Here is a 113,619-nt window from a genome sequence, read left to right on the forward strand (position 1 = left end):
GTCGCACACGTTTGTGGTATTTGCCTGGTATCGCATTGTGTTTGGCCTGGTGATCCTGCTCACCTGGAAGATGGGCTGGGTGGAGTGGGCAGCGTGATCGGTGTGCAACCTTCATTGCAATGCAACAAAGTGCTTGACGGCAGGAATCGACCCACGTATAGTTCACCTCTCTGACGCGGGGTGGAGCAGTTGGCAGCTCGTCGGGCTCATAACCCGAAGGTCACAGGTTCGAGTCCTGTCCCCGCAACCAAATACAGAAAACCCCTGCCAGCGCAAGCTTGCAGGGGTTTTTTCATGGCATGGCCGGTGTTTGGGGCCGGTGCCGATTCGCACCGCCGGTAGGCCAGCCAAAGGCTGGCCCCCAGTCCACCGGTTTTTCCCGCTGATTTTTCTGGCTCAGGCCGGATGGCGCTGCGCCAGCTTCTGGTTGCGCAGCAGGCACAGCATGTCACAGGCAATATGCGCCGCAGCAATCGCGGTGATTTCGCTCTGGTCGTAGCTGGGTGCCACTTCCACTACGTCCATGCCGACAATATTCAGTCCACCCAGATTGCGCACAATCTTCAGCGCCTGCGCGCTGGACAGCCCGCCAGGAACCGGCGTGCCGGTGCCCGGCGCAGCGGAGGGGTCCAGGCAGTCGATGTCGAAGGTCACATACACCGGATGGTCGCCAATCACCCGCTTGATTTCCGCCAGCGCGGCGTCTGGGCCATGGTCGTGTACCCACGGCGCATCCAGCACCTTCACCCCCATAAAGTCGTCATTCCAGGTGCGAATACCCACCTGCACTGACTTGGCCGGGTCAATCAGCCCGTCCTTGATCGCCTTGTAGAACATGGTGCCGTGGTTGAGCGAATCTGGCGAATCATCCGGCCAGGTGTCGCAGTGGGCGTCAAAGTGCAGCAGTGCCAGCGGCTGGCCGTATTTTTCTGCATGGGCAATCAGCAGCGGGTAGGTGATGAAATGGTCGCCGCCCAGGGTGAGCATTTTGGCTCCGCTGGCCAAAATGGTGCGCGCGTGTTCAACAATGCTCGGTTTGATGCTCAGTGGGTTATGCGCGTCAAACCAGCAATCGCCATAATCAATCACTGCCAGGTCGTCAAAGGGGTCGAAGCCCCACGGGTAGGGCTTGAGTTCGGCCAGCTGCACGCTGGCGGCGCGGATGGCCTGCGGGCCCAGCCGCGCGCCGGAGCGGAAGGTGGTGGACAGATCCAGCGGTACGCCGGAGATCACCACGTCGGCACCGTGCAGGTCCCGGCTGTAGTGGCGACGCATGAACGACAGCACGCCAGCGTAGGTGTTTTCAATCGACGAGCCATACAGGCCCGGACGGCGAATTGCGCCGTCACCATAAATCATCTCGGTCATGGTTTTGCTCCACAGCAGAGCACGCCGGCGTGACTGCGCCGACGATTCCCGTCCATCTTGCCCAGCCGACGGGTTAAGGCTGGCGCGCCCACGTGGGTGCCAGCGCAGTGTGCCGTGTGCCCGGCCCGGATGCAAGGCGTGCCGCAACTGCACCGTTTGAGTGCGCACGCTGGTGCGTCCGCCCATTTTAGGACACGCTGGCTGAGGTCAAGACCAATCACGCCATCTTGAGCCCGTTGGCTGAAGGGGCTATGCGGTGCTTTTGCGCTGGCGGCACCGCCTTGTCACGCACGCTCATGCCAATTTTATAACAGGTGTTTTTCTGCCATTTTCCATAGGGTTGCCTGAGAAAACCATGCGTGATGGCTGTTTTTCAGCAGGATTGATGCTTGACGGTTCAAACGCTTGGCACAGCTTATGCTTTGGGGTCGATGAAACTTTTATTCACGCAGGGCAAAAAATGGGGAACACCATGGGGAAATACCAGGAAACAGCCATTTGCCGGGCTTGCCGGCAGGCTGGGCAAGGAGTGATCGCATGAAATGGGTCAGCACCATTATCAAACCGTTCAAGCTCGATGAGGTGCGGGTGGCACTGGAGAACATCGGTGTCAAGGGCCTGACCGTGACTGAAGTGAAGGGGTTTGGCCGGCAGAAGGGCCATACCGAGATCTACCGGGGGGCCGAGTACACGGTCAACTTTCTGCCAAAAACCCGGATTGACATCGCCGTGCGTGATGACCAGCTCGACCAGACGCTGGCTGCAATTGAAAAGGCCGCCGCCACCGGCAAAATGGGCGACGGGAAGATTTTTGTCCTCGATCTGCAACAGGTGATCCGGATTCGCACCGGCGAATCTGGCGAGGATGCCCTTTAATGGGGCATGCATGCCGCCAGCGCCCTCTGCTGGCTGGATGCGCCAACGCTTTCAAAACCAAAGGAGATATGGCATGAAACGTGTTCTTGCCTTGGTGAGCGTCTTGTTCACCTTGTTGTTTGCACTGCCCGGCTGGGCAGACGATGCACCGGCTGCTGCGGCTGCCGTGACTCAGGCGGTTGCTCCGGTGGCCGCTGCGGTAGCGGATGCCGCCGCTGCACCGGCCGCCGCGCCGGCTGCGCCAGTGGCCAATAAGGGCGACACCGCCTGGATGCTGGTATCCACCCTGCTGGTGGTGATGATGGCCGCCCCTGGCCTGGGTCTGTTTTACGGTGGCCTGGTGCGCACCAAAAACATGCTGTCGGTGCTGATGCAGACCATGGTGGTGTTCTGCCTGCTGGGTGTGCTGTGGGCAGTGTATGGCTACAGCCTGGCATTTACCGAGGGCGGCGCATTCCTGGGCAGCTTTGACAAGGCCTTCCTGAATGGGGTGACGGTGGAATCGATGGCCGCAACCTTCAGCAAGGGCGTGGTGGTGCCGGAATACGTCTACATTGCCTTCCAGCTGACCTTTGCCGGCATTACCTCGGCACTGATCATCGGCGGCTTTGCCGAACGGGTGAAGTTCTCTGCCGTGCTGGCCTTTGTGGTGCTGTGGTTCTCCTTCTCCTACCTGCCGCTGGCACATATGGTGTGGTACTGGGCAGGTCCTGACGCCTACACCAGCGCCGAAGCGGGTGCCAAGGCTGGTGAAACCGCAGGCTTCCTGTTCCAGAAAGGTGCGCTGGACTTTGCCGGCGGTACCGTGGTGCACATCAACGCCGGTGTGGCCGCTCTGGTGGGCGCGCTGATTATCGGCAAGCGTGTGGGCTACGGTCGTGAATCCATGGCTCCGCACAGCCTGACCATGACCATGGTGGGTGGCGCGATGCTGTGGGTGGGCTGGTTTGGTTTCAACGCCGGTTCCAACCTGGAAGCCACCGGCACCGCCGCGCTGGCCATGATCAACACCCTGCTGGCCACTTGCGCTGCCACTGTGTCGTGGACTTTGGTGGAATGGCTGCTCAAGGGCAAGCCGTCGATGCTGGGCGCGATTTCCGGCACCATCGCCGGCCTGGTGGTCATCACCCCGGCCTGCGGTTTTGTCGGCCCGATGGGCAGCATCATCATGGGTCTGCTGGCTGGTGTGGTGTGCTACTGGGGCGTTAACGGTCTCAAGCGCATGCTGGGTGTGGACGACTCGCTGGACGTGTTTGGCGTACACGGCGTGGGCGGCATCCTGGGTGCCATGCTGACCGGTGTGTTTGCTGCACCGAGCCTGGGCGGTACCGGGGTCTACGACTACGTGGCCGACAAGGTGGGCGACTACGACATGGCGGCTCAGCTGGTGTCCCAAGCCTGGGGCGTGGGCGTGGCTGTGCTGTGGTCGGCGGTGGTGTCGTTCATCGCCTTCAAGCTGATTGACCTGACCATTGGCCTGCGCGTCAGCGAAGAAGCCGAACGTGAAGGTCTGGACATCACCACTCACGGTGAAACCGCCTACCATCATTAATCAGTAAGCGCGTCTTAGCGTAAACCTGACTCCCCTGAAGGCGCCGTCCGGCGCCTTCTTTTTCGCCCAGAATCTGGAGATTGCCCATGTTGACGCGTTGGGTGACGGGCTTCTTGCGCCCACATAAAACGGATTTGCTTGCCCAGCCGGTACAGGCTGAGTTGCCGTCAGTGGTTTTGCCCGATCCGATGCCGGCGGCACCGCTGGCTGGCATCGGGCGCTGGGGGCGGCGACTGTTGACATCCTCCCCCGCCTAAAGTCGGGGGATTCCTACGGCGCTCATCCCGGCATCGAGCCGGCATAAGTCGCTTCGGCGGGTTCCTGCTGCTGGCGGCATGACTGCACCGCTCACTTCACAGGCGATCCGGGCTGCGGTTTCCCGCCCGGCGGAAGCATCCGCCGTGTCCTGCCCTTCGTCTCGCAATAGTTGCATTCCGCGAGACAGGATGTTGATCGCGCCGACCAGATCGGCGTTTTCCTTAAAACCGCATTCCACACACAGGAACCGGGCTTGCGTCTGGCGGTTATCCGCCGACACATGGCCGCAGCACGGACACGTCCGGCTGGTGTTCTGCGCCGGCACGGTGATGAGATGCCCACCGTTCCACGCCAGCTTGTAGTCCAGTTGGCGGCGGAATTCGGCCCAGCCTTGATCAAGGATGGCTTTGTTCAGGCCGGACTTGGCCCGAACATTTCTTCCCGGTGCATCTGCCGTGCCTGCTGCCGACCTGGACATGTTCCTCACCTGCAAGTCCTCAAGACACACCATCGCGTGGTTTTGGCTGATCGTGGTCGTGGCCTTGTGCAGGAAGTCGCGGCGGGCATTGCCGATGCGGGCGTGAATGCGCTGGACGCGGGTTTTCGCCTTCTTCCAGTTGTGGCTGAATTTGGTCTTGCGGCTCATGGCCTGCTGCGCTTTGCGCAAGCGGGCTTCGTGCCGCCTGAAGCTGTTGAGCGGCGCGTAGAACGCGCCATCCGAGAGCGTGGCGAACCGTGCAATACCCATGTCGATGCCGACTGCACCGCCCTTTGGCATCGGCTGCTCGACCTCGCGTTCGGTCTGGATCGACACGAACCATTTGCCGCAGGACTGGCTCACGGTGATGTTCTTCACCACCCCCAGCACTTCCCGGCTGTTGCGGTAGCGCAGCCAGCCGAGCTTGGGCAGGAAGATTCGGCTGTTGGCCTGGTCGAGCCTGATCTGTTTCGGGTCTGGATAGCGAAAGCTGTCGGACTGGCCCTTCTTCTTGAAACGCGGAAAATCAGCGCGTCTGGCGAAGAAGTTGGTGTAGGCCCGTTCCAGGTCCTTGAGCGTCTGTTGCAGCGGATGAACGGGCGCATCCGCCAGCCATGCTGTCTCCGCGCTGTGGCGCCACTCGGTGAGCAGCTTGCACAGGCCCGCATAGCCCAGTTTCTTCTCTGCACGCTCGTAGCGCGCCTTCTGCAACGCCAATGCCTTGTTGAACACGAAACGGCACGAGCCAGCAAAGCGGCGCATGTCGCGCTGCTGTTCGCCGGTCGGCATCAGTTCGTATTTGTAGGCTTGAAGGCGTTGCATACTGGTTTTATACAACCCACCCCCATCGACGGCAAGGACGGCTACGCCGTCCGCGCCATCCTTCCCCGTCCTGAATGGCGGGGCTTGCCGCGCACCGGGTCAATCTGATTCGCCATGGCCTGAATGCCGAAGCCGCCTACGCCGCCCAGCAGGGTGAGGTTCAGGCACGGATTGGTGCGATGACCGCTGAAATCCAGCGCGGCGCACAGGGCATGCGTGCCGGCAGCCAGCAGGCTGGTCGCCTGCGCCATCAGGCGGAAACCCTGCTGTCGGCCACCGACCAGAGCCTGCACGCCGGGCTGGCCGAGCTGGATGCCCGGCTGGCCGGCAAAGTGGGGCGGATTGGCCAGGGGCTGATGGCGCTGGATGCGCTGCCGGCGGCGGCGCTGCCCGACAGCATTCAGCGCGCCCTGCGCCAGGAAGGTCTGCCCACTGAGCGCTGCGCTGACCGGCTGGCGGCCATTCGCGCCCGTGGCCGCCTGCGGGTGGCCATCGAGCCGGCGTTCAAGGGCCTGTCATTTCGTTTGCGCCCCGGTGAGCCCTTGATCGGGCTGGATGTGGACTACGCCAAGGCCTTTGCCCGTTACCTGGGCGTGGCGCTGGAGTGTGTCGAACACCCGTGGGACCAGTGCACCGAATTGTTGCACGCTGGCCGCCGCCCCGGAGAAGCTGACGCCGACCTGGTGTGGAGCGCGCTACCGCCCAATGCGGCGTATCAGGGCGTGGCGTTTTCCGACAGTTATACCTATCTGGATTTTGTGCTGGTGCGCCGCCATGGCGATCAGCGGATTCAGGATGTGCGCAGTCTGGAGGGCAAGGTGCTGGGGTGCATCAACGATCCGGCAGCCTTTGCCGCGCTGGAAGCCGCCGGCCTGCGCTGGAGCCGCCATGCCGACACGCCACCCGGCACGGTGCGGCTGGCCAATCTGATTGGCTATTCCGACCAGGGGGTGATCCACGATGCCCTGGCCCAGGGCACGGTCGATGCCTTTGCCGCCGACCATCCGATTTTTGCCTGGGCCTGCTACGGCCAGCACAGCCCCTGGCGCGGCCAGCTGGACATCCTGTCTACGCCGCTGTCGCCCCAGCCGTGGTATTACGCCGTTGGCGTGGCGGATGACCCGGCGTCCTATCCGCTGCTGCAGGCGGTGAACCAGTTTTTGCGGGGTTTTCTGCCCAGCCGCGAACGTGAGCAGATCGAAAAAACCTGGCAGTTTGCCGTGCGCCAGGGTCAGGGCAGCTATCGCGACGAAGCCGGGGGCTTGCGCGGCGAGGCGGAGCTGGCGGCGGATTGGGCGCGGCTGGCACAGCAGGGCTGAGCGGGCATCGGGACAGGGCGTTTACTCCATCGCCCCCGGATACATCAGCACGCTCAGGAAGCGGATGGGGCAGCGCAGCAGTTTTTCCGGGCCATGCGGAATATCGCCGCGAAATGTCAGCGCGTCGCCCGGGCTGAGCTGGTAGGTGTTCTGCCCGTGGCGGTATTCGATTTCACCTTCCAGCATATAAATGAATTCGGTGCCGGGGTGTTCGAAGATCGGGAAGGTTTCGGATTCATGGTCAATGGTGATCAGAAACGGTTCAAACACCTTGGTCGGGCCTTGATCGTAGGCGAGCAGATGATAGGTGTGGCCCCGTTTGGTACCCCGGCGCACCACCTCCATGCCTTCGCCTTCCTTGACCAGCTGGGCGCTGCCGTCGCGCACGTCGTAGCCACGAAACAGCGTGGCAATCGACACCCCCAGCGCGCTGGCCAGCCGCGACAGCGTATCCAGGCTGGTGGCGGTCTGGGCGTTTTCGATTTTGGACAGCATGCCCCGGCTGATGCCGGCCAGGGTGGCTACATCGGCGATGGTCAGATCGTGTTTTTGCCGCAAATCGCGGATGGTGTTGCCCAGGTAGCGTTCCAGGCTGTCGGACGGTGACGGGTGCTCGCTCATCGGGGTGCGTTCCTGCGGAAAAGACCGGTCAAGTGTAGCATAGCCCGATTTGTTTCCTTTTGAGAAACAAAGTTGACCATTATGCTGGTGCTGTGCATAATAAGAAAAAATGTTTCTCTGTGTGAATTTTTACGGAGTGCCGCATGTCCCGTTCGCATCGCTATACCTTGTCGCTGTCCTGCCCGGATCGGGTGGGCGTGGTGGCTGCCGTCAGCGGGTTTCTGGCCAGCCACCAGGGCTGGATCACCGAAGCCAACCACCATGCCGACGCCGAGGCGCAACGCTTTTTCATGCGCCAGGAAATCCTGGCCGACTCGCTGCCGTTTGACCTGAGCACCCTGCGTGCCCACTTTGCTCCGATTGCCGCCGAATTCCGCATGGACTGGCGCATCAGCGACAGTGCGCGCAAAAAGCGCGTGGTGCTGCTGGTGTCCAAGCAGGAGCACTGTCTGTATGACCTGCTGGCACGCTGGCAGTCCGGCGATCTGGACATCGACATCCCCTGTGTGATCAGCAACCACGACACCTTCCGCCGCCTGGTGGAATGGCATGGCATCCCGTTTCATCATGTGCCGGTCAGCGCGGACAACAAAACCGCAGCGTATGCCGAGGTGGCGCGGCTGTTTGACGCCGCTGACGGCGATGTGATGGTGCTGGCGCGCTATATGCAAATCCTGTCCCCCGAGCTGTGCGCACGCTATCCGGGGCAAATCCTGAATATCCATCACAGCTTTCTGCCCAGTTTTGTCGGTGCCAAGCCCTATCACCAGGCCTACACCCGTGGCGTGAAACTGATTGGTGCCACCTGCCACTATGTCACCCACGAGCTTGACCAGGGGCCGATCATCGAGCAGGACGTGATCCGGGTGGACCATTCCGACGCGCCGGAGGATCTGGTGCGCTACGGCAAGGACATCGAAAAGGCCGTGCTGGCGCGTGGCCTGCGCTACCACCTGGAAGACCGGGTGCTGGTGCATGGCAATAAAACCGTTGTTTTCCGCTGAGGAACTCCCATGCCCTGGCGTCTGCTGCGCTTTGCGCTGAACACACAGCATCCGGAGCCCCGGATGTTTCGCCACCACCCGACGCTGAAACCCAGCTACGACGTGGTGATTATTGGCGCTGGCGGGCATGGCCTGGCAGCGGCGTACTACCTGGCCCGCGACCACGGCATCCACAATGTCTGCGTGCTGGAAAAAGGCTATATCGGCGGCGGCAACACTGGCCGCAACACCACCATCATCCGCTCCAACTACTTGACCCCCGAGGGGGTGAAGTTCTACGACGAGTCGGTGCGGCTGTGGCAGGACCTGGCGCAAGACTTCGACCTGAACCTGTTTTATGCCAATCGCGGCCACTTCACCCTGGCGCACACCGACGCCGCGCTGCGCACCATGCGCTGGCGCGCCGAGGTGAACAAGCACTATGGAGTGGATTCCGAACTGGTCGGCCCGGAGGCGGTCAAGCGCGCCGCGCCGATGATTGATCTGTCCTGTGGTGGCCACGCCCCGATTCTGGGCGCGCTGTACCACGCGCCCGGCTCGGTGGCGCGACACGATGCGGTGGCCTGGGGTTACGGGCGCGGCGCTGACCAGCGCGGGGTGGAAATCCACCAGCAAACCGAAGTGCTGGGCATTGACGTGCAGGGCGGCCAGGTGAAAGGCGTGCGCACCTCGCGCGGGTATATCAGCACGCCCAAGGTGCTGTGCGCGGTGGCCGGATCGACGCCGCGCATCCTGAAAATGGTGGAAGTGCCCAGCCCGATTTACATCCACCCGCTGCAAGCCATGGTCAGCGAGCCAGTCAAGCCATGGCTGGACCCGATTCTGGTGTCGGGCAGTCTGCATGTGTACATCAGCCAGTCTGCCCGTGGCGAGCTGGTGATGGGCGCGTCGCTGGACCCGTATGAAGTGCAGTCCACCCGCTCGACGCTGGACTTTGTGGAAGGGCTGTCGGCGCACATGCTGGATATGTTCCCCTTCCTGTCCGAAGTGAAAGTGATGCGGCAATGGGCCGGCATGGCCGACATGACGCCAGACTTTGCCCCGATCATGGGCCTGACCCCGGTGGAAGGCTTTTATCTGGACGCTGGCTGGGGCACCTGGGGCTTCAAGGCCACCCCGGTCAGCGGCAAGACCATGGCCCACACCGTGGCCACCGGCCAGCCGCACCCGCTGATTACCGGCTTTTCTCTGGACCGCTTCCGCCAGTACGCGCTGACCGGCGAAAAAGGCGCGGCCAGCGTTGGCCACTGAGGAACGCACGATGAAGATCATGACCTGCCCGCTCAATGGCCCGCGCCCAGTGGCCGAATTTGCCTGCTGGGGCGAGCTGCGCCCGATGCCAGACCCGGACAGCTGTAGCGACGACCAGTGGGCCGACTATGTGTTCAACCGCAACGGCGCACCCGGCATCAAGCAGGAATGGTGGTGCCACACCCCCAGCAACACCTGGTTTATTGCCGAGCGAGACACCGAAAAAGACCGCGTGCTGCGCACCTATTTTTACCCCGGAGAAGCCTGATGCGACTGCCCGCCATTCGCGGTGAGTGGATCAACCGCGACCAGCCGATTGAATTCCAGTTTGAAGGCCAGCGCTACTCGGGCTACGTGGGCGACACCCCCAGCACCGCGCTGTGGGCCGCCGGGGTGCGTGTGCTCGGGCGCAGCTTCAAGTACCACCGCCCGCGTGGCGTGCTGTCGCTGGCCAACCACGACGCCAATGTGCTGATGCAGGCCGGCGCGCTGCCCAATGTGCGTGCGGATGTCACGCCCCTGCAGGCCGGCATGACGCTGACCGCGGTCAACACCTTTGGCGGCCTGGCCGCCGACAAGGGGCGCTGGCTGGGCAAGCTGTCGCGGCTGCTGCCGGTGGGGTTTTACTACAAGGCGTTTCACAGCAAAAAACTGTTTCCGCTGTGGGAGCGCATGTTCCGGGCGATGACCGGGCTGGGCGTGGTCGAGGTGAGCGCCACGCAACGGCGCACGCCCAAAGCCTATGATTTTTGTGATGTGCTGGTGATTGGCGGCGGCGCGTCCGGCCTGTCGGCGGCGCTGGCCGCGGCCAGCCAGGGCGCGGATGTCACCCTGGTGGACGAAAACGCCCAACTGGGCGGCGCTGCCGGCTACCAGCTGGGCAATGACCCCGCCCGGCGTGCCGAGCTCGACCGCCTGCTGGACGCAGTGGCGGCCCAGCCGCGCATCCGCGTGCTGACCGCCACCTACGCGGCGGGCTACTACGCCGATCACTGGGTGGCGCTGGTCAGTGCCGAGCGCATGCTGAAAATGCGTGCTGCCAGCGTGGTGGTGGCCAGCGGTGGGTTTGAGCAGCCGGCGGTGTTTCACCAGAACGACTTGCCGGGGGTGATGCTGGCATCGGCAGCGCAACGTTTGCTGTACCGCTATCGGGTCAAGCCGATGCAGCGGGCGGTGGTGCTCACCGCCAACGCCGACGGCTACCGCGCCGCGCTGGACCTGCTGGCCCACGGTGTGGTGGTCAGCGCGGTGGTGGACTGGCGTGCTGACCCCGGTCAGGCTGCCCCGCTGCGGCAGCAACTGGAAGCCGCCGGGGTGACGGTGCGCTGCGGCCAGGCCATTGTCGAGGCGCTGGCCACGGCAGATGGACACGGCGTGCGCGCAGTGCGGGTGGCGGCGGTCAGCGCCGATGGCGATCCCACTGGCGCAGTGGACACGCTGGAATGTGACGGCGTAGCGGTCAGCGTGGGCTGGGCGCCGGCGGCCAACCTGCTGTATCAGGCCGGTGTGCGCATGCGCTACCTGCACGAGCTGGAGCAGTTTGTGCCCGACCAGCTGCCGGATGGCGTGTTTGCCTGTGGCCGGGTGAATGGCGTGCATGAGCTGGCCCGGCGCATGGCCGACGGCCAGCGCGCCGGCAGCCATGCCGCAGCAGCGGCAGGCTGGGGGCTGCCAGTGGGGGAGGCGCTGGCGCTGGAGACGGCGTGCCCAACCCATGCCTGGCCCATGGTCAACCATCCGGACGGGCGCAATTTTGTCGATTTCGACGAAGACCTGCAGCTGAAGGACTTTCACCACGCGGTACAGGAAGGCTTTGACAATATCGAATTGCTCAAGCGTTTTTCCACCGTGGGGATGGGCCCCAGCCAGGGCAAGCACTCCAATATGAATGCGCTGCGCATTCTGGCCCGGTTGACCGGCAAAACCCCACAGCAAGTGGGCACCACCACCGCCCGTCCGTTTTACCACCCGGTGCCGATGGCGATTCTGGCTGGACGCGGCTTTACCCCGGAGCGGCGCACCCCGCTGCACAGCCGCCATCAGGCGCTGGCGGCGCAGTGGATGCCTGCCGGGGTATGGCAGCGCCCGGCTTACTACGCCCGGCCAGGATTGAGCCGCGAGGCGTGCATTGCCGAGGAGGTGCTGGCGGTGCGCCAGCAGCTGGGGCTGATTGACGTGGGCACGCTGGGCAAGCTGGAAGTGATTGGCCCGCAGGCGGCGGAATTTCTCGAGCGGGTGTACACCGCGCAGTACGCCAACCTGAAAGTGGGCATGACCCGCTACGCGCTGATGTGCGACGAAACCGGCGTGCTGATCGACGATGGCGTGGTGGCCCGGCTGGCCGACGACCATTTTTACTTCACCACCACCACCTCGGGCGCTGCGGCGATTTACCGTGAGCTGTCGCGGCTGAACACCCAGTGGCGGCTGGACTGCGGCATTGTCAACCACACGGGGGCCTATGCGGCAATCAATCTGGCCGGGCCGCGTTCGCGCGCCGTGCTGGCCAGCCTCACGGCGCTGGACTTGTCGGCAGCGGCGTTTCCGTATCTGGCGGTGCGTGAAGGCGAGGTGGCCGGCGCGCCGGCCCGGCTGCTGCGCGTGGGGTTTGTCGGCGAATGGGGCTATGAAATCCATGTACCGGCCCACTTTGCTGGTTCGGTGTGGGACGCGCTGCTTAAGGCCGGCGCGGCGCACGGCATTCGCCCGTTTGGGGTGGAGGCCCAGCGTGTGCTGCGGCTGGAAAAAGGCCATCTGATCATCGGGCAGGACAGCGATGGGCTGACCACGCCGTTTGAGGTGGGTATGGCCTGGGCGATGAAAATGCACAAGCCGTTTTTTGTCGGGCAGCGCAGCCTGCGCGCCAGCGAAAAGCAGCCGCGCAAACAGCTGCTGGTGGGCTTTCGCTTTGCCGCCGACTACCAGGGGCCGCTGCCGCAGGAATGCCATCTGGTGATTGCTGATGGCGAGATTGCCGGGCGGGTAACCAGCATCGCCCTCAGCCCCAGCCTGGGTTACGCGCTGGGTCTGGCGCTGGTGCGTCCCGACCTGGCCAGCCCCGGCGTGCGCTTGAGCATTCGCCTGAGTGATGGCCAGATGGTCCACGCCGAAGTGGCCCCCACCCCGTTTTACGATCCCGACAGCCTGCAACAAAAGGAGGCGGCATGATGTCCGCGCTTGCTTTGAGCCCTCTGGCCGACGCGGTGGCCGCCAGCCTGCTGCCACCCGCTGCCCAGCCTGCCGCCGCCGCCCGTCTGGGCCTGGCCGACCTGTCGCTGACTCCGCGCCATGGCTGCAAGGGGCCTGGCGCTGCGGACTGGCTGGCCGCGCACGGCCTGCCGGTGCCGGCTGCACCCAATAGCTGGCTGGCGCTGGACGGTGGCGGCCTGATTGCCCGGCTGGGGCTGACGGAATTTCTGGTGGAAGGCCCGGCAGCGTTGATTGCCGGGCTGATGGCCGCCCCGCGCGGGCCGGGGGTGTATCCGGTGCTGCGCCAGGATGCCGCCCTGCTTCTGGCCGGTAGCCAGCTGGATGCCCTGCTGCGCCAGACCTGCAATGTCAATTTTCGCCCGCTGGACCTGGCGGCCCGCCCGCTGCTGCTGACCAATATGGTAGGGGTGGCGGTGGTGGCGCTGCCCGGCCCGGACCGCTGCCGGCTGTGGTGCGACGGCAGCTACGGCCCGTATCTGTGGGACACCCTGCTGGGCATTGCCGTTGAGCTGGGCGGCGGTGCCGTTGCGGCCAGCGCCCTGCCCAGCCCCTGAAAAAAACCTCACCCCTTAAAAATAGTCCGGAGACGTGGCCATGACGCCCATTGAAGCCAAGCAGTTTCTCGCCGAACAGCAAGTCAAGTATGTGTTGGCCCTGTTTGTGGACATCCACGGCTCGGCCAAAACCAAAGCGGTGCCGGTCAGTCATTTTGACGACATCCTGACCGCCGGGGCCGGCTTTGCCGGGTTTGCCGTGTGGGGGCTGGGCATTGAGCCGCATGGCCCGGATTTCATGGCAGTGGGCGATCTGAGCACGCTGTCGCTGGTGCCGTGGCAGCCGGGCTATGCGCGGATTGCCTGTGACGGCCATGTCAAGGGTCAGCCGTGGGCGCTGGACACCCGGGTGGTGCTCAAGCAACAGGTGGCGCGGCTGGCCGAGCGTGGCTGGACGCTGTTTACCGGGCTGGAGCCGGAATTCTCCCTGCTGAAAAAAGACGCCAGCGGCAAGATTGTCCCGGCAGACGACAGCGACACCCTGGCCAAGCCCTGCTACGACTACAAGGGCCTGTCGCGCAACCGCCAGTTTCTGGAAACCCTGGTTGAGGCGCTGCGTCAGGTGGACATTGACGTCTACCAGATTGACCACGAAGACGCCAACGGCCAGTTTGAAATCAACTACACCTACGCCGACTGTCTGACCTCGGCTGACCATTACCTGCTGTTCAAGATGGCCGCGTCGGAAATCGCCCACGATCTGGGCATGGTGTGCTCGTTCATGCCCAAGCCGTTTGCCAACCGGCCCGGCAATGGCATGCACATGCATATGTCGATTGGCGACGGCGAGCGCAACCTGTTTGCCGACGCCAGCGATGCGCACGGCCTGGGCCTGTCGGCGCTGGCCTACCATTTTCTGGCCGGTATTCTGGCCCACGCCCCGGCGCTGGCGGCGCTGTGCGCGCCGACAGTGAACAGCTACAAGCGTCTGGTGGTGGGGCGTTCGCTGACCGGTGCCACCTGGGCACCGGCGTATATCAGCTATGGCGACAACAACCGCTCGTCGATGGTGCGCATTCCCGGTGGCCGGCTGGAGCTGCGCCTGCCCGACGGCGCGTGCAACCCCTACCTGGCCACGGCAGCGGTGATTGCCGCCGGGCTGGACGGCATCGACCGGCAGCTCAACCCCGGCGCACCGCATAACCAGAACCTCTACCAGCTCAGCCCGGAACAGCTGCACGCCGCCGGCATTGGCATCCTGCCGCAAAACCTGCACGAGGCGCTGACCGCGCTGGAGCAGGACAGCGTGCTGCGCCAGGCGCTGGGGCCGGTAATCGACGAGTTTCTCTCGCTCAAGCACATGGAATGGGTGGAGTACATGCGCCATGTGTCGGACTGGGAAATCAACAGCTATCTGGAATTTTTCTGAGCCAGGCGGGCGAGCCCCGCTGGCGCAAGCAGCGCAACAAGGAGAACAAGCATGTGTGGAATTGTCGGATTGCTGGTGAAAACACCGGCGCTACGCGCCCGGCTCGGCGAGCTGATGGTGCCCATGCTGATAGGCATGACCGAACGCGGCCCTGATTCAGCCGGGCTGGCGGTATTTGGCCCCTTGCTGGAGGGCAGCCAGCGCAAGATCAGCGTGTATTCCGGCCTGACCGAAGACGGTGCCGATTTTAACTGGCAGGGGCTGGCGCATGAACTCAACGCACATCTGGGCGTGCCGGTCAGCCTGGATGCCAAGGGCAACCACGCCATTTTGCAGTTTGACGTCGCCCCGGCCATCGTCAAACGCTGGATTGCCGACCATCATCCGCGCCTGCATCTGCTGTCCACCGGGCGCAGCATTGACCTGTACAAGGACATCGGCACCCCGGCCCAGGTGGCGGCGCGCTACAACTTTACCCAACTGACCGGTTCGCATCTGGTTGGCCACACCCGGATGGCCACCGAATCGGCGGTCACCCCGGATCGCGCCCACCCGTTTACCGCCGGCGAAGACTTCTGCCTGGTGCATAACGGCTCGCTGTCCAACCCCTACGGCATCCGCCGCATGCTGGAGCCGCGCGGCATTACCTTTGAAACCGACAACGATACCGAAGCGGCCTGTCGCTTTCTGGAATGGCGGCTGCGCGAAGGCGACGACCTGGAAACCGCCCTGCAAAAGGGCTTTGAAGAACTGGATGGGTTTTACACCTTTCTGATGGGCACCGCCGACAAGCTGGCGCTGATCCGCGACCCGTTTGCCTGCAAGCCTGCGGTGGTGGCGGAAACCGACGACTACGTGGCAATTGCCTCGGAGTTCCGCTCGCTGGCCCACCTGCCGGGGATCAAGCACGCCCATGTCTTTGAACCTGCGCCCGAGGAGATGTATGTATGGAATGCCTGACCTTTGACCTGGCCGAACGGCCACTGCGCGAACTCAATGCCTTTTTGCACCACGACGCCCCGGCGGGCACGGTGGACAAGGTCACCGTGCTCAACCCGGACGGCGCACACAATATTGCCGTGGGCCTGAATTGCCCGATTAGCGTGGAAGTGGTGGGCCACGCCGGCTACTACGCCGGCGGGATGAACCAGGCCGCGCAAATCACCATCACCGGCAGCGCCGGCACCGGGGTGGCCGAAAACATGATGAGCGGCAAAGTTCACGTCAAGGGCTTTGCCTCCAACGGCGCGGGCGCGTCGGCCCATGGCGGCCTGCTGGTGATCGACGGCGACGCCGGCCTGCGCTGCGGCATTTCGCTCAAGGGGGGCGACATTGTGGTGGGCGGCTCGGTGGGCAGTTTTTCCGCGTTCATGGCCCAGGCCGGACGCATGGTGATTTGCGGCGACGCCGGCGATGCGCTGGGCGATTCGCTGTATGAAGCGGTGCTGTATGTGAAGGGACGGATCAAATCGCTGGGGGCGGACGCCCAGATCGAGCCGATGACCGATACCGATCTGGCTGCCGTGGCTGAGCTGCTGGCCCAGGCGGGGCTGAACCACGATCCGGCAGCGTTTCAGCGGGTGGCTTCCCGCCGGGCGCTGTACCACTGGAACGCTGACGCCAATCAGGAATATTGATTCCGCCCGCCCCTGCTGTTTACCCCGAATTGACAAGGAACGCGCCATGGACCACACGCCCAAGCACATTTCCCGCGAGGCCTCCTACGGCTACGACCGCAAAACCCTGGACTACATCCGCAACGCCGCCGCCCATGGCCTGTACGAAATTCGTGGCATGGGGGCCAAGCGCCAGCTGCCCAATTTTGACGACCTGGTGTTTCTCGGTGCGTCGATGTCGCGCTACCCGCTGGAAGGCTACCGGGAAAAATGCACCACCAAAACCCTGCTGGGCACCCGCTTTGCCAAAAAGCCGATTGAGCTGGAGATTCCGATCACCATTGCCGGCATGAGCTTTGGCTCGCTGTCTGCCAACGTCAAGGAAGCGCTGGGCCGCGCCGCCAGCGAAGTGGGCACTTCCACCACCACCGGTGATGGCGGCATGACCCACGAAGAGCGCCAGTCCTCCAAAACCCTGGTCTACCAGTGCCTGCCCAGCCGCTATGGCTTCAACCCGGACGACGTGCGCCGCGCCGACGCCATTGAAGTGGTGATTGGCCAGGGTGCCAAACCCGGCGGCGGCGGTATGTTGCTGGGGCAGAAGGTCTCGGCCCGGGTGGCCGGCATGCGCACCCTGCCGGAAGGCATCGACCAGCGCTCGGCCTGCCGCCATCCGGACTGGACCGGCCCGGATGACCTGGCGATCAAGATTCAGGAACTGCGCGAGATCACCGATTGGGAAAAACCGATCTACGTGAAGGTGGGGGCCACCCGCACCTTTAACGACGTCAAGCTGGCAGTGCATTCCGGTGCCGATGTGGTGGTGGTGGACGGCATGCAGGGCGGCACCGCCGCCACGCAAACCTGCTTTATCGAACATGTGGGCATTCCTACCCTGGCTGCGGTGCGCCAGGCCGTCAATGCGCTGGAAGATCTGGACATGAAAGGCAAGGTGCAACTGATTGTGTCTGGCGGCGTGCGCACTGGTGCGGATGTGGCCAAGGCGCTGGCGATGGGGGCCGACGCGGTGGCCATTGGCCAGGGCGTGCTGATTGCGCTGGGCTGCAATGGCGAAACTTATTATCAGAATGGCAGCCACCATCCTGCCGAAGCCGACTACCACGCGCTGGGCACGGCAGCGGGCTTTTGCCACCATTGCCACACGGGCAAATGTCCGATGGGCATTACCACGCAAGACATGCTGCTGGAACAGCGGCTGTCACCGGAGGTGGGCGCGCGCCATCTGAAAAATTATCTGAAAACCCTGAATATGGAGCTCACCACCATTGCCCGCGCCTGTGGCAAGCAGAATGTTCACCACCTGGAGCGGGAAGACCTGGTGGCGCTGACCATCGAAGCCGCCGCCATGGCCGGCGTGCCGCTGGCCGGCACCAACTGGATTCCGGGCCAGGGGTTTTAAGCCCTCGGCGGCGCAAGCCGTCAGTGGGTGTCGTGTCCCTCTCGCTGCTCACTCGCATCGTCCTGCAAGACATGGGGGGAGGGTGCGCGGTGGCGAGTTTTCGGGCGATCTGTGCAGACAGGTCGCCTGTTTTTTTGCCCTGGCAGCAACGCCCGGCATGCCGGGCGTTGCTGGTGGAGGAGGCGGAGAACAGGGGGCGTTGGGCTTGCCGGGGCAGCGTCTGTGCGTGGCGCGTTACCGTGGCACACTCAGCTGATGCAAGGGCAGGGCGGTTGAGCGCTTGACATCATTCAGCACAAAACTGGAGCGCAAATCTTCCACGCCGGGGTGGGCCAGCAGCTCGGTCATCACAAAGCGGGAAAAATGGGCAAGGTCTTCAAAATAGACGTGCAGCATATAGTCCATCTCGCCGGTCATTGCGTAGCACGCCACCACCTCGGGCCAGCGCTGCACCGCCTGCAGAAAGCTCTGCATATGCGGGCTGCCGCGCTTTTCCAGGGTGACATTCACAAACGCCTGCAGGCCCAGGCCAATCCGGGCCGGGTCGAGCAGCGCCACATAACGTTGGACAATGCCGGATTCTTCCAGGTGTTTCAGCCGCCGCAAGCACGGCGACGGCGACAGCGCGACCGCATCGGCCAGCTCGACATTGGTCAGCCGGCCATTCTGTTGCAAGGCGGCCAGAATCTTGATGTCGGTTTTGTCCAGATCCAGGTGAGGCATAGTATGGGATAACTCCGTGTTTTATCTGGCACTGTGTCTTGGCCATGTTTTTGTGTGTGCAAACGCCGCAGCATGCGCTATCGGTGAATCGCCCATCCTGCAAGAACCATTCCTGTCGCGGCAATTTTAAGTGAATCTACCTGTTTGTGCGCAATCTGCGCCAGAGGGGCAGGGAAAAATCATGTGTGCCTGCAGGGTGAACATCTGGCGCAATGCCTTGCCCGCACGGCATGTGTGGCGTGCGGCAGTTTTTTTCTGGCTGGCGGGTGCTGTACACTATTCGGGCTAAACAGCGAAACCGTTGTATTTTTTGTAAAAAATCCCACCACTACCCTACTGGGCAAACTTTTTTCACCAAACTGCTTGACGCGTTCGGACAAATCCTGTTTAATACGCATCTCTCGAGGCCCGGTAGCTCAGTCGGTAGAGCAGAGGATTGAAAATCCTTGTGTCGACAGTTCGATTCTGTCCCAGGCCACCAGATTCAAAAGCCCGCATCACACGATGCGGGCTTTTTCATTTTCTGCGCCTTGCGCGCCTTGTCCAGCAGCTGAGCTGCGGCCATCTCTGGCTTGCTGCTTAGCCGCCCTGTTTTCCTCCCGCCAGATACACACAGCACGCCACCCGCAGCAGCGAGGTGAAATTGCGCACGTCGCCATGACGCTTCAACACCTCGTCGTACAGCGTGCTGATGAATTGCGGCGTGCTCAGCCCCTCGTCTGCCGAAAGCTGGTCAAGCACCTCCCAGAAATAGCGCTCCAGCACCAGGCTGGTGACAAAGCCGCGCAGGCGCAAGGAGCGGCGCACGCTGGCGTAGCGCTGAGGGTCTTGTCCGGCAAACAATTCACACATGGTTTTCTGCCTCAAATCGGTTGGCCCTGGCCGCGCGGCGCGGTAGTAAGCGGCTACTACCTGATGCGGTGCCGGGGCTTCTATAGTGTCCACCATGGGCCCTGTTGGCCCAGGGGCTGTTTCTGTCGGGTGTTTTTTCAGGGAGTGTACACATGAGCAAGCAACGTATTGTGGTGCTGGCAGGGGACTACGTCGAGGATTACGAAATCATGGTGCCGTTTCAGGCGCTGCAGATGCTGGGGCACACCGTCCACGCCATCTGCCCCGGCAAGCGTGCTGGCGAGCAGGTGCGTACTGCCGTGCATGATTTTGAGGGCGATCAGACCTATAGCGAAAAACCCGGCCACGCCTTCACCCTGAACGCCAGCTTTGCCGACTGCACGCCAGAGCAGTACGACGCACTGGTGATTCCGGGAGGCCGCGCGCCGGAATATCTGCGTCTGAACCCCGACGTGCTGGCCTGGGTGCGGCATTTCATGCAGGCCAACAAACCTGTCGCGGCGGTGTGTCATGGTGCCCAGCTGCTGACGGCTGCCGGCGGCTTGGCCGGGCGTCGGCTGACTGCCTATCCGGCCTGCGCGCCGGAAGTGACCGCCGTGGGGGCAGAGTATGTCGAAGTGGCGGTGACTGAGGCGGTGGTGGATGGCAATCTGGTCACCGCCCCGGCCTGGCCGGCTCACCCGGCCTGGCTGGCGGCGTTTGTGGCCTTGCTGGCCTGACCGGTACCGTGCGCCCTGTTGTGCTGCGCAATCAGCACAACAGGGCGGCAGGTGGGCTGAATCCCGACGATTTTGCCTGCCGGGCGTTGACGATGGCGGGGCGTTTGACCCAGCGCAACATCCCGGCGCGCAGACAGGAGTAGTTTATTTGAATAAGACAGCACCATTTTGGTGCAAAAATGGTGCAAAACGTCAGCGCTTCAGGGCCGAAACCGTCCTGATGGTGGATGTGTTCACACGCTGAACGTCGTTGATTGAAATCAATATACCTGGCGCAAGTCCTTGTGCAACCGGTATATAATTACCGCCCTGTGACAGCCGCCAGGTTTTGTCCCCCCATTCCAGACAAAACGGTGGTGGGCTTGTTGCAGCGTTCAATCATTACAGGATTATAGACTGTGCCGCAGTTGCACCCTGCCGGAGCACAGCGTCCAGGAGGCATGCGTGAAAGTCAATCTGCCGGTTACCCAACATGAGGTCTTTCTCGACCCGGCGCGTCCGATTGTCACCAAGACCGATCTCAAAGGGCAAATCACCTACGCCAATCGGGCTTTTATCGACATCAGCGGCTTTCACGAAGACGAACTTCTGGGCTTTAGCCACAATATTGTCCGCCATCCGGACATGCCGCCAGAAGCCTTTGCCGACCTGTGGGACACCCTGAAAGCGGGCCGCCCCTGGCGCGGGCTGGTGAAAAACCGCAACAAGACCGGCGATTTCTACTGGGTGGAAGCCTATGTGTCGCCGATTACCGAAAACGGCCAGACCATTGGCTATATGTCGGTGCGCAATGCGCCGGATCGCAACGAGGTGGCCGCCGCCGAGGCGCTGTATCGCGAGGTGCGCGACAAGCGTCGCAGCCTGCCAGCCACCCCCAAGGGGCCGGGGCGTTTCAGCCTGTCGCTGGGGCAAAAGCTGCGCAGCGCCTATTGGGGGGCTGCCTGTCTGATGCTGCTGATTGCCGTGCTGCCGGACAGCCAGTCCACCCTGCGCTGGGTGCTGGCCGGTGCCGGGGCGACGTTTGGCCTGGTGGTGGGCTGGACGCTGCCGCAATCGTTTCGCACCTCGATTCGCGCATTGCGCCGTGGCTTGATGCGCATCAGCGAAGGCAATTTCACCCGCCCGGTGCGCCGGCGCACCTCCGGCGGCCTGGGAGAGGCGCTGTTGAGCGTGGAGTCCACCCGGATTGGCCTGCGCGCGCTGATGGCCGACGTGCTGGCTGCTGCGGGCGATACGCAAACCCACGCCGAACAACTGCGCGAACGCATGACCATTCAGGCGACCCGCTCGCACGAACAGGCGGCTGGCGTGCAGGACGTGGCCACCACCATGGAAAAGATTTCCCAGGCGGCATCCAGCATTTCCAGCAGCGCCGAACACGCCCGCGACGGGGCCAACCGCATCCGCGAGGCGGTGCTCGATGGCTGTCAGCGCATTGATTGCGGCCGTGCCGCCAGCGCCAAGGCCATGGAAGTGGTGGAGCGCAGCCGGGATACCATCCAGGCGCTCAGTCGGGAAATGGACAATATCGGCTGCATGACGGCGATGATCCGTGAAATTGCCGACCAGACCAATCTGCTGGCGCTGAATGCCGCCATTGAAGCCGCCCGCGCAGGCGAGCAGGGCCGGGGGTTTGCTGTGGTGGCCGACGAAGTGCGCAAGCTGGCCGAGCGTTCCAGCCAGTCCACCGAGCAGATCAATCAGGCCGTGGGCAAAATCGGTCAGGTGGTGGAGCAGGCCACGCGCAATATGGATGAAACCGTGCAGGAAGTGCAGCGCGGCACCCATGAAATTGAATCGGCCAGCGATAACCTGGCCCAGCTGATCATGGCCGCTGACGAAGCCAGCACCCAGGCCGAACATCTGGCTGGCGTCAGCCAGCAGCAATCTGCCGCCACCCATGATATTGCCGCCACGCTGGAGCAGGTGTCGGTGGCCACCGAAGAAAACATGCAGTCCACCGAGGCGCTGTCGCTGGCATCGGCCAAGCTGGCGCAAACCGCCAGTGATCTGGAAAAACTGGTAGGCCACTTTGCCCGCTGGCATGCGCCGGCCAGCGGACCGGAGGGAGAGGATTAGCCACTTGCCTGGCAAGGTGGCCATCCTGGCGGGCAGAGCCAGCGGGGGGATTTTTTCCGGCTTTGAGTGTTGCCGAAACCGCTTGGCTGAAGTAATCGACGCGGCCTGAGGCGTTCAGCTTCCCCGCGCCGCTGCAATCACGGCAGCCAGCGCCTTCACGCTGTACACATCAAACCGGGTGCTTTTGCCAATCTGTCGGCTGCTGGGCATGGGGCCGGCCAGATCGACGCCCAGGCGTGGACGCTTGACCACCACGCGCTCGCGGGCGCAGCACAGTGCCGCCATCAACAGCCGGTCGCTGTCTTCGTCGTCGCCAATCACCTGCTGAAACGCCTGCATTTCCTTCTTGGCGGCGGCTTTGTTGCCGGTGTCGGGAAACATCGGATCCACAAACACCACCTGTGGCCGTTCGGCATCGTTCAGGCTGGCCAGCCACGGGCTGGCGTCGGCGTGGACCACCGTCATCCGTGCGGCAATATCCGCCGTGTCGGCATCGGCGCTGGCGCGCGCCAGGGCGTCGGCCAGCAGCGCTGCCGCCACGGGCGAGCGTTCGACCATGCGCACCCGGCAGCCCAGGCTGGCCAGCACAAAGGCGTCACGCCCCAATCCGGCGGTGGCGTCCACCACATCACGCGCTTCCTGCCCTTTCATGCCAATCGCTTTGGCCACCGGTTGGCCACGTCCGCCCCCAAACTGACGCCGATGCGCCGCCGCGCCTTCGACAAACTCGGCATACACCGGTCCGTGCTTGTCCGGGTTCAGCAGGCTTAACCGAGTATCGTCCAGCTCCAGCCAGTACCCCGCTGGCGGGCGTTGGTCCAGTAGCGGCAGGGCAAAGCGTTGCGCCAGGGCGTGCGCGTGCTCGGCGCGGTCGGGGTGGGTACACAACAGCCCGGTGGCAGGCAGCATGGCGATTTCCTGTGGCAAGCAAAGCGCGGACGATACGGCAAAACCCCGGCAGGGAACAAGCCGGGCAGTGGAAAGTGACGCCAGCAGGTTAATTGGAGCGGCTCACAAAACCCCGCGCAGCGGTTCTGGCGAGGCGCGTGCTCGCAGGCAGCAGGTCGTACGACAAGGCCGTGTAACAACGCCAGAGGGTTTGGTGAGTCGCGCTTAGGTATTTCATCGCATTGTCATGGGGTGTGGGTCGGCCTACACTGGGCTATGCCCTATTTACTTCTGTTCGCGCTGGGAATCGTCCTGGTGCAATTCTGGCCGGTGGCACCAGCGTGGCCTGCCGCGCTGGCGGGGGCGGTGCTGGCAGGGTGCGGGCCGTGGCGGCGGGGCTTGCTGTGGTGGGTGTGCCTGAGCCTGGGGTTTGCCTGGTCGGCGTGGCGGATTGAACAGCGTCTGGACAGTGCGCTGCCGGCTGCGCTGGAGGGCCGTCCCCTGTCGGTGACGTTTCGGGTCAGCGGCCTGCCGCGCCTGGATGGGTTGGCGGTGCGTTTTGATGCCGAGATCGAAGCCATCAGCCCGGCCAGTGCACACCGGCTGGGTCGGGTGGGTCTGTCGGATTATCAGCGCGGCCACTGGCCGGCAGGCAGCCGCTGGCAGGCGCAGCTGGTGTTGAAGCGCTGGCACGCCGCCAGCAATCCACATACCTTTGCTGCCGAAGCCTGGCTGGTCGAGCAGGACCGGCTGGCGTCGGGCAGTGTGCGCCCTGGCGCACGCCGTCTGGCTGATAGCCAGCATCCGTTGGCCTGGCTGGACCGCTGGCGCGAAGCCGCCGTGGCGCGGGTGGCGCGCGCCAGTGAAGGGCAGGCTTACGCCGGGGTGTTGCTGGCGCTGGTGACGGGCGAGCAGCACAGCATTCCGGCAGAACACTGGCAACTGTTTGCCCGCACCGGGCTGACCCATCTGGTCAGCGTGTCTGGCGTGCATCTGACCTTGCTGGCAGCGCTGGTGGCCGGGGTGACAGTGTGGCTGATGCGCCGGCAGTCGCGCTGGCGCGCGCCGCCACGTGTGGTGGCCGGGGTGGCGGGCTTGCTGGCCGCCACAGCGTATGCGCTGCTGGCCGGCTGGTCGCTGCCTACCCAGCGTAGCGTGTTCATGCTCTGGGTGCTGGCGTTGGCGCTGTGTGGCCGCTACCCACTGGGGGTGGGGCGAGCGTGGGCGCTGGCCTTGTGCTTGGTGTTGTTGCTTGACCCGTTTGCCGCGTTGTCGCTGGGGTTCTGGCTGTCGTTTCTGGCGGTGGGGCTGATGGTGTGGATTGGCAGTGGCCGGCTGGGCGCGCTGTCGTGGGGGCGGCGCTGGCTGCGCAGCCAGTGGGCGGCCAGCCTGGCCATGGCGGTGCCCTTGCTGGCCAGTTTTGGCCAATTACCCTGGCTGTCGCCGCTGACCAATCTGTACGCCATTCCGCTGATTGGCAGCGTGCTCACCCCGGCGGCCTTGCTGGCCAGCGTGTTGCCGGGAGATGACGGTATTTACTGGGTGGCCTGGGCGCTGGGGTGGGCCATGTGGCCGCTGGAGGCGCTGGCCGACGTGTCGCCCTGGCAGCAGGCTGCGCCCTCGACGCTGGGGGTGGTACTGGCGGTAGTTGGGGTGGCATTGCTGAGCTTGCCGGCTGGGGTGGCCGGGCGCAGCCTGGGGCTGTGGCTGTGCTTGCCCTTGCTGTGGCCACCCGACCGCGCGCCGCCTGATGGCCAGGCGCAGATCAGCGTGCTGGATGTCGGTCAGGGGCTGGCGGTGGTGGTGCGCACTCATCGGCATGTGCTGGTCTATGATACTGGCGCACCTACTGGCAGCAGCGATATGGGGGCGCGGGTGATCGTGCCGTTTCTGGCCGGTGAAGGGGTCCATCGACTGGGTGGGCTGGTGGTGTCGCACAGTGACAATGACCATGCCGGCGGCGCGCGCTCGCTGTGGCAGGCCTATCCGCCAGACTGGCTACTGGCTGGCGAACCCGAGCGGCTGGAGGCACCCCCGCGCCCGGCGCAACAATGCCTGGCCGGGCAGTTCTGGCTGTGGGATGGCGTGCGTTTTGATGTATTGCATCCGGCAGATGCCAGCGGCCAGGACAACCACGCCAGCTGCGTGTTGCGCATCTGGGCTGGCGGCCAGGTGGTGCTGCTGACCGGCGACGCCGAGGTGGCCGACGAGCAGGCCATGCGCGAGCGCTGGGGCGATGACACCCTGGCCGCTGATGTGCTGCTGGCCGGCCATCATGGCAGCCTGACTTCATCGGGCCAGGATTTTCTGGCGGCGGTGCGTCCTGCGCAGGTGGTGGTCAGCGCCGGGTATCGCAACCGCTTTCGCCATCCGCACCCAACGGTATGGGCGCGCTATGCCTATTGGGGAGCGCAACGCTGGCGCACCGACCGCGATGGCGCGGTGCAGATTGCGCTGGGCCACCCCGCTGGCCCGCAGCTGAGCGGCTACCGGGCCGGGCATCCGCACTGGTGGCGCAGCCGCTGGCCATAGTGGATGACTTTACTGGTCGCGCTGGCTCAGTTCCTGGTACAGCGCGGTGTATTCCCGGCTGAGCTTGTGCTTGGGGTCGAGGTGGACCATCGGCAGGCTGGTCTGGTGCGATTCGCGGATCTTCACCGACGACGACAGTCTGGCGTTCAGCATCGGCATGCCTTCGGCGGCCAGTTCGGCCACCAGTTTGGCCGGCAGCGCGGCGCGCGGCTGAAACTGGTTGACCACAATCCCTTCCAGCTGCAGGCCGGCGTTATGGTCGGCGCGGATTTCCTGCAGGTTGTCCAGCAGGGTGTACAGCGCCCGGCGCGAGAAGTCGTCACAGTCAAACGGAATCAGCACCCGGTCACAGGCAATCAGCGCCGAGCGGGAGAAAAAGTTCAGCGCGGGTGGGGTGTCCACCCAGATTTCATCAAACTGGCCGGCCAGTTCATTCAGTGTGTCGCGCAGCTTGTACATCTTGTAGCGCGCTTCCAGCTTGGGGCCCAGTTCGCCCAGTTGCGGGTGCGAGGTCATCAGCGACAGGCCGGCAAACGGGCTGGGGTGAATATGTGCCGGCACCGGCTGGCTGTTCAGGCTGAAATTGAGGATCTGGTCAAAAAAGTCGAACAGCGACGGACGCAGGCTGTCGGCTTGTGGGCCAAACACGTAGTGCGACAGATTGCCTTGCGGGTCCAGGTCAACCACCAGCACGCGCTGGCCCTGTTGTGCGGCCACGGCGGCCAGGTTGGCGGTGATGGTGGATTTGCCCACGCCGCCTTTTTGGTTGAACACTACGCGTTTGATTGCCGTCATGCGGGGTCTTTCCTTGCTGGGTCAGGGGCGGGCGCAGACAAACTGCATTTGCTGGTAGCTGGCCGAGTTGGGCGGGATGGCTGCCGGCTTGATTTCTCCGTCATTATACGTATGGCTGGCCACCGTCCGGCCATTTTCATCGTACAGCGTGCTGGCCAGCAACTGATAGCTCTGCGCCTGGCAGTCGATGCGCCAGCTATTGACCGACACCTTGTGCCGGGGCATCTGGCCAAAGGTTTCCCGCTTCAGGTTGAAAATGGTTTTGCGGTCGCGAAAGGTCACCAGGTGGCCATGGCGCACCAGCGACTGTTTGTCCAGTTCGTGCAGGATATTGCCATTGGGGTTGACCCCCAGGTTCTGCCACTGTGCATTGGCCCCTGGATCGCGCAATACGGTGGGGCGCGCCGGTTCTTCCGGCGTGACGGTGGCGCAGGCGGCCAGCCAGATGGCCAGCAGGGCTGGCAGGCAAGAACGGTGCAGCATGAGGCTGACTCCTGAAATCCATGGCAATGAAAGGGCTAAAGTGTCGCACAGAGCGGCAGGCAAACCAAATTCTCAGGGCAATCGCCTGCGGGCGTGGCGCGGCGAGCAAGCGCCTGGTGTGTGAAAGGGAAGGGCCGAGGGGGGCATGGTCAGGCTTCGCGTGGTGCCAGCGGGTAGGTGTGTGGCATTTTTGCCATGGCTTTGAGCCAATTTTTCTGCCTGCGCGGAACTTTTTTCTGCGTGGACGGGCCTCACGTAGCGTGTTTTCTCCTCTACGTTCCTCTGTTTCCGGAACGCTGCAGCCACCTGCTTGCGCGGGTGGCTTTTTTTTTGTGCGACAATTCGGTTTTTACCCAGATTGCCCGGCATGCACGATGCGCTGACCCTTCTCCAGCAGGTTTTTGGCTACCCCGAGTTTCGCGGGCTGCAGGCCGAAATCGTCACGCATGTGGCCGAAGGCCAGAACGCGCTGGTGCTGATGCCCACCGGCGGCGGCAAATCGCTGTGTTTTCAGTTGCCGGCCTTGTTGCGCCCTGGCGTGACCGTGGTGGTGTCACCGCTGATTGCCCTGATGGAAGACCAAGTGGCCGCTTTGTCCGAGCTGGGCGTGGCGGCGGCGTATCTGAATTCCACCGTGGAGGCCGATGAAGCCCGGCGAATTGCCCAGGCGGCGCGCAGTGGTGAGCTCAAGCTGTTGTATGTGGCACCCGAGCGCCTGATGTCGGCGCGTTTTCTCAGCTTTCTGGATACGCTCGACCTGGCGCTGTTTGCCATCGACGAAGCGCATTGCGTGTCGCAATGGGGACACGACTTCCGTCCGGAATACCAGCAATTGGGGGTGCTGGCCGAACGTTTTCCCGCTATTCCCAGGGTGGCGCTGACCGCCACTGCCGACCCGCAGACCCGCGAAGAAATCCTGCACTACCTGCATCTGGGCAATGCCCGGGTGTTTCTGTCCAGCTTTGACCGGCCCAACATCACCTATACCGTGGTGGAAAAACACCAGGCCAAGAAGCAGCTGTCCAGCTATATCCAGCAACATCACGCCGGGCAGTCCGGCATTGTTTACTGCCTGTCGCGCAAGCGGGTGGAAGACACCGCAGCCTGGCTGGTGGAACAGGGCATCAGCGCGCTGCCCTATCACGCCGGCCTGCCCAGCGCCTTGCGCAGCACCCATCAGCGGCGTTTCTTGCGTGAAGAAGGCATTGTGATGGTGGCCACGGTGGCGTTTGGCATGGGCATCGACAAGCCGGATGTGCGCTTTGTTGCCCACCTGGATTTGCCGCGCAGCCCGGAAGGCTTCTATCAGGAGTCGGGCCGTGCCGGGCGCGATGGCCTGCCGGCGGCCAGCTGGCTGTGCTTTGGCCTGAGCGATATGGTCCAGCTGCAGCAAATGCTGTTCGAGTCCGAGCAGGATCAGGCGCGCAAGCAGGTGGAGCTGGGCAAGCTCGACGCCATGCTGGCCTACTGTGAAACCGCCGCCTGCCGCCGTCAGCTGCTGCTGGCCCACTTTGGCGAAGCCATCGAGCCTTGCGGCAAGTGCGACAATTGCCTGAACCCGCCAAAAACCTTCGACGCCACCACGCTGGCGCAAAAAGTGCTGTCGTGTATCTATAGAGTGAATCAGCGCTGTGCCGCCAACCATGTGATCGATATCCTGCTCGGGCGCGACAGCGAAGGCGTGCGCCAGCGCGGCCATCAGCAATTGTCCACCTTTGGCATTGGCAAGGAGCTTAACCAGCGCGGCTGGCGTTCGGTCATCCGCCAACTGGTGGCGCAAGGCTATCTGACGGTGGACGTCAGCGCCTATCAATCGCTCAAGCTGACCGAAACCTGCCGCGCCGTGCTGCGTGGCGAAACGTCCGTATTTTTGCGCCCAATCCGCAACGACGCACCGAGCAAGTCGGTCAGCGACAGCGACCGCTGGCTGCGCACCGAACGCGAAGAACGCATCTGGCAGGCGCTGCGCACCTGGCGCAAAAAGCTGGCCGACGAACACAATGTGCCGGCCTATGCGGTATTGTCCGACAAGAGCCTGCGCGACCTGACCGAACGCCGGCCACAGAACGAAGACGCACTGCGCCAGATCTACGGCATTGGCGAAATGAAACTGGCACGCTATGGCACCGGCCTGCTGGAAATTCTGCGCGAATCGGCCAACTGATTCGCTACAATCTGCCCTGGCTGTGCGCCGCCTTCTTTCCCTACTTATTTGCACCAGGAATTGCCATGCCCGTGAATCTTGCTCCGATTGACCCCGCCGCCCTGCTCCCTGTCGCCGGCGTGACCTTGTCTTACGCTGAAGCTGCCGTCAAAAAGCCGGGCCGAAAAGACGTGCTGCTGATTGAACTGGCGGAAGGTTGCCAGGTGGTCGGGGTGTTTACCCGCAACCGCTTCTGCGCCGCGCCAGTGCATCTGTGCCGCAGCCATCTGGCCAGCGGCCTGCCGATGCGCGCGCTGGTGGTGAATACCGGCAATGCCAACGCCGGAACTGGCGAGGATGGCCGGCAGCGGGCGCTGGCAGTGTGTCAGGCCGTGGCCGAGCAACTGGGCTGCCAGGCCGAACAGGTGCTGCCGTTCTCCACCGGGGTGATTCTGGAGCCGCTGCCGTTTGAAAAAATCAACCAGGCGCTGCCGCAACGCCAGCCGGCCAATTGGGCGGATGCCGCTGAAGCCATCATGACCACCGACATCCAGCCCAAGGCCGCGTCGCGCCAGCTGGTTCTGGGCGGCAAAACCGTCACCCTGACCGGCATTGCCAAGGGCTCCGGCATGATCCATCCGAATATGGCCACCATGCTGGGCTTTGTGGCCACCGATGCGGTGATTGCGCCAGAACTGCTGCAAGGCCTGCTCAGCCAGGTGGCGGATCTGTCCTTTAATAGCATTACCGTTGATGGCGACACCTCGACCAATGATTCTTTCATGCTGATTAGCAGCGGTCAGGCGGGCAATGCGCCGATCAATCAGCTCGACAGCGCCGACTACCAGGCATTTGCAGCTGCGCTGCAGTCGCTGTCGATTGAGCTGGCCCAGGCGATTGTGCGCGACGGCGAAGGCGCTACCAAGTTCATGACCATTACCGTGGAAGGTGGCCGCTCGCGTGAAGAATGCAAAACCATCGGTTACGCCATTGCCCGTTCACCGCTGGTGAAAACCGCCTTCTTTGCTTCCGACCCCAATCTGGGCCGGATTCTGGCGGCCATCGGCTATGCCGGGATTGACGATCTGGATGTCGATCAGTTGTCGCTGTATCTGGATGATGTGCTGGTGGCGGTCAACGGCGGGCGTAACCCGGCCTATCAGGAAGAAGATGGCCAGCGGGTGATGAACAAGCCGGAAATCCTGGTGCGTGTGGTGCTGGGCCGGGGAGAAGCCGCTGCCACGGTGTGGACATGCGACTTTTCCTATGACTACGTGCGGATCAACGCCGACTACCGCAGCTGATTTGATGCGCTGTCTGGTCATTGCCCATGAAAAAACGCCCGGTAGGGCGTTTTTTCATGGGCTGAGCCACAAAGAATCAGGGTTTGAGCGCTGGTGTTGAACGGGTGTGACAGCGATTTTGCGAAGGGGTGAAACTTTTTTGCGATTTTTTGTAAAAAGTTTTCCGTTTGATTTCAGCGATTTATCGTGTTTTTCACGGTTTTGCACAAAAAAGTGTGTTTTGGGGTGTTGACGGTTTTTCAGGTGGTGCGTATAGTTCGCCTCTCTGCTGCTGACGCAGAAAACGAAACGAAGCGAAACAAACCGCTGACGTTACCGGTTTCTGGGTTGGAAAGCAACTGCTCTTTAACAGAATGACAACCGATAAGTGTAGGCGCTTGTTCCGAGGAACAAGAGCTTGCACAAGAATGATCAAAGAATCGTTAGATTCTCTGAGAGTTTGCGTCAAGCGAAGTAATATTTGCAGAGATTGAACTGAAGAGTTTGATCCTGGCTCAGATTGAACGCTGGCGGCATGCTTTACACATGCAAGTCGAACGGCAGCACGGGTGCTTGCACCTGGTGGCGAGTGGCGAACGGGTGAGTAATGCATCGGAACGTACCTATCAGTGGGGGATAACACATCGAAAGATGTGCTAATACCGCATATTATCCGAGGATGAAAGCGGGGGACCTTAGGGCCTCGCGCTGATAGAGCGGCCGATGTCGGATTAGCTAGTTGGTGAGGTAAAGGCTCACCAAGGCGACGATCCGTAGCGGGTCTGAGAGGATGATCCGCCACACTGGGACTGAGACACGGCCCAGACTCCTACGGGAGGCAGCAGTGGGGAATTTTGGACAATGGGCGAAAGCCTGATCCAGCCATGCCGCGTGAGTGAAGAAGGCCTTCGGGTTGTAAAGCTCTTTTGTCCGGGAGGAAATCCTGACCCCTAATACGGGTCGGGGATGACAGTACTGGAAGAATAAGCACCGGCTAACTACGTGCCAGCAGCCGCGGTAATACGTAGGGTGCAAGCGTTAATCGGAATTACTGGGCGTAAAGCGTGCGCAGGCGGTTTTGTAAGCCAGATGTGAAATCCCCGAGCTTAACTTGGGAACTGCGTTTGGAACTGCAAGACTAGAGTGTGTCAGAGGGGGGTAGAATTCCACGTGTAGCAGTGAAATGCGTAGAGATGTGGAGGAATACCGATGGCGAAGGCAGCCCCCTGGGATAACACTGACGCTCATGCACGAAAGCGTGGGGAGCAAACAGGATTAGATACCCTGGTAGTCCACGCCCTAAACGATGTCTACTAGTTGTCGGGAGAGGAATCTCTTGGTAACGCAGCTAACGCGTGAAGTAGACCGCCTGGGGAGTACGGTCGCAAGATTAAAACTCAAAGGAATTGACGGGGGCCCGCACAAGCGGTGGATGATGTGGATTAATTCGATGCAACGCGAAAAACCTTACCTGGTCTTGACATGTAGCGAATCCTGCAGAGACGCAGGAGTGCCCGAAAGGGAACGCTAACACAGGTGCTGCATGGCTGTCGTCAGCTCGTGTCGTGAGATGTTGGGTTAAGTCCCGCAACGAGCGCAACCCTTGCCATTAGTTGCCATCATTAAGTTGGGCACTTTAATGGGACTGCCGGTGACAAACCGGAGGAAGGTGGGGATGACGTCAAGTCCTCATGGCCCTTATGACCAGGGCTTCACACGTCATACAATGGTCGGTACAGAGGGTTGCCAAGCCGCGAGGTGGAGCTAATCTCATAAAACCGATCGTAGTCCGGATCGCAGTCTGCAACTCGACTGCGTGAAGTCGGAATCGCTAGTAATCGCGGATCAGCATGTCGCGGTGAATACGTTCCCGGGCCTTGTACACACCGCCCGTCACACCATGGGAGTGGGGGATACCAGAAGTGGGTAGGCTAACCGCAAGGAGGCCGCTTACCACGGTATGCTTCATGACTGGGGTGAAGTCGTAACAAGGTAGCCGTAGGGGAACCTGCGGCTGGATCACCTCCTTTCTAGAGAAACCTCTGGAATAAGCGTCTACAACTTATCGGTTGTCGAAAAAAGTGCAGTGAGAGGAATCGGGGAGTGTCCCTGAACAAACTCCGGTTCCGAACGGAACATGGGTTTGTAGCTCAGCTGGTTAGAGCACCGTCTTGATAAGGCGGGGGTCGTTGGTTCGAGTCCAACCAGACCCACCAGATTGTCCATGACTGCGTTGCGAAACGACTCGTGTACTTGTTGTACACGTCGCCGTTCCGACGCCTTGTCCTGAACAATCTGGTGCTGATAGAAATCGCGTTTATTTGCGCGATCAATATCAGTGTGATAAAGTTCTCTGTTCCACCGATTCAAAGCTTAATTGGGTCGTCGGAACAAAAACGATAAAGCTTTCAGGCAAGGCGAGAGGAAGCGACGTGTACTCATGTACACGAGCGACCGAACAACGCAGCATGAAAGGTTTAGCGGGGGATTAGCTCAGCTGGGAGAGCATCTGCTTTGCAAGCAGAGGGTCGTCGGTTCGATCCCGTCATCCTCCACCACCCTCACACAAGCGCTCAAAAGAGAAGGCGAAACCTTGTCTTTTGCGTGTTTAACGCACTGATCTTTAACAAAACGGAAGAGTAACGACACAAATCAATGCCAGATTGATGGGTCAAACCATCAGTCAGGAAAAGAAATGGGTCAGATTGTATCGCGATCACGCTGGGAAGCGTGGTCGTAAAAGCAAACACCTGTAAGTCTCTCGACTTATAGGATCAAGCGAATAAGTGCATCTGGTGGATGCCTTGGCGATGATAGGCGACGAAGGACGTGCAAGCCTGCGAAAAGCTACGGGGAGCTGGCAATGAAGCTTTGATCCGTAGATGTCCGAATGGGGAAACCCACTCAGCAATGAGTACTCCCACCTGAACACATAGGGTGGGTAGAGCGAACCGGGAGAACTGAAACATCTAAGTACCCCGAGGAAAAGAAATCAACCGAGATTCCGTAAGTAGTGGCGAGCGAACACGGATCAGCCTGCATGTGATAGCGGTAGTGTTAGGAGAAGAACCTGGAAAGGTTGGCCATAGTGGGTGATAGCCCCGTATCCGAAAACACAACCGTGGTACTAAGCATGCGACAAGTAAGGCGGGACACGTGAAATCCTGTCCGAAGATGGGGGGACCATCCTCCAAGGCTAAATACTCATCATCGACCGATAGTGAACCAGTACCGTGAGGGAAAGGCGAAAAGAACCCCGGAAGGGGAGTGAAATAGATCCTGAAACCGGATGCATACAAACAGTGGGAGCGGACTTGTTCCGTGACTGCGTACCTTTTGTATAATGGGTCAGCGACTTACGTTCAGTAGCAAGCTTAACCGAATAGGGGAGGCGTAGGGAAACCGAGTCCGAATAGGGCGTTCAGTTGCTGGGCGTAGACCCGAAACCAAGTGATCTATCCATGGCCAGGTTGAAGGTGCGGTAACACGCACTGGAGGACCGAACCCACTAATGTTGCAAAATTAGGGGATGAGCTGTGGATAGGGGTGAAAGGCTAAACAAACTTGGAAATAGCTGGTTCTCTCCGAAAACTATTTAGGTAGTGCCTCAGGTATTACTGACGGGGGTAGAGCACTGTTATGGCTAGGGGGTCATCGCGACTTACCAACCCATGGCAAACTCCGAATACCGTCAAGTACGAGCCTGGGAGACAGACATCGGGTGCTAACGTCCGGTGTCAAGAGGGAAACAACCCAGACCGCCAGCTAAGGTCCCAAATGACATGCTAAGTGGTAAACGAAGTGGGAAGGCCTAGACAGCCAGGATGTTGGCTTAGAAGCAGCCATCATTTAAAGAAAGCGTAATAGCTCACTGGTCGAGTCGTCCTGCGCGGAAGATGTAACGGGGCTCAAGCATGTAACCGAAGCTGCGGATATGTACTCTGTACATATGGTAGGAGAGCGTTCTGTAGGCCTGCGAAGGTGGCTTGTAAAGGCTGCTGGAGGTATCAGAAGTGCGAATGCTGACATGAGTAGCGATAATGCGGGTGAAAGTCCCGCACGCCGAAAACCCAAGGTTTCCTACGCAACGTTCATCGGCGTAGGGTGAGTCGGCCCCTAAGGCGAGGCAGAAATGCGTAGTCGATGGGAAACAGGTTAAAATTCCTGTACCGATTGTGAGTGCGATGGGGGGACGGAGAAGGGTAGCTCAGCCAACTGTTGGAATAGTTGGTTCAAGCGTGTAGGCAGGTCCATCAGGCAAATCCGGTGGGCCAATGCTGAGGCGTGATAACGAGGTGCTACGGCACTGAAGTGAGTAATCCCATGCTTCCAGGAAAAGCCTCTAAGCTTCAGCTCACAATTGACCGTACCGCAAACCGACACAGGTGGGTAGGATGAGAATTCTAAGGCGCTTGAGAGAACTCGGGTTAAGGAACTCGGCAAATTGACACCGTAACTTCGGGAGAAGGTGTGCCCCGGTAGGGTGAAGGACCTCGCGTCCGGAGCTCGATGGGGTTGCAGTGAAAAGGTGGCTGCGACTGTTTAATAAAAACACAGCACTGTGCCAACACGAAAGTGGACGTATACGGTGTGACGCCTGCCCGGTGCTGGAAGATTAAATGATGGGGTGCAAGCTCTTGACTGAAGTCCCAGTAAACGGCGGCCGTAACTATAACGGTCCTAAGGTAGCGAAATTCCTTGTCGGGTAAGTTCCGACCCGCACGAATGGCGTAACGATGGCCACACTGTCTCAACCCGAGACTCAGCGAAGTTGAAATGTTTGTGAAGATGCAATCTCCCCGCTGCTAGACGGAAAGACCCCGTGAACCTTTACTGTAGCTTTGCATTGGACTTTGAACAGACTTGTGTAGGATAGGTGGGAGGCTTTGAAGCAGAGACGCCAGTTTCTGTGGAGCCGCCCTTGAAATACCACCCTGGTGTGTTTGAGGTTCTAACCTTGGTCCGTCATCCGGATCGGGGACCGTGCATGGTAGGCAGTTTGACTGGGGCGGTCTCCTCCCAAAGTGTAACGGAGGAGTTCGAAGGTTACCTAGGTACGGTCGGACATCGTACTGATAGTGCAATGGCAAAAGGTAGCTTAACTGCGAGACCCACAAGTCGAGCAGGTGCGAAAGCAGGACATAGTGATCCGGTGGTTCTGAATGGAAGGGCCATCGCTCAACGGATAAAAGGTACTCCGGGGATAACAGGCTGATTCCGCCCAAGAGTTCATATCGACGGCGGAGTTTGGCACCTCGATGTCGGCTCATCACATCCTGGGGCTGTAGCCGGTCCCAAGGGTATGGCTGTTCGCCATTTAAAGTGGTACGTGAGCTGGGTTTAAAACGTCGTGAGACAGTTTGGTCCCTATCTGCAGTGGGCGTTGGAAGTTTGAAGGGGGCTGCTCCTAGTACGAGAGGACCGGAGTGGACGAACCTCTGGTGTACCGGTTATGACGCCAGTCGTATCGCCGGGTAGCTAAGTTCGGAAGAGATAAGCGCTGAAAGCATCTAAGCGCGAAACTTGCCTTAAGATGAGACTTCCCTGGCACCTAGAGTGCCCTGAAGGGTCGTTCGAGACCAGGACGTTGATAGGTTGGGTGTGGAAGTGCAGTAATGCATTAAGCTAACCAATACTAATTGCCCGTGCGGCTTGATCCTATAAGCCGCGATGCTTCAGGTGTTTTAGATGTGATCTGATCCAGTTGATGACTGAAGTTACTCTTCCCGTTTTGGTGTGTTGCAGCAATGCAGCGCACGACAGCTTATGCCTGGTGTCCATAGCAAGTGGGTCCCACTCCTTCCCATCCCGAACAGGACAGTGAAACCGCTTCGCGCCAATGATAGTGCGGATTACCCGTGTGAAAGTAGGTCAACGCCAGGCTCCCATTCAAACCCCCTGTACCAAACGGTACAGGGGGTTTTGTCTTTTTATCACCCTATTGCACTATCGCTTGCACCCCCTAGCAAAAACCCCGGCTGACATGCGCCGGGGTTTGGGTTTTTCAGGGGGAATTTTTTGTTACGGCTATGCCCTGCTGCGTTGCCTGCGATGCTGCTGAAACACAAAGCGTGACCAGCAGGAGGCTGATTGTTCATCCAGCGCTGGGGTGCACGTTGCCAGGGTGTAGCCATCTAGCTGACGCTCGATGCTGACCGCCAGCGTCAACGGCAATGGACAATCCACGCTGGGATACACTTCCAGCAGGGCCGGGCCATCCTGATCCTCTGGCTGACTGGCCCAGGCAAACTGCTCCAGGCCGATCCGGCATGGTCGGCTGGGCCGGTTGGCGTGGCTATCGCGGCCTAGCCAGGCCAGGCACACATCCAGTTTGGCTTCAATCCGCAGCAGTACTGGGTCTTCACTTTGCAGTGCATCGGCCCCGAGCAGGCGTAACGCCAGCTGGGTATCGCTGTGCTGTTGCGGGCTGATCGGGCCGGCAGGCCGTAGCTGGCAGGCCAGTTGAGCATCGTAAAACAGGCTGTTCAGGGTGGGCAGGGGCATGAGCTGTATCCGTGCGGGCTGATTGGGTCAGTCGGCAAACAGATTGATCACGCCGTCCAGCCCGCTATACGTCAGTGCAACGTGGGCCTGATAGCGCACCACCGGCTTGGCGTGGAAGGCAATGCCAACGCCTGCGGCGGCCAGCATTTGCAGGTCGTTGGCCCCATCGCCGGTGGCAATCACCTGATCCTGGCGCAGCCCCAGCTCATTGCGCAGCTTGACCAGCCAGTCTGCTTTGGCCTGGGCATCGATCACCGGGCCCTTAACCTGGCCGGTCAGCCGGCCATGGACCACTTCCAGCGTATTGGCAATGGCGTAATCCAGGCCCAGCTCTTCCTTCAGCCGATTGGTAAAGTGGGTAAACCCACCTGAAATCAGCCCGATTTTCACCCCCTTGGCCTGGCAGGCGGCAATCAGTTCGCGGGCACCAGGGGTGAGTTTGACTTTCTTGTCGTAGACGGTTTTCAGCGTGCTTTCTTTCAGCCCGGCCAGCAACGCCACCCGCTCGCGCAGTGACTGGGTAAAGTCGAGCTCACCAGCCATCGAGCGTTCGGTGATTGCCGAAACCTTGTCCTTGATGCCCAGCAGCCCGGCAATTTCGTCAATGCATTCGATCTGAATCAGCGTGGAGTCCATATCGGTCATCCACAGCCCAAAGTGCTCCAGCGTGATGCCGGCAGGCACAAACGCCCAGTCGCACTCCAGTTCGCGGCAATATTGGGCAAGGGTTTCGCGGGTGTCGGCCTTGGCATCCAGAAAGCGCCACGCCGTTTTGCCCAGCGGCTCAATGGCGGGGGAACCCGCTTCCACCGCCAGCTCGGCCAGTACGTCCATGGCCAGTGCCTTGCCTTGCACAATCAGATTAAACGACGACATTGCCCGGGGCTCCTGCATGCAAAAACGCCATTATAGCGTTAGCGCCTCCCCTGGCGAATGTTGCCATCACACCGGGCGGCGGTACTCGGCTTTTGGCCACAGTGGAATGCCACCGCGCGGGGTGAAGCGGCCTTCCACTCGCAACCAATGGGGTTGCAGCAGCGCCACCAGGTCGTTGGCAATCCGGCAGATGCACGATTCGTGAAATTCGCCATGCATGCGAAACGAACCCAGGTACAGTTTGAGCGACTTGGATTCCACGCACCACTGATCCGGCTCCATATCGATCACCAGGGTGGCAAAGTCCGGCTGGCCGGTCACCGGGCACAGGCTGGTGAATTCCGGGCAGGTGATGTTCAGCGTGCCGGTCACGCCGGCTGGATTCAGTGCGCCCTGGGCGAACGGGTTGGGAAAGCGCTCCAGCAAGCTGGCGTCGGGTTGATCGTAGCGGTAGACCGTGCCGCTACCCAGATGGTGCAATTGTTCGTGCAGATTCATGATGATTTCCTGATTGGGGCGGCCTAGCGGATGTTCAGCCATTTATGGGTTTGTACTGACAGCTTCCAGCGTGGATGCTGCAGGCAGTAATCCAGCGCCGCCTGCTGGTGTTCCGGATGGGCCGGATCGTCGAGCGCTTGCAGGTAAAAGTGACGAAAATCCAGATGGGCCAGTTGTTCCGGCTGACAGTCGGCTTGGGGATACACCAGCTTGAGCTCATGACCCCAGGTTTGCGCCAGCCGGGCAGTGCCCTTGGGGCTGACGCAAATCCAGTCAAGCGCCCGTGGGGCAGGCAGGGTGCCATTGGTTTCCACCGCCACTTCAAAGCCCTGTGCGTGCAGCGCATCGACCAGCGGGCTATCCAGTTGCAGCAGCGGCTCGCCGCCAGTGCACACCACATAGCGCTGGCCGCCACAGTTGGCGGGCCACAGTGCGGCAATCCGTTCGGCCAGCGCCTCTGCCTGGGCAAATTTGCCGCCATCCGGACCCGTGCCAACAAAATCGGTATCGCAAAAGCGGCATTGCGCCTTGGCGCGGTCTGCTTCGCGGCCACTCCATAAATTACAGCCACTGAACCGGCAGAACACCGCCGGGCGGCCAGTGTGATGCCCTTCGCCCTGCAAGGAGTAAAACAGTTCTTTGACCGTATACATCACCCCTCCCCATCGCATTCGTACAGCGCGCCTTCACCGGGGCGCTGGTAGACATCCACCCGGGTGAGCTCAGGGGTGTCTGCCTGCAACTGTTCCGCTGCCCAGCGGGCAATGCCGGCACAGCTGAAATCCGCCAGGCCGGCCACTTGATCAAGCGGATGATGGTCGAGCTGTTGATAAAACGGCTTGAAGCGGGTTTTGACGTCGCCAAAGTCGAGCACCCAGCCCATCACCTGATCCAGTGTGCCGGCCAGATGCAGGCGCAGGCTGTAACTGTGCCCGGTATAACAGCCCTGGGCGTCAAACGGGGTAGCGGCTTCAAAGCGCTGGGTTTTCCAGATACGGTAATCTTGGCCATTGAACTGACTGCCGGCGGTGGCGGTTTCCCGCACAATGACATGATCCAGCGCCAGCTGATTGGCCAATTGCTGCCACAGCCAGTGGCTGAGTACTTCGCTGGTGGGGTTGGCCAGACCGGGGATGTCGTTGAGCAGGCGCTGATGCAACTGCGGATGCAGCCCCTGCCAGGCCTGTTCCAGTTCGGCATGCGTGTTGCGGGCACATAGCGTGACGCCAAAACCATGGCCGTGCAGGCGTCCGCACTGGTGGCCGGCAGGCACATTAGGCAACCGGTGAGCCGCTTCAAAACTGACCTGCAGCCAGTGCAGCAGCGGGCCGCCGTGGGGGGAGCACAGCACGCCACGGTCCGGTGCGCTGCGCAGCCACAGGCCGGCATGGCCAGGCAATGCATCCGCCAGCTGGGTCAGCAGGGTAGCATCGTCGGGCACGGCCAGCGCCTGGTTCAGGTCGGCGTAATCCAGCGGGGCGACCGCCTGACGGACGTGCTCCGGGCTGAGCGTGCCAAGGTTTTCTGCCCAGCGGGCATTGAGTAAAAAACTGTGGCCGTGCAGGCATCGGCGCATATCGCTGGCGGTGCGGATGCGGCGTGCCGCTTCAAAACCCGCACTGGCCGTGTACATCAGGCCAGGCATGGTTCGGCCTTTCCGGCATGACGCAGTACCAGTGGGTCAGCCACCCCGGCCTCGGCAAAGCCTTTGGCGCGCAACTGGCAGGCGGCGCATTCCCCGCACGGCGGCACGCTGCCGTGGTAGCAGGTGTGGCTGTGCGCCAGCGCGGGTAGCGCGCCAAGCTGCATGGCCAGGCGCACGGTGTCGGCTTTTGACAGGTGCATCAATGGGGTGTGCAGCTGAATCGGCCGGTCCATGCCCAGGCACAATGCCCGCTCCAGCGCCTGCAGGGTGTTGTCGCGGCAGTCCGGGTAGCCGGAATAGTCGGTTTGCGCCACGCCGACCACCAGATGGTCGAGGCGCTGTTGCCAGGCCAGCGCAGCGGCAAAGGTGAGGAAAATCAGGTTGCGCCCTGGTACAAAGGTGTTGGGCAGCTGGCTGTCGCCCTCGGTGCGCATGCCGGCTTCCGGGGTGATGCTGGCATCGGTCAGCGCATTGCCGCCCAAGGCGGCAAAAGTATTGATGGGCAACAGGTGATGGCGCACGCCAGCCTGGCTGGCAATATGGCGGGCGGCGCTTAGCTCGACGCGGTGGCGCTGGCCATAATCGAATGTGACCGCTTCAACGTGGTCAAACTGGCGCAAGGCCCAGTGCAGGCAGGTGGTCGAGTCTTGTCCGCCAGACAGCACGACAAGCGCCCGCCCACCAGACATGGTGGCAGGTAACATAACAAGCATCCCGAAAAACAGTCGGAGTCCACTTTCTGCATGGGCAGAAAGCACAATAGCGCACACAGGCTCGGTCTCGCCTGGCGCGCATCAATCAAACGTGCCGTAGTATACGTGAATCTACGGTATCAGGTAGGGGCTACTGGCGCAGCCGGCTGACCAGCAGACGATCGATCGACCAGCCTCCCGCGCCATACACAATCAGCATGGCCAGCAGCATGCCCCAGTACAGGTGAAATGCCTGGGCGATTTCCGGCATGCCGGGGTAGGCAATCACCGCCACGCCATTCAGCACAAACAGCCCGGTGGCGGCCAGCCGGGAAGCCAGACCCAGTGTGAGCAGCATCGGCAGCAGCAGTTCGCTGCTGGTGGCCAGCAAGGCGGCAACGCTGGGAGAAAGCAGCGGCACCTGGTATTCGTCAGTAAACAGCGCCAGGGTCACGTCCCAGTCAGCCAGCTTGGTCAGGCCCGCCTTGAAAAACACATCGGCCAGAAACAGGCGGACGCCCAGGGTGATGGGGGCCCGCAGGGCATTGGCGGCCTGGGCAAACGGGTGCAGGCGGTGCAGCAGGGCACGCAGCCATAATGTCATCATGATGCGGTCCATTCGGTAAAAGCGCCGGTTTGCGCCAGCGTGGCCAGTGCGTCGGCCAGCGCCAGCGCCGGCGCTTGGTTCAGGGCGGTTTCTGCCGCCTGGCCCAGCGTCTGGCCTTGCCACAAGGCGTGCAATAGCGTGGCTTCGCCAGTAGACAGCGGATGTGACACAGGCAGCCACTGTGGCCGCCCCACCAGCAGCGCGCCGCCACCGGCAGTGAGATCGACCGACTGTTCTGGATCGGCGTCGGGCTGGTGCAGCGCTTCAATCGCGGCCAGCGGCCAGCGGGAATGCAGACAACTGGCTGCCGGGTGGCGGGCCAGGCGCACATCGGCCCAGGCGTCGGCGGGCAGCGCTGCCAGTTGCGCGGGTTGCCAGACCGGGGCTGCATCGGCCCAGGCCGCCTGGTGGCGAGCCCAGTCCAGCCGGGCCACGTCGGCCAGATAAGGCAGCTCGGCTGCCGGGACAAAGCTGGCAATAAAATCGCCCATCTGTGCGCCATCATCGCTCAAATTACCGCTGGCAGCGGGAACTGCGCTGACATACTGGCGGCACAGCCCACGCATAAATGGCTCCCCCACAATCTGCCCGCACAAGTGAAACGCCGCCAGCAGCGCTTCCACCCGCACCAGCCGGGCATTGCCACGATAAGCGTCCAACCCCACTGCATTCCAGCCATCCGGCAGCGGATCGGGCGGCAGCGGCGCGGTAATGGCGGTGATTAATTGCTGTTGCCAGCGGGCCAGCACGCTCATACCGCCTCCGCTTCAACCTGCGCGGGTCGCTGCACAGCGGCCCGGCATGCATCCAGCGCTGCCTGCGCCCGCGCCGCTTCGCCTAGCAGCACCGGCAATGGCGGAATATCCAGATCCCACTCAATCAACGTCGGGCATGGGCCAAATCGGGTCAGCGCAGCCTGATACAGCGCCCAGACATCTTCGCATACCGGGCGGCTGTGCGAATCAATCACCATGCCGTCACGCCAGATAAAGCCGGCCAGATGAATCTCCCCGACCACCTCCACCGGCAAGGCCTGCATGGCGGCCAGTGCATCGCGGCCCAGATTGCACTGGTTGACGTACAGATTGTTCACGTCCAGCAACACCCCGCAGCCGGTGCGTGCCGCCAGTTCGGCCAGAAATTCGCCTTCGCCCAGGCAATCGTCCGGGCTGGCCAGGCAGGCGGACACGTTTTCCACCAGCAACTGGCAGCCCAGGGTGTGCTGCACCTGATCCACCCGCTGCGCCACATGCGCCAGGGTTTCCGGGGTATACGGCAGTGGCAGCAAGTCATTGACCACCTTGCCCTGCGCGCGGTTGAACGACAGATGCTCGGACACTGCCGCCGGCTTGACTGCGCGCACCAGCCGGGTCAGCTCGGCCAGATGGCGCGCATCCAGCGGGTCGAGTGCGCCCAGCCCCATGCCTACGCCATGCAGGCTGAGCGGATAGCGTTCGGCCAGCTGTTGCACCAGCAAGCTGGCCGGGCCGCCACCAAAGACATTTTCGCTATGCAGTTCGATCCAGCGGATATCGGGATGGCCATCCAGTGCGGCGCGGACATGTGGCGCGCGCAAACCAATGCCCGCACTTGGCGGCAGGGAGGCGTGGTTCATGGAGAAGTCTCGTCTTGGCAAAGGGGAAATGCGCCTGGGCTTGAGCGCTGCACCCGGATCAATACTGGATGCACCGCTCAAGCGCCGGCGCTGCTGGCCAGTGGGGGGCCTGGCCAGCAGCTTGGGGGCGCGGGCACGAAGCTGCCCGCGCGGCAGAATTACTTGCCGGCTGTCAGCGCGCCACCCATTTTTTCACACGTGCCCTTGGCCACGTATTTCCAGTCGCCGGGGTCTTTATCCTTGGTGGACTGACCGGCACAGCTGTGGGTGCCCATGGCGTTGGCGCAGTCGTTTTTGCCTGCGGTGGCAACGCCGTAGCATTTTTCCTTGTCGGCGGCCATGGCCGGGGCGGCAGCCAGAGTGCCAGCGGCCACCAGGCCAGCCAGGGCGGAAGCGATCAGAGCGCGGGATGCTTGCATGGGAAAACTCCTTACAGGATAAAAAAATGGGTCAGTGGACGGCGTCCACTGCGTTGGGCGGGCAGCGATTGCCGTTTCCTGCCCCTTGGTCGTCGGGGGCTGGCGCTTCCTTACGGCGTGAGGCCAATTTTTTTTGCACGCCTGACCACCCCGTCAGGCAACACATGGCGCAGGGGATTATTTCATGCGTTGCGCCAATCGGGAAATGTTATTTGCATGATGGGCATCAGGCTGAATGCTGCCACTTCAGCCACGGTTAATCTGCAGCGTAGACAATCCTGGCGCTCAGTCAATCTTCATTGAGGTTCACAAGATGCTGCCCTCTCACCGCCAAGTGGCATTCCGGATTGCTTTGGTCAGCCTGCTGCTGGCTATGCTGGCCAGCCCGCTGGCCTGGCTGGTGGCGCAGGAACAGGCCGAAGAAGGCATTGTGGCACTGGCCATGGAGGATTCCCGGCGTCTGGTGCAGCACTTTGCCACTCAGGCCCAACCTGCGCTATCCGCCGGCCAGCAGGCCGAACAGGCAGCGCGCACTCTGGCTGGTGGCCTGTTCGATATCGCCGAACTGTATGACCGCCAGGGCATTCGGCTGGCCGAGGCGATGACCGCTGACGGTGCCCGAATCGAAGCCCAACTGCCCAAGCACTCGCAACCTGACTATCTTGAGCCGTTTTATCAGCGTTTGCCGCTGGCCAATGGTGACTGGGTGCTGCGGGTGATGACGCCGCTGCGCGAGGCGGGCCCGGCAGCCACGCTGACCGGCTATTTTGAAGGGGTGCGCATTGTGCCGGCGTGGCAGCGCCAGCATATTCTGCTCAGCGCGCTAAGCGCGGCGGCAATGGTCGGGCTGGCTTCCTTGCTGTGCGGCGCGGTGTTGTATCCGGTGGTGGTTCGTTTGTCTACGGACAATGCCGACAAGGCCCGTCAGGTGCTGGATGCCCATTTGTCGATGATGAAGGCGCTGGGTCGGGCGATTGCCCAGCGCGATTCCGACACGGGCGCACACAATTACCGGGTAGCCTGGCTGGCCACCCGGATTGCCGAGCGCATGGGTTTGTCCGGCGGCGAGATGCAGGCGCTGATTGCTGGCAGCTTCTTGCACGATATTGGCAAGATAGGCGTGCCGGACGCGATTCTGCTCAAACCCGGCAAGCTGGACGACGCCGAATTTGCCATCATGCGCAGCCATGTCCAGCAGGGAGAAGACATTGTCAGCGGTATGGGCTGGCTGCACGGCGCGCATGCCGTGGTGGCCGCGCATCATGAAAAATGGAATGGCAGCGGTTATCCGCGCCAGTTGCGTGGTGAGGCCATTCCGCTGTCGGCGCGGATTTTTGCCGTGGCCGATGTGTTTGACGCGCTGTGTTCGCAACGGCCATACAAGGCGGCGTTGGGGTTTGATGACGCGATGGCGATTTTGCTGCGCGACACCGGCAGTCATTTCGACCCGGCGGTGATGGCGGCATTCCAGCCGCAGGCCAGGGGGCTGTTTGACACCCTGGCCTGCGACGGTGGCGGCGAGGCGCATGCCGAAGCCTTGCTGGAAAGCTGTTTGCGCCGTTATTTTTTTGCCGGGTGAGCGGCGGCATCGGCGGACCATGCCCGCATCGCGGCCAGCAGGGCGTCCACCTGCTCGGGGCGGGTGGCAAACGAGGTGACCAGTCGTGCCACCCCGGTGGCCCAGCGGCCATGGTAAAACTGAAAACCTTGCGCCAGCAGCGCAGTAATCATGGCTTCTGGCAACTGGCAGAACAGCATATTGGCTTCAACTGGGGCGCTCAACTGCACGCCAGGAATGGCGGCCAGGCCGCTGGCCAGCCGGGTGGCCATGGCATTGGCGTGACGGGCGTGGCGCAGCCAGGCGTCGTCGTGCAGATAGCCATGCAGCTGGGCGGCGCAAAAGCGCATTTTGGACAGCAAGTGCCCACTGCGCTTGCGCCGGAACGCCAGCGGTTCGGCCAGTGCCGGGTCGAACAGCAAAACCGCCTCGGCAGCCAGCGCGCCGTTTTTGGTGGCCCCAAACGATAGGGCGCTGACGCCGCGTTTCCAGGTCATGTCTGCCGGGCTGCAGTCGAGCTGTACCAGCGCATTGGCAAACCGGGCCCCGTCCATATGCAGCCCCACCCCGGCCTGACGGCAGACCGCGCCAATGGCGTCGAGGTGATCCAGCGTATACACGCTGCCGATTTCGGTGCATTGGGTGACGCTGACCGCTGACGGCTGCACCGCGTGGACATCGCCTTTTTTCACTTGCAGCGCCACGGCCAGGCTGTCCGGGTCGAGCTTGCCTGCTGCGCCCGCCAGCGGCTGCAGCTTGGCCCCGCCGCTGAAAAACTCGGGTGCGCCGCACTCATCGTGCTGGATATGGCTGTCGGCGTGACACAGCACACTGCCCCACGGCGGGGTCATGCTGGCCAGGCTGAGTGCGTTGGCGGCGGTGCCGGTACTGACCAGCAGCATGCGCACCGGGCATTCAAACAGCGCGGCAAAGCGCTGCTCCAGCGCCTGGGTCAGCGGGTCGTTGCCGTAAGGTGCGGCCAGACCGTGGTTGGCGGCGATCAGCGCATCCAGCACTTCCGGCGCGGCCCCTGCGGTGTTGTCGCTGGCAAAATTGATCGGGATGGTGGTCATGGCAGGCCCGAAAAAATGCGCAATCAGCCGCGCGTGGCGCGCGCCACGGCGGGTTGCGACTGAATATTGGCCAGCACATCGGCCAGGTGAATGATGTTTTCCACCTGCAGGCGGAAGCGAATCTGAATGGCACCTTCGCCGGTGTGGGCGTCCTGCATGTCCACACTTTCGATATTGGCGTGCGCTTCGGTAATCGCCGCCGCCACTGCCGCCAGCGCGCCACGTTCGCTGTGCGCCAGCACGGTGATCGGCACGCCGAACAGGCGCTGTTCGTCCAGCTCCCATTCCACATCCAGCTGGCGGTCGTGGTCGATGCGCGCCAGTGTCGGACAGTCGTGGGCATGGATCATCAGCCCCTGCCCCTTGCTGATTACCCCGACAATCCGGTCGCCTGGAATCGGGTTGCAGCAGGGGGCAAACTGCACCGCTGCGCCTTCGTTGCCGCGAATCATCACCGGGCCGGCGCGCACGTCCTCGCCCAGGGTTTCGCCGGCCAGTTCCAGCAGGCGGCTGGCCACCACCATCGGCAATTGTTTGCCGATGCCGATTTCCATCAGCACATCGCTGGATTTTTGGCCCTTGTCGGCAAACTCGCGCAGATACGCCTGCCAGATATCGGCGCTGACCGCCAGGTTGCGTGTGGCCAGTGCCTGCACCGATTGCTTGAGCAGCCGCTCGCCCAGCTGCGAGGCTTCATCGCGCTCCAGGCTTTTCAGGTAGTTGCGGATATGGCTGCGCGCGCGACCGCTGGCCACAAACGCCAGCCAGGCCGGGTTGGGCTTGGACTGGGTGGTGGTGATCACTTCCACCTGGTCGCCATTTTTCAGCGGTGTACGCAATGGCACCAGCTCGTGATTGACCTTGGCGGCAATGCAGCGGTGACCAATATCGGTGTGCACCGCATAGGCAAAGTCCACCGGGGTGGAGCCATGCGGCAGCACCAGAATGCGGCCTTTGGGGGTGAACACGTAAACTTCGTCGGGGAACAGGTCAACTTTGACATGTTCGAGAAATTCAATCGCATCGCCAGATTCGGCCTGAATATCCAGGATATTCTGCAGCCACTGGTGGGTGCGTTGCTGGGCCTTGTCGATGGATTCGTCGCCGCTCTTGTACATCCAGTGGCTGGCCACCCCGGCCTCGGCAATCTGGTGCATTTCGCGGGTGCGGATCTGCACTTCGATCGGCGTGCCATACGGGCCAAACAGCGTGGTGTGCAGGCTTTGGTAGCCATTGCTCTTGGGAATGGCGATATAGTCTTTGAACTTGCCCGGAATGGGCTTGTACAGCGCATGCAGCGCGCCCAGCGACAGGTAGCAGCTGGGAATATCATTGACCACCACACGAAAGCCGTAGATATCCAGCACTTCGGAAAACGACAGCTGTTTTTCCTGCATCTTGTGGTAAATGCTGTACAGGTTTTTTTCCCGGCCCTTGATCGTGGCCTCGATATTGGCCTGCACCAGCTGGGTGCCCAGTTGCTGCAGGATCTTGCTGACCAGCTCGCGGCGGTTGCCACGCGCGGCGCGAATGGCCTTGGACAGCACTTGATAGCGGTTGGGATGCAGGTGCTTGAAGCACAGGTCCTGCAGTTCGCGGTACACCTTGTTCAGGCCAATGCGGTTGGCCACTGGCGCGTAGATGTCGATGGTTTCCTGGGCGATGCGCCGGCGCTTGTCCTCGCGCATGGCGTCCAGGGTGCGCATATTGTGCAGGCGGTCGGCCAGCTTGACGATGATGACGCGAATGTCTTTCGCCATCGCCAGCACCATCTTGCGGAAATTTTCTGCCTGGGCGGATTCTTTGGTCTGGTATTCCAGGCGTTCCAGCTTGGACAGACCGTCCACCAGTTCGGCCACCACCGGGCCAAAGCGCTCGGCCAGCGTGGATTTGGCCACGCCGGTGTCTTCCATGGTGTCGTGCAACAGCGCTGCCGCCAGGCCCTGGGCGTCCATTTTCCAGTCGGTCAGGATATGTGCCACAGCCAGCGGATGGGTGATGTACGGCTCGCCGCTCTTGCGGATCTGCCCTTCGTGGGCGTCGCGGCTGAAGTCAAACGCCTGCCGGATCAAGGGCAGGTCTTCCGGCTTCAGATAGGCTTTGGCCGCGCCCAGCAGCTGGGCTGCTTCGGCGGCGACCAAGGCGTCGTAATCAATCCGTTCGTTCACGTCACTGCTGCTCATTGCGTATCCCTGCCCGCTCGGGCGCTACTGCTGTTTTCAGAACCAGATGGCACCCCGCCGGCCAATGCTCGCCTGGCGGCGGGGCGGTCGCCGGTTCTTAGCCGCGGTGTCGTTCCAGCATTTCGCGGCCAATATGGCCGTTGGAAATTTCGCGCAGCGCCAGCACGGTGGGCTTGTCCTTGCCCGGCTCCACCAGCGAGGTGGCACCCGATGCCAGCTGGCGGGCGCGGTAGGTGGCGGCCAGGGTCAGGTCAAAACGGTTGGGGATACGCTTGAGGCAATCGTCAATGGTGATACGGGCCATGGTTCACACTCTTTAGAAATGAATGGGCTGCCAGGCAGCCCGATGGAAAGAAACGCCGGTGGCGGCGCACCGCGCACCGGCAGGCAGATCGTGCCGGTTGTGGGCAGGCGTGTTGTGCCTGCTCGCGTCAGGCGGACGGGCTTTGCATGCTGCGCAGTTGTTCGCTGCGCACATGCAGCTGCTTGGCAGTGCGCAGGCGCTGGCTGCGCACCACGGCAATCAGGTCGCGCACTGCTTCGTCCAGCTGTTCGTTGAAAATCAGATAGTCCGCTTCAGCCGCGTGGTCGATTTCCGAACGGACCACGGCCAGGCGGGCCTCAATGGTGGCATCGCTGTCCTTGGCGCGCCCGCGCAGGCGTTCGCCCAGCGCTTCCACCGATGGCGGCAGGATAAAAATGCTCACCGCCTCGGGCAGCAGCTTGCGCACCTGCTGCGCGCCCTGCCAGTCGATTTCCAGCAGGATATCGCGGCCCAGCGACAGCTGCTCGCGCAGCCAGCGCACCGAGGTGCCGTAATAATTGCCGTATACCTCGGCGTATTCGAGGAAATCCTTGTGGGCAATCATCGCCTCGAAGGTGGCGCGATCGACAAAATGGTAGTCCTCGCCGTGTATCTCGCCGGCGCGCGGCTGGCGCGTGGTGTGCGAGACCGACAACTGTACGCTTTTGTCCGCCGCCAGCAGGGCGGCGACCAGGGTGGTCTTGCCCGCGCCTGACGGCGCGGTGACGATAAAGATGTTTCCGGTTTGCATAGCGAGGAAATCCAGGTTCGGGACGATACCGTGCCAATCTTTCAGAGTATCACATTTTTGCCCATTTTTTGCCGTTGCTGCACCACGGCAGGGCAAGCGCATGCTTCACTCGGCAGCACGGCGGACGGGGGCGATCACCCGGTCAGGCGGGGGAGTTGCCCGCCCTTGGCAAGGGCGGTGCTTGCCCGTGGACAGCACACGCCCATTTCCTCTGCTGTTATTTTCCGGCGTACAGCAGAAAAATTGCTGGCCGCTTGTGCAGATCCGGCCCCGGAGTGGGCCAGTCCTTGACCCGGCGGCTGATGATGGTTTGCGTCGGCAAGGTCAGGTCGCAGGCCGCCGTCAGCAGGGTGGCTGGCTTTAGCGTCTGCCGCAGCACGGTCAGCATCTGCTGGTTGCGGTATGGGGTTTCGATGAACAGCTGGGCGCAGTCGCGCTCGCGTGATTCCTGTTCCAGCTTGCGCAGCGCGGTGATGCGCTCGTTTTCCGCCACCGGCAGGTAGCCATGAAAGGCAAAGCGCTGGCCGTTGGCACCAGAGGCCATCAGCGCCAGCAACAGCGAGGAGGGGCCAATCAGCGGTTCAACCACATGGCCGCGTGCGTGGGCCAGGCGCACCAGCGCCGCGCCGGGGTCGGCCACCGCCGGGCAGCCGGCTTCCGACATCAGCCCCATGTCGTGGCCGGCCTCCAGCGGGGCCAGCAGCGCGTCGAGTTCACGCTCGGGGGTGTGTTCGTTCAGTTCGGCCAGTTGCAGTTGCTGCAGCGGGGTGTCCAGCGCCAGCTGCTTGAGATGCTTGCGTGCTGTTTTAGCCGCTTCCACTACAAAATGGGTGAGTGGGCGCAGGCGTTCGGCCTGGGCCGGCAGCATCCAGTGTGCAACTTCCTGTTCGCCCAGCGGGGTGGGAATCAAAAACAGCGTGCTCATGCCAGTACCTCGACGCCTTCCTGTTGCAACATGCCCACCAGGGCAAACAGCGGCAGGCCAATCAGGGCATTGGGGTCGCTGCTGTCGATGCGGGCAATCAGCGCCCCGCCCAGCCCCTCGCTTTTGGCCGCGCCAGCGCACAGCAGCGCGTCGGGCTCGCGGCTCAGGTAGGCGTGGATTTGCCCATCGCTCAGCGTCCGCATCTGTACCTGGGTGATGTCGGTGTGTTGTTGTTCACGGCCACTGGCGGCGTGCAGCACGCTGAGCGCCGTATGAAATTCCAGCGTGCGTCCCGACATGGCCTGCAACATCTCGACGGCACGGGCATGGCTGCCTGGCTTGCCCAATTGCTGGCCATCGAGCAGCGCCACCTGGTCTGAGCCGATGATCAGCGCGTCAGGGTGGGCGTGGGCGAGCGAGCGGGCCTTGACCGAGGCCAGCCGGCTGGCGGTGGCGGCGGCGTGTTCGCCGGGCAGCGGGGTTTCATCACAGACCGGGGCCACGGCGGCAAACGGCAGGCCAAGGCGGGCAAGGAGTTCGCGGCGAAAGCGCGAGGTGGAGGCGAGCACAAGGGAGGTCATGTCGGGAGTGCTTGATTTCTTTGACACAAGGCGGACGCGGATTATATCATGCACGGTTTATGTCTGACCCTATTTTGATCGACAGCCTCGACTTCGCGAAGCAGCGCCGGCAATTGTCCGGGGTAATCGCGATGGCCGACCTTCCCCGCACCCACGATCTGCTGGCCAATACCGATGGCTCGCTGACGTGGTCGCTGGCAGGCGGAGCGGACGCTTTATCGCGTCCAACCCTGCGTTTGCGTCTGTGTGCAGACGTGCAGCTGGTGTGTCAGCGCTGCCTGACGGCGATACCGTTCCGGCTGGAGGCCGACACGGTGCTCACGGTGTTTCTGTACGAAGACCGTCTGGAAGCGGCCTGTGAAGACGACGATGCGCTGGATGCCGTGCTGGCCGAGCCGGAATTCAACGTGCTGGCGCTGATTGAAGATGAGGTGTTGCTGGGCTTGCCGATTGTGGCGCGGCATGAGCACTGCGAGCCGGAAGTTCGGCTTGGTGGCAGTGGCAAACCCAACCCGTTTGCTGTGCTGGCCAGTCTCAAACGCAAGCCCGAGTAAATTTTTTAGATTTCAAGGAGTGAAACATGGCCGTTCAACAGAACAAAAAGTCCCCGTCCAAGCGCGGCATGCATCGTGCGCACGACTTCCTGACCAACCCGGCGCTGGCAATTGAAGCCTCCACCGGTGAAGTGCATCTGCGCCACCACATCAGCCCGAACGGTTTCTATCGTGGCCGTAAAGTGGTGAAGACCAAGGGCGAATAATTCCCCCGGTCGGCATTGCCTTGCTGAACAAGCCGTGTGGTTTCCACACGGCTTGATTGCTTTCATCTTGCCGTCTTGTCAGCCGGATTAAAGTCGCGGTGCGGTATCATGCGAACATTAACCCGGTATCGAAATATCCGGGCACTGTTTGTACACTGCCCGCTTTTGTTGTGCGCAGTTATGGCGCTGACATTATTCTGTTCAACCGCTTGTTAACCGGCTTTTCTGATCTGATCCGATGACCATTTCCATTGCTGTGGACGCCATGGGAGGCGATGTAGGCGTTGGGGTAACCATCCCGGCTGCCCTGGCCTTTCTCGACCTGCACCCCGATACCCGCCTGATTCTGGTGGGCCAGCCCGGTCCGATTGAAGCCGAGCTGAAACGCCATGGCCGGGCCGACAGCACGCGGCTGTCCATCCATCCGGCAACCGAAGTGGTTGGCATGGATGAGTCGCCGCAACTGGCGCTGAAAAACAAGAAAAACTCCTCCATGCGGGTGGCGATCAATCTGGTCAAGGAAGGCCTGGCCCAGGCCTGCGTGTCTGCCGGCAATACCGGCGCACTGATGGCTACCGCCCGCTTTGTGCTGAAAACCATCCCTGGCATTGATCGCCCGGCCATTGCCAAGCTGATGCCGTCGGTGGGCGCGGAAACCTGCGTGCTTGATCTGGGGGCCAATGTCGATTGCACGCCCGAGCAGATGTTACAGTTTGGTATCATGGGGGCCACCCTGATGGCCGGCATCAAGGGCCGTGACAACCCCAGAGTGGGCTTGCTCAATATCGGCTCGGAAGACATCAAGGGTAACGGCGCGGTCAAACAGGCGGGTGAAATGCTGCGCCAGTCCAACCTGAACTTTGTGGGTAATGTCGAAGGCACTGATATCTACAGCGGCACGGTGGATGTGGTGGTGTGCGATGGTTTTACCGGCAATGTGGCGCTGAAAACCTCGGAAGGCCTGGCGCATATGGTGGCCACCTTCCTGCGTGAAGAATTTACCCGCAACTGGTTTACCCGGCTGTGTGCGCTGTTTGCCCTGCCGGTGCTGGTGCGTTTTCGCCGTCGGGTGGATTCCCGCCGTTATAACGGTGCCAGCCTCCTGGGTCTGCGTGGCATCGTGGTGAAAAGCCATGGTGGCACCGACAGCCTGGGCTTTCGCTGTGCGCTGGAACAGGCCAGGGAAGAAGTCCACGCCGACGTTATCCAACATATCACCGAACGGGTGGCCGGGCAGCTACGCTCGCCCGAGCCTGTGACGGAGCCCTGACCATGACCTATGCCCGCATTGTTGGCACGGGCAGTTATCTGCCCGAAAAGGTATTGAGCAATGCGGAAATCGCCGAGCGCATTGACACCAGCGACGAATGGATTGTCGCCCGCACCGGCATCCGCGCCCGGCATATTGCCGCCGAGCAGGAAAAAACCAGCGACCTGGCCCTGGCTGCCTCGCAACGCGCCATTGCCGCCGCCGGCATCGACAAGGCCGACATCGACCTGATCATCGTCGCCACCTCCACCCCGGACATGATTTTCCCCAGCGCCGCCTGCATCCTGCAGGACAAGCTGGGCGTGCCTGGCTGCCCGGCATTTGATGTACAGGCGGTGTGCGCTGGCTTCATTTATGCACTGTCTACCGCCAACGCTTATATCCGCTCCGGCATGGCGCGCACCGCGCTGGTGGTGGGCGCGGAAATCTTCTCGCGCATCCTCGACTGGAACGACCGCAGCACCTGCGTGCTGTTTGGTGATGGCGCTGGTGCCGTGATACTGCAGGCGTCGGAACAGCCGGGCATTCTGGGCGTCACCCTGCAGGCCGATGGCCGTTATCAGTCGATCTTGAATGTGCCGGCCCAGGTGGCCAGTGGCGAGATTGTCGGCACACCCTTCCTGCATATGGACGGTGGCGCGGTATTCAAGTTTGCCGTCAAGGCGCTGGCCGACTGCGCCAGCAAAACCCTGGCGGCCCAGGGCATGAGCCATGCCGATCTGGACTGGCTGGTGCCGCATCAGGCCAATGTGCGGATTATCGAATCCACTGCCAAGCATCTGCACCTGTCGATGGACAAGGTGGTGCTCACCCTGCCGCAACAGGGCAATACCTCGGCGGCGTCGATTCCGCTGGCGCTGGACGCTGCCGTGCGCGATGGCCGGATTCAGCCAGGGCATACCGTGATGCTGGAAGGCATTGGCGGCGGCTTTGCCTGGGGTGCGGTGTTGCTGACGATGTAATCGACCCTGTTGCACCCTGCTGGCACACTGTGGGTATGCCAGGCCGGGAGGTGACAGACACGACTGCTGCAAGGCGGTCAGCATGCTGCGCGTCGGGTGACCTGGCCAGGTCACGCCGGCGCCTTATTCTATTGAATGACTGGTTTTCAAACGTATGTATGCACAGTCGGCTGTGCACACCGACGCCAAGGAGCGCTGCAGATGACTTTTGCTTTTCTGTTTCCCGGTCAGGGCTCGCAAAGCCTGAACATGATGGACGGCTTCAGTGCCGCCGTGGTCAAGGACACCTTCGACGAAGCCAGCGAGGCGCTGGGCGATGACCTGTGGGCCATGCTCAAGGCGGACAGCAGCGACACCATCAACCAGACGGTGAACACCCAGCCGCTGATGCTGGCTGCCGGGGTAGCCACCTTCCGCGCCTGGCTGGCGCTGGGCGGAGCCATGCCCAGCGTGGTGGCCGGGCACAGCCTGGGCGAATACAGCGCGCTGGTGGCGGCGGATGCACTGGACTTTGACGACGCCGTGCGCCTGGTGCGCCTGCGTGCCGAAGCCATGCAATCGGCGGTGCCGGTGGGTACCGGTGCCATGGCTGCGGTGCTGGGGCTGGAAGATGCCGATATTGTTGCCGCCTGCACCGAAGCAGCGCAGGGCGATGTGGTGGAGGCGGTGAATTTCAACGCGCCTGGCCAGGTGGTGATTGCCGGCAGCCTGGCTGCCGTGGAGCGCGCGATTGCCGCCTGCAAGGCGCGCGGTGCCAAGCGCGCCTTGCCGTTGCCGGTGTCGGCACCGTCGCACTGCGCGCTGATGAAGCCTGCCGCGCTGAAGCTGGCCGACGCCCTGGAAGGCATTTCCATCAGCGTGCCAACCGTGCCGGTGCTGCATAACGCCGACGTGGCCAGCTACACCGATCCGGTGCAGATTCGCGATGCGCTGGTGCGCCAGCTGTATTCGCCGGTGCGCTGGACCGAAACCGTGCGCAAGCTGGCCGCCGATGGCGTCATCCGGCAGGCCGAGTGCGGGCCGGGCAAGGTGCTGGCCGGGCTGAACAAGCGCATTGACAGCAGCCTGAGCACGCTGGCGCTGACCGATGACGCCGCGCTGGCTGCCGCACTGGGCAGCCTGAACGGCTGATCTGACTAAAAACAGGAGACACTATGCAATTTAACGGACAGGTGGCCCTGGTCACCGGCGCTTCCCGTGGCATTGGTGCGGCGATTGCCGACACCCTGGCTGCCGCCGGAGCCAAGGTGGTGGGCACCGCCACCCGCGCCGACGGCGCTGCTGCCATTCAGGCGCGGCTGGCGCAGTGGGGCGGCATGGGCGTGGCGTTTGATGTCACTGGCGGTGCCGAGGCGGTGGATGCGCTGATGGGCCAGGTGGAAAGCCAGTTTGGGCCGGTAGCCATTCTGGTCAATAATGCCGGGATCACCCGCGACCAGCTGCTGATGCGGATGAAAGACGAGGAATGGGATGCCATCATGGATACCAACCTCAAGTCGGTGTATCGCCTGTCCAAGGCGGTGCTGCGCGGCATGATGAAGGCGCGCAGCGGTCGCATCATCAGCATTGCCTCGGTGGTGGGCGTGTCTGGCAACCCTGGCCAGTGCAACTATGCAGCCGCCAAGGCGGCCATCATCGGCTTTTCCAAGTCGCTGGCGCGTGAAGTGGGCAGCCGTGGCATTACCGTCAACAGTGTGGCACCGGGCTTTATCGACACCGACATGACCCGTGCCCTGCCAGAGGCCCAGCGCGCCGCCCTGGTGCAGCAGATTGCCCTGGGCCGGCTGGGCGAGGCGCAGGACATTGCCGACGCTGTGGCGTTTTTGGCCTCTGAGCAGGCTAGGTATATCACCGGACAGACAATCCATGTCAATGGTGGCATGCTAATGCCCTGACGCAGGTTTTGCCGTGTAACCGGCGTCTGAAACGTCTGTTCGCTGCAAATCGCAACACATTACCGCTGACGCGCCGGGCTGCGTCTCACACGAGGCGCTAGGTGGCTGTCAGGTTTTTTTGTTAGAATGCCGGGGTTTTTTGTTACCCCAACACGAAAGGCAAGGGTTTACACAAATGGAAAACATCGAAGCACGTGTCAAGAAGATCGTGGCCGAGCAACTGGGCGTGAACGAAGCTGAAGTGAAGAACGAATCCTCCTTCGTCGACGATCTGGGCGCGGACTCGCTCGACACCGTCGAACTGGTGATGGCGCTGGAAGAAGAATTCGGCTGCGAGATTCCGGACGAAGACGCAGAAAAGATCACCACCGTTCAGCAAGCCATCGACTACGTGACTGGCCATCAGGAATAATCACGCAGACGGTGTGCGAAAGGCGCGGGCAATCCTCCGGGGTTTCCCGTCCTTTCTGCCGCCAACCGGTGTTTTTGTTTGAGCGTGCCGCCACATGTTCCCGCAAACACACCGTTTCGTCCCCATTAAGGAGTGCATCTTGGCAAGACGTAGAGTCGTCATCACTGGCCTTGGCCTGGTGAGTCCGGTCGGCAACGACGTCGCTACCGGTTGGGCCAACATTGTTGCTGGCCAATCCGGTATCACCCGCATCAGCAAGTTCGATCCGCAAGCCATGGCCTGCCAGGTGGCGGGCGAAGTGCGCGGCTTTGACGTGACCGCCTACATCCCCGCCAAGGACGCCCGCCGCATGGATACCTTCATCCATTACGGCATGGCGGCCGGCATTCAGGCCGTGCGTGACGCCGGGCTGGAGCAGGCCAACATCGACCCTGAGCGGATTGGCGTGATCATCGGCTCCGGCATTGGCGGCCTGCCGATGATTGAAGACACCCACAATGCCTTTCTGGCCGGTGGCCCGCGCAAGATTTCGCCGTTTTTCATTCCCGGCTCGATCAGCAATATGGTGTCGGGCAACCTGTCCATCCTGTTTGGCTACAAGGGCCCGAGCTACGCCATTGTGTCGGCCTGCACCACTGCCACCCACTCGATTGGCGACGCGGCCCGGCTGATTGAATACGGCGATGCCGACGTGATGGTAGCCGGCGGCACCGAAGCCACCATCTGCCCGCTGGCGATTGGCGGTTTTTCCTCGGCCAAGGCGCTGTCCACCCGCAACGACGACCCGGCAACGTCCAGCCGGCCATGGGATGCAGGCCGTGACGGTTTTGTCATGGGCGAAGGTGCCGGGGTGATGGTGCTGGAAGAATACGAACACGCCAAACAGCGCGGTGCCACCATCTACGCTGAAGTGGTGGGTTACGGCATGAGCTCCGACGCCCATCACATGACCGCACCGTGTGAAGACGGTGATGGCGCGATGCGCTGCATGAAAAACGCGCTGAAAAACGCCGGCATGAACCCGGACGAAGTGGACTACGTCAATGCCCACGGCACCTCCACCCCGCTGGGCGATGTGGCAGAAACCGTGGCAGTGAAACGCTGCTTTGGCGACCATGCCTACAAGCTGGCAGTCAGCTCGACCAAATCGATGACCGGCCACCTGCTGGGTGCTGCTGGCGGGATTGAAGCCCTGTTCTCGGCGCTGGCGGTGTACCATCAGATCCTGCCGCCGACCATCAACCTGCATGAGCCGGGCGAAGGCTGCGATCTGGACTACGTGCCGAACACCGCGCGTGACGCCAAGATCAACGTTGCCCTGTCCAACTCGTTTGGCTTTGGCGGCACCAACGGCACGCTGATTTTCAAACGCGTCTGAGCGCGTGTTGCTTGACAGCCAAAACCGCCGTGCTACGCTCACGGCGGTTTTTGTTTTTTCTGCCCGCCCTGTCCTGGACTCTGATGTATACCCTTCCGCTTTCGCATACACCTGATCTGGTTGCGCTGGCCGCCGCCAATCCGCACCAGTTTCCCTGCCTGCTGCAATCCGCCGGAGCCCAGGGCTGGGACATCCTTGCCGCGTTTCCTGACAGCGTGCGCCATTACGGCCAGGCCGAGGCCGGGCAGCTGCACGCCGACCTGGCCGCACTGCCCGTGGGCGACGGGCTGGCGGATGGGGCGCTGCCGTTTCGCGGTGGCTGGTTTTTTTATCTGGGCTACGAACTGCTCAACCAGTTTGAACCCAGCGTACCCGCGCCGCTGGACGACGACTTTCCGCTGGGCGCGCTGCTGCGCATCCCGGCGGCGATTCTGGTCAATCGGGCCGACGCCAGCGCCTGGCTGATGGCCGAGCGCCCGGAGCTGCTCGACCGGCTGATTGCCTGCCTGGCCGACGCCCCGATATTCGATCCGCGCCAGCCCAAGGTAGAACTGATTGAAGAAGACCCACCGCTGGTGTTTACCGACGCGGTGCGCCGCATCCAGCGCTATATCCGCGAAGGCGATGTGTTTCAGGTGAATGTGTCGCGGCAGTGGGAAGTCAGCCTGAGCAAGCCTTATGCCCCGGCAGAAGTGTTTGCCGCCCTGCGCCGCGCCAACCCGGCACCGTTTTCTGCCCTGCTGCACTTGGGTGAGCACGCCGTGGTCAGCTCCTCGCCCGAGCGCCTGGTGCGGGTGGCGGCTGGCTGGGCAGATACCCGCCCGATTGCCGGCACGCACCCGCGCTCACCCGATCCGGCAGAAGACGCCGCCCTGCGTCGCCGGCTGATTGACAGCAGCAAGGAGCGCGCCGAACACATTATGCTGATTGACCTGGAGCGCAATGACCTGGGGCGGATTTGCCAGCCGGGCAGCGTGGAGGTGAACGAGCTGATGGCGGTGGCCAGCTACAGCTATGTCCACCATATTGAATCCAATGTGCGTGGCCGTAAACGTCCGGAAGTCAGCCCGGCACAGGTGATGCGCGCGCTGTTTCCCGGCGGCACCATCACCGGTTGCCCCAAGGTGCGCACCATGCAGATCATCCGCGAGCTGGAAACCGCGCCGCGCCGCGCCTACACCGGCAGCCTGGGTTATCTGAACCACGATGGCACGCTGGACAGCAATATCCTGATCCGCACCTTCATGCAGACCGGCAGCCAGCTGCGTTTTCGCGCCGGTGCCGGCGTGGTAGCGGATTCCGACCCGGAACGCGAACTGCAGGAAACCCGGCACAAGGCGCGTGGGCTGCTGCGGGCATTGGGCCAGTAGGGCCCCGCCTGAGGGGCACGCGCTGGGGGACTCGACTGGCATGGCCGTGGCGGCCAGGACGGCGTGCGCCAGACTTGAACTTCGGTCATTATCTGTCCATCATGGCAGACTGATTGCGCCAAGGAGGGAAAATGTCGACCTGGATCAACGGCCTGCCGGCCACACAGCTGAATGCCGACGACCGTGGCCTGGCCTATGGCGATGGCCTGTTTCGCACACTGCGCCTGCGCGATGGCGCACCCTTGCTGTGGCGCTGGCACTGGGCACGGCTGCAGGCCGATTGCGCCGCCTTGCGCCTGCCCTGCCCGGATGCCGGGTTGTGGCTGGGCGAGCTGGCCGCTGCCAGCGCTGGCGTGGCCGACGCTGTGGCCAAGCTGACCCTCACCCGGGGCGCTGGCCCGCGTGGTTACGCGCCGCCGACCCAGCCACAGCCCACCCGGATTATCCAGATCAGCCCGCGCATACCGCCTGCCGCCGAGTTCTACCAGCACGGCGTGGCGGTATACGCCTGCGCCCTGCGTCTGGGCCATCAGCCAGCGCTGGCCGGGGTCAAGCATCTGAACCGGCTGGAAAATGTGCTGGCGCGCAGTGAATGGTCGCCACCGGACTATGCCGAGGGCCTGCTGTGCGACAGCGAAGGCTGGGTGATTGAAGGCGTGATGAGCAATTTGTGGATCCGTCGGGGTCGCGAGCTGCTGACCCCGCAACTCGACCGCTGCGGCGTCAGCGGCGCAGCACGGGCCTGGGTGATGGAAGTGGCCGGCAGCCTGGGCTATCAGGTGCGCGAATGGCGGTTGCGCCCGGCGGATGTGCTGGCCGCGGATGAAGCCATGCTGTGCAACAGCCTGATTGGCTTCTGGCCGATTGCCCGCTACCAGCAACGGCGCTGGAGCCAGTTTCCCGCTGCCGATGCACTGAACCGCGCCTGGGCCGAGGCGGGTTAGGCACATGCGAAGGACGCGCTGATGTATTCAGCAAAATCGTTGTTGCCAAAAGCAAAACCCAGCAAAATCAAACCTCTGGATTCCTGCTTTCGCTGGAGTGACGATTTTTTCAGCGTTTTCCGAATAGTTCAGTCACGTTGAAACACAAGGGCACATGCGAGCGAGCTGACGTCGGGCGTCTCGGTTTGATTTCTGTTAAAACAAACCCTTGCCTTGCCAAAGTGAACCGCCCGCCGCACCCCCACCCCGTCATTCCCGCGCCGGCGGGAATCCCGGGGCATCTACAGCGTGCAGCAGATGCGAGTTCTCACGACCACCACGCCACGCTCAATGCCCACGGCACACGATGTGGCACGGCCTGGGTTCCCGCCTGCGCGGGAACGACAAGTGAGGTGGGGCTCATACCGAAAGAGGTCTGGTCACCCATCACCTTGAAACGCAAGGGTACATGTGAGCGAGCTGACGTCGAGTATCTCTATTTGTTATTTTAAAACAAAGCTTTGCCTTGCCTTTCCACAGCAAACCGCCCGTCGCACCCCCACCCCGTCATTCCCGCGAAGGCGGGAATCCAGAGGCATCCACAGCGTGCAGCAGGTGCGAGTTCTCACCACCACCACCACCACGCCACGCTCAATGCCCACGGCGCACGCTGTGGCACGGCCTGGGTTCCCGCCTGCGCGGGAACGACACGTCAGGTGAGGCTCATGCCGAAAAAGGTTTAATCACCCATCACCTTGAAACGCAAGGGCATATGTGAGCGAGCTTATGTCAGGCATCTCTATTTGTTCTGTTAAAACAAATCTTTGCCTTGCCTTTCCACGGCAAACCGCCCGTCGCACCCCCACCCCGTCATTCCCGCGCAGGCGGGAATCCAGAGGCATCCACAGCGTGCAGCAGGTGCGAGTTCCACCACCACCACGCCACGCTTAACCCCCACGGCGCACGATGTGGCGCGGCCTGGGTTCCCGCCTGCGCGGGAATGACAAGCTAGGTGAGGCTCATGCCGAAAAAGGTCTGGTCACCCATCACCTTGAAACACAAGGGCACATGCGAGCGAGCTGACGTCGGGCATCCGCGCCGACTATCAGTTTATATCGTGATGAATGACTACTGGAGCGCCCTTATGTGTCCGCTACTGGGCTTCCACATAGCCAGCCTCCAGCACCAGCGCGCGAATTGGCTCGGGCACCGGAATCGATTTGCCAGTGGAATAATCCACCCACACCAGCGCCACTTCGCCTACCGCATACGCCTTGTCATGCTGGCCATTGACATAAAAATGGTGGCGCAAACGCAGGCTGCTGCGGCCCAGTTTTTCCACTTCCAGGGTAATTTCCACCTCAGCCGGGTAGGTGATCTGCTGCTTGAACACACAGCCGGTGCTGCCAATCACCGGCCCGGTGCCAGACGGGGTGATCGGCATGCCCAGGCGATCCAGCCACTGGATGCGTGCCTGTTCCATCAGTCGGAAATACAGGGTGTTGTTCAGATGCCCGACGGCATCCATGTCGCCCCAGCGCAGGGTGAGCGTTTCGCTGCCAATCTGCGGGTAGTGTTTGTCCATTGATCCATCTCCTTGCCAATAATTTGATTGTTTTGTGCGCTTCGACGTCACTGTGCCGGGCTGATGCGGCTTTGTCCAGCCAGTTGGCGTGGTGAAAATACGACAGTTTTATATCTCTGGATGGGTGATGGACAAATGGGCTTTACTGGGCAAGCACAGGAAAAAACCGGTCAATATGTAGTTAAATTTGCGTAATTAACGAGATAAAGCGATGGTTTATGTCTGTTTGCCCGGTGTGTTCTGCGCCGTTGGCGCGGCTGGGCGACACCAATCCTCCGCAGGATGAATTAGCTGACATATTGGCGTGCTCTGATGGCGCATCCTTACCCAGCAGGAATCCTGCCCATGCGCCACCCCCAGCTTGCACCGGTCGAAGTGTTTCTCGACCCTCGACAGCCGATTGTCACCCGCACCGATCTACGTGGCAGCATTGTCTACGCCAACCCGGCGTTTATTGCCATCAGCGGCTTCAGCGCGGCGGAACTGATTGGCCAGCCGCACAATATTGTCCGCCACCCGGACATGCCCAAGCAGGCATTTGCCGATTTATGGCGCACCCTGGCCGAGGGCAAGCCCTGGCGCGGGATGGTGAAAAACCGGACCAAGTCTGGCGATTTTTACTGGGTGGAGGCCTACGTCACCCCGGTGTTCGAGCAGGGCCAGCATGTGGGCTATATGTCGGTGCGCACCGCGCCCAAGCGCAATGAAGTGGCGGATGCCGAGCGCTTGTACGCCGAGATTCGTCAGGGCCTGGCGGCTTTTCCGGCCACCCGTCAGCCGTGGACGCCATCGCTGCTCAGTGTGGGCGGTGGCATGGTGGGCTGTTTGCTGCTGGCGGTGCTGTTCAGCATGCTGACCCCCTCGAGCTGGCTGGGGGTGGCGCTGCTCAATGGCCTGGCATTGCTGGCCGGCGTCTGGATGACATTGAGCGTGCGCTAGTCGCTGCGACAGATGCGCCACACGGCGCTGGTCGGGCATTTCGAGCAGTCGCTGTAGCGGCCCACACTGCCGCCAGGGCCTGCAACAGGCGTGGCGGCAGCGTGGGTCAGTGTGCCGGCAAGAGAGAGCCGCTCACAACATGCAGCGCAGCGGTTCTGGCTAGGCGCGTGACCGCAGACAGTACAAACAGGACGGCAAGGTCACGCAACAACGCCAGGAGGGTGTGGTGAGTGGCGCTAAACGCTGTCGTCTTCGCGGGCACCGTCGATGCCCAGTTCCTGAATCTTGCGGGTCAGGGTGTTGCGGCCCAGACCTAGCAGGTGGGCGGCTTCCACCCGGCGGCCACCGGTATGCGCCAGTGCGGTTTTGATCAGCGCGGCTTCAAACTGATGGGTCAGGCTGTCGATAATGCCGATTTCGCCGCGCTTGAGCCGCTGATCGGCCAGATGTTCCAGCGCGCTCACCCAATCACCGCTGGGCATGCCATTTGGGCTGGCCTGCGGTGCTTCTTTCATTTCCGGCGGCAAATCGCCCGGTTCGATGGTCTGGCCGGGAGCCATGACCGTCAGCCAGTGGCAGATGTTTTCCAGCTGGCGCACATTGCCGGAGAAGGGATAGACCTTGAGCATGTCCATCGCCCCATCGGACAGGCGCTTGGGTTCGACGCCCAGTTGCTGCGCGCTCTTGAACAGGAAATGGCGGGCCAGCAGCGGCACGTCTTCCTGGCGTTCGCGCAGGGGCGGCAGGCGCAGGCGAATCACGTTCAGCCGGTGAAACAAATCCTCGCGGAACAGCCCCTGCTTGACCCGGTCTTCCAGATTCTGGTGGGTGGCGGCAATCACCCGCACATTGGCCTTGATCGGCTGGTGGCCGCCCACCCGATAGAAAAACCCGTCGGACAGCACGCGCAGCAGGCGGGTTTGCAGCTCGGTGGGCATGTCGCCAATTTCGTCCAGAAACAGCGTGCCGCCTTCGGCTTCTTCAAAGCGGCCACGGCGCTGGGTGGTGGCACCGGTAAACGAGCCGCGTTCATGGCCAAACAGCTCGGACTCCAGCAGGTCGCGCGGAATCGCGGCGGTGTTGATGGCGATGAATGACTTGGCCGCACGGTTGGAGTGGCGGTGCAGCGCATGCGCCACCAGTTCCTTGCCGCTGCCGGATTCGCCGGTAATCAGTACGGTAACCGACGACTGTGACAGCCGGCCAATGGCGCGGAACACATCCTGCATGGCCGGGGCCTGGCCCAGCATCACCGGGGTGGCGTCCATGGCGTCCGGGCCGGCATTGTCGCGTTCGGCCTCGCCCAGCGCACGCTCGACCAGCTGCACCGCCTGATCCACGTCGAAGGGCTTGGGCAGGTATTCAAACGCGCCACCCTGGAAGGCCGCCACGGCGGAATCCAGGTCGGAGTGGGCGGTCATCACGATCACCGGCAAGGTGGGGTGTTCTGCCTTGACCGTGGCCAGAAATTTCAGCCCATCGGTACCGGGCATGCGGATGTCGCTGAGGATGACCTTGGGCAGGCTGTCATACATCGCGTTAAGCGCATCGTCGGCGTTGGTGAAGCTGGCGTAACTGATGCTGGCGCGGGTCAGCGCCTTTTCCAGCACCCAGCGGATGGACTTGTCGTCGTCGATGATCCAGACGGATGGCGTCATGCTTTTTTGTCTCCAAAGGGCAGCAGCACGGTAAAGCAGGTGTGGCCGGGGCGCGAGTCGAATTCCACGGTGCCGCCATGCTGGTGGACATAGGTTTGCGCGATGGTCAGCCCCAGGCCGGTGCCTTCGGCGCGGCCAGTGACCAGCGGATAAAAGATGTGGTCTTTCAGCTCAGCTGGAATGCCGGGGCCGTTATCGATGATCTGCAGCAGCATGGCCAGCTGGTAGCGTTTGCGCGCCAGGGTGACCTGGCGGGCCACCCGGGTGCGCAGCACGATCTGGCCGCGCCCGTGCATGGCCTGGATGGCATTGCGCATGATATTGAGCACCACCTGAATCAGCTGCTCCTTGTCGGCGGTCAGCGGCGGCAGGCTGGTGTCGTAGTCGCGGCGGATGGAAATGCCTTGCGGGTACTCGGCCAACGCCACACTGCGCACCCGCTCCAGCACTTCGTGAACATTCACTTCGCCCAGGATGTGCTTGCGGTTGGGGGCGAGCAGGCGGTCGAGCAGCTGCTGCAGGCGCACCGCCTCGTGGGTGATCACATCCAGGTATTCTTTCAGCTCGGGCCGGTCGGCCAGCTCGTGTGCCAGCAGCTGTGCTGCGCCGCGAATCCCGCCCAGCGGGTTCTTGATTTCATGCGCCAGGTTGCGGATCAGCTCGCGGTTGGCGGCTTGCTGGATCAGCAGGCGTTCTTCATTGGCAATTTTCAGCTGCTGTTCAATCGGGCGCAGTTCAATCAGCGCCGCGCAGCCGGCCACATTGATCGGGGTGAGCGTGCAGATCACCTGCAGCACAATCTGGTTCAGCGTGGTCAGCGACAGGTCGTGTTCGGTAAAGCTGACATCGTGCGCCACCGCAGCGCGCAGGCCGGCCACCAGGGCGCGGCCATCGATGAACAGGGTGGACAGCGTGTGTTTGAGCAGTTCTTTCTGACTCAGGGCCAGCAGATTTTCGCAGGCCGGGTTGACGTAGCGGATGCTGCCGTCGCGGCTGACAGCCAGCGTGGCGGTTTCCAACAGTTCTAGGCCGGCAAAGGCGGTATCGGGCATGGCGGACAGGGCTTGGGTGCGTTAGTCGGAAAAACGACACGGCCAGGGTCAGGCCGTTGAATCGCTCAGGCCAGATTAGCAATAAGCGAGCCAGCCCAAAACGGTGCGCCATGCGCCGGGAATGGGGCTTGCTGCTGAGAATGCCAATGCTATGCACAATAGTAGGGCATCAGCTGGCAAAAAACCGGAAAACCCGGCCCAGGGAGGCGCATTTTTCGGGGGCGTGATGATGGCATGCGCAACAGTGAGGCATTGGCACGGCAGCGTAGGGTGGGTGAATGTTTAAAAAAATAAACAAACTGGCGGTATTGACCCAATCTGGCCCCCAGTTGGGGGTTAGCGCCGGCTGATTTCGCGTTGCAGGGCGGTGATGTTTTTTTCCCGCTCGGTCACCGCGTCACGCAGGCCGCGCAGCAGCGCCGAGTCTGGCTTGGCATGCTGTTCGGTTTCTTTCAGCATGCGCCGGGCGTTGCTCAGGGCTTTTTGTTCGTTATTCAGTTCTTCCTGCAGGATGCGCGCCCGGCCAGTGTCACGCTGGCGCTGGGTGGCGCTGTCGATCACCGGGTAGCCGCCGGGGCTGGGTGGCGTGCTGCCGCGTGGATCCGGGCTGGCCTGGGGGCGGACGGTGATCCGTGAGGCACCATCGCGATTTTGCAGCAGGGCCGATGGCGGGGTGTATGGATTGATCTGTACTGGCGGCAGGGTGCTGCGTTTGGCACCGGGCACCGGGATATTGGAGTAGGTGACATTGCCGTAGGCATCCACGTATTTGTAGATGGGGGCATTGGCCAGCGCCGGTCTGGCCAGGCAGGCCAGCAGCACGGTCAGCAGACGAAGGACAAAGCGAAAGCCGGTCATGTGCTCATGATACCCAGTTCCGGAGAAAAACAAAAAGCCAGGACACGCCGATGAGCTGGAATGGGGTGGTGTTGCTGGCATTTTTCGGGCTGTGTGCACATGAAAAACCCCGCACGGTCAGCCGACCTTGCGGGGTTTTTGCCATCATGCTTGCCTGCCAGCGGCAGGGCAGCAATTACAGGCTGTAGTACATCTGGAATTCCACCGGGTGGGCGGTCATCCGGGTCTTGTTCACTTCGTCCATCTTCAGCTCGATGTAAGCGTCGATGAAGTCGTTGCTGAACACGCCGCCACGGGTCAGGAACTCGCGGTCTGCGTCCAGCGCAGCCAGGGCTTCTTCCAGGCTGGCACACACGGTCGGAATCAGCTTGTCTTCTTCCGGCGGCAGGTCGTACAGGTTCTTGTCAGCCGGGTCGCCCGGGTGGATCTTGTTCTGGATGCCGTCCAGACCAGCCATCATCAGTGCGGAGAAGCACAGGTACGGGTTGGCCAGCGGATCCGGGAAGCGGGTTTCGATACGACGGCCCTTGTCGGATGCCACATGCGGGATGCGGATCGAGGCGGAACGGTTCTTGGCCGAGTAAGCCAGTTTCACCGGGGCTTCGTAATGCGGCACCAGGCGCTTGTACGAGTTGGTGCCCGGGTTGGTGATGGCGTTCAGCGCCTTGGCGTGCTTGATGATGCCGCCAATGTAGTACAGCGCGGTTTCCGACAGGCCGGCGTAAGCGGTGCCAGCGAACAGGTTCTTGCCGTCTTTCCAGATGGACTGGTGAACGTGCATGCCCGAACCGTTGTCGCCAACGATCGGCTTCGGCATGAAGGTGGCGGTCTTGCCGTACTGGTGAGCCACGTTCTGCACCACGTACTTCAGGGTTTGCGTCCAGTCAGCACGCTCCACCAGGGTGGAGAACTTGGTGCCGATTTCGCACTGGCCGGCGGTAGCCACTTCGTGGTGGAACACTTCAACCGGGATACCCAGTTCTTCCAGCACCAGCACCATTTGGGCGCGGATGTCGTGCAGGCTGTCAACCGGCGGAACCGGGAAGTAGCCGCCCTTCACGCCCGGACGGTGGCCGGTGTTGCCGTTTTCATATTTCTTGGCAGAAGACCAGGCACCTTCTTCGGATTCGATTTCCACAAAGCAGCCAGACATGTCGGCGCCAAAGCGGATGCTGTCGAAAATGAAGAATTCCGGTTCCGGACCAAAGAAGGCGGTGTCGCCCAGGCCGGAGGCTTTCAGGTAGGCTTCAGCGCGCTTGGCGATGGAGCGCGGGTCACGGTCGTAGCCCTTGCCGTCGGACGGTTCGATCACGTCGCAGGTCATGAACACGGTCGGCTCGTCAAAGAACGGGTCGAGGTTGGCGGTGTTGGCATCCGGGGCCAGCAGCATGTCGGAAGCCTGAATGCCCTTCCAGCCAGCGATGGAGGAACCATCAAATGCGTGGCCATTTTCGAACCATTCTTCGTCCACCACATGGGACGGCACGGTGACGTGCTGTTCTTTGCCACGGGTATCGGTGAAACGCAGGTCAACAAACTTGACGCCGTTGTCCTTGATCATTTTCAAAACGTCAGCAACCGCCATAATTCTCTCCATGAAGACGTGTGAGCGTAAATCTGGTTTTATCCATGTCTGGATCGTGCCAGACAAGTCGCAGTGAGGATAGCAGAAAACATGCCATGTATAGATGCGCGACACAGACATTCTGCCATAAGGCTTTAAGTAGCGTCATATTTGTGTTTCTGCACCAAAACGGTGCGTTTTGTGGGTTTGTGCTTCATATTGGCGCAATGTACCTTGCCTTCGCACCATGTTTTGGCGTAGCCGGGGGGCGCAGGCTTTGACATAATCATTGCCATTGTCTGAAACCCGACGCTTTGCCACCTGCCAGGGCAGGTGGCCCCACTTGGAGAAAGCCATGACGACTATCGCTGATGTGCTGCAGCGCGCCCAGCAGCGGACGCAGACTGCCCAGCTGCCGTATGCTGGCGCGCTGACCCCGGAAGAAGCCTTCGTTCTGTTGCAGCAGTTGCCCGGTGCCGTGCTGGTGGATGTGCGCACCCAGGCAGAATGGACATTCGTCGGCGGCGTGGCCAATGCGGTGCAGATCGAATGGAAAAGCTTTCCCGGCATGCAGCCCAACCCGGCCTTTCTGGCCCAACTGCAGGCGCAGGTGCCCGCACAGGCGCATGTGCTGTTTCTGTGCCGCTCTGGCGCACGCTCGCACGATGCTGCCGTGGCCGCCACGGCAGCCGGATTCAGCCACTGTTACAATATTCTCGAAGGCTTCGAGGGCGACCGCGACGCCGATGGCCAGCGGGGCCGGCTCAATGGCTGGCAAGCCGCCGGGCTGCCATGGAACCAGGGTTGAGGCTATGATCTCCCCTTCTGTTTTTTTACCTACCTGTTGAAGTGCGCCATCATGACTGACCAATATGCCGTCATCGGCAACCCCATCTCCCATAGCCAGTCGCCGCTGATTCACAGTGAATTTGCCAAGCAGACCGGCCAGAACCTGGCTTACGACCGCCTGTACGCGCCGCTGGACGGGTTTGACCGCGTGGCCAACGACTTTGTCGGTCAGGGGGGCAAGGGGTTGAACATCACCCTGCCATTCAAGGGCGACGCTTTCCGCCTGGCCAACCAGCTGACTTTCCGCGCCAGCGTGTCCGAAGCGGTGAACACCCTGACCTTCAAGGACGGCGTGGTGTACGGTGACAACACCGATGGCGTAGGCCTGGTGCGCGACATCGTGGAAAACCTGGACATGCCCATTGCCGGCAAGCGCGTGCTGGTGCTGGGCGCTGGCGGTGCGGTGCGTGGTGTGCTGCTGCCGCTGCTGGAAGAAAAACCGCTGCGCCTGACCGTGGCCAACCGCACGGTAGAAAAAGCCCAGGCGCTGGCAGCCCAGTTTGCCCCATATGGCACCGTGGATGGCGTGGGCTATCCCGAACTGGCCGGTGAGCAGTTCGACATCATCATCAATGGCACCTCGACCAGCCTTCACGACGAACTGCCGCCGATTCCGCATGGTGTGTTTGCCCCGGATGCACTGGCCTACGACATGGTGTACAGCGCCGGCCTGACCCCGTTCCTCAAGCGTGGCCAGCAGGAAAAAGCCGCTGTGCTGGCCGACGGCCTGGGCATGCTGGTGGAACAGGCGGCTGAATCGTTCTTCATCTGGCGCGGCGTCAAGCCGGAAACCCGCCGGGTGATGGGCATTCTGCGCGAGGTGCTGAGTTGACATGGCGGCGGCTGGGGCAGTTTGCCCTGGCCCTGCTCGGGCTGATTCTGCTTTACCAGCTGTGGATGCTGGGCTGGATTGTCTACTGGCAATGGAATAACCCGTCGATGACGGCATTCATGTCCGAACAGCAGGCGCGGCTGGAAAGCGAAACCGGCGAGGCGGTGCTGCAGCATCAGTGGGTGGCCTACGAGGCCATTTCACCGCAGCTCAAGCGTGCGCTGGTGGCCAGCGAGGATGCCAAGTTTCTTGAGCACGAGGGATTTGACTGGGAAGGCATTCAGGCCGCCTGGGAAAAAAATCTGGCCAAGGGGCGCATTGTCGCCGGCGGCTCGACCATCAGCCAGCAGCTGGCGAAAAACCTGTTCCTGTCCTCGCAACGCACCCCGTGGCGCAAGGGACAGGAAGCCGTGGTCACCGTGATGCTGGAAGCGGTGATGGACAAGCGGCGCATTTTCGAGATTTATCTGAACGTGATCGAATGGGGCGATGGCATTTTTGGTGCCGAAGCGGCTGCCCGCCATTACTTTCGCACCAGCGCCGCGCGCCTGTCTGCACCACAGGCGGCCCGGCTGGCGGCGATGGTGCCCAATCCGCGCTATTACGACCATCACCCCAACGACCGTCGTCTGGCACGCAAGGCGGCGATTATTGTCCGGCGGATGGCGTATGCCGATGTGCCACGGTAGCGCACGCCATTTGAATGCGACGTGCCACCCGCCCCGACCTTGAAGGGCGGTTCACCTTGCCAGGCCGGCACCATCGGCCAATCCAGGCTGGTTTGGTCATGGGCGATGATCTGCTAAAATACTTGATTCACTCACGGGGGCGTCATGAGCATCATCCAGAACAAAAAAGCCTACCACGACTTCTTCATCGAAGAGAAATTTGAAGCCGGCATGGTGCTGGAAGGCTGGGAAGTCAAATCCATCCGCGCCGGGCGTGTGCAGCTGAAAGAATCCTATGTGATCGTCAAGCAAGGTGCCATCTGGCTGATTGGCTGCCATATCTCGCCGCTGCCGACCGCCTCCACCCACGTTCACCCCGACCCAACCCGCATCCGCAAGCTGCTGCTCAAGGCCAATCAGGTCGAAAAACTGATTGGCAAGGTTGAACGCTCCGGTTACACCCTGGCCGCACTGGACCTGCATTACCGCAACGGCTGGGTCAAGCTGGAAATGGGCCTGGCCAAGGGCAAAAAGCAGCACGACAAACGCGAAACCGAAAAAAACCGCGAGTGGGAGCGGGAAAAACAACGCCTGATGAAACACAACGTGCGGTAACGCCATGCAACGCAGCGCAACCTTTCCGATTCTGCTGATTACCCTGGGGGTGCTGTGGTTCCTGCACAGCACCGAACTGCTGCCCAATACCCGCAGCCTGCTGGCGCTGGGCCTGGCTTGCGCCGGGCTGGTGCTGCTGCTGCTGGATGGCCTGAACAAATCCACCCTGGTGGCCACGCCCATGCTTGGCTTTGCCGCCCTGGCCGTATACGGCCTGGACCGCTTTGGCCTGCCCTTCAGCGTGTGGGCCTCATGCGGCATGGTGCTGCTGGGCCTGCTGCTGCTGGGGGCGCGCAGCCCCAGCGTGCCGGAGCGCCGCCGCCGCGCCCCCGATTAACCCCGACTGAACTGGCCGCGCACCCGCCGGCCCCCCTGAAAGAGCTCCATGGACAAAATCCTCATTCTCGACTTTGGCTCGCAAGTGGCGCAGCTGATTGCCCGCCGCGTGCGCGAGGCGCATGTCTATTGCGAACTGCACCCCTACGACATGTCCATCGACGCCATCCGCGCCTTCAACCCCAAGGCAATCATCCTCTCGGGCGGCCCCAACTCGGTGTACGAATCCGACTACCAGGCCGACCCGGCGCTGTTTAGCCTGGGCGTGCCGGTGCTGGGCATCTGCTACGGCATGCAGTGGATGGCGCAAACCCTGGGCGGCAAGGTGGAATCCGGCGACACCCGCGAATTCGGCTACGCCGAAATCCGCGCCCGTGGCCACTCCAAGCTGTTCAACGGCCTGCAAGACCGCAGCAACGCCGAAGGGCATGGCCTGCTGGATGTGTGGATGAGCCATGGCGACAAAGTTACCGCCCTGCCGGAAGGCTTTACCCTGATTGCCGAAACCCCGTCCTGCCCGATTGCCGCCATGGCCGACGAGGCGCGCGGTTTTTACGCCGTGCAGTTCCACCCGGAAGTGACCCACACCAAGCGCGGCACCGACATCCTGCACCGCTTTGTGCTGACCATCGCCGGCGCCGCGCCGTCGTGGACCATGCCCAACTACATCGACGAAGCGGTGAAAAAAATCCGTGAACAAGTCGGCGACGAAGAAGTGATTCTTGGCTTGTCTGGCGGCGTGGACAGCTCGGTGGCCGCCGCGCTGATTCACCGCGCCATCGGCGAGCAGCTCACCTGCGTGTTTGTCGATCACGGCCTGCTGCGCCTGAACGAAGGCCAGATGGTGATGGACATGTTCGCCCGCAACCTGGGCGTGAAAGTGGTGCACGTCGATGCCAGCGTGGAATTCATGGGCAAGCTGGCCGGCGAAACCGACCCGGAGAAAAAGCGCAAGATCATCGGTGCCGAATTCGTTGAAGTGTTCCAGGCCGAATCGAAAAAGCTGACCAACGCCAAATGGCTGGCGCAAGGCACCATTTACCCGGACGTGATCGAATCCGCTGGTGCCAAAACCAAAAAAGCCCACACCATCAAGAGCCACCACAATGTGGGCGGCCTGCCGGAAACGCTGAACCTGAAACTGCTGGAGCCGCTGCGCGAGCTGTTCAAGGACGAAGTGCGCGAGCTGGGCGTGGCGCTGGGCCTGCCGCACGAAATGGTCTACCGCCACCCCTTCCCCGGCCCCGGCCTGGGCGTGCGCATCCTCGGCGAAGTGAAGGCCGAATACGCCAGCCTGCTGCAACGCGCCGACGCAATCTTTATCGAAGAACTGCGCAACACCATCGACGAAGCCAGCGGCAAGAGTTGGTACGACCTCACCAGCCAGGCGTTTGCCGTGTTCCTGCCGGTGAAATCGGTGGGCGTGATGGGCGATGGCCGCACCTACGAATGGGTGGTGGCGCTGCGCGCCGTGGTCACCAGCGACTTCATGACCGCCCACTGGGCCGAACTGCCCTATAGCCTCCTGGGCCGCACCTCCAACCGGATTATCAATGAAGTGCGCGGGATTAATCGTGTGGTGTACGACGTGTCGGGCAAGCCGCCGGCGACGATTGAGTGGGAGTGAGAGAGTCAGTTTTTGCTGCGCCGCCGGTTAAGTGGCGCAGCCGTGCTAGGGATACGCTGAAAAAATCGTCATTCCCGCGAAGGCGGGAATCCAGGGTGTTGATTTTGCTGGATTTTGCTTTTGGCAAAACCGATTTTTCTGAATAAATCAGCGTGTCCCTAGCTGATAAAGCCCGCGATACTGCGGGCTTTATCTTGCTTTGGCGACAGCGGAGGACGGTCTCGATCAAATAAGAGCCGCTCACAAAACTCAGCGCAGCGATTCTGGCTTGCAGAGACAGTACGAGACGTACGGCAAAGTCGTGCAACCACGCCTGGAGGGTTTGGTCAGCCGCTTTAACCAGCCGTCTGCACATCCACATTTCTTCCATATCCTAATACCATGCGCATTCTTGAATACATCGATCTGGATACGTCCGGGGTAGCCAAAACTTACCGCAAGGTGGCCACCGCCATTGCTGCCGGTGATTTTCGGGCGGCACAAGTCAAAAAACTGTCCAATCTGACCCACGGCAAGTTTTATCGGGCGCGGCTGGATGACGCCAACCGGCTGTTGTTTACGCTGGTGCGGCATGGTGATGAAGTCTGTGCGCTGATGCTGGAAGTCATCGCCAATCATGACTACGACAAGTCGCGCTTTTTGCGCGGTGCCAGCATCGATGAAAGCAAGATTCCGGATTGCGATCTGGCCCAGGAAAGCGTCGAGGCGCAGCCGCTGCGTTATCTGCACCCGGAACATGCTGTAGTGCATCTGCTGGATAAGCCGATTTCGTTTGACGATGCGCAAGAAGCCATTTATCGCCAGCCAGCGCCCTTGGTGTTGGTGGGCAGCGCTGGAAGCGGCAAAACCGCGTTGACGCTGGAAAAACTGAAACACGCGGAAGGCGAGGTGCTGTATGTCACCCACTCGGCGTTCCTGGCGCAAAGCGCCCGCGACCTGTACTACGCCAATGGTTTTGAGCATACCGGCCAGGAAGCGGTGTTTCTGTCGTATCGGGAGTTTATCGAAACCATTCAGGCGCCGCCGGGGCGAGAGGCACAATGGCGCGACTTTGCCGGCTGGTTTGACCGCATGCGCCAGAGTGTGCGCGGGGTGGACGCCCATCAGGCATTTGAAGAAATTCGCGGCGTGATTGCCGCAGCGGCTGAGGGCATGCTTAGCCGGGAGGCCTACCGCGAGCTTGGGGTGCGTCAGTCGATTTTTTCGCTGGAACAGCGCGATCTGGTGTACGACATCTTTGAAAAATACCGCACTTGGCTGGCCGAGTCGCGCCTGTTTGATCTGAATCTGGTGGCGCAGGACTGGCTGGCGCGGGCACAGCCGCGCTATGACTTTGTGGTGATCGACGAAGTGCAGGACATCACCCCGGTGCAATTGGCGCTGGTGTTGAAAACCCTGAAAAAACCCGGTCATTTTTTGCTGTGCGGCGACTCCAACCAGATTGTGCATCCCAATTTCTTTTCCTGGGCGCAGGTAAAAAATCTGTTCTGGCACGATCCAACTCTGGCCGAGCGCCAGGAACTGCGCGTGCTGGCAGCCAATTTTCGCAATGGCCAGGAAACCACGCGGGTGGCCAACCAGCTGCTGAAAATCAAGCAATGCCGGTTTGGCTCGATTGACCGTGAAAGCAATTATCTGGTGCAAGCCGTGGGCGGAGAAGTCGGCGCGGTGAGTTTGCTAGGCGATAAAGACGCCGCCAAAAAGCAACTTGACCAGCAGATTCGTCAATCCACCCAGTTTGCCGTGCTGGTGATGCGCGATGAAGACAAGGCGGAGGCGCGCAAGTATTTTTCCACCCCGCTGCTGTTTTCGATTCACGAAGCCAAGGGGCTGGAATATGAAAACATTGTGCTTTATCGCTTTGTGTCTGACCACCGCGCCGAATTTGCGGAAATCACCACCGGAGTGAACAAGGCCGACCTGCTGGCCGAGCAGCTGGATTACCGTCGCGCCAAAGACAAAAGCGACAAATCGCTGGAAATTTACAAGTTTTTTGTCAATGCGCTGTACGTGGCGCTGACCCGCGCCATCCGCAATGTGTATCTGATCGAATCCGACACCCAGCACCCGCTGTTTGAGTTGCTGGAGGTTAAAGCAGACGGCCCGGTCAAGGTGGAAGCCAGGCAAGCCAGCCTGGAAGACTGGCAAAAAGAAGCGCGCAAGCTGGAGCTGCAAGGCAAGCAGGAACAAGCCGACGCCATCCGCAACCAGATTCTCAAGCAAACGCCACCGCCGTGGACTGTGCAGGGTCAGCAGCACACCGAACTGCTGATGACCAAGGTGTTCCAGGACAAGGTGCCGGGCAGCAAGCACCGGCAGCCTTTATATGACCTGGCCGTCTGCTATGACTTGCCCGTGCTGGCAGAATTTTTGCACCACCATGGCAAGTTCAGCCCCGCACAAACTTTTGACGCGCAGCGACCCATGCTGGTACGTAAAAATTATATGGCGTATTTTTCGCCAAACTTCAAAGACATTCTGCGCCAATGTGACAAACATGGCGTGGAACACCGGCTGCCGGTGAATCTCACCCCGCTGATGGCGGCCACCGCCGCAGGCAATCTGCCGCTGGTGGACGCCCTGCTGGAGCGCGGTGCCAGCCTGGACGCCCAGGACACATTTGGCTGCACCGCCCTGCACTGGGCCATGCAAGAAGCATTTCGTGATCCCAAATATGCCAAAGGGCCGTTTGCCGCGCTATACGAACGCCTGGCCCCAGCCTGGGTGGATGTCAACACGGGCGAGCGCCTGGTGCGCATTGACCGGCATCTGACCGAATACTTTGTCTTTCAGACACTGTGGGCCTTGTTCCGCAGCCGCTTCACCCATTTTCAGCGCCGCCCGTATGCCGCGTTTGACTCGCAAACCCTGATCGACGCCTGGGAAGCGCTGCCTGCCAATGTGGTGCGGCCCGAACGTAAAAAGCGCCAGCACCTGAATCACGTGCTGTCGCGCAACGAAATCATGCGCGATTATGCCTATAACCGCGCGCTGTTCCAGCGCGTGCGACAAGGCTGGTATCAGTTTAATCCGCAGCTCTTGGTGCGCGATAAAACCGCAGACGGCGCCTGGATGCCGATTTACACCGCGCTGAACCTGCCGTTTACCGCCCAGTTTGCCGACTTCCCCGTGTGGAACATGATCGAGAAATACCTGGCCGCCGCCGACCTGCCCCCGCGCGCCGAGCTGATTTTGCCCTGGCAAGTGACCTCAACGCTGAGATACGGCTGGGAATAAGGCCTGCCAACATTCCCCCCCCTCAGGTGGCGTGAGCGCCCAGCCCCTCACCGCCGCCGCCCCACCCGGTGCCGGGCAAGCAGACGGCCCATGCAAGATAGGCAATGCACTGGGCGCGGAAATCGTGCCCAGCCTGGGCGACGGCGGTTGGCTCCCCCGGTCGGCGGTTACACCAATCCCCAGCCTCGCGCGTGCAAACGCGCCACGCCGCCATCGCGGCGCAGACTTCTGGCATAATTTTTCATCATCCGCCCCACCATTCTCCAGACCGGATTCCTGATGTTGCCGCTGCCAACTCGCCCATATCCTTCTGTCTTGCTGGAACAAATAAAACCTGCTCGCTCAATAGGAGCCACCCCATGCCTCGTAGACAGCTTCCCGCGCCGGATGCCGGCGACCTTCAGCCATCCTGGTGCCGTCTCTGGTTGTGGATCCAGGAGCATCGCCAGTTGCTGGCGAATCTGATCGGGCAAACCCGCTCGAAAGATATAACTGAGAAGTTGGAGCAAGCTGGAGCCTTGCTTGAGCCAATGCTAGAGCAAGTATTGAAAGAGCTCAGCCGGAGCCCATCCAACGATTTGTTGATGCGTGCTTATGTTTGTCTGGTCGAACTGGAGCATCGAGCCAGCAACAAAGTGGAACGGCACTGGGACGAGACTGGCAAAGTCAGCCTGGACGACGAAACCTATGTCTTACTGCCACCCCTGCGCCACACTGCCCGCATTGGCCGCAACGAGGAATTCTTTGCGCTCAGCGATGAACTGGCGATAGATGGCGCGCTGCACTTGCGGTTTCGCTGGGTGAATATTCCATACGGGCAACGCATCGTGCGCCAACGTATCACCGAACTAGCTAATTTTCAAGATAAGTCAAGCTTTTTGGTGGCCATGGCACCCTTTGCCAGCCACCGGGATATGCACTGGGCCGCTTCCCCAGACGATGCTAGGGGGTATGATCACCGGGTGCCTATGCGCTGCGGCGGCAGCATGGACAAGGCCGCGATGGAGGGCCGGCTGAAAAGCATTCTGAGCACCGCGTGGGATGCAGGCGCGCATGTGCTGCTTTTGCCCGAACTGGTGGTGGACGACGATTTGCTCCAGCATTGCAAGGACTGGCTGGCCACTGAAAATCTGCGAGAGCCCCGTTTACGCCTGGTGGTGGCTGGCAGTCGCCATTGCCATGAGGGGGACAATTTCGCCAACCGCTGCACCGTGCTCGGCGCGGCGGGTGATGTGTTGTGGGAGCAGGACAAACGCAGCCATTTTGTGATCGACCAACAGGATGCCTTGCAGGCTCTTTTTCCTGGTAGCGATATGGCAAAAGTGTTTGAGCCCACCAGTCTGGGTAAGACCATCACCGTAGCGGAGACAGAGATCGGCCGCTTGCTGACGCCTATATGTCTGGATTACATCGAAGGCGATCTGTGGACCAAGCTGGGCGCAGATATGTACCTGGTGCCGGCCATGAGCGGCAATCTGAGCCGCTTTGTTGATCAAGCCAAGACAATGGGTGGGCGCCACGGTGCGGCCAGTTTTGTCTGCAATGCTCAAGACAGCGCCGCAGAGGAAAAATGCCGCTTGGCCTATTTGCCCTTTAAAACGCGCCCGGTTGTCCGGCGCCTGACCAGCTCATCAGAGATAATCCCCCCACTTTTCACTGTTGAGGTAAGATTAAAGTGAAGCAATCTACTTTTAGCTGATTTTTAGTTCACTCATTTCACTAAAAAACCATGACCGATGACATTACCAAATGTGCCGAAGCCTTACGCTTGGCCTTGCTCGACAACGAAACCGAGGCGGCGCGATCACACCAGAACTGGCTGATGGGCAAGGCAGCGTCGGCGTTGTTGCGCCAGGATGAGGATAGCCTGCGGGCATTCCGGGCGGCGCTGGCCGGGCTGCCAGCCGTTGCCGACCGTTTTGGCGAGGGCAAAAAAGGTGACCGCTGGCGTACGGTGTGGGAACTGGTCGATGCGTTTTGTGAAACACCAAGGCCGCTGGAGCAAGCCCGTCTCGCCAAAGTGGCCCAAGTGTCCGGTAAGGTTTTGCTAGCGATCCGCAACGAGCCGGGCATCAGCCCCGGCGAACTTGTCACGCAGCTGGGTAAGACAAACTCCCATGTTTCCAACGTGCTGCGCCAACTGATCGAACAAGGCCTGGTGCATCGTCTGGCGGAAGGGCGCAGTGGCCGTTGTTTCCTGACTACGATGGGGCGGCAGCAGGTTGAGGCTATGCGGCCGGAAGCCACAGCGACTGTCCCTCAGAAGCCGGTCAAGGCCTCATCGACTCAATCCAGACCTCAACCTGCCGGCAGCTGCTTTCTGTATATCGATAGTGCTAAGTCCCATTGGACAAAGCCATACGAACGCCCGAGCTTCTCTTTTGTTTGCTAACCACCGCGCCCTATGCCCACCCCATCCAAGACCCCATTCATCGCCTTTTATTCCTACAAGGGCGGCGTCGGTCGCACCTTGGCTCTGGCCAACTGCGCTCGCTCTCTGGCGGCAAGGGGGCACACCGTGGCGATCATCGACCTGGACTTAGAGGCCCCCGGCCTGGAAGCCTTTGATGCCTTCCGGCCCAATGGGGAAGCGCCGGGCAAGCCAGAATCTCCCCACCCCCCCTTGACCGGCTTTGCCGAATACATCGCCCATTGCCGCGAACAAGGGGCGCCGCCCACTTGCTTGAGTTCCTATTTTCATCTCTGCGTTGGCAAGCCTGGCGACCGGGGTAAAGTTTATTTGATGCCGGCTGGCCGGCGCGGCGAGGCCGCTTACCGGGACATTCTCTCCTTCGACTGGGATCGCTTTTACCAAGACGAAGACGGCTACCGCTTCATGGAAAATCTACGCGGCCACATTGCCCATAATCTGGGCGATGACGAAAACCAGCCGATCCGGCCGGATTACGTGCTGATCGACGCTCGCACTGGCCTGAGTGAAACTGGCGGCATCGCCACCCATCAACTGGCCGACCTGGTTGTGCTGCTCTTCAATCTGAACCGCCAAAATCTGGAAGGCACCCGCTGGGTTCATGATTCCCTGGCCAAACTGGACAACCCGCCAGCCATGCTGCTGGCCATTTCGCCGATTCCGGAGCTGGAAGAAGCCGAAGGCACGGTATTCCGCCAGCGCCTGCAAAGCATTGGTGATGATTTGAAGCATGCGGCCAACGCCACCCAACCGCTACGCATTCCTTATCGGCCGGTCTTGTCGCTGGAGGAGCGCATTGCGACCGATGAGGAGGAAGACCGACGCGCCGACTACCATCTACCCTATGAACGGGTGCTGGACGCGATCCTGCGGAAACTGAAGGCGCCGGATATCTACCTGGATGAAGCCAGCCGGGCCATCCGGGACAATCAGTTTGCCGAAGCCGTCGAATGGCTGAAAAACGGCTTGGTCATCTATCCTGAGCATCCCGCTTTGCTGGAAATGCTGGCGCAACTGGATGGCGATGCCGACACTGTGCGTATCGACTTCACCCACCTTCCTGCTGGCGCCACTCACTTTCTCGGTCGTGACGATGAACTCGCCATACTCGACGCCGCCTGGGATTCCGCCGGCGCAACCGCCCTGGTCGAACTCATCGCCCCCGGCGGCGGCGGCAAGTCTGCACTTGTTAAGCGCTGGCTGGACACCCTTAAAACCGCCAACTGGCGCGGCGCCCGCCGGGTGTTTGCCTGGAGCTTCTACAGCCTGGGCAGCGGCGACGAGCGCAATGCTTCGGAAGATCTGTTTCTTGCCGAGGCCATCAAATTTTTTGGCGTTGCCGTCGAAGCCAGCCTGAACCCCGCCGACAAGGGCCGGGCGCTGGCCGAGGCGGTTGTCGCCCGCCGCAGCCTGCTGGTGCTGGACGGACTGGAGCCGCTGCAACACCCGCCCGGCCCGCTGGCCGGCGAGCTGCGCGCACCTGGCCTTAAGGCCTTGCTCACCCATCTGGCCACTGCCGGCCGCCCCGGCCTAGCGCTACTGACCAGCCGGGAGGCGCTGAAAGACCTGGACGAATGGGCCAACAGCCCAAGCAGCGCCGTCCGGCGCATCGACCTGGGCAATTTAAGCGACGCCGATGGCGCGCGTCTGCTACACGCCGAAGGGGCCAACAAGGCCGGCAGCGCGCCCATCACCGCCGACGATGCCGAACTCAAAGAGGCCAGCCGGCAGGTCAAAGGCCACGCCTTGACGCTGAGTTTGCTGGGCAGCTATCTGGCCCTGGCCCACGAGAACAACATCCGCCAGCGCGACCAGGTGGATTGGGCCGAGGCGGATGCCGAAACCAAGGGTGGCCAGGCATTCCGCATCATTGCTGCCTATGAGCATTGGTTTGCTGGCGAGGGCAGCGCCTCCCGCGAACTGGCCGCACTGCGCCTGTTCGGCTTTTTCGACCGCCCGGCCACCCAGGAAAACCTGGCCGCGCTGCGCGCCGCGCCAGCCATCGCCGGCCTGACCGAAGCACTGATCGACCTCAAGCCCGCCCAATGGAACGCCACCCTCAAACGCCTGCAAACCCTGCGCCTGCTGGATTTTGACCCCGCCAGCGGCCGCCTGGACGCCCACCCGCTGCTGCGCGAATACTTTGCCGCTACGCTGAGCAAGAACCAGCCGGAAGCCTGGCGAGAAGGCCACCGCCGGCTCTACCAGCAACTTAAAAACAGCGCCCCACATCAGCCTGGCGATCTGGCCGGCCTACAACCGCTTTACCAGGCCGTGGTGCATGGCTGCTGGGCGGGTTTGCACCAGGAGGCGCTCAATGAAGTGTATATCGACCGCATTTTGCGTGGCACGGGGCCGGAAGGCTTTTATAGCACCAGGCAGCTTGGCGCCCTTGGCTCTGATTTAGGTGCGGTCGGGCGTTTTTTCATTGAACCCTGGCGGCGGCTCGCACCGGACTTGCCGGTACGCGCCCAGGCTTGGCTGCTCGATGTAACAGCCTTCAACCTGCGCGCCTTGGGCCGTCTGGCAGAGGCAATTGAACCCATGCGAGCCGGGGTGGAAATGCGGGTGGCTCAGGCTGCTTGGCAAAACGCTGCCATCGGCTACGGCAACCTTTCCGAACTACAACTGAGCCTGGGCCGTATCGCGCTGGCCGTGACCGACGCCGAGCGCGCGGTGGACTACGCCGACCGCAGTGGCGATGCTTTCTTCCGTATGGTATCCCGCACCACCCTGGCCGATGCCCACCACCAGCAGGGTGAGCAGGAGGCCGCTCATCGCGGCTTTGCCGAGGCCGAGGCGATGCAGGCTGAAGGCCAACCCGAATACCCGCTACTGTACTCGCTGCAAGGCTTTCGGTATGGCGAACTGCTGCTGGCAGAGGCCGAGCGGGCCGCCTGGGGCGAGCCGGCGGCGGCAGAGGGCCGCGAAGCTTGCACCCAGGTGGCGCGGCGGGCGGCGCAGACCTTGGCATGGGCCGAAATTCATTTGGGCCTACTTGACATTGCCCTCGCCCAGCTGATCCTCGCCCGCTGCGCCCTCTACGCCGACCTGCTGCATGGCCGCCCCCCCGGCCAGGACGCCCAGCTGCACACCGAAACCGCCGTCGCTAGCTTGCGCCAGGCAGGCCAACAGCAATATCTTCCCCTTGGCCTCCTCACCCGCGCCTGGCTGCACCACTGCCTGAACGACCGCCCCGGAGCCGAAGCCGACCTGGCCGAAGCCCAGCGCATTGCCGAGCGTGGCGGCATGAAGCTCCATCTCGTCGACATTGCGCTCACCCGCGCCCGCTTGTTTAACGACACCGCCGAACTCGCCAGGGCGCGGGCGCTGATTGAAGAATGCGGCTACGGACGGCGGCTGGCAGAACTGACCGACGCCGAAACCCGCCTGGGCAATTGTCGATAACCCCTCCCGGAACCCATGTCATGAGCCATATTTTCATCAGCTACAGCCACCAGGACGAAGACTGGAAGAACCGCGTCGCCAAACAGATCAGCGTCCTGTCCCGCGCAGGGCTGGACACCTGGGATGATCGGCGCATTGCCGCCGGCGATGACTGGCATCCACAAATTCAGCAGGCCATTGCGCGGTGCGATGTGGCGGTGTTGCTGATTTCGGCTGATTTCCTTACCTCGTCATTCATCCTCGACCAGGAAATCCCGCTGTTGCTGCAACGGCGTCAGGATCAAGGCATCCGGGTGATTCCGCTGATCGTCAGCCCGTGCGCGTGGCAGCGTATTGATTGGTTGAAGGGGATACAGGCCAGGCCACAAGATGGCAAGCCCCTGTCGGGCATGAGCCCGCACGACGCGGAAGCTGCGCTTTCCAACCTTGCCGGTGAGATCGCCGACCTGCTGCTAGCGCCACCCAGCAATGCCTCCTTCATGCCGCCGCCGCGCCCCGGCACGCCTTCTTCGGCGGCCAGCATCTGGCAGGAAAAGCTGGAGTTCCTGCGCCAACAGGAAGCCATTTGTGCCGACCCGGCCCAGAAATTCACCTTGAAGAAACAGATCGAGGAAGCCGAAGCGAAACTGAAAGCGCTGTCATGAGCGAAGAAGCACCATCCCTTGATCTGCTTCGGGAAAAGCTGGAGTTTTTCCGTCAAGAAGAAGCCATCTGCTCAAATCCTGACACAAAATTCGAACTCAAAAAAAAGATTGAAGCGCTTGAACAACAACTGGGGGTGAGGACAGCGACTGGGGAAGAGAAAGACCCTATCCCCACCGACCTCACCCACCTCCCCACCGGTGCCGCCCACTTCCTCGGCCGTGACGACGAACTTGCCAGGCTCGACGCCGCCTGGGATTCCGCCGGCAAAACCGCCCTGGTCGAATGCATCGCCCCCGGCGGCGCCGGCAAGACGGCCTTGGTCAAGCGCTGGCTGGAAAGGATAAAACAGGACAATTGGCGTGGCGCCCGTCGGGTGTTTGCCTGGAGTTTCTACAGCCAAGGCAGCGGTGACGAGCGCAATGCGTCGGAAGATCTTTTTCTTGCCGAGGCCATCAAATTTTTTGGCGTATCGGTCGAAGCCAACCTGAACCCCGCCGACAAGGGGCGAGCGCTGGCCGAGGCGGTTGTCGCCCGCCGCAGCCTGCTGGTGCTGGACGGCCTGGAGCCGCTGCAACACCCGCCCGGCCCGCTGGCTGGCGAGCTGCGCGCGCCGGGCCTTAAGGCCTTGCTCACCCATCTGGCTACCGCTGGCCGCCCTGGCCTGGCGCTGCTGACCAGCCGGGAGGCGCTGAAAGATCTGGGCGAATGGGCCAACAGCCCGAGCGGCGCCGCCCGACGCATCGACCTGGGCAATCTGAGCGACGCCGACGGCGCGCGCCTGCTGCACGCCGAAGGGGCCAACAAGGCCGGCAGCGCGCCCATCACCGCCGACGATGCCGAACTTAAAGAAGCCAGCCGGCAGGTCAAGGGCCACGCCTTGACGCTGAGCTTGCTGGGCAGCTATCTGGCCTTGGCCCACGAGCACGACATCCGTCAGCGCGACCAGGTGGATTGGGCCGAGGCGAATGCCGAAACCAAGGGCGGCCATGCTTTTCGGGTGATCGCCGCTTATGAGCGCTGGTTTGCCGGTGCGGGCAAAGCCCCTGAGCTGCTGGCGGCGCTGCGCTTGCTGGGTTTCTTCGACCGCCCGGCCACCCCGGAAAACCTGGCCGCGCTGCGCGCCGCGCCAGCCATCGCTGGCCTGACCGAAGCGCTGATCGACCTTAAGCCCACCCAATGGAACGCCGCCCTAAAACGCCTGCAAACCCTGCGCCTGCTGGATGTTGACATCGCCAGCGGCCGCCTGGACGCCCACCCGCTGCTGCGCGAATACTTTGTCGCTGCGCTGAGCAAGCAGCAGCCGGAAGCCTGGCAAGAAGGCCATCGCCGGCTCTATCACCAACTTAAAGACAGCGCGCCGCACCATCCCGAAGGCCTGGCTGGCTTGCAAGCGCTTTACCAGGCGGTGGTGCATGGTTGTCGGGCGGGTTTGCACCAGCAGGCGCTCGATGAGGTATATATCGACCGCATCCTGCGCGGTACGAGAGTGGGCGGCTTTTACAGCACCAGAAAACTCGGCACCATCGGCGCCGACCTGGGGGCGGTGGCCTGTTTCTTCGTTCAGCCCTGGCAGCAACTGGTGCCAGGCTTGTCGGCAGGCGCCCAAGCCTGGCTACTCGGCGAAGCAGCCTCCCGCCTGCAAGCCTTAGGCCGGCTGACGGAGGCGCTGGAACCCATGCAGGCTGGGGCGCAGATGCGGGTGGCGCAATCAAACTGGAAAAATGCCGCCGCCGGCTACAGCAACCTTGCCGAACTGCGACTGAGCCTGGGCGACATCGCCCAGGCCGTGGCCGATGCGGCACGCTCGGTGGACTATGCCGACCGCAGTGGCGATGCCGCTTGGCGTATGGCATTTCGCACCACCCTGGCCAATGCCCGCCACCAGCAAGGTGAACGGGAAGCGGCTCGCTGCGGCTTCGTCGAGGCCGAGGCCATGCAGGTTGAGCGCCAACCCGAGTTCCCGCTGCTTTATTCGCTGCAAGGCTTCCGGTATGGCGAACTGCTGCTGGCCGAGGCCGAGCGGGCCGCCTGGGGTGGATCGGCGGCGGGAGAGGGCAGCGCAGACTGTGCCCAGGTGACGGAGCGAGCGGCTCAGACCTTGGCATGGGCCGAAGCCAACCAAATCTCCCTCCTCAGCATCGCCCTCGACCACCTGACCCTCGCCCGCTGTGCCCTCTACGCCGACCGGCTGCACGACCGCCCCCTCGGCGACGAGACGAAGCAGTACAGCGAAGCCGCCGTCGCTGGCCTACGCAAAGCTGGTGACGTAACCCATCTCCCCCGTGGCCTCCTCACCCGCGCCTGGCTGCACCACCGCCTGAACGACCTCCCCGGCGCCGAAGCCGACCTGGCCGAAGCTCAGCGCATCGCCGAGCGCGGCGGCATGAAGCTCTTTCTCGCCGACATCGCCCTGACCCGCGCCCGGCTGTTTAACGACAGCGCCGAACTCGCCAAGGCGCGGGCGCTGATTGAGGCATGCGGTTATTGGCGGCGGCGGGAAGAGCTGGAGGATGCGGAAAAGCGGCTGGCTGGCGCTTGTGACTGAGGATGATTTGCCCCATCGCGCCTGAAAACGCGCACCCTGCGGGCGATGCCAACAAACCGGCCAGTCGCCAGGCAAGTTGAAACACAAGGGCTTATATGGGCACGTTTACGCCAGGCATCTCGGGCTCATTTATTTGAAAACAAAACCTTACTTGGCCACAGTGAACCACCCTCCGCGCCATTCCCGCGTAGGCGGGAATCCAGGGGTATCCACCGCGTGCAGCGGGTGTAGGCGCTCACGACTGCCCCGCAACGCTCAACGTCCACGATGCACGCTGTGGCACGGTCTGGGTTCCCGCCTGCGCGGGAACGACCCCTGAGGTGACACGCAAGGGTTCAGCGTTTCAGCTGATACGCGCTCTTCCTGGCCGGGTTGAGCGCCGCGATAATGGCGTTGTTGTTGTACACCACCAAATCGCTCAGCTGCACCGCCTTGCCGGCAGTGTCCACCCAATCGCTGGCGGTAAACGGCAGCGGCGCGGCAGTGGTTTGTGCGGCCAGTTCGGTCAGCCGGGTGCTCAGGGTGTGCAAACCACCCTGGGCGTTGAGTTTTTTCGCGTTCAGCACAAAGCGCGTGCCATCGTTGCTGAGCTGGCCCACCGCTAGCAGGGCGGCGTTGACGTTTTGCAGGGCGGTCCAGCGCGCGTTGTCCAGGGATTTGGGTTTGTTGGGCTCTGCGGCGTCGTGCGGGTCGTCGCTGCGATAATAGCCCACCAGCCCTTCAAACAGATTCACCGGTGCCCACACCACCCGGCCCAGGGTCAGCCCGCTGCCAAGGCCACTGGCTTGCAAGGTGGCCAGTGCGCTGACAATGGCCTGCTTGTCGCTGTCGTTGCTGATGTCGCCGGTGGCGGTTTGGGTGATTTGATACAGCGCCTGCATGGAAGTTTGCGGCAGGGTGTGATGCAAGGAAAAATTCGGGCCAATCCAGGTTTGCACGGTGGGGGCGACGTTGTTGGGCGGGATTTTTTTTGCGTTCAGTGCCACTTCCGCCTGGGTCAGCAGGCTGCCCGACCAATTGATGCTGGCGGGCACGGTAGGGCGAGGGCCAATTGGCAGGCTGATGTCGCCTGAGGTTTTGCCTGCCGCCCATGCACTGGCAGACAAGGCGCTGATGCTGATCAACAGGGCGGCCATCAGGTGGCGCAGGCAAGCACTCGGGGATAGCGAGCAGGAAATCGACATGACAGGTTCTCCAGAGAATGGGCAGCCATCAAATACGCTGCACCACACCGGCAGGATGCGCGGTGACCCCTGTCAAGACGCGATAAGCCTCTGGCTGTGAAACCAGAGGGGGATTCAACTGAGCCGTTTTACCCACTCCATCACAATGGCAGTCAGCACCGCCACCAGCCCGCCAGTCAGCGCGCCCGCCTTGGCGGCCTGGGTTTCTACTTTGCGCAAACGGTCGTCCATGGCGTCCAGTCGTTCGCTTTGCACATGCTGGCTGGTGACAATCATGTCCAGCTGGCCTTCTATCCGGCCCAGCACCCTGGCCAGATCGGTATGGTCGTCATTCATGCAGTCTCCTGAGCAGGGATAAGGGGTCAGGTCAGCGCCTGTCGGGGGCGGCCAACAGGATGTCTGCGCCTTGTCTGGCTGCCGGGCGCATGACGGCGGCTTGCCTGACCGTGGCGGGTTCAGTTCAGTGGGCGAACGGGGGCTGTTTTGTCGGTTTGCTTGAGCAGACGCCAGACATGGCGGCTGGCAATGCCATAGCGGCCCGCCAGTTCGGCCACCGCCTGACGGGCGCTGCGCTGCTGGCCGATGGTCAGGCTATCGAATTCGGCGCGGATTTCCCGGTCGCGCAGTTCACGCAGGGCCACCTTGCACAGCGGGATATGCACATCGGCATCGCCGGCAAAGTGGCGGGCCAGCAGCTCGGCTTCGTGCTGGCCAATGATTTGCGCCAGCGAATCAGGCGCGTGTTCACGCGGGGTGCGCGGGCCTTTGACAAACGACCAGGTTCGCCCGCCCAGTTCGCTGACCAGCTTGAGCGTGGCCGGCAGGCCAATCAGCTCGGCCAGGGTTTGTGCGCTGGCCGGCAGCAGATGTTGCACTTGAATCAAATGTTGTGGGGTCATGGTGGAAAACTCCTTTTGCTCAGGCCGGGCCACCCTGGCCGCGCAAAATACGCCAGCAGAGGCAACGCGTAGGGGCAATCCGGCTTAAAATACGCACACGGTGAGTTCGCTCCTGCCGCTCATGCGCCACTCACACCTTGTCTCGTGACCGCATAGGCCGGTTTTAACCCGGTTTGCTGTCAACGATTGGGTTCATACTAGCGGCAAATGCTATCGGTGTAAACAGAAGAGAACAGTTTTACGGCAAAATTGAACACATGCGCTGACACGCGTGCTATTATTGCACTCAGCTATACGGCATGAGTACTGACTATGGATGCAATCATGATGGAAATTCCGCACAGTGCTGACGCATCTGGCCCGCCAACTGAACCTGAAAGCTCAGGGTTTCATGCCCGGCTGAACCTGCTGCTGCCCGGTTTTAAAAGCGTGCGCGCTTTTGCCACCGCGTCTGGCGTCTCGCAGACCGGCTTGCAGCGCCTGCTGAATGGCGGCGAGCCCACCTTGTCTACCCTGGTGGCGCTGGCGCGTGCGGCGCAGGTCAGTATCGAATGGCTGGCCACCGGTGATGGGCCAATGCGGCATGACGCCACGCCCCTGGCACCCGTGGCGGCACCGGTGTGCTACGACACGCTGGGCAATCCGGTGGATCTGGATGAATTTGTTTTCATCCCGCGCTTTAATCTGCAGGCGTCTGCCGGCTATGGCAGCAGCAGCGAAGCCGAAAAACCGCTGTTCTCCATGGCATTTCGCCGTTACTGGGTGAACAACTACCTGCACGCCAACCCGCGCGATCTGTCGGTGATTTCGGTCAAGGGGGATTCGATGGAAGGGGTGCTGAACGAGCGCGACGTGATTCTGCTCAACCACGCCGACACCCAGCCGCGCCACGGCCTGTATGTGTTGCGGATCAATAACGATCTGGTGGTCAAGCGCATCCAGCCGCTGCCTGGCGGGCGGCTGCAGGTAAGCAGCGCCAATGAATCTTATCTGCCGTTTGAGCTGGACCTTGGCCAGATTGGCCAGGATGTGGCGATTGTGGGCCGGGTGCTGTGGTTTGGCCGACAGATTTAGCCGATTACGCAGCGGGCGGCGCTGACGGCGGCCAGCGCCACATCAGCAGCCAGCCCACTGTCGCCGCCAGCGCCGACAGGCCAAAGGCGGCAGCCATTTCACCATACGGCCACAAAGCCCCGGCAGCCAGGCCGCCAATGCCACCGCCCAGGCCATAGCCCAGCACCCAGTACAGCCCTTGGCCCTTGGCCTGGTGTTCTGCCGGCACCGCCTGATGAATCAGGCCAATCGACGCGGTGTGGTGGGTGGCAAAGGTAAAGGCGTGCAGCAATTGCGCGGCAATCACCGCCACGGACAGATCGGGCAGGCTGGCCATCACGCCAAAGCGCAGCACGGCCATCAGCAGCCCCCAGCGCAGCAGCTGCACCAGCGTGCAGCGCCCCAGCAGGCGGGGCATCCACCAGAACGCGGTAATTTCCGCCAGCACGCCCAGCGTCCACAGCCAGCCAATCTGGCTGGCCTGCCAGCCGTGGGCCTTAAGTCCAATCGAGTAAAACGCATAATACGGCCCATGCGCCACCGCCATCAGCACGGTCACCGCGTACACCCGCCGCACCTCTGGGCGGCGCAGGGTGTCGGCAAACGGACGATGGCTGTGCCGGGCGGGCGGGGCCGGGCTGTCCGGCAAGCGCCAGGCAAACAGCGCCAGGCCGGTGAGCGTGGCCAGCACCACCCAGGGCAGCTGCGCCATCGGCATGAATTCCAGCAGATAGCCGGTCAGCAGGCTGAGCAGCACAAAGCCGATGGACCCCCACAGCCGCACCCGCGAATACGCCCCCGGCGAATCTGCGGTGCGGGTCAGCACGCTGGCGTCCACCAGCGGCAATGGCGCAGCCCAAAAGAAATGCGCCAGCGCCAGCACGGCAAATAGCCAGGCAAAGCGGTTATCCAGCCACAGCCCGGCAAAGCTGATGGCTGCCGCCAGCGTGGTCAGCCGAATCAGCTTTTGCCGCTGACCATGGCGGTCAGCCAGCCAGCCCCAGAACCCTGGTGCGCTGATCCGCGCCAGCGACGGCATCGACGCCAGCACGGCAATCGCCCAGGGCGTCAGCCCCAGCGACGCCAGGTATAGCCCCCAGTAAGGCGAGGTCACGCCGACAAACGAGAAATAACAAAAGTAAAACCCGGCAAACGGCCACAAGGCTGCGTGGCGGCTCACCCCAGCCCGTCCTTGAACTGGCTGAGCTGGCGGCGGGTTTTTTTGGTGGGTCGGCCTTCGCCATGCGGGAAGGTGGCGTGTTCGGCTTTCAGCTGCAGCTGGCGCGCTTCGCGCCGGGCAATGCTGTCGGCGTCTTCATGGTAAAGCTCACGCGCCACCGTGGCCGGGCCGCGCCGCTCGGACAGCGCCCGCACTTCCAGATGGTATTCCAGCTGATTCAGCCGCAGCTCCAGCTTGTCGCCAGGCTTGAGCGTGCGCGAAGGCTTGGGCCGCTCGCCATTCAGCCGCACATGGCCGGCGTCAATCGCGTCCTGCGCCAGACCACGGGTTTTGTAAAACCGCGCCGCCCACAGCCATTTGTCCACCCGGACTTTGCCTGCCTCGTCCATCACGCCACCGTAAAGCGGGCGCTGACCTGCCCGTGCAGGTCCAGTTGCAGCTGATCGCCCGAAACCAGCCGCGCCACCCCTTCCGGTGTGCCGGTGTAAATCAGGTCACCCGCCGTCAGGCCGTAGTGGCGCGACAAGAAGCTGATCAAGAACGGAATCGGGAACAGCATCATCCCGGTATTGCCCTGCTGGCGCAGCGCGCCATTCACCGTCAGGGAAAAGTCCAGCGCAGAGGGCTGGCTGACTGCCGTTGCTGGCACAAATGCACTCACGCACGCGGCGGTGGCAAAGCCCTTGGCCTTGGTCCACGGCATGCCCTTGGCCTTGAGCTCGCTTTGCGTGTCGCGCGCGGTCAGGTCCAGGCCAATGCCGTAGCCGGCAATCACCGCCAGCGCGTCGGCTTCGCTGACATCACGGGCGTCACGCCCGACCAGCAGCACCACTTCGGTTTCGTGATGCACATCCTGCGAATACGCCGGCAGGCGAATCGCTCCGCCATCGCCCAAGAGCGCCGACGACGGTTTGAGAAACACCAGCGGCTCCGGTTCCGGGCGATTGCCCAGCTCGGCCACATGCGCCGCATAATTGCGGCCAATGCAAAAGATATTGCTGACCGTGATCTCACGGCCAGCCAGCGTCACGGCAGGCATCGCACACCCTTTACCCGAGCGGGAACAGAAGAAACCGCGATTATAAGAACTTGTGCCGGCGCTGTCGCGCTCGGGTAGCGCACAAGAAAAATGCCGCGCACGGTAACCGTGCGCGGCATGGATCGTGATGCTCAGCACCTCAGGCGAGGCGCTGGCGGGTATTACGCCCCGCCGTTGTTCTGCTCATTATCGAGGAAGCTTTTCAGCCGCTCGGAGCGGGTGGGGTGGCGCAGCTTGCGCAGTGCCTTGGCTTCAATCTGGCGAATCCGCTCGCGGGTGACGTCAAACTGTTTGCCTACTTCTTCCAGCGTGTGGTCGGTGTTCATCTCGATGCCAAAACGCATGCGCAGCACCTTGGCTTCGCGCGGGGTCAGGGTGTCGAGCACTTCCTTGGTGGCCTCGCGCAGGCTGGCGTACATGGCGGCGTCGGACGGGGCCATGGTGACCGCGTCTTCGATGAAGTCGCCCAGATGGCTGTCGTCGTCGTCGCCAATCGGGGTTTCCATGGAGATTGGCTCCTTGGAGATTTTCATGATCTTGCGGATCTTCTCCTCGGGCATTTCCATCCGCGTGGCCAGCTCTGCCGGGTCCGGCTCCAGGCCGGTTTCCTGCAGGATTTGCCGGCTGATGCGGTTCATCTTGTTGATGGTTTCGATCATGTGCACCGGAATGCGGATGGTGCGCGCCTGGTCGGCAATCGAGCGGGTGATGGCCTGGCGAATCCACCAGGTGGCGTAAGTCGAGAACTTGTAGCCACGGCGGTATTCAAACTTGTCCACCGCCTTCATCAGGCCGATATTGCCTTCCTGGATCAGATCGAGGAACTGCAGGCCACGGTTGGTGTACTTCTTGGCGATGGAAATCACCAGACGCAGGTTGGCCTCGATCATCTCGCGTTTGGCCATGCGCGCCTTGGATTCGCCCAGGGCCATCTGTTTATTGATGTCCTTGAGTTCCTTGATCGGAATCATCGCTTTTTTCTGCAGTTCCGACAGCTTGCCCTGCTTTTCGATGATGGCGTACTTGAAGCGGTCCAGCGTGGCGCTGTACGGTTTGTTGGCGGCGATTTCGCGCTCCACCCAGGTCAGGTCGCTTTCGCTGCCAGGGAAGCTGTCGATAAAGCGGGCGTGCGGCATTTTGGCCTTTTGCTCGCAAATATCCATGATTTCGCGTTCAAACCGGCGGATTTCTTCCACACTGCTGCGCAGGCTTTCGCACAGGGCTTCCACTTGCTTGACCGAGAAGCGCACCTTCATGAATTCGGCGGTGATGGCTTCCTGCAATTCCAGATAGGCCTTGCTCTGGCTGCCGGTTTTTTCCAGCGCCTTGAGCATGCGCACATACAAGGCCTTGACCTCGCCAAAGCGCTCCAGCGTTTGCAGCTTGAGTTCTTCCAGGTTGGCGTTGTTCAGCGCGGCAGCGGCTTCACCGTCGTCGTCTTCGTCTTCTTCGGCGTCGTCGAGCAGTTCTTCTTCGGGTTCGGCAAACTCGGCCTCGGCTTCTTCCGGTGCGTCCGGGTCGATAAAGCCGTCGATGAGTTCGTCCACCCGCATTTCGCCGGCTTCGATGCGGTCGATCAGGGTCAGCACTTCGGCCACGGTGCCGGGGCAGGCCGAAATGGCCTGAATCATGTGTTTCAGACCGTCTTCGATCCGCTTGGCGATTTCAATTTCGCCTTCACGGGTCAGCAGTTCCACCGTCCCCATTTCACGCATGTACATGCGCACCGGGTCGGTGGTCCGGCCAAATTCGGAATCGACGGTAGACAGCGCGGCTTCTGCTTCTTCCACGGCATCTTCGTCGGCCACGGCAGGTGTGGCATCCGACATCAGCAGCTGTTCGGCGTCGGGCGCCTCATCACAGACCTGAATGCCCATATCGGTGATCATGCCGATGATGCTTTCAATCTGTTCGGCGTCCAGCACATCTTCGGGCAGGTGATCGTTGATTTCGGCGTAGGTCAGGTAGCCGCGTTCCTTGCCCAGTACGATCAGTTGTTTTAGCCGCTTGCGGCGCTCGTCGGCATTATCCGCGAGCGATTGCGCTTTGAGTTCAACATCCTTATCGTTGTCGGGAGTAGCCGCCATTATTGCGTCCTGGAAAAATCGAGCTGAAAAATCAGAAAATTATAACACAAGTCAGGTCCGGCTTGGGCCGGCTGACGCCTTGAGTAGTTCGAGCAGGCGACGTTTTTCTTCGCCTGATAACCCTTCATGCCGTTCTTTTTCGGTCAGCTGTTCCAGCTGGGCGTGACGGATATTGTCCGCCAGCCGGGCCACGGCATCGGCCACTTCCTGTGGCAGCGGGTCGTTCAGCTCACCCTGTTCGCCGCTTTGTAGCGCTTTGACCAGCACCGGCTGCAAGCGTTCGCCCAGCGTAGTATGACGTAACCGTTCTTCCAGCTGGGCCGGGCTGGGCGGGGTGGTGTCGGCCTGAATCAGCGCGGCCAGCCCCAGCAGCAATTGCAGTTCTTCACCGCAGTCTTCCGGGCTGACCGGCAACTGCACCTGGCTGGCCAGCGCCGGGTTCAGCGCCAGCCAGCGAATCAGCCGGCGCACCAGCGAAGGGTCGGTGCGCGGGCCGCGCATGCCGCCGGCGCGACCGGTTTTTTTGCCAAAGCGCGGTGCGCGGCCCATCAGCCGGTCGAGTTCGTTCAGTTCAATGCCGGCCAGCTCGGCCAGCCGCCGGCGCAGCATCAGCCCCAGCGCCGGGGCGCTGACCTTGGCCAGCAGCGGCGTGGCCAGCTTAATCAGCTCGGCGCGGCCTTCCTGCGACTGCATGTCTACCCGTTGGGTCAGTTCGTTGACCAGATAGGCCGACAGCGGCAGGCTGTCTTCCACCAGCGCCCGCTCGAAAGCCGTCGCGCCAAACTGGCGCACATAGCTGTCCGGGTCGTGCTCGCTGGGCAAAAACAGAAAATGCAGCGCCTTGCCGTCCACCAGTGCTTCCAGGCTGTTTTCCAGCGCCCGCCAGGCGGCACGCTGGCCGGCCTTGTCTCCATCAAAACAATAGAACACATGGTCGGCCTGGCGCAGTAATTTTTGCACATGGGTGGGCGTGGTGGCGGTGCCCAGCGCTGCCACGGCGTAGTCGATGCCAAACTGCGCCAGCGCCACCACGTCCATATACCCTTCCACCACCAGCACCCGGCCCGCGTCACGAATGGCCTGGCGCGCTTCGTACAGGCCGTACAGTTCGCGGCCTTTTTCAAACAGCGGGGTTTCCGGAGAGTTCAGGTATTTGGGTTCGCCCTGGCCCAGCACGCGCCCGCCAAAGCCGATGATGTCGCCGCGTGGGGTGCGGATGGGAAACATGATGCGCTGGCGAAAGCGGTCGTAGCGCCGGCCATCGTCCTGGCGGATCACCAGCCCGCACTCCACCAGCGTGTCGTCCAGATAGTCGTCAAACGCCTGTTGCAGCGGGGTCCAGCCATCCGGCGCGTAGCCCAGGGCAAAACGGGCGGCAATTTCGCCAGTCAGCCCGCGCTGCTTCAGGTAGGCAATCGCCTCTGGTGAGCGTTTGAGTGACTGTTTGTAAAAGCGCGCCGCCTCGCCCATACATTCCAGCAGACCAGGGCGCTGGCGCACCGCCTGCTGTTGCTGCGGGCTGGCCGCTACCTGCGGCACGCTCATGCCCACCGAGGTGGCCAGGTCGTTGACCGCATCGACAAAACTCATGCCGGCGTGTTCCATCACAAAGCGGATGGCATTGCCATGCACGCCGCAGCCAAAGCAGTGGTAAAACTGCTTGCTGGGGCTGACAGAAAACGACGGGCTTTTTTCTTTGTGAAACGGGCAGCAGGCCATGTAGTTCTGCCCGGACTTTTTCAGCGGGACGTAGCGCTCCACCACGTCAACAATGTCAACGCGGTTGAGCAACTGGTCGATAAAGTCCTGCGGAATCACCGCGCCGGCCTAAAAAACTCAGGCCAGTCGGGCCTTGATTCGCGCCGAGACGGCGGCCATGTCGGCGCGGCCAGCCATCTGGCCCTTGAGCACGCCCATTACCTTGCCCATGTCCTGCATGCCGGCAGCGCCGGTACTGACCACGGCGGCGTCGATCAGCGCATCGATTTCGGCGTCGGTCAGCGCCTGCGGCAGATAGCCGGACAGCACGGCCATTTCAGCGCGTTCGCGGTCGGCCAGGTCCTGGCGGTTGGCGGCGTCGTACTGGCTGACCGAGTCGCGGCGCTGCTTGAGCATCTTGTCGATCACCGCAATGATGTCGGCGTCGCTCAGTTCAACGCGCTCGTCCACTTCTTTTTGCTTCATTGCCGCCAGCAGCAGGCGAATGGTGGCCAGCCGGTCGGCGTCCCGGGCCTTCATTGCGATTTTCATGTCATCGGTAATGCGGGCTTTCAGGGTCATGGTCGCTCCGGAGCATAAGGGTGAACAGGGTCAAAGGCGGGTGGTGCATCTGGCGGGCACCAGGGCCACCGCCAGTGCCCAGGCTAAAGCAGCCTGGCGCAAATGCAGTGGCCAGAAACGGAGAAACCGCGAAGCTTGCGCTCGCGGTTCCGGGCAGTCGCGACGATGAGCGTAGCGAGCTGTCGAGATCAGTACATCTTCGGCGGCAGGGTCTGGCTGCGCAGGCGCTTGTAATGGCGCTTGACGGCAGCTGCAAGCTTGCGCTTGCGCTCTGCAGTCGGCTTCTCGTAGAACTCGCGGGCGCGCAGTTCGGTCAGCAGACCTGTTTTCTCGACAGAGCGCTTGAAGCGGCGCATGGCCACTTCGAACGGCTCATTTTCTTTCACGCGAACGCTGGGCATGAAAAATCACCAATCCTTAAGATTTTATTGAAAAATACTACACTGAGCCAAAGAGTTTAAACCACCCCGGCAGCTTTGTAAAACGCCATGGCCACGGCATGCCGCCAGCAGCCCGGTGGGGGTGGCTGCATGCCACACACGCCTACCCGCACCCGCCGCCCGCGCCGCGTGGCGCAATCCAGCCGCTGGCAGCAGGCCATGCGGGGGCAAGCGTGCCTACTTGCCCGGCGTAATCAAGCCGCTGCTGGGCGAGCTGGGGCTGCCGTGGTACAGCTTTTTCGGCATGCGCCCGGCCAGATACGCCTCACGGCCCGCCTCCACGCCCAGGCGCATGGCGCGTGCCATGCGGATGGGATCCTGCGCGCCGGCAATCGCGGTATTCATCAGCACACCATGACACCCCAGCTCCATGGCAATGGCGGCATCGCTGGCGGTGCCCACGCCGGCATCCACCAGCACCGGCACCTTGCTATGTTCCAGAATCAGCTGCAGGTTCCATGGGTTGAGAATGCCCATGCCAGAGCCAATCAGGCTGGCCAGCGGCATGATGGCGCAGCAGCCGATGTCTTCCAGCTGGCGGGCCACAATCGGGTCGTCCGAGGTGTACACCATCACGTCAAAGCCTTCTTTCACCAGAATTTCAGCGGCTTTCAGCGTTTCGGTGACATGCGGAAACAGCGAGGTGGGGTCGCCCAGCACTTCCAGCTTGACCAGGCGGTGGTCGTCCAACAGCTCGCGCGCCAGGCGCAGGGTGCGCACCGCGTCGTCAGCGGTGTAGCAGCCGGCGGTATTGGGCAGCAGGGTGTAGCGCCCCTTGGGCAGGGCATCGAGCAGGTTGGGCTGGTCCGGATTCTGGCCGAGGTTCACCCGGCGGATCGCCACGGTGACGATTTCCGTGCCGGCGGCGTCCAGCGCCTCGGCGGTCTGGGCGAAGTCACGGTATTTGCCGGTGCCAACCAGCAGACGCGAACCGTATTCGCGCCCGGCAATGATGAGCGGGTCTTGCATGGAATCATCCTTGATTTGACAACATTAACCGCCGCCTACTGCCACCACCAGTTCCAGGCGGTCGCCGTCGGCCAGCATATGCTCTGCGTGCCGGCTTTTCGGCACAATCTCGCCATTGCATTCAATGGCCACCCGCTTGCCCGTCAACGACAGGTGCGCTATCAGGCCGGCACAGCTCATGGCTTCGGGCAGCGGGGTGGTTTCCCCATTCAGGACAATCTGAATCATCATCGGTTCTTTTCACAAGCGCGTCAGTCCGGTGCAGCGCAGCCGGAAGCTGACAGGAAGCCGGATTCTAGCATGCACAACGCAGGGGAAATCACTGTCGCATCAGGGCAGGTGCCCCAGAATCGGATGAAAGCTGAAGTCGGTAATCGGCGTCAGATGACCAACGTCAGCCTGTCGGCTGCGGTGGATGCAGACCATATTGGCCGAGACAATATGGCCAAACAGGTTGTCGCTGCGGCCAAAGTGGTTATCCGGGTTGAACAGCGGCGGAAAATGCCAGTACAGCCGGTAGCCATGCGCATCCAGCCAGTGCATCAGTGGCCGGGCGGTTTCCGGGCGGTCGTTTTCGATATACAGATGCGGCGCAAATTTTGCCAGCAGGGCTTCGCCGCCGGCCAGCACATCCAGCTCCATGCCTTCCACGTCAATCTTGACCAATTCGACATGTGGCGCGCCGGTAAAATCATCCAGCATCATGCATGGCACCTGGCGGCCAGGCAGGCCGTCGAGCAGCGAGACGCCACCAAAATTGTCTGGCTGGGTGGGATCTTGTTCGGGCACGGTAATAAACCCTGGCTCGCTGCCCATGGCCGCCCAATAACAGTCCACATGAGCCAGACTGTTCACCGCCATATTGGCACACAGGGTCTGAAACACCAGCCGCTGCGGCTCAAAAGCCAGCACCCGTCCCTGTGGCCCAACCTGTTGCGCCAGACCCAGTGTGTGTGAGCCAATATTGGCACCTACTTCAATCACTACATCACCCATCTGGCACAGCTGGCGCAGCTGCTGCATTTCCAGATGAGAAAACTCACCGTAATAGGCCAGCGACTGGCCAATATAAATGTCATTGCGGTTATAGACATAATACCCATTCCGGCCATGAACCATCTGGTTGAAGCCATCGGCAGGCAATAGGGGGTGAGGAAGTTGGGGGTGTTTACGCATAGCGGGCAAGCCTCTCTGAAGGATAGCAATGCATGTGATCTTGAGATACGCGCTCCTCACCTGGACGGTGGGGAGCTAATTGGCTATCGTCGACATTGTCGACGAACTTGTCCCCTGTTCCGTCATTTTCTTTCTGCCTCGCTCGCATGGTGGGTCAACGGACCCTCACGCGTCAGCGAAGTGGGTGTCTCTGCCGCGCCTGCTGGCCGTTGGCGCTGAGTGCGTCAAATCCCGTACGATTTAATACCCTGCGCGCAAGGTCAGCGCCACATTGCGTGGGCCGCCGTTGGCTTGGCCCCTGTTGCCGGGGAAAACGGTCAGTGCCGTGTTTCACCAAACACTTCGTCCAGTGACTTGGCCTCCAGTACCCGGTCGCCCCAGGTTTCCAACTGAGCTGGCGTGGCAGCGGCAATGTTGGCCAGCTGTGTGGCCGACAGCGCGCCAAAACGGCGGGTCAACAGCCGTTGCAACAACAAGGCTTCACCCTGCTGCATCCCCTGAAGCATGCCCTGCTCCATCCCCTTGGCAATCGCCTGCGCTTCCCAGCGGTCAATATTGGTTTCCAGCATTTCCATCTCTTTCGTCAATTCTTCGGCATCGGGCACGGCCAGTCCGGGCATTTTGCGCTGCAGCCGGTGTTTTATCCCGTGCGTCACTACCCGGTGATGCGTTGCTTGAACGGGGAGTGGGCAACGGCGTCAGCCAGGTTGCGGATGGCGCGTTTGGCGGCGGCGGTGTCTGGGGTGTGTTCAAAACAAAAGGGCGCAGGGTGGTGTCGTCGAGCAGGGCGGTAGCGGGTTGATGCGCTGGTTCGGCTGTTGCTGGTCGGCCAGTGGAAACCTGGTGACATTTGTCAGGTCAATTGCCGTAGAGAAATTCACAATGGAGACGTGTGATGAGCGATTTTTCTGTTGCCTGGCAACTGCTGGCGGTGACGCTGGTGCTGATTGGCCTGGCTGGGGCGGTGCTGCCTGCCCTGCCGGGTTTGCCGCTGGTATGGGCCGGCTTGTGGCTGGCGGCGTGGGCGGAGGATTATGCGCGCATCGGTGCCAGCACGCTCTGGCTGCTGGCCGGGCTGGCGCTGCTGGGCATGGCGCTGGACGCGGTAGCCGGCTGGCTGGGCGCGCGCGCCTATGGTGCCAGCCGGCAGGCGCTGTGGGGGGCGTTGCTTGGCAGCCTGGTCGGGCTGTTGTTTGGCTTGCCTGGCTTGCTGCTTGGACCGCTGGTGGGGGCGGTGATCGGGGAGTGGCTGGCCCGGCGTGATGCCTGGCGTGCCGGCCAGGTGGGGGTGGCTACTTTGTTTGGGCTGGTGCTGGGCATGCTGGCCAAAATCGGCTGCGCACTGGCCATGCTACTGGTGTTTGCCTGGGCGTGGTGGACGTGAGCGCAGGTGGCCCAGACACGGGCCGCCTGCGTCTATCGGTTCAGTTGGAGCCGCTCACCAAACCCAGCGCAACGGTCCTGGCTGGGCGTGTGACCGCAGACAGCACGGGTAGTACGGCAAGGTCACACCACAACGCCAGGAGGGGTTTGTGAGCGGCGCTTAATGCAGCGATGGTGCCGGGCCGCTGGGTGGGGCATCAACAAACAAGCCGGCGGTGTCGTCTTCGTCGAACACATAGCGCTGATTGCAAAAATCGCACTGCACTTCCACGCTGCCCTGTTCTTCAATCACGCTAGCCACTTCGGCTTTGCCCATCATCTGCAGCATGCCGGCCACCCGTTCGCGGCTGCAGGTGCAGGCAAAGTTCAGGCTGGCCGGCTCGAAGCATTGTACTGATTCCTGGTGGAACAGCCGGTAGAGCAGGGTGTCCGCCGGGGTGGTGAGCAGTTCATTGGCGCTGACGGTGTCTGCCAGCGCCTGCACCCGTGGCCAGCCGTCGGCGTCGCCGTGGCCGTCGGGCAGGCGCTGCAGCAGCATGCCGGCAGCCTGTTCGCCATCGCTGGCCAGCATCAGCCGGGTGTCCAACTGTTCCGAGCGCAGCATGTAGTGCTCCAGCATGGCCGCCACGCTGTCGCCTTCCAGCGCCACAATGCCCTGGTAGGGCTGGCTGCCATTGCGCGGGTCCAGGGTGATGACAAACTGACCCTGACCCAGCAAGGTCTCGACGCTGGCGCGCTCGTCGAGTTCGCCGTCCCAGCGCGCGGTGGCGCGCAGGGTGTGGTCGGCGTTGATTTCCACCACCGCCAATTTCAGCCCGCCGCTGCCCTGCATCTGCATGATCAGCGTGCCGTCAAATTTCAGATTGGCCGCCAGCAGCGCGCCAGCGGCCAGCAGTTCGCCCAGCAGGTTGCGCAGGCGCGGCGGGTAGCTGTGGTGGGAGAGGATTTCCCGCCAGGACTGGTCCAGCCGGATCAGCGCCCCGCGCACCGGGGCTTGGTCGAACAGAAAACGTTGCAACACGTCGTGCATGAGTGAGGGCTCCAGAACGAGATTAACGCGCTCAATCGCGCAGCGTGGTCGAGTACAGGGTCAGCGGGGCGGCGGTGTTGATGTCGAATTCACAGCCGGCTTCCACGCCCAGCTGGGCAATCGCCGCCGGGGTGTCCAGCCTGTCCCAGGCAGCGTACATCGCCCCCAGCGCATAGTCACGGCCCGAGCCTATCGCCCAGAAGCGATTGTATTCGTACACTTCGCGCATGGAGTACACGGCAAAGATGCCAGCTGGGTTGGCAATCAGCACGGTCATCTGGCTGGACTCGTAGGGGTCGCTGTCGTCTTCGTCCGGCTTGAGGAAAAAGTCTTCCTTGAGCTTGGGATGCAGCTTGCGAAAGGTGTCAAAAATGGCGCTACGGCTGCTCAGATCGCGGTTTTTCAGCTTGGCCAGCGCCGACTGGAATACCAGGTCGTGCGCAGCGCTGCCGGAGATGCCGATAAAGCTGTCGTCCAGCTGAAAAATCTTGTTGAAGCGGGCGTCGTAAGTGGACGTCAGCCGGGTGTCGCCAAAGGTGGACTGGCTGTCCGCCGCGATGGCAACCTCGCGCCCTTTTCGTGCCACGGTGATGGTGGTCATGGCGAAGGGGTTTCCTGAAGGCAATAAAGCAGTAAGATAAAGCCATCCGGGCAAAAAACAAGCCAGATGGTGCCCCGCCCGGCCATTTGCCCATCTGCCCAGCCCATGAGGTGTGTTATGTGCCAGCTGCTTGGCATGAATTGCAATATCCCGACCGACATCCTGTTTTCCTTCGAAGGCTTTCACCGCCGAGGCGGACTGACCGACCAGCACGCCGATGGCTTTGGCATTGCTTTTTTCGAAGGTGCCGGCTGCCGGCTGTTCATCGACGACCAGCCCAGCGCGCATTCGCCGGTGGCTGAATTGATCCGCCGCTACCCAATCAAGTCCAAAAACGTGATTGCCCATATCCGCAAGGCCACCCAGGGCCGGATTGCGCTGGAAAACACCCACCCGTTTCACCGCGAGCTGTGGGGGCGTTACTGGATTTTTGCCCATAACGGCAATCTGGAAAACTTTGCCCCGCCGCAGGGGCAGTATTACCGTCCGGTGGGCGACACTGATTCAGAAGCGGCGTTTTGTCTGCTGCTGGAGCAGCTGCGCCAGCAGTTTGACCAGCTGCCGCCGCTGCCGGTGCTGACCCAGGCCATTTACGCGCTGGCCGCGCAGATCCGCCAGCATGGCGTGTTCAATTTCATGCTGTCCAATGGCGACGCGCTGTTTACCCACTGCAGCACCCACCTGCATTATCTGGTGCGCCAGGCACCGTTCAGCACAGCGCACCTGATTGACAACGATGTGAATATCGACTTTGCCGAGGTGACCACCCCAAATGACCGGGTGGCGGTGATTGCCACCCTGCCGCTGACCGACAACGAAGCCTGGACTGCGCACCCGAAAGACACCGTGCTGGTGTTTCGGGATGGTTCGCCGCTAGAGGGATAGCTCTTTCGCATAATTTGCGTTAAAAAACATATCGTGCAATAATTTTCTCATGGTCGAATTTCACTAAACCGGCTTAAAACCAACCTAAAATCAAGCCATCGGCATGCCAAAAAATAACAAAACGCCAGTACACCTTATACATAAAAATCACTACTCACCAACCAACTCTATACATGGCGCTCTAGAATAAAACCTTGCCAAATATCTTCACGGAGACCCTCCTCATGCTAGACGAAAGTCTATTCCCCCTAGATTTTAATGGCAACAAAATCCCAATCTGGCCATGCCCACAATGTGGAGCCCAGTCATTACACTGCGAAAACAACAACTTCCATAAACACCATAAAGAACCAATAGATACAAACGACCCAGACTTTGACCCCTCATGGATTACATACATTTTTACAATGCACCTTAAGTGCACCAATGCCTCATGTGGATGTGGTGTAGTTTGCACAGGCACAGGAGAAGTACAAGAGGAGGATTTTGATAATGGAATCGATGGCTACGACCGAACATGGAAAGAGATTTTTCATGCAAAATACTTCGAGCCTCCATTGCAGATATTCACACCGCCAACCGGCACGCCTAAAACAGTAAAACAAGCACTTGAGACATCATTTTCCACTTTTTTCTTTTCTCCTAGCTTGAGCCTGAGTGCCTTGCGTGCCAGTTTAGAGGCTCTACTTGATGAAAAAAACATAGCTAAAAGAAGTAATAACGATCACTATCTAAATTTAGAGAACAGGGTTAAATTGTTAGATATCACACTGGGCAACAATAGTACAACAATAACTGAATACGCGACTGCAATAAGATTCTTAGGAAATAACGGCACGCACCCAGGGGAAATTAAAATCCAGCAAAGCGATGTTTTTGATGGTTACAAGATTTTTGAACACATATTGATTACACTCTACCCTGAGGAAAAACCTTCATTTGATTTTTTAGTTGAAAGCATCAATACAGCAAGAGGGGTTGTACGTAAAAAATAATCTACACTCGCCCTGCATAATTGCACAACGAGTGACGAGTATTGCGTTACAGCAACACAACTCTAGGGATGCGCTGATTTATTCAGAAAAATCGTGTTTGCCAAAATCAAAACCCAGCAAAATCAAACCCCTGGATTCCCGCCTTCGCGGGAATGACGACTTGCTCAGCGTTTCCTTAACGCAGCTCGCGCAGCAGCTCCTTCACCCGCACGCTGCGCAGCGCCACGTCCGGCAGCGGGCTTTCCACCTTGAGCTTGTCCTGCCCGGCCAGCTTGTAGTTGCGCTTGCTCTGGATCAGCCCGATGATTTTCATCGGGTCGATCGGCGGGTTTTTGATGAAGGTGAGCTGGATGGCCACTTCGCTGGCGTCGATTTTCTGGATGCCCAGTTCGCGTGCGGCCAGACGCAGGCGGTGGCTGTCGATCAGGGTTTTCACCGTTTGCGGCGGCAGGCCAAAGCGGTCGATCAGCTCTTCGTGGATGGCGTCGATCTCGCTGTCGTTGTCGCAGCTGGCCAGGCGCTTGTACAGCACCAGCCGCTCGTGCACGTCCGGACAGTAATCGTCGGGCAGTAGCGCCGGGCTGTGCAGATTGATTTCGGTGGTTACCCCCAGCGGGGCGTCCAGGTCGGGTTCGTGGCCTTTTTTCAGCGCCTTGACCGCCTGCTTGAGCATTTCGGTGTACAGCGAGAAACCCACCTCGTGCATTTCACCCGACTGTCCCTCGCCCAGCACTTCGCCGGCACCGCGAATTTCCAGATCGTGCATAGCCAGGTAAAAACCGCTGCCGAGTTCTTCCATCGACTGAATCGCTTCCAGGCGTTTTTGCGCGTCGCGGGTCAGCCCTTCGCCGGTCAGCAGGTAGGCGTAGGCCTGGTGATGGCTGCGCCCCACCCGCCCGCGCAGCTGGTGCAGCTGGGCCAGGCCAAACTTGTCGGCGCGGTGAATCAGGATGGTGTTGGCGTTGGGGATGTCGATGCCGGTTTCGATAATGGTCGAGCACAGCAGCACATTGAAGCGGCGCTGGTGAAAGTCGCGCATCACCTGCTCCAGCTCGCGCTCGCGCAGCTGGCCGTGGGCCACACCGATGCGCGCTTCCGGCAGCAGTTCGGCCAGCCGTTCGCGCATGTTTTCGATGGTTTCCACTTCGTTGTACAGATAAAACACCTGGCCGCCGCGCTTGAGCTCGCGCAGCACGGCTTCGCGCACCACGCCGGCGCTGTGCGGGCTGACAAAGGTTTTCACCGCCAGCCGGCGGCTGGGCGCGGTGGCAATCACCGAGAAGTCGCGCAGGCCTTCCAGGCTCATGGCCAGCGTGCGCGGAATCGGCGTGGCGGTCAGCGTCAGCACGTCCACATTGGCGCGCAGGCGCTTGAGCTGTTCTTTCTGGCGCACGCCAAAGCGGTGTTCCTCGTCGATGATCACCAGGCCCAGCCGGGCAAACTCGACGTCGGGCTGGGTGAGCCGGTGGGTGCCAATCACGATATCGACACTGCCGTCGGCCAGGCCGGCCAGCGCGGTTTTCAGTTCCTTGCCGCTCTTGAAGCGCGACAGCTCGGCAATTTTCACCGGCCAGTCGGCAAAGCGGTCGGCAAAGTTCTGGTAATGCTGTTCGGCCAGCAGGGTGGTGGGCACCAGCACTGCTACCTGCTTGCCGCCCAGCACGGCAACAAACGCCGCGCGCAGGGCCACTTCGGTTTTGCCAAAGCCCACGTCGCCGCACACCAGCCGGTCCATCGGCTTGCCCGAGGTCATGTCGGCAATCACTGCCTCAATGGCGGCTTGCTGGTCGGGGGTTTCGTCAAAGCCAAAGCCTTCGGCAAAGGCAGCGTAATCGTCGTCCGACAGGGCAAAGGCGTGGCCTTCGCGCGCGGCGCGCTGGGCGTACAGATTGAGCAGCTCGGCGGCGGTGTCGCGGGCTTTTTCGGCGGCACGCTGCTTGGCTTTTTCCCACTGCGGCGACCCCAGCCGGGTCAGTGGGGCGTTGTCGCTGGCACCGCCAGCCCAGCGCGAAATCAGCTGCAGCTGGCTGACCGGCACATACAGCCGCGCCTGGTCGGCGTACTCCAGCATCATCATTTCGGATTCGCCCTCGCCCAGGTCCATCGACACCAGCCCCTGATAGCGGCCAATGCCGTGGGTTTCGTGTACCACCGGATCGCCCACCTTGACCTCGGCCAGGTCCTTGAGCATGGCGTCCTGGCTGGCGCGGCTGCGGCTGCGCCGACGCTGGCGGCTGACATGCTGGTACAGCTCGGTTTCGGTAATCACCGCCAGCCCGGCGTGCGGGTCGATAAAGCCGCCGCTCAGCGGCGCGGCCAGCACCGCCAGCGCCTGGCTGCCGTGGGCAAAGCTGGCGTAGTCGGCCACGCCATCCAGCACCAGGCCATGTTCAGCCATGAACTGCTGCAGGGTTTCCCGTCGGCCCAGGCTTTCCGCCACAATCAGCACCCGGCCAGCAAACCCGGCAATAAACTGCTTGAGCGCGTGCAGCGGGTCGTCGGCGCGGCGGTCCACCGCCAGCGCGGGCAGCCGTGCGGTGCCAGGATCGGCGTCGCCTTCGGCAGGGAGCTCCAGGCGCGGGTAGCGCTTGAGCTCGGCCATCAGGCTGTCCGGACGCAAAAACACCTCGGCGGGCGGCAGCAGTGGCCGGGCCGGGTCGCCGCGCAGCAGGTCGTAGCGCGAACCGGCTTCTTTCCAGAACGCTTCGGCAGCAACTTGTACGTCGTGGTGCAGCACCAGCCGGGCGCTATCGCCCAGGTAGTCAAACACGCTGGCGGTCTCGGTAAAGAACAGCGGCAGGTAGTACTCAATGCCGGGCGGCCAGCACTGGTTGGATACTTCTTTGTAGATCTGCGCCCTGGAGGGGTCGCCTTCCATGCGTTCGCGGAACTGCTGGCGGAAGGTGGTCACCCCGGTTTCATCGGTGGGAAACTCGCGCGCTGGCAGCAGGCGCATGTCGCTGACCGGGTAGAGCGTGCGCTGGGTATCCACGTCAAAGGTGCGCAGGCTGTCGATTTCATTGTCGAACAAGTCAATCCGGTACGGCAGCGCCGAGCCGGTGGGAAACAGGTCGATCAGGCTGCCGCGCACGGAAAATTCGCCGGGGGTGTACACCTGGGTGACATGGGTATAGCCCGCCAGCGCCAGATCGGCGCGCAGCGCGTCCACGTTGAGGGTCTGCTTTTGCTTGAGTACAAACGTGCGCCCGGCCAGAAAACTCAGCGGTGCCAGCCGGGTCATCGCCGTGCTGATCGGTGCCAGAATCACATCGGCCTGGCCCTGGCGGATTTGCCACAGGGTGGCCAGCCGCTCGGACACCAGGTCGGCATGCGGCGAAAAATGGTCGTAGGGCAGGGTTTCCCAGTCGGGCAGCAGCAACACCCGCGCCTGAGGGGCAAACACCGGAATTTCTTCTTTCAGCCGTTGCGCGGCCTCGGCGTCGGCGGTCAGCACCAAGAGCGGTGTGCCGGGCGTCAGCAGGCCGGCCAGCAGCCGGGCGTCGGCAGAGGCGGTCAACACCCCGGTCCGCTGTTTCTGGCCGGGACGAAGTGCAGCAAAATCAGATAGGGTCATGGCTCGCTGGACCGGCAGCCGGGGCTGCCGGTAAGGGCATCGGGAAGCCTGGATTGTAGCCCAGCCGTCTGCCCGGCTACATCTGATTTGCCGGGAGACGGGGAACGGGCCGCTGGACGGTGGGGCGCAAGGGCAAGCCTGGGTTTTTCAGCGCACCGGCTTTCCCTTGCCTGGCTACCCCGGTTCAGTTGATTTTCAGGGACCACCACGATGGCCCTGAATCACGCCGTGCCGGCTTAACGATGCTTTTGCACATTGATCTGGCGAATGGTCCCCACATAGTTGGCCAGGTTGAACCAGTCCACAATCGCAATGTTTTGATTCTGGCTGGCCCAGTCCTCCAGCCAGGTGGTGACGTCCGGGGTGACGGTTTTGGCCAGGTTTTCCAGGGAAGAGGGATCACTGGTAAACGGCACCAGGCCCTTGGCAATCATGTCGCCATCCGGTGTCAGCAACCCTTGCAGCACAAACAGGGTATTGACGTTGCGCTGGCGCAGATTGTCGTCCATTTTCCGCTTCAGCGTGTCCAGGTGGGTGGTGTCTGGCCACGGGGAAGAAATCTGGCTTTGTGACCACAGCTGCGGATACTGGTTGACGGCGTCGGCATTGTCGTACAGCGCAATCACCTGATAGCCCTTTTTCCAGAAATCATTCAGCGTATTATCGGGGCCCATGCTGTTCGGGGCCATTTTGCTGCCAAATGCGTCAATCAGCTGCTGAATCAGCGGGATTTGGTCATTCAGGCTGTCCATATTGTACAGATGGCTGAAGTCCAGAATCACCAGTTCTTTGGGGTGTTGTGCCAAAAACGTCTTGGTCTGGTGAATCACCTCATTCATGGACGCGCCATACAGCGAATGGCAGGTGTCATACTGCTTGCCGGTGCGCACCACGCGCAGATCAAGATAGCGGATGCCGCCAGCCAGCTGGCCGGCAATGTTCTTGCCTTGCGCTTTGGCCCAGCGGGCAATCACGTCCATCACGCCCAGGCCCACCAGCGGGATGCCGTAAATGGCATTGACCCATTCGGGGATATCCTGCTTGGGGGCAAGGGTTGAGGTGGCCGAGCAGGCATAGCTGCCAGAGTCATGGGTGCCGGGCAGTACCAGCTCTTTCAGCGGGGTATTGCCAATCACCGTGGCCAGTTCGCCCATCCAATCTGCCGGGGTCCAGTGCTCGCTACGGGTCCAGGCCCACTTGCCACCGGTGTTTTGCGCATTCGGGCGGGTTTCCACCAGATGGTCGTTGTCTTTTTTGTCTTCGGCGGCGGCAAACATCCGGCCATAGCGCCGGTTGCTGATCACCATGCCCATGCCGCTGCCCACGTCCCATTTCCACTTGGCGTTTTCCTGGCCTTTTTTGATCGCCTGCAGCAAGGTGGTCACGCTGGGGTCGCATTCCACCAGGTGATCGCTGCCCTGTCGGTCCTGATCGGCGGCAAACATGAAGCCGTACAGTTTGTTCTGGATGAAGCACTCGCCACCAGACTGGTGAATGGCCCACAGGTATTTGTCGCCGCTGCCACATAGCGGGTCGGCTTCGACCAGATGGTCATTGCCTTTCTTGTCCTCGTTGGCGGCAAACAGGCGACCATACAAGGTGTTTTCCAGATAAATCCAGTCGATATGCGGATTGATTTCCGTGATGGCCCATGCCCATTTGCCCCCACTGTCGCGGCCATTCGGGCGGGTTTCCACCAGATGATCGTTGCCTTTTTTGTCCTCGTCAGCGGCAAACATCTGCCCATACCGCTGATTGGTAATCAGCAGTTCGGTCGGGCTGGCACTGAGCGTCCATTTCCACTTGCTGCTGTCCTTGCCCTTGCTGATGGCTTGAGCCAGAGTGATTACCTTGGGGTCGCATTCCACCAGGTGGTCGCTGCCCTTTTTGTCGCCATCTGCGCTGAACATAAAGCCATGCGAGCGATTCTGGATGAAATAATCGCTGCCGACCTGATGAATCATCCATTGGTATTTGTCGCCGGTTTTGCCGGTGGGGTCGGTTTCCACCAGGTGATCGTTATCAATCTTGTCGGCATCAGCAGCAAACAGACGGCCATGGTTGAAATTTTCCAGATAAATCCACTGGTTCAGCTTGATTTCCATGATGATTCCTCAGGGTGGCGCAATAATGAACAGCCGGGGTGTGTGATATTTCTTCCAGACGATGACATGAAAGCGATAGCACCCATTGCAGTGCAGTAAAATTTCAACGGGCTTTTTCTGCATTCTGTTCGGGAGAAATCCACACGGGAGGTGAAGCGTTAAAACAAGCTGAATACTACGGGTTTATTGATAACTTGCCATTACAGGGCATTGCAGTAGATAACACGCAGCCACATGGCGAAAATAAATAAACCGGAATTATTTTGTCATTTCTGGGGCGGCTTGAAGATCCGGGCGGTGTGGCGCAAGCGGGGCAATGGCTGTCGGCGGGGCCATGCTGGGGCCTGTGGTGGCAGGGGCTGGGGTCAGGGCAAGCGGTGGCGCGGACTGAAGCTTAGAAATTCTAATCATATGAAAAACGGTTCTGATTCCATATTGATGTCAGCGACCATGGCCGAGTGCCGCAGACTATAATCGGCTGAACCTTTTTTCAGGAACACGCCGATGTCTACCCCCCCGACTTTTCATTACCTGGAAGATTTTGTCGGCCACACCCCACTGGTGCGGCTCAAGCGTTTGCCCGGTGAGCGCAACAATGTGGTGCTGGTCAAGCTGGAAGGCAACAACCCCGGCGGCTCGGTCAAGGATCGCCCGGCGCTGTCGATGATTCGTCACGCCCAGGCGCGTGGGGCCATTCGCCCGGGTGACACACTGATTGAACCCACCAGTGGCAACACCGGCATCGGCCTGGCCATGGCGGCGGCAATTCTGGGCTACCGCATGGTGCTGGTGATGCCGGAAAACTCCAGCGCCGAACGGGTGGCCACCATGAAGGCCTACGGCGCAGAGGTGGTGCTCACCCCGGCAGCGGCGTCGATGCCGGGGGCCATTGACGAAGCGCGGCGGCGGGTGGACGCGGGTGAAGGGCTGTTTCTGGATCAATTTGGCAATGCCGACAATCCGCTGGCCCACTTTGAAACCACCGGCCCGGAAATCTGGGCCGACACGGCGGGCACGGTCACCCATTTTGTTTCCAGCATGGGCACCACTGGCACCATCATGGGCACCTCGCGCTATCTGAAAAGCCAGAATCCGGCTATCCAGATCATTGGCGTACAGCCGGAGCCCGGCAGCCAGATTCCCGGCATTCGCAAATGGGAGCCGGAATACCTGCCAAAAATTTGTGATTTTTCCCGCATTGACCAACTGGTGCTGATCAGCCAGGCCGAAGCCGAAGACACCGCCCGCCGCCTGGCGCGTGAAGAAGGCATTCTGGCTGGCCCATCGTCTGGCGGTGCGCTGGCGGTGGCGCTGAAATTGTCTGAACAGCTGGAAAACGCCGTGATTGTGTCGATTGTCTGCGACCGTGGCGACCGCTACCTGTCTACCGGCCTGTTTCCGGGCTAAGAGTGTGTTCAAAGAGCGGCTCACAACACCCTCCTAGTAGCCAGTCACGTTGAAACACGATGGCTCACGTTCCACGACGAACCACTCGCCGCGCCCCACCGCGTCATTCCCGCGCAGGCGGGAATCCAGGCGTGTCCACAGCGTACAGCGGGGTGAGCGCTCATCAGCGCTACCTGCGCCATGCCCACCGCGCACGCTGTGGCGCGGTCTGGGTTCCCGCCTTCGCGGGAACGACACCTGGGGTGAAACTCATGCCGAAAGCGGTCTAATCGCCTGTCAGTCGATTCAGATCATGGTGACTGGCTACTAGCGTTGTTGCACGACCTGGCAATTGTCTACGGTTGCGCGCCTGGCCAGGATCGCTGTGCTGGGTTTGGTGAGCGGCGCTGAGGCGTACTGGCGGTCATTGGCGCAATTTTTGCCAATGCATTGCGGCCCAACGCCAATACCCCGTATAATCGACGGTTTTCGCAACCCTTGCCTTCCCGCTACGCATGGCGGAAGGCTGCAATCCAAAAGGAGTTCACATGCGGCATTACGAAATCGTATTTATCGTCCATCCTGACCAAAGCGAGCAGGTGCCGGCGATGATCGAACGCTACAAGGGCATGGTGCTCGGTCGCGAAGGCAAGATGCATCGCCTGGAAGACTGGGGCCGCCGCCAACTGGCTTACCCGATCCAGAAAATCCACAAAGCCCACTATGTTCTGATGAACATTGAGTGCGACCGTGAAACTCTGGAAGAACTGGAACACGCGTTCAAATTCAACGACGCCGTGCTGCGTCATCTGACCGTCAAGATGGACCGCGCCGTGGTCGAAGCTTCCCCGATGATGAAGGAAGAAAAGGCCAAGAATCTGCTGGACAGCGCAGCAGGCACGCAAGAAGTTGCAGCCGAAGCCCAAGCCGCCGCTGCCGAGTGATTGGCACAATCGGGTGGTTCTGACCGGGCTTGCCCGTGTGCATGATGCCCTGCGCTACACCCCGGCTGGCATTGCCGTGCTGGAGTTTGCGCTGGAGCATGTGTCCCGGCAAAGCGCCGGAGGCTTTGAGCGCGATGTGCGCTGCCTGGTGCAGGCCTTGCTGGTTGGCCCGCTGGCCACTGAGCTGGCCGCATCGCTCAATGAGCGCACGGTGACCGCACAAGGCTTTCTGGCCGCGCGCAGCCTGAGAAACCCGAAGCTGGTGCTGCACATCCAACACGTTGAATTTGAAAAAGGTATTTAACATGGCACGTCAATTGTTCAAGCGCCGCAAGTTTTGCCGCTTTACTGCCGAAGGCATCAAGGAAATCGACTACAAGAGCGTCGATCTGCTGAAAGACTTCATCGCCGAAAACGGCAAGATCATCCCGGCTCGTATCACTGGCACCAAGGCCCGCTATCAGCGTCAGCTGTCGACCGCGATCAAGCGCGCCCGTTTCCTGGCGCTGATGCCGTACACCGACCAGCACTAAGATTTAGGAGCCGAGAACCATGCAAATCATTCTTCTGGAAAAAGTGGCCAACCTGGGTCAGCTGGGCGATATCGTCAAGGTTAAAGACGGTTACGCACGTAACTTCCTGATTCCGCAAGGCAAGGCCAAGCGCGCCACCGACGCCAACCTGAAGGAATTTGAAGCCCGTCGCGCCGAACTGGAAAAGCAGCAAGCCGAAATTCTGGCCGCTGCCCAGGCTCGTGGCGAAAAGCTGGCTGGCGCTGCTGTCACCGTCGCTCAAAAGGCTGGCGTGGATGGCCGTCTGTTTGGCTCGGTGGGTAACGCCGACATTGCCGAAGCCATCACCGCTACTGGCATTGAAGTGAAAAAGGCTGAAGTTCGTCTGCCGGACGGCCCGTTCAAGGCCATCGGCGAGTACGAAGTGGAAGTCGCCCTGCACCACGATGTGGTGGTGAACATCACCGTGACGGTGGTGGGCGCTGCTGCCTGAGTATTGCGCAGTGGAAAAAAGAACCGCCGGCCTGTGCTGGCGGTTTTTTTATGGGCGGGCCGCTGCCCGTGCCCCTCTGATGGCCGGCGCGTTTTCCCGCAAGCGGCTGCCAGCGTGTGCCACAATGCCGCCATGGGCGTCTCCCTGTGGCTTGTTTTTTTCTGGCGTGAACGTGAATGCTGAAACGATTTTTTCTGATGCTGCTGCTGATCGGCGGGCTGGGTGCAGGCAGCACCTGGTGGGTGCTATCGCCGTATCCAGCCACCGGTTTTCCGCTGGAATTCACCATTGAGCCCAACCAGGGGTTGGGGGAAATTGCGCAAACGCTGGCGCAGTCCGGTGCCGTGCGTCATGCCGGGGCGTTCATGCTGCTGGCCAAGTTGAGCGGCGATGCCCCACGGCTCAAGGCCGGGGATTACCGGCTGACCCAGCCGATGTCAATGTGGGCGGTGATGCAAAAGCTGGCCAGAGGCGAAACCAGCTTGCAGGGGGTCACCATCCGTGAAGGCTGGACCTTGCGTCAGTTTCGTGCCGAGCTGGACCGCCACCCAGCCCTGCGCCACGACACCAGCCAGTGGTCAGACGCCGAATTGCTGGCCAAACTCAAGCTGAATGCCACGCATGGCGAAGGTCTGTTTTTTCCCGACACCTACCGCTTTTTGCGCGGCAGCAGCGATATTCTGGTGCTGCGCCAGGCGGCGCAGCTATTGCAGCGCGAGCTGGACACCGCCTGGGCGCAGCGTGCGCCCGGCCTGCCCTACGCCACCCCGTATGAAGCGCTGATCATGGCCAGCCTGATTGAAAAGGAAACCGGCCAGGCCGCCGACCGGCCCATGATTGCCCGGGTGTTTCTCAACCGGCTGGCCATTGGCATGCGCCTGCAAACCGACCCCAGTGTCATTTACGGCCTGGGCGAGGCCTTTGACGGCAACCTCACCCGCGTTCACCTGCAAACCGACACCCCGTACAACACCTATACCCGCGCCGGCCTGCCGCCCAGCCCGATCGCCCTGCCGGGCCGGGCCGCGCTGCATGCCGCATTGCATCCGGCAGAAGGCCGGGCGCTGTATTTTGTGGCGCGGGGCGACGGCAGCTCACAGTTTTCCGAGACACTGGACCAACACAACCAGGCGGTGCGCCGCTACATCCTGGGCAAGAAAGACTGATCGACCATGGCGTGTTTCATTACCCTGGAAGGCATTGATGGCGCAGGTAAAACCTCGCATCTGCCCGCCCTGCGCAACAGCCTGCTGGCGCAGGGCATCGACCCACTGCTGACCCGCGAACCGGGCGGCACCCCGCTGGGCGAACAACTGCGCAGCCTGCTGCTCGACCCGGCCACCCACGCCACGCTGGACACCGAAACCCTGCTGATGTTTGCCGCCCGTTGCGAACATGTGCATACCGTGATCCGTCCGGCGCTGGCGCAAGGCCGCTGGGTGCTGTCCGACCGCTTTACCGACGCCACCTTTGCCTTTCAGGGGGGCGGGCGTGGGGTGGATCCGGCGCGGATTGCCGTGCTGGAACACTGGGTGCAGCAGGGCCTGCAACCTGACCTCACCCTGCTGTTTGACGCGCCAATCGACGTGGCCCACGCCCGCATGGCCGGCGAGCGCGAGCTGGACCGCTTTGAGCAGGAAGCCCAGGCGTTTCACCAGCGCGTGCGCGATGCCTATCTGGCCCGCGCCGCCGCCGACCCACAGCGGGTGGTGGTGATTCGCGCTGACCAGCCGCTGGAACAGGTGCGCGCCGACGCCCTGGCCGCGCTGGCGCAACTGCTGGCGCGAAAGGGCTGCGCATGAGCCTGCTGCCCTGGCAACTGGCCGACTGGCAGCGCTTTGCCGCGCAGTTTTCCCGCCTGCCGCATGCGCTGCTGCTCACCGGCCCGGCGGGTATTGGCAAGGGCGCATTTGCCCGCCATGTGGCACAGGCGCTGCTGTGCGAACACCCACAGCCCGACCAGCGCCCTTGCGGCCAGTGCGAGGCCTGCCACTGGTTTGCCCAGCAGGCGCACCCGGACTTCCGGGGGCTGCGCCCGGACAGCGAAGAAACCAGCGACGGCAAACCGGCCGCCCGCAAGCTGGAAGTCATCAAGATTGAAGCGGTGCGCGGGGTGATCGACTTTGCTTACCTCAGCTCGCACCGGGGCGGGCGGCGGGTGATTCTGATCGAACCCGCCGAGGCAATGAACCTGAACGCCGCCAATGCGCTGCTGAAAGTGCTGGAAGAGCCGCCCGGCGATGTGGTGTTCCTGCTGGTCAGCCATGCGCTGCAAAAACTGCTGCCCACCCTGCGCAGCCGCTGCCGGATTTTTCCGCTGACCGCGCCCGATCAGGCGCAGGCGCTGGCCTGGCTCAACAGCCACGGCGAAACCGACGCTGCCACCGAACTGGCCCACGCCGGTGGCGCGCCGTTTGCGCTGGACGACGCCGCGCTACGCCCCTTGCGGCGCAAGCTGCTGGCCGCGCTGAGCCAGCCGGGCATGACCGCCATTCTGGATGCCGCCGGCGCGCTGGACAGCGCCAAACTGCCGCTGGCCGTGCCGGTGGGCTGGGTGCAACGCTGGCTGCACGATCTGGCTGGATTGAGGCTGGCGGGCTTGATCCGTTATTATCCGGATGAACGGGCCGCGCTGAATGCGCTGGCCCCCCGGCTGGACCCGCGCCGCCTGCATGGTTTTAACGAGACGCTGATGCAGCTGTCGCGCTTTGGCCACCACACCCTGAATGTGCGCATGCAGATGGAACAGCTCTTGCTGGAATACCAGGCGCTGTTTGCCGCCGCCTGACCGACTGAACACGCTGACACGAGTCCCGACATGCTGGTTGATTCCCACTGCCACCTGAATTTCCCCGACCTGATCCAGCGCATTGACGCCATCCGCGACAATATGGCCGCCCAGGCGGTCAGCCATGCGCTGGTGATTTCGGTCAACCGCCCCGACTACCCGGCGGTGCGCGAGCTGGCCGAGCGCTTCGACAATTTTTACGCCACCGTTGGCGTGCATCCGGATGTGGAAAACAGCCCGGAATTCAGCGAAGACGACCTGGTGGCCGAGGCGCAGCACCCCAAAGTGGTGGGCATTGGCGAAACCGGGCTGGACTACCACTGGTGCAAGGGCGAGCTGGAATGGCAGCGC

General features: G+C 61.6%; 102 protein-coding genes, 4 tRNA genes, 3 rRNA genes and 1 pseudogene (2 of these 110 running past the window's edge). 62 read left to right on the top strand and 48 right to left on the bottom strand.

The window, feature by feature from the left end:
* Nucleotides 1–97, top strand: partial view of an undecaprenyl-diphosphate phosphatase gene (locus BXU06_RS01795; protein WP_077296260.1) — the final stretch only. Its footprint begins 725 nt before the window's first position; 97 of the gene's 822 nt are visible here — the last part of the coding sequence; its start codon lies off the left edge, out of view; its stop codon occupies nt 95–97.
* 77 nt (nt 98–174) lie between these two features.
* Nucleotides 175–250 (top strand) — tRNA-Met (locus tag BXU06_RS01800).
* Nucleotides 251–396: 146 nt separating this feature from the next.
* On the opposite strand, the gene speB is transcribed toward BXU06_RS01800, so the two are convergent.
* Nucleotides 397–1,368 (bottom strand): agmatinase, encoded by a 972-nt coding sequence (speB, locus tag BXU06_RS01805; protein WP_077296268.1) that lies wholly within the window; start codon nt 1,366–1,368, stop codon nt 397–399.
* 537 nt (nt 1,369–1,905) lie between these two features.
* Between speB and glnK the strand changes: the two genes are divergently transcribed.
* Entirely contained in the window at nt 1,906–2,244 is a 339-nt protein-coding gene (gene glnK / locus BXU06_RS01810; protein WP_077296270.1) for a P-II family nitrogen regulator, read from the top strand.
* Nucleotides 2,245–2,317: 73 nt separating this feature from the next.
* Nucleotides 2,318–3,796, top strand: a complete 1,479-nt coding sequence (locus BXU06_RS01815) for an ammonium transporter (protein WP_077296272.1) — start codon at nt 2,318–2,320, stop codon at nt 3,794–3,796.
* Between the two features lie 253 nt (nt 3,797–4,049).
* On the opposite strand, the gene BXU06_RS01820 is transcribed toward BXU06_RS01815, so the two are convergent.
* Nucleotides 4,050–5,354 carry an RNA-guided endonuclease TnpB family protein gene (locus tag BXU06_RS01820; RefSeq protein ID WP_077296274.1) on the bottom strand — a complete coding sequence of 435 codons (1,305 nt, stop codon included), beginning with the start codon at nt 5,352–5,354 and terminating at the stop codon, nt 4,050–4,052.
* Between the two features lie 74 nt (nt 5,355–5,428).
* Between BXU06_RS01820 and BXU06_RS01825 the strand changes: the two genes are divergently transcribed.
* Entirely contained in the window at nt 5,429–6,673 is a 1,245-nt protein-coding gene (locus BXU06_RS01825) for an ABC transporter substrate-binding protein (RefSeq protein ID WP_077296276.1), read from the top strand.
* Nucleotides 6,674–6,694: 21 nt separating this feature from the next.
* On the opposite strand, the gene BXU06_RS01830 is transcribed toward BXU06_RS01825, so the two are convergent.
* Nucleotides 6,695–7,294, bottom strand: a complete 600-nt coding sequence (locus BXU06_RS01830; protein WP_077296278.1) for an XRE family transcriptional regulator — start codon at nt 7,292–7,294, stop codon at nt 6,695–6,697.
* 143 nt (nt 7,295–7,437) lie between these two features.
* Here BXU06_RS01830 and purU point away from each other — a divergent pair, with 143 nt between their 5' ends.
* From purU to BXU06_RS01875, 9 genes are read left to right on the top strand one after another with little or no spacing between them, the layout of a single operon-like run.
* On the top strand, nt 7,438–8,298 hold the full coding sequence (gene purU / locus BXU06_RS01835) for a formyltetrahydrofolate deformylase (protein ID WP_077296280.1): 861 nt from the start codon (nt 7,438–7,440) through the stop codon (nt 8,296–8,298).
* A 9-nt stretch (nt 8,299–8,307) separates the two neighbouring features.
* A complete protein-coding gene (locus tag BXU06_RS01840; protein WP_077296282.1) occupies nt 8,308–9,549 on the top strand; it encodes an FAD-dependent oxidoreductase in 1,242 nt (413 codons plus the stop codon).
* A gap of 10 nt (nt 9,550–9,559) precedes the next feature.
* A complete protein-coding gene (locus BXU06_RS01845) occupies nt 9,560–9,817 on the top strand; it encodes a sarcosine oxidase subunit delta (RefSeq protein ID WP_077296283.1) in 258 nt (85 codons plus the stop codon).
* Nucleotides 9,817–12,717, top strand: a complete 2,901-nt coding sequence (locus tag BXU06_RS18435) for a 2Fe-2S iron-sulfur cluster-binding protein (RefSeq protein WP_077296285.1) — start codon at nt 9,817–9,819, stop codon at nt 12,715–12,717. Before BXU06_RS01845 ends, BXU06_RS18435 begins: the two co-directional genes overlap by 1 nt.
* Nucleotides 12,717–13,313, top strand: coding sequence for a hypothetical protein (locus BXU06_RS01855; RefSeq protein WP_216352523.1), 597 nt, complete (start codon nt 12,717–12,719; stop codon nt 13,311–13,313). Before BXU06_RS18435 ends, BXU06_RS01855 begins: the two co-directional genes overlap by 1 nt.
* A 40-nt stretch (nt 13,314–13,353) precedes the next feature.
* Nucleotides 13,354–14,682 carry a type III glutamate--ammonia ligase gene (gene glnT, locus BXU06_RS01860; RefSeq protein ID WP_077296288.1) on the top strand — a complete coding sequence of 443 codons (1,329 nt, stop codon included), beginning with the start codon at nt 13,354–13,356 and terminating at the stop codon, nt 14,680–14,682.
* A 51-nt stretch (nt 14,683–14,733) separates the two neighbouring features.
* The gene (locus BXU06_RS01865; protein WP_077296290.1) at nt 14,734–15,642 is read left to right on the top strand and encodes a class II glutamine amidotransferase; all 909 of its coding nucleotides are present in this window, start codon (nt 14,734–14,736) and stop codon (nt 15,640–15,642) included.
* Nucleotides 15,630–16,319: a protein glxC gene (locus BXU06_RS01870; RefSeq protein WP_077296292.1), complete on the top strand. Its 690-nt coding sequence runs from the start codon at nt 15,630–15,632 to the stop codon at nt 16,317–16,319. The genes BXU06_RS01865 and BXU06_RS01870 overlap by 13 nt, the downstream gene beginning before the upstream one ends.
* 46 nt (nt 16,320–16,365) lie before the next feature.
* Nucleotides 16,366–17,718: an FMN-binding glutamate synthase family protein gene (locus BXU06_RS01875; RefSeq protein ID WP_077296294.1), complete on the top strand. Its 1,353-nt coding sequence runs from the start codon at nt 16,366–16,368 to the stop codon at nt 17,716–17,718.
* A 234-nt stretch (nt 17,719–17,952) separates the two neighbouring features.
* Here BXU06_RS01875 and BXU06_RS01880 read toward each other — a convergent pair whose 3' ends face one another.
* Nucleotides 17,953–18,441, bottom strand: coding sequence for an Lrp/AsnC family transcriptional regulator (locus BXU06_RS01880; protein ID WP_077296296.1), 489 nt, complete (start codon nt 18,439–18,441; stop codon nt 17,953–17,955).
* Nucleotides 18,442–18,846: 405 nt separating this feature from the next.
* On the opposite strand from BXU06_RS01880, the gene BXU06_RS01885 reads away from it, so the two are divergent.
* A tRNA-Phe gene (locus BXU06_RS01885) sits at nt 18,847–18,922 on the top strand.
* Between the two features lie 98 nt (nt 18,923–19,020).
* Here the strand turns inward: BXU06_RS01885 and BXU06_RS01890 are convergent.
* The gene (locus BXU06_RS01890) at nt 19,021–19,293 is read right to left on the bottom strand and encodes a ribbon-helix-helix domain-containing protein (protein WP_077296298.1); all 273 of its coding nucleotides are present in this window, start codon (nt 19,291–19,293) and stop codon (nt 19,021–19,023) included.
* Nucleotides 19,294–19,445: 152 nt separating this feature from the next.
* On the opposite strand from BXU06_RS01890, the gene BXU06_RS01895 reads away from it, so the two are divergent.
* Both BXU06_RS01895 and BXU06_RS01900 read left to right on the top strand, forming a co-directional pair.
* Nucleotides 19,446–20,012: a DJ-1/PfpI family protein gene (locus tag BXU06_RS01895; protein ID WP_077296300.1), complete on the top strand. Its 567-nt coding sequence runs from the start codon at nt 19,446–19,448 to the stop codon at nt 20,010–20,012.
* Nucleotides 20,013–20,456: 444 nt separating this feature from the next.
* Nucleotides 20,457–22,091, top strand: a complete 1,635-nt coding sequence (locus BXU06_RS01900; protein WP_077296302.1) for a PAS domain-containing methyl-accepting chemotaxis protein — start codon at nt 20,457–20,459, stop codon at nt 22,089–22,091.
* Between the two features lie 114 nt (nt 22,092–22,205).
* On the opposite strand, the gene BXU06_RS01905 is transcribed toward BXU06_RS01900, so the two are convergent.
* Nucleotides 22,206–23,000 carry a class I SAM-dependent methyltransferase gene (locus BXU06_RS01905; RefSeq protein WP_077296304.1) on the bottom strand — a complete coding sequence of 265 codons (795 nt, stop codon included), beginning with the start codon at nt 22,998–23,000 and terminating at the stop codon, nt 22,206–22,208.
* 294 nt (nt 23,001–23,294) lie between these two features.
* Between BXU06_RS01905 and BXU06_RS01910 the strand changes: the two genes are divergently transcribed.
* Nucleotides 23,295–25,511 (top strand): DNA internalization-related competence protein ComEC/Rec2, encoded by a 2,217-nt coding sequence (locus tag BXU06_RS01910; protein ID WP_171982081.1) that lies wholly within the window; start codon nt 23,295–23,297, stop codon nt 25,509–25,511.
* A gap of 9 nt (nt 25,512–25,520) precedes the next feature.
* Here BXU06_RS01910 and BXU06_RS01915 read toward each other — a convergent pair whose 3' ends face one another.
* Both BXU06_RS01915 and BXU06_RS01920 read right to left on the bottom strand, forming a co-directional pair.
* On the bottom strand, nt 25,521–26,297 hold the full coding sequence (locus BXU06_RS01915; RefSeq protein ID WP_077302572.1) for a ParA family protein: 777 nt from the start codon (nt 26,295–26,297) through the stop codon (nt 25,521–25,523).
* A 30-nt stretch (nt 26,298–26,327) separates the two neighbouring features.
* On the bottom strand, nt 26,328–26,789 hold the full coding sequence (locus BXU06_RS01920; RefSeq protein ID WP_077296308.1) for a surface-adhesin E family protein: 462 nt from the start codon (nt 26,787–26,789) through the stop codon (nt 26,328–26,330).
* Nucleotides 26,790–27,156: 367 nt separating this feature from the next.
* Between BXU06_RS01920 and recQ the strand changes: the two genes are divergently transcribed.
* The 7 genes from recQ (at nt 27,157) to rrf (ending at nt 36,098) form a co-directional block, all read left to right on the top strand.
* Complete coding sequence (gene recQ / locus BXU06_RS01925) at nt 27,157–28,953, top strand: DNA helicase RecQ (RefSeq protein ID WP_077296310.1); 1,797 nt, start codon at nt 27,157–27,159, stop codon at nt 28,951–28,953.
* A 65-nt stretch (nt 28,954–29,018) separates the two neighbouring features.
* Complete coding sequence (argJ, locus tag BXU06_RS01930; protein ID WP_077296312.1) at nt 29,019–30,236, top strand: bifunctional glutamate N-acetyltransferase/amino-acid acetyltransferase ArgJ; 1,218 nt, start codon at nt 29,019–29,021, stop codon at nt 30,234–30,236.
* 471 nt (nt 30,237–30,707) lie between these two features.
* Nucleotides 30,708–32,245 (top strand): 16S ribosomal RNA (locus BXU06_RS01935).
* Between the two features lie 109 nt (nt 32,246–32,354).
* Nucleotides 32,355–32,431, top strand: a tRNA-Ile gene (locus BXU06_RS01940).
* Nucleotides 32,432–32,697: 266 nt separating this feature from the next.
* Nucleotides 32,698–32,773 (top strand) — tRNA-Ala (locus BXU06_RS01945).
* Between the two features lie 214 nt (nt 32,774–32,987).
* Nucleotides 32,988–35,875: ribosomal RNA gene (locus BXU06_RS01950) — 23S ribosomal RNA — on the top strand.
* Nucleotides 35,876–35,984: 109 nt separating this feature from the next.
* Nucleotides 35,985–36,098: ribosomal RNA gene (gene rrf / locus BXU06_RS01955) — 5S ribosomal RNA — on the top strand.
* The 16S, 23S and 5S rRNA genes sit together here with 2 tRNA genes alongside, the layout of an rRNA operon.
* 144 nt (nt 36,099–36,242) lie before the next feature.
* Here the strand turns inward: rrf and BXU06_RS01960 are convergent.
* The 11 genes and pseudogenes from BXU06_RS01960 to BXU06_RS02005 all read right to left on the bottom strand — a co-directional run bounded on the left by BXU06_RS01960 (nt 36,243) and on the right by BXU06_RS02005 (nt 43,071).
* Nucleotides 36,243–36,719 (bottom strand): PilZ domain-containing protein, encoded by a 477-nt coding sequence (locus tag BXU06_RS01960; protein WP_077296314.1) that lies wholly within the window; start codon nt 36,717–36,719, stop codon nt 36,243–36,245.
* Nucleotides 36,720–36,746: 27 nt separating this feature from the next.
* Nucleotides 36,747–37,595 carry a phosphoserine phosphatase SerB gene (gene serB / locus BXU06_RS01965; RefSeq protein WP_077296316.1) on the bottom strand — a complete coding sequence of 283 codons (849 nt, stop codon included), beginning with the start codon at nt 37,593–37,595 and terminating at the stop codon, nt 36,747–36,749.
* Between the two features lie 66 nt (nt 37,596–37,661).
* Nucleotides 37,662–38,093: a preQ(1) synthase gene (gene queF / locus BXU06_RS01970; protein ID WP_077302574.1), complete on the bottom strand. Its 432-nt coding sequence runs from the start codon at nt 38,091–38,093 to the stop codon at nt 37,662–37,664.
* 23 nt (nt 38,094–38,116) lie between these two features.
* On the bottom strand, nt 38,117–38,746 hold the full coding sequence (queE, locus tag BXU06_RS01975) for a 7-carboxy-7-deazaguanine synthase (protein WP_077296318.1): 630 nt from the start codon (nt 38,744–38,746) through the stop codon (nt 38,117–38,119).
* On the bottom strand, nt 38,746–39,087 hold the full coding sequence (locus tag BXU06_RS18440; protein ID WP_305764634.1) for a 6-carboxytetrahydropterin synthase: 342 nt from the start codon (nt 39,085–39,087) through the stop codon (nt 38,746–38,748). Before BXU06_RS18440 ends, queE begins: the two co-directional genes overlap by 1 nt.
* Before the next feature lie 9 nt (nt 39,088–39,096).
* Nucleotides 39,097–39,417: pseudogene (locus BXU06_RS18445) on the bottom strand (6-pyruvoyl tetrahydropterin synthase family protein); the annotation flags it as partial.
* 308 nt (nt 39,418–39,725) lie between these two features.
* A complete protein-coding gene (queC, locus tag BXU06_RS01985; protein ID WP_253189501.1) occupies nt 39,726–40,442 on the bottom strand; it encodes a 7-cyano-7-deazaguanine synthase QueC in 717 nt (238 codons plus the stop codon).
* 139 nt (nt 40,443–40,581) lie between these two features.
* Nucleotides 40,582–41,037: a DoxX family protein gene (locus BXU06_RS01990; RefSeq protein WP_253189502.1), complete on the bottom strand. Its 456-nt coding sequence runs from the start codon at nt 41,035–41,037 to the stop codon at nt 40,582–40,584.
* Complete coding sequence (locus BXU06_RS01995) at nt 41,034–41,792, bottom strand: DNA-binding domain-containing protein (RefSeq protein WP_077296322.1); 759 nt, start codon at nt 41,790–41,792, stop codon at nt 41,034–41,036. Before BXU06_RS01995 ends, BXU06_RS01990 begins: the two co-directional genes overlap by 4 nt.
* Complete coding sequence (locus tag BXU06_RS02000; RefSeq protein WP_077296324.1) at nt 41,789–42,652, bottom strand: DUF692 family multinuclear iron-containing protein; 864 nt, start codon at nt 42,650–42,652, stop codon at nt 41,789–41,791. Before BXU06_RS02000 ends, BXU06_RS01995 begins: the two co-directional genes overlap by 4 nt.
* 158 nt (nt 42,653–42,810) lie before the next feature.
* On the bottom strand, nt 42,811–43,071 hold the full coding sequence (locus tag BXU06_RS02005; protein WP_077296326.1) for a DUF2282 domain-containing protein: 261 nt from the start codon (nt 43,069–43,071) through the stop codon (nt 42,811–42,813).
* A 313-nt stretch (nt 43,072–43,384) separates the two neighbouring features.
* Here BXU06_RS02005 and BXU06_RS02010 point away from each other — a divergent pair, with 313 nt between their 5' ends.
* Nucleotides 43,385–44,650, top strand: coding sequence for an HD-GYP domain-containing protein (locus tag BXU06_RS02010; RefSeq protein WP_077296328.1), 1,266 nt, complete (start codon nt 43,385–43,387; stop codon nt 44,648–44,650).
* Here the strand turns inward: BXU06_RS02010 and BXU06_RS02015 are convergent.
* The 6 genes from BXU06_RS02015 to BXU06_RS02040 all read right to left on the bottom strand — a co-directional run bounded on the left by BXU06_RS02015 (nt 44,632) and on the right by BXU06_RS02040 (nt 50,446).
* The gene (locus BXU06_RS02015) at nt 44,632–45,702 is read right to left on the bottom strand and encodes a low specificity L-threonine aldolase (protein WP_077296330.1); all 1,071 of its coding nucleotides are present in this window, start codon (nt 45,700–45,702) and stop codon (nt 44,632–44,634) included. The two genes, BXU06_RS02010 and BXU06_RS02015, sit on opposite strands and share 19 nt — an antisense overlap.
* Before the next feature lie 23 nt (nt 45,703–45,725).
* The gene (locus tag BXU06_RS02020; RefSeq protein WP_077296332.1) at nt 45,726–47,885 is read right to left on the bottom strand and encodes a bifunctional (p)ppGpp synthetase/guanosine-3',5'-bis(diphosphate) 3'-pyrophosphohydrolase; all 2,160 of its coding nucleotides are present in this window, start codon (nt 47,883–47,885) and stop codon (nt 45,726–45,728) included.
* A 97-nt stretch (nt 47,886–47,982) separates the two neighbouring features.
* The gene (rpoZ, locus tag BXU06_RS02025; RefSeq protein ID WP_077296334.1) at nt 47,983–48,189 is read right to left on the bottom strand and encodes a DNA-directed RNA polymerase subunit omega; all 207 of its coding nucleotides are present in this window, start codon (nt 48,187–48,189) and stop codon (nt 47,983–47,985) included.
* Between the two features lie 127 nt (nt 48,190–48,316).
* Nucleotides 48,317–48,940, bottom strand: a complete 624-nt coding sequence (gene gmk / locus BXU06_RS02030; RefSeq protein WP_077296336.1) for a guanylate kinase — start codon at nt 48,938–48,940, stop codon at nt 48,317–48,319.
* 217 nt (nt 48,941–49,157) lie between these two features.
* Complete coding sequence (locus BXU06_RS02035; RefSeq protein ID WP_077296338.1) at nt 49,158–49,865, bottom strand: SAM-dependent methyltransferase; 708 nt, start codon at nt 49,863–49,865, stop codon at nt 49,158–49,160.
* Complete coding sequence (locus BXU06_RS02040; protein ID WP_077296340.1) at nt 49,862–50,446, bottom strand: nucleoside triphosphate pyrophosphatase; 585 nt, start codon at nt 50,444–50,446, stop codon at nt 49,862–49,864. The genes BXU06_RS02035 and BXU06_RS02040 overlap by 4 nt, the downstream gene beginning before the upstream one ends.
* Nucleotides 50,447–50,505: 59 nt before the next feature.
* On the opposite strand from BXU06_RS02040, the gene BXU06_RS02045 reads away from it, so the two are divergent.
* The 10 genes from BXU06_RS02045 to pabC all read left to right on the top strand — a co-directional run bounded on the left by BXU06_RS02045 (nt 50,506) and on the right by pabC (nt 59,437).
* Complete coding sequence (locus BXU06_RS02045; RefSeq protein ID WP_077296342.1) at nt 50,506–51,000, top strand: DUF177 domain-containing protein; 495 nt, start codon at nt 50,506–50,508, stop codon at nt 50,998–51,000.
* Between the two features lie 26 nt (nt 51,001–51,026).
* Nucleotides 51,027–51,206 (top strand): 50S ribosomal protein L32, encoded by a 180-nt coding sequence (gene rpmF / locus BXU06_RS02050; protein WP_077296344.1) that lies wholly within the window; start codon nt 51,027–51,029, stop codon nt 51,204–51,206.
* Between the two features lie 238 nt (nt 51,207–51,444).
* Nucleotides 51,445–52,476: a phosphate acyltransferase PlsX gene (gene plsX, locus BXU06_RS02055; RefSeq protein WP_077296346.1), complete on the top strand. Its 1,032-nt coding sequence runs from the start codon at nt 51,445–51,447 to the stop codon at nt 52,474–52,476.
* A gap of 2 nt (nt 52,477–52,478) precedes the next feature.
* Nucleotides 52,479–53,438 (top strand): beta-ketoacyl-ACP synthase III, encoded by a 960-nt coding sequence (locus tag BXU06_RS02060; RefSeq protein WP_077296348.1) that lies wholly within the window; start codon nt 52,479–52,481, stop codon nt 53,436–53,438.
* A 201-nt stretch (nt 53,439–53,639) separates the two neighbouring features.
* On the top strand, nt 53,640–54,569 hold the full coding sequence (fabD, locus tag BXU06_RS02065) for an ACP S-malonyltransferase (RefSeq protein WP_077296350.1): 930 nt from the start codon (nt 53,640–53,642) through the stop codon (nt 54,567–54,569).
* 23 nt (nt 54,570–54,592) lie between these two features.
* The gene (gene fabG / locus BXU06_RS02070; RefSeq protein ID WP_077296352.1) at nt 54,593–55,333 is read left to right on the top strand and encodes a 3-oxoacyl-ACP reductase FabG; all 741 of its coding nucleotides are present in this window, start codon (nt 54,593–54,595) and stop codon (nt 55,331–55,333) included.
* Nucleotides 55,334–55,508: 175 nt separating this feature from the next.
* The gene (acpP, locus tag BXU06_RS02075; protein ID WP_077296354.1) at nt 55,509–55,745 is read left to right on the top strand and encodes an acyl carrier protein; all 237 of its coding nucleotides are present in this window, start codon (nt 55,509–55,511) and stop codon (nt 55,743–55,745) included.
* Between the two features lie 139 nt (nt 55,746–55,884).
* The gene (fabF, locus tag BXU06_RS02080) at nt 55,885–57,123 is read left to right on the top strand and encodes a beta-ketoacyl-ACP synthase II (RefSeq protein ID WP_077296356.1); all 1,239 of its coding nucleotides are present in this window, start codon (nt 55,885–55,887) and stop codon (nt 57,121–57,123) included.
* A gap of 83 nt (nt 57,124–57,206) precedes the next feature.
* Nucleotides 57,207–58,493 (top strand): aminodeoxychorismate synthase component I, encoded by a 1,287-nt coding sequence (locus BXU06_RS02085; RefSeq protein WP_077302580.1) that lies wholly within the window; start codon nt 57,207–57,209, stop codon nt 58,491–58,493.
* Nucleotides 58,494–58,624: 131 nt separating this feature from the next.
* A complete protein-coding gene (gene pabC, locus BXU06_RS02090) occupies nt 58,625–59,437 on the top strand; it encodes an aminodeoxychorismate lyase (RefSeq protein ID WP_077296358.1) in 813 nt (270 codons plus the stop codon).
* A 1,132-nt stretch (nt 59,438–60,569) separates the two neighbouring features.
* Here the strand turns inward: pabC and BXU06_RS02095 are convergent.
* A complete protein-coding gene (locus tag BXU06_RS02095) occupies nt 60,570–61,001 on the bottom strand; it encodes a thioesterase family protein (protein ID WP_077296360.1) in 432 nt (143 codons plus the stop codon).
* 345 nt (nt 61,002–61,346) lie between these two features.
* Between BXU06_RS02095 and BXU06_RS02100 the strand changes: the two genes are divergently transcribed.
* Nucleotides 61,347–61,940, top strand: coding sequence for a PAS domain-containing protein (locus BXU06_RS02100; RefSeq protein ID WP_077296362.1), 594 nt, complete (start codon nt 61,347–61,349; stop codon nt 61,938–61,940).
* Nucleotides 61,941–62,176: 236 nt separating this feature from the next.
* On the opposite strand, the gene ntrC is transcribed toward BXU06_RS02100, so the two are convergent.
* The 4 genes from ntrC to glnA form a co-directional block, all read right to left on the bottom strand.
* Nucleotides 62,177–63,598 carry a nitrogen regulation protein NR(I) gene (ntrC, locus tag BXU06_RS02105; protein ID WP_077296364.1) on the bottom strand — a complete coding sequence of 474 codons (1,422 nt, stop codon included), beginning with the start codon at nt 63,596–63,598 and terminating at the stop codon, nt 62,177–62,179.
* Nucleotides 63,595–64,650, bottom strand: coding sequence for a nitrogen regulation protein NR(II) (glnL, locus tag BXU06_RS02110; RefSeq protein ID WP_077296366.1), 1,056 nt, complete (start codon nt 64,648–64,650; stop codon nt 63,595–63,597). Before glnL ends, ntrC begins: the two co-directional genes overlap by 4 nt.
* A gap of 336 nt (nt 64,651–64,986) precedes the next feature.
* On the bottom strand, nt 64,987–65,508 hold the full coding sequence (locus tag BXU06_RS02115) for a DUF4124 domain-containing protein (RefSeq protein WP_171982082.1): 522 nt from the start codon (nt 65,506–65,508) through the stop codon (nt 64,987–64,989).
* A 175-nt stretch (nt 65,509–65,683) separates the two neighbouring features.
* Complete coding sequence (gene glnA / locus BXU06_RS02120) at nt 65,684–67,093, bottom strand: type I glutamate--ammonia ligase (RefSeq protein WP_077296370.1); 1,410 nt, start codon at nt 67,091–67,093, stop codon at nt 65,684–65,686.
* A gap of 334 nt (nt 67,094–67,427) precedes the next feature.
* On the opposite strand from glnA, the gene BXU06_RS02125 reads away from it, so the two are divergent.
* From BXU06_RS02125 to BXU06_RS02185, 12 genes are all read left to right on the top strand, one after another.
* On the top strand, nt 67,428–67,880 hold the full coding sequence (locus tag BXU06_RS02125; RefSeq protein ID WP_077296372.1) for a rhodanese-like domain-containing protein: 453 nt from the start codon (nt 67,428–67,430) through the stop codon (nt 67,878–67,880).
* Between the two features lie 51 nt (nt 67,881–67,931).
* Complete coding sequence (gene aroE / locus BXU06_RS02130) at nt 67,932–68,753, top strand: shikimate dehydrogenase (protein WP_077296374.1); 822 nt, start codon at nt 67,932–67,934, stop codon at nt 68,751–68,753.
* Nucleotides 68,750–69,442: a monofunctional biosynthetic peptidoglycan transglycosylase gene (gene mtgA / locus BXU06_RS02135; protein ID WP_077296376.1), complete on the top strand. Its 693-nt coding sequence runs from the start codon at nt 68,750–68,752 to the stop codon at nt 69,440–69,442. The genes aroE and mtgA overlap by 4 nt, the downstream gene beginning before the upstream one ends.
* A 144-nt stretch (nt 69,443–69,586) precedes the next feature.
* On the top strand, nt 69,587–70,036 hold the full coding sequence (gene smpB / locus BXU06_RS02140) for an SsrA-binding protein SmpB (protein ID WP_077296378.1): 450 nt from the start codon (nt 69,587–69,589) through the stop codon (nt 70,034–70,036).
* A 4-nt stretch (nt 70,037–70,040) separates the two neighbouring features.
* Nucleotides 70,041–70,373, top strand: coding sequence for a hypothetical protein (locus BXU06_RS02145; protein WP_077296380.1), 333 nt, complete (start codon nt 70,041–70,043; stop codon nt 70,371–70,373).
* A gap of 48 nt (nt 70,374–70,421) precedes the next feature.
* Complete coding sequence (gene guaA, locus BXU06_RS02150; RefSeq protein WP_077296382.1) at nt 70,422–71,999, top strand: glutamine-hydrolyzing GMP synthase; 1,578 nt, start codon at nt 70,422–70,424, stop codon at nt 71,997–71,999.
* Between the two features lie 381 nt (nt 72,000–72,380).
* Nucleotides 72,381–75,236 carry a UvrD-helicase domain-containing protein gene (locus BXU06_RS02155; RefSeq protein ID WP_077296383.1) on the top strand — a complete coding sequence of 952 codons (2,856 nt, stop codon included), beginning with the start codon at nt 72,381–72,383 and terminating at the stop codon, nt 75,234–75,236.
* A 359-nt stretch (nt 75,237–75,595) separates the two neighbouring features.
* On the top strand, nt 75,596–76,915 hold the full coding sequence (locus BXU06_RS02165) for a carbon-nitrogen hydrolase family protein (protein WP_150125064.1): 1,320 nt from the start codon (nt 75,596–75,598) through the stop codon (nt 76,913–76,915).
* Nucleotides 76,916–76,965: 50 nt separating this feature from the next.
* Complete coding sequence (locus BXU06_RS02170) at nt 76,966–77,628, top strand: MarR family transcriptional regulator (protein ID WP_077296389.1); 663 nt, start codon at nt 76,966–76,968, stop codon at nt 77,626–77,628.
* 12 nt (nt 77,629–77,640) lie between these two features.
* Nucleotides 77,641–81,075: a KGGVGR-motif variant AAA ATPase gene (locus BXU06_RS02175; protein ID WP_077296391.1), complete on the top strand. Its 3,435-nt coding sequence runs from the start codon at nt 77,641–77,643 to the stop codon at nt 81,073–81,075.
* Nucleotides 81,076–81,095: 20 nt separating this feature from the next.
* Nucleotides 81,096–81,719, top strand: coding sequence for a toll/interleukin-1 receptor domain-containing protein (locus BXU06_RS02180; protein ID WP_171982083.1), 624 nt, complete (start codon nt 81,096–81,098; stop codon nt 81,717–81,719).
* A complete protein-coding gene (locus BXU06_RS02185) occupies nt 81,716–84,265 on the top strand; it encodes an ATP-binding protein (protein WP_077296394.1) in 2,550 nt (849 codons plus the stop codon). The genes BXU06_RS02180 and BXU06_RS02185 overlap by 4 nt, the downstream gene beginning before the upstream one ends.
* A 335-nt stretch (nt 84,266–84,600) precedes the next feature.
* Here the strand turns inward: BXU06_RS02185 and BXU06_RS02190 are convergent, their stop codons facing one another.
* The 3 genes from BXU06_RS02190 to BXU06_RS02200 all read right to left on the bottom strand — a co-directional run bounded on the left by BXU06_RS02190 (nt 84,601) and on the right by BXU06_RS02200 (nt 86,348).
* Nucleotides 84,601–85,449, bottom strand: coding sequence for a hypothetical protein (locus tag BXU06_RS02190; RefSeq protein WP_077296396.1), 849 nt, complete (start codon nt 85,447–85,449; stop codon nt 84,601–84,603).
* 114 nt (nt 85,450–85,563) lie between these two features.
* Nucleotides 85,564–85,785: a hypothetical protein gene (locus BXU06_RS02195; RefSeq protein WP_077296398.1), complete on the bottom strand. Its 222-nt coding sequence runs from the start codon at nt 85,783–85,785 to the stop codon at nt 85,564–85,566.
* 119 nt (nt 85,786–85,904) lie between these two features.
* Nucleotides 85,905–86,348, bottom strand: a complete 444-nt coding sequence (locus BXU06_RS02200; protein WP_077296399.1) for a Mor transcription activator family protein — start codon at nt 86,346–86,348, stop codon at nt 85,905–85,907.
* A gap of 312 nt (nt 86,349–86,660) precedes the next feature.
* Between BXU06_RS02200 and BXU06_RS02205 the strand changes: the two genes are divergently transcribed.
* On the top strand, nt 86,661–87,422 hold the full coding sequence (locus BXU06_RS02205; protein WP_253189504.1) for a helix-turn-helix transcriptional regulator: 762 nt from the start codon (nt 86,661–86,663) through the stop codon (nt 87,420–87,422).
* Nucleotides 87,423–87,426: 4 nt separating this feature from the next.
* On the opposite strand, the gene BXU06_RS02210 is transcribed toward BXU06_RS02205, so the two are convergent.
* The 11 genes from BXU06_RS02210 to BXU06_RS02260 all read right to left on the bottom strand — a co-directional run bounded on the left by BXU06_RS02210 (nt 87,427) and on the right by BXU06_RS02260 (nt 97,192).
* Nucleotides 87,427–88,581, bottom strand: coding sequence for an MFS transporter (locus BXU06_RS02210; protein WP_077296401.1), 1,155 nt, complete (start codon nt 88,579–88,581; stop codon nt 87,427–87,429).
* Complete coding sequence (locus tag BXU06_RS02215) at nt 88,578–88,970, bottom strand: RNA-binding S4 domain-containing protein (RefSeq protein WP_077296403.1); 393 nt, start codon at nt 88,968–88,970, stop codon at nt 88,578–88,580. Before BXU06_RS02215 ends, BXU06_RS02210 begins: the two co-directional genes overlap by 4 nt.
* Nucleotides 88,970–89,620, bottom strand: a complete 651-nt coding sequence (locus tag BXU06_RS02220; RefSeq protein WP_077296405.1) for a fumarylacetoacetate hydrolase family protein — start codon at nt 89,618–89,620, stop codon at nt 88,970–88,972. Before BXU06_RS02220 ends, BXU06_RS02215 begins: the two co-directional genes overlap by 1 nt.
* A gap of 161 nt (nt 89,621–89,781) precedes the next feature.
* The gene (gene rpoD / locus BXU06_RS02225; protein WP_077296407.1) at nt 89,782–91,707 is read right to left on the bottom strand and encodes an RNA polymerase sigma factor RpoD; all 1,926 of its coding nucleotides are present in this window, start codon (nt 91,705–91,707) and stop codon (nt 89,782–89,784) included.
* A 51-nt stretch (nt 91,708–91,758) separates the two neighbouring features.
* Nucleotides 91,759–93,525, bottom strand: coding sequence for a DNA primase (gene dnaG / locus BXU06_RS02230; protein ID WP_077296409.1), 1,767 nt, complete (start codon nt 93,523–93,525; stop codon nt 91,759–91,761).
* An 18-nt stretch (nt 93,526–93,543) separates the two neighbouring features.
* Entirely contained in the window at nt 93,544–93,987 is a 444-nt protein-coding gene (locus tag BXU06_RS02235) for a GatB/YqeY domain-containing protein (protein ID WP_077296411.1), read from the bottom strand.
* Nucleotides 93,988–94,175: 188 nt separating this feature from the next.
* Nucleotides 94,176–94,388, bottom strand: a complete 213-nt coding sequence (rpsU, locus tag BXU06_RS02240) for a 30S ribosomal protein S21 (protein ID WP_077296413.1) — start codon at nt 94,386–94,388, stop codon at nt 94,176–94,178.
* Nucleotides 94,389–94,604: 216 nt separating this feature from the next.
* Nucleotides 94,605–95,396: a thiazole synthase gene (locus tag BXU06_RS02245; RefSeq protein WP_077296415.1), complete on the bottom strand. Its 792-nt coding sequence runs from the start codon at nt 95,394–95,396 to the stop codon at nt 94,605–94,607.
* A 24-nt stretch (nt 95,397–95,420) separates the two neighbouring features.
* On the bottom strand, nt 95,421–95,627 hold the full coding sequence (gene thiS / locus BXU06_RS02250; protein ID WP_253189505.1) for a sulfur carrier protein ThiS: 207 nt from the start codon (nt 95,625–95,627) through the stop codon (nt 95,421–95,423).
* A gap of 99 nt (nt 95,628–95,726) precedes the next feature.
* Nucleotides 95,727–96,572, bottom strand: a complete 846-nt coding sequence (locus tag BXU06_RS02255) for an FkbM family methyltransferase (protein WP_077296417.1) — start codon at nt 96,570–96,572, stop codon at nt 95,727–95,729.
* 317 nt (nt 96,573–96,889) lie between these two features.
* Nucleotides 96,890–97,192: a DUF4351 domain-containing protein gene (locus tag BXU06_RS02260; protein ID WP_077296419.1), complete on the bottom strand. Its 303-nt coding sequence runs from the start codon at nt 97,190–97,192 to the stop codon at nt 96,890–96,892.
* 275 nt (nt 97,193–97,467) lie between these two features.
* Here BXU06_RS02260 and BXU06_RS02265 point away from each other — a divergent pair, with 275 nt between their 5' ends.
* Nucleotides 97,468–97,956, top strand: coding sequence for a DUF456 domain-containing protein (locus BXU06_RS02265; protein WP_077296421.1), 489 nt, complete (start codon nt 97,468–97,470; stop codon nt 97,954–97,956).
* 159 nt (nt 97,957–98,115) lie between these two features.
* Here the strand turns inward: BXU06_RS02265 and hslO are convergent, their stop codons facing one another.
* Nucleotides 98,116–98,985 (bottom strand): Hsp33 family molecular chaperone HslO, encoded by an 870-nt coding sequence (gene hslO / locus BXU06_RS02270; protein ID WP_077296423.1) that lies wholly within the window; start codon nt 98,983–98,985, stop codon nt 98,116–98,118.
* Between the two features lie 31 nt (nt 98,986–99,016).
* On the bottom strand, nt 99,017–99,586 hold the full coding sequence (locus tag BXU06_RS02275) for an MFS transporter (protein WP_077296425.1): 570 nt from the start codon (nt 99,584–99,586) through the stop codon (nt 99,017–99,019).
* Between the two features lie 117 nt (nt 99,587–99,703).
* On the opposite strand from BXU06_RS02275, the gene BXU06_RS02280 reads away from it, so the two are divergent.
* The gene (locus BXU06_RS02280; RefSeq protein ID WP_077296427.1) at nt 99,704–100,471 is read left to right on the top strand and encodes a class II glutamine amidotransferase; all 768 of its coding nucleotides are present in this window, start codon (nt 99,704–99,706) and stop codon (nt 100,469–100,471) included.
* 224 nt (nt 100,472–100,695) lie between these two features.
* Complete coding sequence (locus BXU06_RS02285) at nt 100,696–101,466, top strand: DUF4145 domain-containing protein (RefSeq protein ID WP_216352525.1); 771 nt, start codon at nt 100,696–100,698, stop codon at nt 101,464–101,466.
* Nucleotides 101,467–101,641: 175 nt separating this feature from the next.
* Here BXU06_RS02285 and mfd read toward each other — a convergent pair whose 3' ends face one another.
* Both mfd and BXU06_RS02295 read right to left on the bottom strand, forming a co-directional pair.
* Nucleotides 101,642–105,040 (bottom strand): transcription-repair coupling factor, encoded by a 3,399-nt coding sequence (mfd, locus tag BXU06_RS02290; RefSeq protein WP_077296431.1) that lies wholly within the window; start codon nt 105,038–105,040, stop codon nt 101,642–101,644.
* Between the two features lie 236 nt (nt 105,041–105,276).
* Nucleotides 105,277–107,145 carry a hypothetical protein gene (locus BXU06_RS02295; protein ID WP_077296433.1) on the bottom strand — a complete coding sequence of 623 codons (1,869 nt, stop codon included), beginning with the start codon at nt 107,143–107,145 and terminating at the stop codon, nt 105,277–105,279.
* 504 nt (nt 107,146–107,649) lie between these two features.
* Between BXU06_RS02295 and cysM the strand changes: the two genes are divergently transcribed.
* The 9 genes from cysM to BXU06_RS02340 form a co-directional block, all read left to right on the top strand.
* Nucleotides 107,650–108,552, top strand: coding sequence for a cysteine synthase CysM (gene cysM / locus BXU06_RS02300; protein WP_077296435.1), 903 nt, complete (start codon nt 107,650–107,652; stop codon nt 108,550–108,552).
* Between the two features lie 527 nt (nt 108,553–109,079).
* Nucleotides 109,080–109,475, top strand: a complete 396-nt coding sequence (gene rpsF / locus BXU06_RS02305; protein WP_077296437.1) for a 30S ribosomal protein S6 — start codon at nt 109,080–109,082, stop codon at nt 109,473–109,475.
* 13 nt (nt 109,476–109,488) lie between these two features.
* Entirely contained in the window at nt 109,489–109,779 is a 291-nt protein-coding gene (gene priB, locus BXU06_RS02310; protein WP_256364056.1) for a primosomal replication protein N, read from the top strand.
* Between the two features lies 1 nt (nt 109,780).
* Nucleotides 109,781–110,008 (top strand): 30S ribosomal protein S18, encoded by a 228-nt coding sequence (gene rpsR, locus BXU06_RS02315; RefSeq protein ID WP_077296439.1) that lies wholly within the window; start codon nt 109,781–109,783, stop codon nt 110,006–110,008.
* A gap of 19 nt (nt 110,009–110,027) precedes the next feature.
* Entirely contained in the window at nt 110,028–110,480 is a 453-nt protein-coding gene (gene rplI, locus BXU06_RS02320) for a 50S ribosomal protein L9 (protein WP_077296441.1), read from the top strand.
* Nucleotides 110,481–110,656: 176 nt separating this feature from the next.
* Complete coding sequence (gene mltG, locus BXU06_RS02325) at nt 110,657–111,646, top strand: endolytic transglycosylase MltG (RefSeq protein ID WP_077296443.1); 990 nt, start codon at nt 110,657–110,659, stop codon at nt 111,644–111,646.
* Between the two features lie 6 nt (nt 111,647–111,652).
* Nucleotides 111,653–112,282, top strand: a complete 630-nt coding sequence (tmk, locus tag BXU06_RS02330) for a dTMP kinase (protein WP_077296445.1) — start codon at nt 111,653–111,655, stop codon at nt 112,280–112,282.
* Nucleotides 112,279–113,268 (top strand): DNA polymerase III subunit delta', encoded by a 990-nt coding sequence (gene holB, locus BXU06_RS02335; RefSeq protein WP_077296447.1) that lies wholly within the window; start codon nt 112,279–112,281, stop codon nt 113,266–113,268. Before tmk ends, holB begins: the two co-directional genes overlap by 4 nt.
* 30 nt (nt 113,269–113,298) lie before the next feature.
* Nucleotides 113,299–113,619: the beginning of a TatD family hydrolase gene (locus tag BXU06_RS02340; RefSeq protein WP_077296449.1), read on the top strand. The gene runs 456 nt beyond the window's last position; only the first 321 of its 777 coding nucleotides appear in the window; the start codon lies at nt 113,299–113,301; the stop codon falls past the right edge of the window.

Origin of the sequence: Aquaspirillum sp. LM1 (assembly GCF_002002905.1) — a bacterium.
Classification (GTDB): Bacteria; Pseudomonadota; Gammaproteobacteria; order Burkholderiales; family Aquaspirillaceae; genus Rivihabitans.

What these genes read in the sequence shown, in the direction of transcription:
- speB (WP_077296268.1), bottom strand. Translation starts at nt 1,368, where the DNA reads ATGACCGAGATGATTTATGGTGACGGCGCAATTCGCCGTCCGGGCCTG.
- glnK (WP_077296270.1), top strand. Translation starts at nt 1,906, where the DNA reads ATGAAATGGGTCAGCACCATTATCAAACCGTTCAAGCTCGATGAGGTG.
- BXU06_RS01815 (WP_077296272.1), top strand. Translation starts at nt 2,318, where the DNA reads ATGAAACGTGTTCTTGCCTTGGTGAGCGTCTTGTTCACCTTGTTGTTT.
- BXU06_RS01820 (WP_077296274.1), bottom strand. Translation starts at nt 5,354, where the DNA reads ATGCAACGCCTTCAAGCCTACAAATACGAACTGATGCCGACCGGCGAA.
- BXU06_RS01825 (WP_077296276.1), top strand. Translation starts at nt 5,429, where the DNA reads ATGGCGGGGCTTGCCGCGCACCGGGTCAATCTGATTCGCCATGGCCTG.
- BXU06_RS01830 (WP_077296278.1), bottom strand. Translation starts at nt 7,294, where the DNA reads ATGAGCGAGCACCCGTCACCGTCCGACAGCCTGGAACGCTACCTGGGC.
- purU (WP_077296280.1), top strand. Translation starts at nt 7,438, where the DNA reads ATGTCCCGTTCGCATCGCTATACCTTGTCGCTGTCCTGCCCGGATCGG.
- BXU06_RS01840 (WP_077296282.1), top strand. Translation starts at nt 8,308, where the DNA reads ATGCCCTGGCGTCTGCTGCGCTTTGCGCTGAACACACAGCATCCGGAG.
- BXU06_RS01845 (WP_077296283.1), top strand. Translation starts at nt 9,560, where the DNA reads ATGAAGATCATGACCTGCCCGCTCAATGGCCCGCGCCCAGTGGCCGAA.
- BXU06_RS18435 (WP_077296285.1), top strand. Translation starts at nt 9,817, where the DNA reads ATGCGACTGCCCGCCATTCGCGGTGAGTGGATCAACCGCGACCAGCCG.
- BXU06_RS01855 (WP_216352523.1), top strand. Translation starts at nt 12,717, where the DNA reads ATGTCCGCGCTTGCTTTGAGCCCTCTGGCCGACGCGGTGGCCGCCAGC.
- glnT (WP_077296288.1), top strand. Translation starts at nt 13,354, where the DNA reads ATGACGCCCATTGAAGCCAAGCAGTTTCTCGCCGAACAGCAAGTCAAG.
- BXU06_RS01865 (WP_077296290.1), top strand. Translation starts at nt 14,734, where the DNA reads ATGTGTGGAATTGTCGGATTGCTGGTGAAAACACCGGCGCTACGCGCC.
- BXU06_RS01870 (WP_077296292.1), top strand. Translation starts at nt 15,630, where the DNA reads ATGGAATGCCTGACCTTTGACCTGGCCGAACGGCCACTGCGCGAACTC.
- BXU06_RS01875 (WP_077296294.1), top strand. Translation starts at nt 16,366, where the DNA reads ATGGACCACACGCCCAAGCACATTTCCCGCGAGGCCTCCTACGGCTAC.
- BXU06_RS01880 (WP_077296296.1), bottom strand. Translation starts at nt 18,441, where the DNA reads ATGCCTCACCTGGATCTGGACAAAACCGACATCAAGATTCTGGCCGCC.
- BXU06_RS01890 (WP_077296298.1), bottom strand. Translation starts at nt 19,293, where the DNA reads ATGTGTGAATTGTTTGCCGGACAAGACCCTCAGCGCTACGCCAGCGTG.
- BXU06_RS01895 (WP_077296300.1), top strand. Translation starts at nt 19,446, where the DNA reads ATGAGCAAGCAACGTATTGTGGTGCTGGCAGGGGACTACGTCGAGGAT.
- BXU06_RS01905 (WP_077296304.1), bottom strand. Translation starts at nt 23,000, where the DNA reads ATGCTGCCTGCCACCGGGCTGTTGTGTACCCACCCCGACCGCGCCGAG.
- BXU06_RS01920 (WP_077296308.1), bottom strand. Translation starts at nt 26,789, where the DNA reads ATGCTGCACCGTTCTTGCCTGCCAGCCCTGCTGGCCATCTGGCTGGCC.
- recQ (WP_077296310.1), top strand. Translation starts at nt 27,157, where the DNA reads ATGCACGATGCGCTGACCCTTCTCCAGCAGGTTTTTGGCTACCCCGAG.
- argJ (WP_077296312.1), top strand. Translation starts at nt 29,019, where the DNA reads ATGCCCGTGAATCTTGCTCCGATTGACCCCGCCGCCCTGCTCCCTGTC.
- BXU06_RS01960 (WP_077296314.1), bottom strand. Translation starts at nt 36,719, where the DNA reads ATGCCCCTGCCCACCCTGAACAGCCTGTTTTACGATGCTCAACTGGCC.
- serB (WP_077296316.1), bottom strand. Translation starts at nt 37,595, where the DNA reads ATGTCGTCGTTTAATCTGATTGTGCAAGGCAAGGCACTGGCCATGGAC.
- queF (WP_077302574.1), bottom strand. Translation starts at nt 38,093, where the DNA reads ATGAATCTGCACGAACAATTGCACCATCTGGGTAGCGGCACGGTCTAC.
- queE (WP_077296318.1), bottom strand. Translation starts at nt 38,746, where the DNA reads ATGTATACGGTCAAAGAACTGTTTTACTCCTTGCAGGGCGAAGGGCAT.
- queC (WP_253189501.1), bottom strand. Translation starts at nt 40,442, where the DNA reads ATGTTACCTGCCACCATGTCTGGTGGGCGGGCGCTTGTCGTGCTGTCT.
- BXU06_RS01990 (WP_253189502.1), bottom strand. Translation starts at nt 41,037, where the DNA reads ATGATGACATTATGGCTGCGTGCCCTGCTGCACCGCCTGCACCCGTTT.
- BXU06_RS01995 (WP_077296322.1), bottom strand. Translation starts at nt 41,792, where the DNA reads ATGAGCGTGCTGGCCCGCTGGCAACAGCAATTAATCACCGCCATTACC.
- BXU06_RS02000 (WP_077296324.1), bottom strand. Translation starts at nt 42,652, where the DNA reads ATGAACCACGCCTCCCTGCCGCCAAGTGCGGGCATTGGTTTGCGCGCG.
- BXU06_RS02005 (WP_077296326.1), bottom strand. Translation starts at nt 43,071, where the DNA reads ATGCAAGCATCCCGCGCTCTGATCGCTTCCGCCCTGGCTGGCCTGGTG.
- BXU06_RS02010 (WP_077296328.1), top strand. Translation starts at nt 43,385, where the DNA reads ATGCTGCCCTCTCACCGCCAAGTGGCATTCCGGATTGCTTTGGTCAGC.
- BXU06_RS02015 (WP_077296330.1), bottom strand. Translation starts at nt 45,702, where the DNA reads ATGACCACCATCCCGATCAATTTTGCCAGCGACAACACCGCAGGGGCC.
- BXU06_RS02020 (WP_077296332.1), bottom strand. Translation starts at nt 47,885, where the DNA reads ATGAGCAGCAGTGACGTGAACGAACGGATTGATTACGACGCCTTGGTC.
- rpoZ (WP_077296334.1), bottom strand. Translation starts at nt 48,189, where the DNA reads ATGGCCCGTATCACCATTGACGATTGCCTCAAGCGTATCCCCAACCGT.
- gmk (WP_077296336.1), bottom strand. Translation starts at nt 48,940, where the DNA reads ATGCAAACCGGAAACATCTTTATCGTCACCGCGCCGTCAGGCGCGGGC.
- BXU06_RS02035 (WP_077296338.1), bottom strand. Translation starts at nt 49,865, where the DNA reads ATGAGCACGCTGTTTTTGATTCCCACCCCGCTGGGCGAACAGGAAGTT.
- BXU06_RS02040 (WP_077296340.1), bottom strand. Translation starts at nt 50,446, where the DNA reads ATGACCTCCCTTGTGCTCGCCTCCACCTCGCGCTTTCGCCGCGAACTC.
- BXU06_RS02045 (WP_077296342.1), top strand. Translation starts at nt 50,506, where the DNA reads ATGTCTGACCCTATTTTGATCGACAGCCTCGACTTCGCGAAGCAGCGC.
- rpmF (WP_077296344.1), top strand. Translation starts at nt 51,027, where the DNA reads ATGGCCGTTCAACAGAACAAAAAGTCCCCGTCCAAGCGCGGCATGCAT.
- plsX (WP_077296346.1), top strand. Translation starts at nt 51,445, where the DNA reads ATGACCATTTCCATTGCTGTGGACGCCATGGGAGGCGATGTAGGCGTT.
- BXU06_RS02060 (WP_077296348.1), top strand. Translation starts at nt 52,479, where the DNA reads ATGACCTATGCCCGCATTGTTGGCACGGGCAGTTATCTGCCCGAAAAG.
- fabD (WP_077296350.1), top strand. Translation starts at nt 53,640, where the DNA reads ATGACTTTTGCTTTTCTGTTTCCCGGTCAGGGCTCGCAAAGCCTGAAC.
- fabG (WP_077296352.1), top strand. Translation starts at nt 54,593, where the DNA reads ATGCAATTTAACGGACAGGTGGCCCTGGTCACCGGCGCTTCCCGTGGC.
- acpP (WP_077296354.1), top strand. Translation starts at nt 55,509, where the DNA reads ATGGAAAACATCGAAGCACGTGTCAAGAAGATCGTGGCCGAGCAACTG.
- BXU06_RS02085 (WP_077302580.1), top strand. Translation starts at nt 57,207, where the DNA reads ATGTATACCCTTCCGCTTTCGCATACACCTGATCTGGTTGCGCTGGCC.
- pabC (WP_077296358.1), top strand. Translation starts at nt 58,625, where the DNA reads ATGTCGACCTGGATCAACGGCCTGCCGGCCACACAGCTGAATGCCGAC.
- BXU06_RS02095 (WP_077296360.1), bottom strand. Translation starts at nt 61,001, where the DNA reads ATGGACAAACACTACCCGCAGATTGGCAGCGAAACGCTCACCCTGCGC.
- BXU06_RS02100 (WP_077296362.1), top strand. Translation starts at nt 61,347, where the DNA reads ATGCGCCACCCCCAGCTTGCACCGGTCGAAGTGTTTCTCGACCCTCGA.
- ntrC (WP_077296364.1), bottom strand. Translation starts at nt 63,598, where the DNA reads ATGACGCCATCCGTCTGGATCATCGACGACGACAAGTCCATCCGCTGG.
- glnL (WP_077296366.1), bottom strand. Translation starts at nt 64,650, where the DNA reads ATGCCCGATACCGCCTTTGCCGGCCTAGAACTGTTGGAAACCGCCACG.
- BXU06_RS02115 (WP_171982082.1), bottom strand. Translation starts at nt 65,508, where the DNA reads ATGACCGGCTTTCGCTTTGTCCTTCGTCTGCTGACCGTGCTGCTGGCC.
- glnA (WP_077296370.1), bottom strand. Translation starts at nt 67,093, where the DNA reads ATGGCGGTTGCTGACGTTTTGAAAATGATCAAGGACAACGGCGTCAAG.
- BXU06_RS02125 (WP_077296372.1), top strand. Translation starts at nt 67,428, where the DNA reads ATGACGACTATCGCTGATGTGCTGCAGCGCGCCCAGCAGCGGACGCAG.
- aroE (WP_077296374.1), top strand. Translation starts at nt 67,932, where the DNA reads ATGACTGACCAATATGCCGTCATCGGCAACCCCATCTCCCATAGCCAG.
- smpB (WP_077296378.1), top strand. Translation starts at nt 69,587, where the DNA reads ATGAGCATCATCCAGAACAAAAAAGCCTACCACGACTTCTTCATCGAA.
- BXU06_RS02145 (WP_077296380.1), top strand. Translation starts at nt 70,041, where the DNA reads ATGCAACGCAGCGCAACCTTTCCGATTCTGCTGATTACCCTGGGGGTG.
- guaA (WP_077296382.1), top strand. Translation starts at nt 70,422, where the DNA reads ATGGACAAAATCCTCATTCTCGACTTTGGCTCGCAAGTGGCGCAGCTG.
- BXU06_RS02155 (WP_077296383.1), top strand. Translation starts at nt 72,381, where the DNA reads ATGCGCATTCTTGAATACATCGATCTGGATACGTCCGGGGTAGCCAAA.
- BXU06_RS02165 (WP_150125064.1), top strand. Translation starts at nt 75,596, where the DNA reads ATGCCTCGTAGACAGCTTCCCGCGCCGGATGCCGGCGACCTTCAGCCA.
- BXU06_RS02170 (WP_077296389.1), top strand. Translation starts at nt 76,966, where the DNA reads ATGACCGATGACATTACCAAATGTGCCGAAGCCTTACGCTTGGCCTTG.
- BXU06_RS02175 (WP_077296391.1), top strand. Translation starts at nt 77,641, where the DNA reads ATGCCCACCCCATCCAAGACCCCATTCATCGCCTTTTATTCCTACAAG.
- BXU06_RS02180 (WP_171982083.1), top strand. Translation starts at nt 81,096, where the DNA reads ATGAGCCATATTTTCATCAGCTACAGCCACCAGGACGAAGACTGGAAG.
- BXU06_RS02185 (WP_077296394.1), top strand. Translation starts at nt 81,716, where the DNA reads ATGAGCGAAGAAGCACCATCCCTTGATCTGCTTCGGGAAAAGCTGGAG.
- BXU06_RS02190 (WP_077296396.1), bottom strand. Translation starts at nt 85,449, where the DNA reads ATGTCGATTTCCTGCTCGCTATCCCCGAGTGCTTGCCTGCGCCACCTG.
- BXU06_RS02195 (WP_077296398.1), bottom strand. Translation starts at nt 85,785, where the DNA reads ATGAATGACGACCATACCGATCTGGCCAGGGTGCTGGGCCGGATAGAA.
- BXU06_RS02200 (WP_077296399.1), bottom strand. Translation starts at nt 86,348, where the DNA reads ATGACCCCACAACATTTGATTCAAGTGCAACATCTGCTGCCGGCCAGC.
- BXU06_RS02205 (WP_253189504.1), top strand. Translation starts at nt 86,661, where the DNA reads ATGGATGCAATCATGATGGAAATTCCGCACAGTGCTGACGCATCTGGC.
- BXU06_RS02215 (WP_077296403.1), bottom strand. Translation starts at nt 88,970, where the DNA reads ATGGACGAGGCAGGCAAAGTCCGGGTGGACAAATGGCTGTGGGCGGCG.
- BXU06_RS02220 (WP_077296405.1), bottom strand. Translation starts at nt 89,620, where the DNA reads ATGCCTGCCGTGACGCTGGCTGGCCGTGAGATCACGGTCAGCAATATC.
- rpoD (WP_077296407.1), bottom strand. Translation starts at nt 91,707, where the DNA reads ATGGCGGCTACTCCCGACAACGATAAGGATGTTGAACTCAAAGCGCAA.
- BXU06_RS02235 (WP_077296411.1), bottom strand. Translation starts at nt 93,987, where the DNA reads ATGACCCTGAAAGCCCGCATTACCGATGACATGAAAATCGCAATGAAG.
- rpsU (WP_077296413.1), bottom strand. Translation starts at nt 94,388, where the DNA reads ATGCCCAGCGTTCGCGTGAAAGAAAATGAGCCGTTCGAAGTGGCCATG.
- BXU06_RS02245 (WP_077296415.1), bottom strand. Translation starts at nt 95,396, where the DNA reads ATGCAAGACCCGCTCATCATTGCCGGGCGCGAATACGGTTCGCGTCTG.
- thiS (WP_253189505.1), bottom strand. Translation starts at nt 95,627, where the DNA reads ATGATGATTCAGATTGTCCTGAATGGGGAAACCACCCCGCTGCCCGAA.
- BXU06_RS02255 (WP_077296417.1), bottom strand. Translation starts at nt 96,572, where the DNA reads ATGCGTAAACACCCCCAACTTCCTCACCCCCTATTGCCTGCCGATGGC.
- BXU06_RS02260 (WP_077296419.1), bottom strand. Translation starts at nt 97,192, where the DNA reads ATGCCCGGACTGGCCGTGCCCGATGCCGAAGAATTGACGAAAGAGATG.
- BXU06_RS02265 (WP_077296421.1), top strand. Translation starts at nt 97,468, where the DNA reads ATGAGCGATTTTTCTGTTGCCTGGCAACTGCTGGCGGTGACGCTGGTG.
- hslO (WP_077296423.1), bottom strand. Translation starts at nt 98,985, where the DNA reads ATGCACGACGTGTTGCAACGTTTTCTGTTCGACCAAGCCCCGGTGCGC.
- BXU06_RS02275 (WP_077296425.1), bottom strand. Translation starts at nt 99,586, where the DNA reads ATGACCACCATCACCGTGGCACGAAAAGGGCGCGAGGTTGCCATCGCG.
- BXU06_RS02280 (WP_077296427.1), top strand. Translation starts at nt 99,704, where the DNA reads ATGTGCCAGCTGCTTGGCATGAATTGCAATATCCCGACCGACATCCTG.
- BXU06_RS02285 (WP_216352525.1), top strand. Translation starts at nt 100,696, where the DNA reads ATGCTAGACGAAAGTCTATTCCCCCTAGATTTTAATGGCAACAAAATC.
- mfd (WP_077296431.1), bottom strand. Translation starts at nt 105,040, where the DNA reads ATGACCCTATCTGATTTTGCTGCACTTCGTCCCGGCCAGAAACAGCGG.
- BXU06_RS02295 (WP_077296433.1), bottom strand. Translation starts at nt 107,145, where the DNA reads ATGGAAATCAAGCTGAACCAGTGGATTTATCTGGAAAATTTCAACCAT.
- cysM (WP_077296435.1), top strand. Translation starts at nt 107,650, where the DNA reads ATGTCTACCCCCCCGACTTTTCATTACCTGGAAGATTTTGTCGGCCAC.
- rpsF (WP_077296437.1), top strand. Translation starts at nt 109,080, where the DNA reads ATGCGGCATTACGAAATCGTATTTATCGTCCATCCTGACCAAAGCGAG.
- rpsR (WP_077296439.1), top strand. Translation starts at nt 109,781, where the DNA reads ATGGCACGTCAATTGTTCAAGCGCCGCAAGTTTTGCCGCTTTACTGCC.
- rplI (WP_077296441.1), top strand. Translation starts at nt 110,028, where the DNA reads ATGCAAATCATTCTTCTGGAAAAAGTGGCCAACCTGGGTCAGCTGGGC.
- mltG (WP_077296443.1), top strand. Translation starts at nt 110,657, where the DNA reads ATGCTGAAACGATTTTTTCTGATGCTGCTGCTGATCGGCGGGCTGGGT.
- tmk (WP_077296445.1), top strand. Translation starts at nt 111,653, where the DNA reads ATGGCGTGTTTCATTACCCTGGAAGGCATTGATGGCGCAGGTAAAACC.
- holB (WP_077296447.1), top strand. Translation starts at nt 112,279, where the DNA reads ATGAGCCTGCTGCCCTGGCAACTGGCCGACTGGCAGCGCTTTGCCGCG.